At 48.0% G+C, this 115,343-nt stretch carries 88 protein-coding genes; 45 read left to right on the forward strand and 43 right to left on the reverse strand.

Features of this window, described 5'->3' with window-relative positions; translation table 11 throughout:
• Nucleotides 1-805: 805 nt before the first annotated feature.
• Genes C5O23_RS02370 through C5O23_RS02385 form a run of 4 tightly spaced genes read right to left on the reverse strand, consistent with a single transcriptional unit; the run spans nt 806 to nt 1,906 of the window.
• Nucleotides 806-1,063 (reverse strand): hypothetical protein, encoded by a 258-nt coding sequence (locus C5O23_RS02370; RefSeq protein WP_107031359.1) that lies wholly within the window; start codon nt 1,061-1,063, stop codon nt 806-808.
• 16 nt (nt 1,064-1,079) lie between these two features.
• Complete coding sequence (locus tag C5O23_RS02375) at nt 1,080-1,406, reverse strand: molybdenum ABC transporter ATP-binding protein (RefSeq protein ID WP_107031360.1); 327 nt, start codon at nt 1,404-1,406, stop codon at nt 1,080-1,082.
• A gap of 11 nt (nt 1,407-1,417) precedes the next feature.
• Nucleotides 1,418-1,594: a ribonuclease P gene (locus tag C5O23_RS02380; RefSeq protein ID WP_107031495.1), complete on the reverse strand. Its 177-nt coding sequence runs from the start codon at nt 1,592-1,594 to the stop codon at nt 1,418-1,420.
• An 18-nt stretch (nt 1,595-1,612) separates the two neighbouring features.
• A complete protein-coding gene (locus tag C5O23_RS02385; RefSeq protein ID WP_107031361.1) occupies nt 1,613-1,906 on the reverse strand; it encodes a hypothetical protein in 294 nt (97 codons plus the stop codon).
• Between the two features lie 969 nt (nt 1,907-2,875).
• Here C5O23_RS02385 and C5O23_RS02395 point away from each other — a divergent pair.
• Nucleotides 2,876-4,267, forward strand: a complete 1,392-nt coding sequence (locus C5O23_RS02395) for a C1 family peptidase (RefSeq protein ID WP_107031362.1) — start codon at nt 2,876-2,878, stop codon at nt 4,265-4,267.
• A 138-nt stretch (nt 4,268-4,405) separates the two neighbouring features.
• Here C5O23_RS02395 and C5O23_RS02400 read toward each other — a convergent pair whose 3' ends face one another.
• A complete protein-coding gene (locus tag C5O23_RS02400) occupies nt 4,406-5,356 on the reverse strand; it encodes a YitT family protein (protein ID WP_107031363.1) in 951 nt (316 codons plus the stop codon).
• 124 nt (nt 5,357-5,480) lie between these two features.
• Here C5O23_RS02400 and C5O23_RS02405 point away from each other — a divergent pair, with 124 nt between their 5' ends.
• Nucleotides 5,481-6,059, forward strand: a complete 579-nt coding sequence (locus C5O23_RS02405) for a superoxide dismutase (RefSeq protein WP_107031496.1) — start codon at nt 5,481-5,483, stop codon at nt 6,057-6,059.
• Between the two features lie 169 nt (nt 6,060-6,228).
• Here the strand turns inward: C5O23_RS02405 and C5O23_RS02410 are convergent, their stop codons facing one another.
• The gene (locus C5O23_RS02410) at nt 6,229-7,503 is read right to left on the reverse strand and encodes a histidine-type phosphatase (RefSeq protein ID WP_107031364.1); all 1,275 of its coding nucleotides are present in this window, start codon (nt 7,501-7,503) and stop codon (nt 6,229-6,231) included.
• A 91-nt stretch (nt 7,504-7,594) separates the two neighbouring features.
• Between C5O23_RS02410 and C5O23_RS02415 the strand changes: the two genes are divergently transcribed.
• Nucleotides 7,595-7,867, forward strand: a complete 273-nt coding sequence (locus tag C5O23_RS02415; RefSeq protein ID WP_107031365.1) for a tetratricopeptide repeat protein — start codon at nt 7,595-7,597, stop codon at nt 7,865-7,867.
• 42 nt (nt 7,868-7,909) lie between these two features.
• Here C5O23_RS02415 and C5O23_RS02420 read toward each other — a convergent pair whose 3' ends face one another.
• From C5O23_RS02420 to C5O23_RS02435, 4 genes are read right to left on the reverse strand one after another with little or no spacing between them, the layout of a single operon-like run.
• Entirely contained in the window at nt 7,910-9,703 is a 1,794-nt protein-coding gene (locus tag C5O23_RS02420; protein WP_107031366.1) for an ABC-F family ATP-binding cassette domain-containing protein, read from the reverse strand.
• The gene (locus C5O23_RS02425; protein ID WP_107031367.1) at nt 9,700-10,989 is read right to left on the reverse strand and encodes a CobW family GTP-binding protein; all 1,290 of its coding nucleotides are present in this window, start codon (nt 10,987-10,989) and stop codon (nt 9,700-9,702) included. The genes C5O23_RS02420 and C5O23_RS02425 overlap by 4 nt, the downstream gene beginning before the upstream one ends.
• Before the next feature lie 55 nt (nt 10,990-11,044).
• Nucleotides 11,045-11,398, reverse strand: coding sequence for a dihydroneopterin aldolase (gene folB, locus C5O23_RS02430; protein ID WP_107031368.1), 354 nt, complete (start codon nt 11,396-11,398; stop codon nt 11,045-11,047).
• A gap of 32 nt (nt 11,399-11,430) precedes the next feature.
• Nucleotides 11,431-12,624 (reverse strand): glycosyltransferase family 2 protein, encoded by a 1,194-nt coding sequence (locus C5O23_RS02435; RefSeq protein WP_107031369.1) that lies wholly within the window; start codon nt 12,622-12,624, stop codon nt 11,431-11,433.
• Between the two features lie 167 nt (nt 12,625-12,791).
• On the opposite strand from C5O23_RS02435, the gene ftsY reads away from it, so the two are divergent.
• The 14 genes from ftsY (at nt 12,792) to uvrA (ending at nt 30,926) form a co-directional block, all read left to right on the forward strand.
• Entirely contained in the window at nt 12,792-13,754 is a 963-nt protein-coding gene (gene ftsY / locus C5O23_RS02440) for a signal recognition particle-docking protein FtsY (protein ID WP_107031370.1), read from the forward strand.
• A gap of 74 nt (nt 13,755-13,828) precedes the next feature.
• A complete protein-coding gene (rimO, locus tag C5O23_RS02445; RefSeq protein ID WP_107031371.1) occupies nt 13,829-15,157 on the forward strand; it encodes a 30S ribosomal protein S12 methylthiotransferase RimO in 1,329 nt (442 codons plus the stop codon).
• Nucleotides 15,154-16,362, forward strand: coding sequence for a chorismate-binding protein (locus tag C5O23_RS02450; protein ID WP_107031372.1), 1,209 nt, complete (start codon nt 15,154-15,156; stop codon nt 16,360-16,362). The genes rimO and C5O23_RS02450 overlap by 4 nt, the downstream gene beginning before the upstream one ends.
• Before the next feature lie 37 nt (nt 16,363-16,399).
• Complete coding sequence (locus tag C5O23_RS02455; protein WP_107031373.1) at nt 16,400-17,776, forward strand: GDSL-type esterase/lipase family protein; 1,377 nt, start codon at nt 16,400-16,402, stop codon at nt 17,774-17,776.
• Nucleotides 17,773-19,155: a GDSL-type esterase/lipase family protein gene (locus tag C5O23_RS02460; RefSeq protein ID WP_107031374.1), complete on the forward strand. Its 1,383-nt coding sequence runs from the start codon at nt 17,773-17,775 to the stop codon at nt 19,153-19,155. Before C5O23_RS02455 ends, C5O23_RS02460 begins: the two co-directional genes overlap by 4 nt.
• A gap of 104 nt (nt 19,156-19,259) precedes the next feature.
• Nucleotides 19,260-20,831 carry an MBOAT family O-acyltransferase gene (locus tag C5O23_RS02465; protein WP_240597609.1) on the forward strand — a complete coding sequence of 524 codons (1,572 nt, stop codon included), beginning with the start codon at nt 19,260-19,262 and terminating at the stop codon, nt 20,829-20,831.
• A gap of 5 nt (nt 20,832-20,836) precedes the next feature.
• A complete protein-coding gene (locus C5O23_RS02470) occupies nt 20,837-21,688 on the forward strand; it encodes an SGNH/GDSL hydrolase family protein (protein ID WP_240597611.1) in 852 nt (283 codons plus the stop codon).
• A 192-nt stretch (nt 21,689-21,880) separates the two neighbouring features.
• A complete protein-coding gene (locus C5O23_RS02475) occupies nt 21,881-23,404 on the forward strand; it encodes a DUF4301 family protein (protein ID WP_107031375.1) in 1,524 nt (507 codons plus the stop codon).
• Between the two features lie 147 nt (nt 23,405-23,551).
• Complete coding sequence (locus C5O23_RS02480) at nt 23,552-24,628, forward strand: GNAT family N-acetyltransferase (protein WP_107031376.1); 1,077 nt, start codon at nt 23,552-23,554, stop codon at nt 24,626-24,628.
• Nucleotides 24,629-24,689: 61 nt separating this feature from the next.
• Nucleotides 24,690-25,307, forward strand: coding sequence for a ribosome biogenesis GTP-binding protein YihA/YsxC (gene yihA / locus C5O23_RS02485; RefSeq protein ID WP_107031377.1), 618 nt, complete (start codon nt 24,690-24,692; stop codon nt 25,305-25,307).
• Nucleotides 25,308-25,358: 51 nt separating this feature from the next.
• Nucleotides 25,359-25,523: a hypothetical protein gene (locus C5O23_RS14275; protein WP_160631154.1), complete on the forward strand. Its 165-nt coding sequence runs from the start codon at nt 25,359-25,361 to the stop codon at nt 25,521-25,523.
• Nucleotides 25,524-25,611: 88 nt separating this feature from the next.
• Entirely contained in the window at nt 25,612-26,922 is a 1,311-nt protein-coding gene (locus tag C5O23_RS02490; RefSeq protein ID WP_107031378.1) for a gliding motility-associated C-terminal domain-containing protein, read from the forward strand.
• A gap of 67 nt (nt 26,923-26,989) precedes the next feature.
• The gene (locus tag C5O23_RS02495) at nt 26,990-27,979 is read left to right on the forward strand and encodes a lytic transglycosylase domain-containing protein (protein ID WP_107031379.1); all 990 of its coding nucleotides are present in this window, start codon (nt 26,990-26,992) and stop codon (nt 27,977-27,979) included.
• Between the two features lie 52 nt (nt 27,980-28,031).
• Nucleotides 28,032-30,926: an excinuclease ABC subunit UvrA gene (gene uvrA / locus C5O23_RS02500; protein ID WP_107031380.1), complete on the forward strand. Its 2,895-nt coding sequence runs from the start codon at nt 28,032-28,034 to the stop codon at nt 30,924-30,926.
• On the opposite strand, the gene C5O23_RS02505 is transcribed toward uvrA, so the two are convergent.
• Both C5O23_RS02505 and C5O23_RS02510 read right to left on the reverse strand, forming a co-directional pair.
• Nucleotides 30,923-31,387 carry a hypothetical protein gene (locus C5O23_RS02505; protein WP_107031381.1) on the reverse strand — a complete coding sequence of 155 codons (465 nt, stop codon included), beginning with the start codon at nt 31,385-31,387 and terminating at the stop codon, nt 30,923-30,925. The genes uvrA and C5O23_RS02505 overlap by 4 nt on opposite strands.
• A 169-nt stretch (nt 31,388-31,556) precedes the next feature.
• Nucleotides 31,557-32,159: a Spy/CpxP family protein refolding chaperone gene (locus C5O23_RS02510; RefSeq protein ID WP_107031382.1), complete on the reverse strand. Its 603-nt coding sequence runs from the start codon at nt 32,157-32,159 to the stop codon at nt 31,557-31,559.
• A 293-nt stretch (nt 32,160-32,452) separates the two neighbouring features.
• Here C5O23_RS02510 and C5O23_RS02515 point away from each other — a divergent pair, with 293 nt between their 5' ends.
• The 3 genes from C5O23_RS02515 (at nt 32,453) to C5O23_RS02525 (ending at nt 41,548) form a co-directional block, all read left to right on the forward strand.
• Nucleotides 32,453-33,550 (forward strand): TlpA disulfide reductase family protein, encoded by a 1,098-nt coding sequence (locus tag C5O23_RS02515; RefSeq protein WP_107031383.1) that lies wholly within the window; start codon nt 32,453-32,455, stop codon nt 33,548-33,550.
• A gap of 50 nt (nt 33,551-33,600) precedes the next feature.
• Nucleotides 33,601-38,184, forward strand: a complete 4,584-nt coding sequence (locus C5O23_RS02520; protein ID WP_153062491.1) for a translocation/assembly module TamB domain-containing protein — start codon at nt 33,601-33,603, stop codon at nt 38,182-38,184.
• 94 nt (nt 38,185-38,278) lie between these two features.
• Nucleotides 38,279-41,548: a S41 family peptidase gene (locus C5O23_RS02525; RefSeq protein WP_107031385.1), complete on the forward strand. Its 3,270-nt coding sequence runs from the start codon at nt 38,279-38,281 to the stop codon at nt 41,546-41,548.
• A gap of 85 nt (nt 41,549-41,633) precedes the next feature.
• Here C5O23_RS02525 and C5O23_RS02530 read toward each other — a convergent pair whose 3' ends face one another.
• Together C5O23_RS02530 and C5O23_RS02535 are read right to left on the reverse strand one after the other, a co-directional pair.
• On the reverse strand, nt 41,634-43,595 hold the full coding sequence (locus C5O23_RS02530) for a KUP/HAK/KT family potassium transporter (RefSeq protein WP_107031386.1): 1,962 nt from the start codon (nt 43,593-43,595) through the stop codon (nt 41,634-41,636).
• A 31-nt stretch (nt 43,596-43,626) separates the two neighbouring features.
• Nucleotides 43,627-44,604, reverse strand: coding sequence for a calcium/sodium antiporter (locus C5O23_RS02535; protein ID WP_107031387.1), 978 nt, complete (start codon nt 44,602-44,604; stop codon nt 43,627-43,629).
• 257 nt (nt 44,605-44,861) lie between these two features.
• Between C5O23_RS02535 and C5O23_RS02540 the strand changes: the two genes are divergently transcribed.
• Nucleotides 44,862-46,376 carry a glutamine synthetase family protein gene (locus C5O23_RS02540; protein WP_107031388.1) on the forward strand — a complete coding sequence of 505 codons (1,515 nt, stop codon included), beginning with the start codon at nt 44,862-44,864 and terminating at the stop codon, nt 46,374-46,376.
• An 86-nt stretch (nt 46,377-46,462) separates the two neighbouring features.
• On the forward strand, nt 46,463-48,478 hold the full coding sequence (gene ligA / locus C5O23_RS02545) for an NAD-dependent DNA ligase LigA (protein WP_107031389.1): 2,016 nt from the start codon (nt 46,463-46,465) through the stop codon (nt 48,476-48,478).
• A 102-nt stretch (nt 48,479-48,580) separates the two neighbouring features.
• On the opposite strand, the gene C5O23_RS02550 is transcribed toward ligA, so the two are convergent.
• Nucleotides 48,581-49,333, reverse strand: a complete 753-nt coding sequence (locus C5O23_RS02550; protein WP_107031390.1) for a nitroreductase family protein — start codon at nt 49,331-49,333, stop codon at nt 48,581-48,583.
• 159 nt (nt 49,334-49,492) lie between these two features.
• Between C5O23_RS02550 and C5O23_RS02555 the strand changes: the two genes are divergently transcribed.
• Nucleotides 49,493-52,090, forward strand: coding sequence for an adenosylcobalamin-dependent ribonucleoside-diphosphate reductase (locus C5O23_RS02555; RefSeq protein WP_107031391.1), 2,598 nt, complete (start codon nt 49,493-49,495; stop codon nt 52,088-52,090).
• A gap of 2 nt (nt 52,091-52,092) precedes the next feature.
• Here the strand turns inward: C5O23_RS02555 and C5O23_RS02560 are convergent, their stop codons facing one another.
• The 9 genes from C5O23_RS02560 to C5O23_RS02600 form a co-directional block, all read right to left on the reverse strand.
• A complete protein-coding gene (locus tag C5O23_RS02560; RefSeq protein WP_161553529.1) occupies nt 52,093-53,739 on the reverse strand; it encodes a phosphoethanolamine transferase in 1,647 nt (548 codons plus the stop codon).
• Between the two features lie 85 nt (nt 53,740-53,824).
• Nucleotides 53,825-54,916, reverse strand: a complete 1,092-nt coding sequence (locus C5O23_RS02565; RefSeq protein ID WP_161553530.1) for a BamA/TamA family outer membrane protein — start codon at nt 54,914-54,916, stop codon at nt 53,825-53,827.
• 198 nt (nt 54,917-55,114) lie between these two features.
• Nucleotides 55,115-55,837, reverse strand: coding sequence for a ComF family protein (locus tag C5O23_RS02570; protein WP_107031394.1), 723 nt, complete (start codon nt 55,835-55,837; stop codon nt 55,115-55,117).
• Complete coding sequence (locus C5O23_RS02575; RefSeq protein WP_107031395.1) at nt 55,821-56,321, reverse strand: regulatory protein RecX; 501 nt, start codon at nt 56,319-56,321, stop codon at nt 55,821-55,823. Before C5O23_RS02575 ends, C5O23_RS02570 begins: the two co-directional genes overlap by 17 nt.
• Before the next feature lie 10 nt (nt 56,322-56,331).
• Nucleotides 56,332-57,180 carry a peptide chain release factor N(5)-glutamine methyltransferase gene (gene prmC / locus C5O23_RS02580; protein ID WP_107031396.1) on the reverse strand — a complete coding sequence of 283 codons (849 nt, stop codon included), beginning with the start codon at nt 57,178-57,180 and terminating at the stop codon, nt 56,332-56,334.
• On the reverse strand, nt 57,177-58,106 hold the full coding sequence (locus tag C5O23_RS02585; RefSeq protein ID WP_107031397.1) for a DUF4465 domain-containing protein: 930 nt from the start codon (nt 58,104-58,106) through the stop codon (nt 57,177-57,179). Before C5O23_RS02585 ends, prmC begins: the two co-directional genes overlap by 4 nt.
• Before the next feature lie 29 nt (nt 58,107-58,135).
• A complete protein-coding gene (locus tag C5O23_RS02590) occupies nt 58,136-59,425 on the reverse strand; it encodes a sensor histidine kinase (RefSeq protein ID WP_107031398.1) in 1,290 nt (429 codons plus the stop codon).
• Between the two features lie 78 nt (nt 59,426-59,503).
• Nucleotides 59,504-61,162, reverse strand: coding sequence for a fumarate hydratase (locus C5O23_RS02595; protein ID WP_107031399.1), 1,659 nt, complete (start codon nt 61,160-61,162; stop codon nt 59,504-59,506).
• Between the two features lie 97 nt (nt 61,163-61,259).
• Entirely contained in the window at nt 61,260-63,725 is a 2,466-nt protein-coding gene (locus C5O23_RS02600; RefSeq protein WP_107031400.1) for an endonuclease MutS2, read from the reverse strand.
• A 95-nt stretch (nt 63,726-63,820) separates the two neighbouring features.
• On the opposite strand from C5O23_RS02600, the gene C5O23_RS02605 reads away from it, so the two are divergent.
• The 4 genes from C5O23_RS02605 (at nt 63,821) to C5O23_RS02620 (ending at nt 67,729) form a co-directional block, all read left to right on the forward strand.
• A complete protein-coding gene (locus tag C5O23_RS02605; RefSeq protein ID WP_107031401.1) occupies nt 63,821-64,324 on the forward strand; it encodes a PepSY-like domain-containing protein in 504 nt (167 codons plus the stop codon).
• Nucleotides 64,325-64,447: 123 nt separating this feature from the next.
• Nucleotides 64,448-65,800 (forward strand): tRNA lysidine(34) synthetase TilS, encoded by a 1,353-nt coding sequence (gene tilS / locus C5O23_RS02610; protein ID WP_107031402.1) that lies wholly within the window; start codon nt 64,448-64,450, stop codon nt 65,798-65,800.
• A 7-nt stretch (nt 65,801-65,807) separates the two neighbouring features.
• Complete coding sequence (locus tag C5O23_RS02615; RefSeq protein WP_107031403.1) at nt 65,808-66,365, forward strand: AraC family transcriptional regulator; 558 nt, start codon at nt 65,808-65,810, stop codon at nt 66,363-66,365.
• A 101-nt stretch (nt 66,366-66,466) separates the two neighbouring features.
• Nucleotides 66,467-67,729, forward strand: coding sequence for an SO_0444 family Cu/Zn efflux transporter (locus C5O23_RS02620; RefSeq protein ID WP_107031404.1), 1,263 nt, complete (start codon nt 66,467-66,469; stop codon nt 67,727-67,729).
• Nucleotides 67,730-67,852: 123 nt separating this feature from the next.
• Here C5O23_RS02620 and C5O23_RS02625 read toward each other — a convergent pair whose 3' ends face one another.
• Nucleotides 67,853-69,244 carry a DNA recombination protein RmuC gene (locus C5O23_RS02625; protein ID WP_107031405.1) on the reverse strand — a complete coding sequence of 464 codons (1,392 nt, stop codon included), beginning with the start codon at nt 69,242-69,244 and terminating at the stop codon, nt 67,853-67,855.
• A gap of 383 nt (nt 69,245-69,627) precedes the next feature.
• Between C5O23_RS02625 and C5O23_RS02630 the strand changes: the two genes are divergently transcribed.
• Genes C5O23_RS02630 through lpdA form a run of 6 tightly spaced genes read left to right on the forward strand, consistent with a single transcriptional unit; the run spans nt 69,628 to nt 76,372 of the window.
• Nucleotides 69,628-70,608 carry a lipoate--protein ligase gene (locus tag C5O23_RS02630; protein ID WP_161553532.1) on the forward strand — a complete coding sequence of 327 codons (981 nt, stop codon included), beginning with the start codon at nt 69,628-69,630 and terminating at the stop codon, nt 70,606-70,608.
• Between the two features lie 26 nt (nt 70,609-70,634).
• Nucleotides 70,635-71,732, forward strand: a complete 1,098-nt coding sequence (gene gcvT / locus C5O23_RS02635; RefSeq protein ID WP_107031407.1) for a glycine cleavage system aminomethyltransferase GcvT — start codon at nt 70,635-70,637, stop codon at nt 71,730-71,732.
• Nucleotides 71,733-71,778: 46 nt separating this feature from the next.
• Nucleotides 71,779-72,153 carry a glycine cleavage system protein GcvH gene (gene gcvH, locus C5O23_RS02640; protein WP_107031408.1) on the forward strand — a complete coding sequence of 125 codons (375 nt, stop codon included), beginning with the start codon at nt 71,779-71,781 and terminating at the stop codon, nt 72,151-72,153.
• 4 nt (nt 72,154-72,157) lie between these two features.
• Nucleotides 72,158-73,537, forward strand: coding sequence for an aminomethyl-transferring glycine dehydrogenase subunit GcvPA (gcvPA, locus tag C5O23_RS02645; protein ID WP_107031409.1), 1,380 nt, complete (start codon nt 72,158-72,160; stop codon nt 73,535-73,537).
• A gap of 17 nt (nt 73,538-73,554) precedes the next feature.
• Complete coding sequence (gene gcvPB, locus C5O23_RS02650) at nt 73,555-75,036, forward strand: aminomethyl-transferring glycine dehydrogenase subunit GcvPB (RefSeq protein ID WP_107031410.1); 1,482 nt, start codon at nt 73,555-73,557, stop codon at nt 75,034-75,036.
• A gap of 7 nt (nt 75,037-75,043) precedes the next feature.
• Nucleotides 75,044-76,372, forward strand: coding sequence for a dihydrolipoyl dehydrogenase (lpdA, locus tag C5O23_RS02655; protein ID WP_107031411.1), 1,329 nt, complete (start codon nt 75,044-75,046; stop codon nt 76,370-76,372).
• Between the two features lie 24 nt (nt 76,373-76,396).
• Here the strand turns inward: lpdA and C5O23_RS02660 are convergent, their stop codons facing one another.
• Nucleotides 76,397-76,951: a DUF4924 family protein gene (locus tag C5O23_RS02660; protein WP_107031412.1), complete on the reverse strand. Its 555-nt coding sequence runs from the start codon at nt 76,949-76,951 to the stop codon at nt 76,397-76,399.
• Nucleotides 76,952-77,066: 115 nt separating this feature from the next.
• Between C5O23_RS02660 and menD the strand changes: the two genes are divergently transcribed.
• Nucleotides 77,067-78,755: a 2-succinyl-5-enolpyruvyl-6-hydroxy-3-cyclohexene-1-carboxylic-acid synthase gene (gene menD / locus C5O23_RS02665; RefSeq protein WP_107031413.1), complete on the forward strand. Its 1,689-nt coding sequence runs from the start codon at nt 77,067-77,069 to the stop codon at nt 78,753-78,755.
• Here menD and C5O23_RS02670 read toward each other — a convergent pair.
• Both C5O23_RS02670 and C5O23_RS02675 read right to left on the reverse strand, forming a co-directional pair.
• On the reverse strand, nt 78,730-79,464 hold the full coding sequence (locus C5O23_RS02670) for a nucleotidyltransferase family protein (RefSeq protein ID WP_107031414.1): 735 nt from the start codon (nt 79,462-79,464) through the stop codon (nt 78,730-78,732). The two genes, menD and C5O23_RS02670, sit on opposite strands and share 26 nt — an antisense overlap.
• Entirely contained in the window at nt 79,461-80,849 is a 1,389-nt protein-coding gene (locus C5O23_RS02675) for a RapZ C-terminal domain-containing protein (protein ID WP_107031415.1), read from the reverse strand. The genes C5O23_RS02670 and C5O23_RS02675 overlap by 4 nt, the downstream gene beginning before the upstream one ends.
• A gap of 214 nt (nt 80,850-81,063) precedes the next feature.
• Here C5O23_RS02675 and C5O23_RS02680 point away from each other — a divergent pair, with 214 nt between their 5' ends.
• The 7 genes from C5O23_RS02680 to C5O23_RS02710 all read left to right on the forward strand — a co-directional run bounded on the left by C5O23_RS02680 (nt 81,064) and on the right by C5O23_RS02710 (nt 89,508).
• On the forward strand, nt 81,064-81,828 hold the full coding sequence (locus C5O23_RS02680; RefSeq protein ID WP_107031416.1) for an RNA methyltransferase: 765 nt from the start codon (nt 81,064-81,066) through the stop codon (nt 81,826-81,828).
• Between the two features lie 61 nt (nt 81,829-81,889).
• The gene (gene radA, locus C5O23_RS02685; protein ID WP_107031417.1) at nt 81,890-83,263 is read left to right on the forward strand and encodes a DNA repair protein RadA; all 1,374 of its coding nucleotides are present in this window, start codon (nt 81,890-81,892) and stop codon (nt 83,261-83,263) included.
• Between the two features lie 59 nt (nt 83,264-83,322).
• A complete protein-coding gene (locus tag C5O23_RS02690) occupies nt 83,323-84,285 on the forward strand; it encodes a PCMD domain-containing protein (RefSeq protein WP_240597618.1) in 963 nt (320 codons plus the stop codon).
• Between the two features lie 8 nt (nt 84,286-84,293).
• Nucleotides 84,294-85,007: a tRNA1(Val) (adenine(37)-N6)-methyltransferase gene (locus C5O23_RS02695; RefSeq protein ID WP_107031419.1), complete on the forward strand. Its 714-nt coding sequence runs from the start codon at nt 84,294-84,296 to the stop codon at nt 85,005-85,007.
• A 19-nt stretch (nt 85,008-85,026) separates the two neighbouring features.
• Complete coding sequence (locus C5O23_RS02700; RefSeq protein ID WP_107031420.1) at nt 85,027-85,905, forward strand: CPBP family intramembrane glutamic endopeptidase; 879 nt, start codon at nt 85,027-85,029, stop codon at nt 85,903-85,905.
• A 177-nt stretch (nt 85,906-86,082) separates the two neighbouring features.
• Nucleotides 86,083-87,498 (forward strand): 23S rRNA (uracil(1939)-C(5))-methyltransferase RlmD, encoded by a 1,416-nt coding sequence (gene rlmD / locus C5O23_RS02705; RefSeq protein WP_107031421.1) that lies wholly within the window; start codon nt 86,083-86,085, stop codon nt 87,496-87,498.
• A 558-nt stretch (nt 87,499-88,056) separates the two neighbouring features.
• Nucleotides 88,057-89,508: a flippase gene (locus C5O23_RS02710; RefSeq protein ID WP_107031422.1), complete on the forward strand. Its 1,452-nt coding sequence runs from the start codon at nt 88,057-88,059 to the stop codon at nt 89,506-89,508.
• Between the two features lie 267 nt (nt 89,509-89,775).
• Here C5O23_RS02710 and C5O23_RS02715 read toward each other — a convergent pair whose 3' ends face one another.
• From C5O23_RS02715 to C5O23_RS02735, 5 genes are all read right to left on the reverse strand, one after another.
• The gene (locus C5O23_RS02715) at nt 89,776-91,842 is read right to left on the reverse strand and encodes a DNA topoisomerase 3 (RefSeq protein WP_107031423.1); all 2,067 of its coding nucleotides are present in this window, start codon (nt 91,840-91,842) and stop codon (nt 89,776-89,778) included.
• Nucleotides 91,839-92,249 carry a hypothetical protein gene (locus C5O23_RS02720; protein ID WP_124075598.1) on the reverse strand — a complete coding sequence of 137 codons (411 nt, stop codon included), beginning with the start codon at nt 92,247-92,249 and terminating at the stop codon, nt 91,839-91,841. The genes C5O23_RS02715 and C5O23_RS02720 overlap by 4 nt, the downstream gene beginning before the upstream one ends.
• Before the next feature lie 59 nt (nt 92,250-92,308).
• Nucleotides 92,309-92,809: a TlpA family protein disulfide reductase gene (locus C5O23_RS02725; protein WP_107031425.1), complete on the reverse strand. Its 501-nt coding sequence runs from the start codon at nt 92,807-92,809 to the stop codon at nt 92,309-92,311.
• A 239-nt stretch (nt 92,810-93,048) separates the two neighbouring features.
• Nucleotides 93,049-95,310 (reverse strand): translocation and assembly module lipoprotein TamL, encoded by a 2,262-nt coding sequence (tamL, locus tag C5O23_RS02730; RefSeq protein WP_107031426.1) that lies wholly within the window; start codon nt 95,308-95,310, stop codon nt 93,049-93,051.
• 55 nt (nt 95,311-95,365) lie between these two features.
• Nucleotides 95,366-99,940: a translocation/assembly module TamB domain-containing protein gene (locus C5O23_RS02735; protein ID WP_205743419.1), complete on the reverse strand. Its 4,575-nt coding sequence runs from the start codon at nt 99,938-99,940 to the stop codon at nt 95,366-95,368.
• Between the two features lie 351 nt (nt 99,941-100,291).
• On the opposite strand from C5O23_RS02735, the gene C5O23_RS02740 reads away from it, so the two are divergent.
• From C5O23_RS02740 to C5O23_RS02755, 4 genes are all read left to right on the forward strand, one after another.
• Nucleotides 100,292-101,152, forward strand: a complete 861-nt coding sequence (locus tag C5O23_RS02740; protein WP_107031428.1) for a phosphatidate cytidylyltransferase — start codon at nt 100,292-100,294, stop codon at nt 101,150-101,152.
• A 72-nt stretch (nt 101,153-101,224) separates the two neighbouring features.
• Nucleotides 101,225-102,661, forward strand: a complete 1,437-nt coding sequence (locus C5O23_RS02745) for an alpha-amylase family glycosyl hydrolase (RefSeq protein ID WP_240597621.1) — start codon at nt 101,225-101,227, stop codon at nt 102,659-102,661.
• Nucleotides 102,662-102,856: 195 nt separating this feature from the next.
• Entirely contained in the window at nt 102,857-103,069 is a 213-nt protein-coding gene (locus C5O23_RS02750; RefSeq protein WP_107031430.1) for a winged helix-turn-helix domain-containing protein, read from the forward strand.
• A gap of 144 nt (nt 103,070-103,213) precedes the next feature.
• The gene (locus C5O23_RS02755) at nt 103,214-103,957 is read left to right on the forward strand and encodes a glycosyltransferase family 2 protein (RefSeq protein WP_107031431.1); all 744 of its coding nucleotides are present in this window, start codon (nt 103,214-103,216) and stop codon (nt 103,955-103,957) included.
• 35 nt (nt 103,958-103,992) lie between these two features.
• Here the strand turns inward: C5O23_RS02755 and ruvC are convergent, their stop codons facing one another.
• The 10 genes from ruvC to folP form a co-directional block, all read right to left on the reverse strand.
• Nucleotides 103,993-104,550: a crossover junction endodeoxyribonuclease RuvC gene (gene ruvC / locus C5O23_RS02760; RefSeq protein WP_107031432.1), complete on the reverse strand. Its 558-nt coding sequence runs from the start codon at nt 104,548-104,550 to the stop codon at nt 103,993-103,995.
• Between the two features lie 5 nt (nt 104,551-104,555).
• Entirely contained in the window at nt 104,556-104,864 is a 309-nt protein-coding gene (locus tag C5O23_RS14640; protein ID WP_107031433.1) for a DUF4286 family protein, read from the reverse strand.
• 4 nt (nt 104,865-104,868) lie between these two features.
• The gene (locus tag C5O23_RS02770) at nt 104,869-106,311 is read right to left on the reverse strand and encodes a carbon starvation CstA family protein (protein ID WP_107031434.1); all 1,443 of its coding nucleotides are present in this window, start codon (nt 106,309-106,311) and stop codon (nt 104,869-104,871) included.
• A gap of 26 nt (nt 106,312-106,337) precedes the next feature.
• Nucleotides 106,338-107,303, reverse strand: coding sequence for a C40 family peptidase (locus tag C5O23_RS02775; protein WP_107031435.1), 966 nt, complete (start codon nt 107,301-107,303; stop codon nt 106,338-106,340).
• 125 nt (nt 107,304-107,428) lie between these two features.
• A complete protein-coding gene (locus tag C5O23_RS02780; RefSeq protein WP_107031436.1) occupies nt 107,429-108,199 on the reverse strand; it encodes a TatD family hydrolase in 771 nt (256 codons plus the stop codon).
• A 5-nt stretch (nt 108,200-108,204) separates the two neighbouring features.
• Nucleotides 108,205-109,167 carry a polyprenyl synthetase family protein gene (locus tag C5O23_RS02785; protein WP_107031437.1) on the reverse strand — a complete coding sequence of 321 codons (963 nt, stop codon included), beginning with the start codon at nt 109,165-109,167 and terminating at the stop codon, nt 108,205-108,207.
• Nucleotides 109,168-109,227: 60 nt separating this feature from the next.
• The gene (gene rnr / locus C5O23_RS02790; RefSeq protein WP_107031438.1) at nt 109,228-111,474 is read right to left on the reverse strand and encodes a ribonuclease R; all 2,247 of its coding nucleotides are present in this window, start codon (nt 111,472-111,474) and stop codon (nt 109,228-109,230) included.
• Nucleotides 111,475-111,538: 64 nt separating this feature from the next.
• The gene (gene gyrB, locus C5O23_RS02795; RefSeq protein WP_107031439.1) at nt 111,539-113,482 is read right to left on the reverse strand and encodes a DNA topoisomerase (ATP-hydrolyzing) subunit B; all 1,944 of its coding nucleotides are present in this window, start codon (nt 113,480-113,482) and stop codon (nt 111,539-111,541) included.
• Between the two features lie 138 nt (nt 113,483-113,620).
• Nucleotides 113,621-114,400, reverse strand: coding sequence for a diadenylate cyclase CdaA (gene cdaA, locus C5O23_RS02800; protein ID WP_107031440.1), 780 nt, complete (start codon nt 114,398-114,400; stop codon nt 113,621-113,623).
• A gap of 12 nt (nt 114,401-114,412) precedes the next feature.
• Nucleotides 114,413-115,252: a dihydropteroate synthase gene (gene folP / locus C5O23_RS02805; RefSeq protein WP_107031441.1), complete on the reverse strand. Its 840-nt coding sequence runs from the start codon at nt 115,250-115,252 to the stop codon at nt 114,413-114,415.
• Nucleotides 115,253-115,343: the final 91 nt, after the last annotated feature.

The raw sequence follows: 115,343 nt of genomic DNA on the forward strand, positions 1-115,343 counted from the left end.
TGCGGATTATTGCTCCACAGACTCCCTGATCTATGCAACTAACCGTGCGTTGGCTGCGCTTGGATCTGAACTCTATATCAATTTTGCCCATACGGCTTAGTATAAATTAATTTTTACGACTTACTTAATGAATTGTTTTTAGAAGTTATTAAATCAATTTTACGCTGCCTCAAAAAGTAGGTGCAGTTAAGGGGATGCACCAAGGCCGGACGCATCAATACTCTTTATTTTTGTCCGTAGGCAAAACCGGAAGGCTCGATAAAGGAAGATTGTACGGCTGAGCCATTGGTCAAGACTTCCAAAGTCGTTCCCGTCTGCATACTATCTTTGCATCGGAAAATGATGATGACTTCGGCGGAAAACTATTCTGAAAATGAACGGAAAACCGTAGTTGTAGGGGAAGTGAAAGTGCAATCCGTCCACCGGCACAATGGTGCGTGTTTCGGCTGTAAGTCCGCAGAAGCGGCAGGGATTTTCGTGTAATTCGGTCGGACTGAATAGAGGTGGCTACAAACAGAATACTGAACTGACAACAGGTTGCGATACCGCAGAAGGGAATATCAACGAAGTGGCGACAAAAGGCGGAACGGGGTATCGGGGTGCTGCCATGTTCCCGTCCGGTAGAAAGAAAAGGGACAAAAGGGAAAAAGGAAAGAACCCGGCTTATCGGAAAAGCGGACGGCAGCTTTTCACGAATGGCTGGTTTTTACAAAAGGATATGGCGCAGCCAAAAGAGAGAGATAAATGTAAAAAAGGGAATGCGGCATGGCAGGAATGGAAGATTATCCCGTTCCTGCCTGTATCATCAAAATTCTGCCATGATTACCCGATGCTCGAAAATCTTTTCTTGATTACTGGGACGTCTTTGGCAAACCCATAGGTGATGCTTGCCATAGCCGAAGACGAAATAATCATCAAGGCGTGTTTTTTCTCGTAGGCGTTCCATGCCGTTACGCAGTTCCGCTTCATCGGTTGAGAAAAGAATCGTGTTGATGATACGGAAGTAGAGTTCTGTTACCTCGTCACAATAAGGACAAAAGCTATGCTCAATCGTTGCTTTCATGTTTCTTTGATTTTAATCATACTTCTACTATGTCTTCTATTCGACCATACAGGACAGAGCGCAACGCTGTTTTGTCAATGGCGTAATACTCGGCGATATGTCCGTGCTGTTTTACGAAATATCGTTTGAGAACATCGGAGAAATCAAAGAAGTAGCCCATCAATGCGATACCTCTTTTGAAATGAATGCACTCTTTCACGTTTCGGGTAATCCAGTTCTTGTCTTCACGGCTCAACTTCTCTCCGTTATCAAGCTGTTCCCGTAACTGGTAAACCCTGCTGTCTTTCAGCTTCTCTAATTCGGGTACGTCCCATTGGACGAATTTCATTGCTATCTGCTGCATCGCTCTTGTATTTAATCGTAAATAATCACTTCATCACGATACTCGACCACCTCTTTGCCACTACTAAGACGTACCACTATTTTATTGCCGAAGTCGCCGACAACAGTTCCCTCTGTGTAGCCTTTATAGGGGGTAAGCAAGGTGCAGTGCGCACCTATAATTTCGCTATCTTCTTCGTATTCGTACATAATCATGTCATTTTACGGTTACAACTTGATATCCCATTTACCCTGTGAGAAGATTCTGAAGCTCACGTATTCGTCCGCAAATTCGTAGGACAGAATTTTGATATAAGTCTTGTCTTTGGCTTCCAACGAAGCTATCAGCCTGTCAATTTCTTCTTCCGGATAAACCCAACGAGAGGTAAACTCCGCATCCACGCTATCGCTGTATCTATTGACAAAACCGTCGAAAGTGTCATCCAAGAATGCCTCTATCTTGTCGAGGTCTGCTTTGTTTTCCGTCCTTGCGTAGAAAATGTTTGTTGCATAGTTTGCCATAATTCTAAGTTTTAAGTTTTTTATTTTCCCTCTTTTAGCATTTCAGCTACTTTCGGGTTTGATTGAAAATTATGTCGCCTCAAAAGGTGTTATGGCTCTTTATGCAGGGTTTCACGACCAAATACGACCTCTGCAAAGCGGAGCGTGGAGATTTTGTCGGGAACCGTCAGGCTGTGACCTTGAATACAAGAAAGACATGACAAGTACCTTTGCGACACAATTCTCATCAGGCAGCCTGAAAGTCGATATGCAAGGATGTGGGAGTACACCCGCAATGGGTAATCTGCAAATGGGACTATGGAATAAAAGGGGATTGCAGCGAAAAGAGAAAATATCAATGGGGAATTATCTCTCTTTTGGCTGCATACAAGATATTCGGCACTGAAAGAGCCGAAAAAACAGTTTAGTTTAGGTCATTAGTCATATATATGCTAAACCAAATAAAACTAAATATAGGCAGGCATATTTGCCTGTCTGTATATTTATGTCTTTATAAAAAAGCGTATCTTTGTGCAAGTGATTTTCTTTGGGAGAAAGCTAAAACTTACACTTTGAGGTTTTCGATTGTTGTCTGAGGACGAAGATTGTGCAAGAACACATCAAAAACGGTGTCGAGTGCGAACAAATGAAAAGAATGAAAAGTAGTGCAACCAAAAAAACGGGAAATCACGAAAAAAAATGTTTCTGTTTCTGTTTTGTTTCTTTATTTCGAGAGTTGTTTATGTAAAATATTTATTTATAGCATTTTACCATATATCAAAATAACATTTCCCAGATATATGATCAATATAGATCAATGTCTGTGTGCCAATGTCAGTTCAGGCGTGCCTCTTATGCGGAGCGCGCCTTAACTGCTTTTGTATTATCCTGAAATTTTAAACATGCCGGCGTGGAATTCTCGCAAAATTCTTTTAATTTTGTTGTGAATAAAATTAGCCATAAATTTAATAACCAAAACAGATAGTGACCATGAAGAAATCAGCGCTGTTCATCGGTCTGTCCGTTTCGTGGCTCGCAGCAGTCGCGCAAGGGCAGGGCGGAATTTCTCAGAGTGACATTGATGGCTTCCGGGCTGCCTATGCGGCAACCCCAGGCACAAAAGCCATTCACAATGCTCTTGCCAACAATGCCATCAATGCATTGGCCCTCAACCATGAGAATCTCAACAATCTTGACACCCACTTTTCTCACCGGGTTCCAAGCAAGGGTATCACCAACCAGCGTTCGTCGGGCCGATGCTGGCTGTTCACCGGACTGAATGTACTCCGTGCCCAGGCAATGACCGAACACAAACTGCCAAAACTGGAACTCTCGCAGAGCTACAACTTTTTCTGGGATCAGCTTGAAAAGTCAAATCTCTTCCTGCAGGGAGTGATCGATACAGCCTCGAAACCATTTGAAGACCGCACGGTCGACTGGCTTTTTGCCAATCCGCTGAGCGATGGAGGCCAGTACACAGGTATAGCCGACAATCTGATGAAATATGGTGTAGTGCCTATCGAAGTGATGGGCGAAACTGCAAGCAGCAAATCCACAAGCACCATGCGCAACCTGCTTCAGCTGCGTCTGCGCGAAGACGGGCTGGAGTTGCGCCGCCTTGCATCGGAAGGCAAAAACTCCGACCAGTTGCTATCGCGTAAAAAAGAAATGCTCACTCAGATTTACCGCATCCTTGCACTCAATCTTGGCGAGCCGCCGGTGGAATTCACCTGGACGCGCCGTGATTCAGACGGAATGGCAGTTGATACCAAGACCTATACTCCGCAGTCGTTCTACAAAACCTATTTCGGCAACGATCTCAAAAATGACTATGTGATGCTGATGAACGATCCGACCCGCGAGTACTACAAACTCTATGAAATAGAGTATGACCGCCACGGTTATGACGGCTACAATTGGACCTATGTCAATCTACCCATCGAAGACATAAAGCAAATGGCGATAGCTTCCATCAAAGACGGCAAGGCAATGTATTTTTCATGCGATGTAGGCAAATTCATCAATAAGGATCTTGGTCTGCTTGATGAAAATAACTATGACTACGGTTCGCTTTTCGACACAAAGTTCGGAATGAATAAAGCCGACCGCATCCGAACCCATTCATCAGCATCGTCTCATGCAATGACTCTTGTGGCTGTTGATCTCGACCAGAAGGATAATCCGAAGAAATGGATGGTTGAAAACAGCTGGGGTAGCGGAGCCAATGACGGCCACCTCATAATGACTGACAAGTGGTTTGATGAATACATGTTCCGTCTGGTTGTCGACAAAAAGTATCTGACCCCGAAAGCATCCAAGGTTCTGACTCAGCAGCCCACACTCCTCCCACCGTGGGATCCGATGTTTGCTCCTGAAGAATAATCCGGCCCGCTTATTAAAATATTGAAGGAAACGTTCCAACATATAGAATCCGCGACTCAGCTATGATGCAGAGCCGCGGATTTGCTTTTTTTATAGTCTGTAAATTATGGTCCGGAGCAATGCCCGGTCCGTTAGGCTTTACGGCAATGACGACTTCTTCAGCTTCAGCCGGTCGAAGCCGTTGCCATATACACTTCTGACGCTCGAATTTGTAACATAAGCATTCTCGTCAGTCTCTTTGACGATGCGCAGAATCTGGTAGACATCATTCTGCCGGCACCATATGAGCATCAGTTTTCTCGGTTCTCCGGTCCAGTAGCCCGTGCCGTCCCACATGCTCACTCCGCGACCGGTTTCATGCGTGATCCGATAAGCTATTGTCTCCCATTTTTCAGACAGAATGATAAACTGTATTGTCTGCTTTCCCTTGTCGATATACCTGTCAGCCAACCAGGAGTATATATATATGGCCAGCCACCCGTAGATGATGGTCTGTGTGCGTGACTGAATGCGGGCCTCCATATCACCGTCGAAAGGCAGGAAAAAGGATAGTGCTACGATCGAGACATCGATTATCATCATTACTCGCCCCATGCTGATGTCGCTCACATGTGACATTATGGCCGCTACAATGTCCGTGCCGCCTGTGGTGCCGTGGTGGCTGAAATATATACCTATGCCGAGCCCAAGCATCACCGCACCCATTATCACGCTCATAGGAGCGCTGCTTACAAGAGGCGGATGAGAGGTGAAATATCCTTCCACCGATCCGATGAGCACTGACAGAAGCGTAGCTCCGAAGATGGTGCGCAACACAAACCCCTTGCCCAGATAGCGGAATCCGCAGAGCAGTAGCAGAATGTTGGTGCCATACATTACCACTGCTACCGGGAGTCTCCCGCCGGTGGCATAGAAAATCAGTGAACTGAAACCGGCCATTCCGCCGATGACTATGTGGTGGGGGAGTATGAACACGGTGAATCCGACTGCATATATAAGTATGCCGCTTACAATAGCGATGCAGTCGCGGATATTCTGTGACAGGAACGGCTTTGCCTCCGTCCGGTCAGACTTTGCTGGTGTTGACATGGGCTGATGCTGATTTATGCTGCAAAGTTAAGGATTTCTTGAAGATATTTAACAAAATGCCCCGAACTAAGTATCTGTGCAGGCGTTTTTAGGATATAACGAACTTTTAAACGCTATAATCATCATGACTTATACACTTCCTGAATTGCCCTACGCCAATAACGCTTTGGCTCCTTCGATTTCGCGTGAGACAATCGAGTACCACTACGGTAAGCATGAAAGAACATATATCGACAATCTCAACAGACTGATCAAGGACACTCCATATGAAGATATGGAACTTGAAGAGATTATCACCACTGCTTCCGGACCGCTGTTCAACAATGCATCGCAGGCTTGGAATCACATCTTCTACTTTTTTACTTTTTCTCCCGACGGCGCGCATGAGCCTGACGGGCATCTCCGCAAGGCGATAGATGAACAGTTCGGTTCTTTCGATCAGTTCAAAAAGGAGTTTGAAGATGCAGGCGCCTCGATTTTCGGCTCCGGCTGGGTATGGCTCTCTAAAGATAAGGATGGAAAACTCTTTATCACTCAGACTTCCAATGCCGGTAACCCGCTTTGTGAAGGTCTAACTCCTCTTTTGGTCTTCGATGTCTGGGAGCATGCCTACTATCTTGATTATCGCAACCGCCGTCTTGACGCACTCAAAGAGTGGTGGAAGATTGTAGATTGGGACGTAGTCGCAAGCCGTTATCTATAACATGCGCAGAAGGCACATGCACGAACAAAAAAACAACTTTAGTTAAAGTATAAAGAATAAGCACTAAAATAAGCATAATGTGATGAATGGAGAGAGAGGCAGTCGTGAGACCCCCTCTCTTTTTTCATGCTCTTTTTTCATGCTCTTATTTCTGCGCAGATGCAGCCCGTCAAGGCTGCATCTGTATCGGCAGGCATCGCACCAGATAATCCTGTGCGGTGTTCCAGGGAATATATATAATCGAGCGTCCGGGAATAAGAGAGACCGGAGTCTCGTTAAGGTCTACTCGGAGATAATAGTTGCCTGATTCCGCGCGGAAGAGAATCATCTGGAGATTCGAAGCCATCGGCACTACGTAGAAATCACGCCAATGCATGCCTACTGTATCGAAATAGTTTGTCATGTAGTAGCATCCCGGCAGGTGCATCAGTGACAGCAGAGGCATGAGTGTCTCCGCATGTCCGAAGCGTAGCATGACACTGTAAGGATTTGCACCTGAGATAGCATCCTGGCAAGTCTTTATAAGATCAGCCAGGAGCGGAGCCGCCATTGTGGCGGGAACAGTTGACAGCGTAGAGGCTGAATGTGTCAGATAGTGATGCAGGTTTTCGATGCTCCACAGTGCATTGATCTCGCTTTCAGTCACAAACTGCGAGAGATCTGCCCCTATGCCCATAGCGCTGCAGCCGGCTATTACCTTATATACCGCTATCCCGAAATCACGGGCCTCGCCATCGGTCAGCTGATATTTGCTGCCCAGAAGTCGAGGGGCCACAGTGAGGGGTGCATGGCTGTCTACATATTCGTCATAGACTTTATGCCATTCCTCTCCGGCCATGAAGTCTTTGTATTCCGGATCGGTTTCCCAGAAGCGCACCAGCTGATTGTTCTGTCGGCCGGATGCAGTGTAGATTTCTATGCGGTTGTTCAGTCGGGTCAGCTGGTGGGTAAATTCATCCATTGACATTACACAGCGAGGAACATATGATGATATCGCATTGATCTTGCGGTCCTTGAAAAGCGTAGGGAATGCCGCAAAAGCGCGCGAGGCTATGGCCCGTTGTTCGGCCATGCCGAGCGAGTCGAGCGCACCCCATCGGCCTCCTGTTCTGGCTACCACCAGATCGCAGAGTCTGAGCAGTTCTTTTCCGGCCGGACTGATGGTGCGTAACGAATCCGCCCTGTGGAGTACCCGCGAGAGTGATGTTGTGTATTTTGACGAAGACAGGAACCGGGCTCCGTGGCGTCCCACATGGTTGATGTAGACCGGAGTGAGCGAATCGGGATAGGCAAGATCTTTCACAGTCCTTGCCGGATAGGGTATGGCCGAGCCTTGGCATTGCTCCATGCTGTAGTGTGTTTCTGTCGGATCTGCCGCTATGGCAGTCTGCGTCGGAGCAATATAACTGATAATTGCAGCCGCGATAAAAAGAAGCTTCTTCATTGCTTATGACGGGACTTTTTGTTAGTTTTGTCGTTGAATTTCAAAGTGTGGAATCATTGTCAATCACAATCCTTCCAAAATTAATCAATTGATGGATAAAGACCAAAAATACAAGACCCTGGTTTCATCCGGGCGTTATGTCGAGGCAATGGCTGTGCTTGACAGTCTGCTCGAAATGAATCCCGCGGATGACCGTGTGCTTTTCGAACGGGGCAAACTCAGGTGGCGCATGGGTGACAGATCCGGAGCGATGGGAGATTATGCCAAGGCTGTGGAATTGAATCCTGACAGCCCTGCGGTTATGGCGCTGGAACAGGCGCGTGACATTGCAGACTTCTTTAATCCGGATCTGTATAATCCGTAAAATTCGTCGGTCTGATCGGTAAGAGTGTCCGCATAGCCAGATTTACGCTTTTTCCGAAAGTTCAAGCCATCGCATCTCCTTTTCGTCAAGCAGATCCTTGAGCTCGGAATAACGCCGAGCCTTTTCCTCAATGTCGCTTAACTGTTCCCCGGAATTAAAGACGGTTTCGAGCTCATGGCGCTCGGCAGTAAGCCGGTCAATCTCAGCGGTCAGTTCCTCAAACTCTTTACGCTCCTTGAACGACATCTTGGCCGGACGTGAATTCTCGCGGCTGCGGCTTTTTGTCTGCGCTTCGCATTTCTGTGCGGCTTTCTGCTCTTCATTGGCCTTCTGTTCGCGCAGATATTCGCGGTAGTCACTGTAATTTCCGGGGAAGTCCTTGATGACACCGTTGCCTTCCATCACAAACAGGTGGTCTACGATGGAGTCAAGGAAAAATCTGTCATGAGAGATGACTATGACACAGCCTTTGAATTCCCTGAGATATTCCTCAAGGATGCCTAAAGTCATGATGTCAAGGTCGTTGGTCGGTTCGTCGAGAATCAGAAAGTTGGGTTGTCTGACCAGCACGGCGGCAAGGTTGAGCCGTCGCATTTCGCCTCCGCTGAGAGTTGAGATATATTTCTGTTGGTCAGCCGGAGTAAACAGAAACCGGTTCAGGAATTGCATGGGTGAAAGGCGTGTGGCGCCGTTGTCAAGTACGATATCATCGGTCAGATCAGTGATCGCGTCGATAACTTTCTTGTTGGGCGGGAGCTGGAGGCCTTCCTGCGAGTAATAACCGAAGCGTACGGTTTCGCCTACATTCCACTCTCCGCTGTCAGGCGCTACGAGCCCCTGCAGCATCTTGACGAATGTCGACTTGCCTACGCCGTTGCCGCCTACGATTCCGAGCTTCTCATATCGGGCGAAAGTATAGGTAAAGTCGTCCAGTATGACTTTTTCACCGAATCGCTTGCTGATCCCCTCGGCTTCAAAGATTTTTGAGCCGATGTATGACGATCTGACATCAGTCGGGTCGATCTGTCGCTCGGTGTAATTGGCGCGGGAACGTTCCTTGAGATCATAAAACGCGTTGATCCTGTAACGGGCCTTGCCCGCGCGGGCCTGAGGCTGGCGTCTCATCCATTCCTGCTCCTTGCGCAGAGTGTTGCGAACCTTGGCGAGCTCTCCTGTCAGAGCCTCGATGCGTTCGGCGCGGCGTTTGAGGTAAAGGTCGAAGTTTCCTTCATAGGTGAAGATCTGCTGCATGTCAATCTCGATGATCTTATTGCAGACACGGTCTAGAAAATAACGGTCATGAGTGACCATCAGCAGGGTGATGCGTTGTCTGGTCAGATAGTTTTCGAGCCATTCCACGGTTTCAAGGTCGAGGTGGTTGGTCGGCTCGTCGAGAATCAGCAGATCCGGAGAGGCAAGGAAGACCTGAGCCAGTGCAGCACGTTTGATCTGGCCGCCTGACATGTGCTCCGGCATTATTCCGCAGTCGCTGATGCCAAGCTGTGACAGCATCTGGCGCACACGGTCTTCGCGGTTCCAGTCTTCGTGATGCTCTTCAGGCATTGCCGCGAGCAGATTGTCAAGAATGCTTTTTCCGGGGGCGAAATCCGGAATCTGGGCAAGAAATCCCACTCTCAAGCCGTTGCGAAACGTTACAGATCCGCTGTCAGGGGCTTCCTCTCCTGAAAGAATGCGCAGCAGAGTGGATTTTCCGGTGCCGTTTTTGGCTATGAGGCCAATCTTGTCGCCTTCGTTAATGCCGAAAGTAACAGAATCGAAAAGCATACGGTCGCCGTAGCTTTTTGTCAGATCTTCAACTTGCAGATATGGTTTCATAGGTCGAGGCAGTCATCAAGGGCTTTGGTGATTGCGGCACGGTCGAGATGCTGTCCGATAAACACTATCTTGATCATGCGGTCGCCGTAGTCGGCATCCCAGTCGCGCATGATCGACGGATCCTGTGCCACCAGCTCTTTCAGTTCGTCCTCCGGAGCTGTGGCAAACCACATCCCGGCCTCTTTCAGCTGTTTCTGGCGTCCTGCGCTCTCGAACAGATATGACATATCAGGATTATTGCCGAAATAGCAGATGCCTTTTGAACGTATGATATTTTTCGGCCACTTGCTTGCGGCGAAATAATCGAATTTGTTCAGGTCGAAACCCGGACGTCGGAAATAGACGAAAGTCTCAATGCCGTATTCCTCAGCCTCTCCTTCGCCGTGGTGATGGTGGTGGTGACAGCCGCAGGAGCATTCAGGGCCGTGATCATGGTGGTCATGATCATGATGTTCATGGTGCTTGTGCTCATCTTCGCCGTGCTCGTGTTGGTGATGGCATTCGTCATGATGATGGTGACCGTGCTCACGTTCATGTTCTTCTTTTGCAATCTCTTCAGCCGGCTTTTCAATCTGGCTTACCCAAGCGGCCGATGTCGCCACTTTGTTGAAATCAAACATGTGGGTGTCGAGTATCGACGAAAGATCTATGTCGGCATAGTCACATTCGATTATGCGCACTCCTGGATTGAGAGCGAGCACTATTGTCCGCACTCGTTTGAGTTCGTCAGGAATGATTTCGGAAACTTTGTTGAGGATGACTATGTTGCAGAATTCAATCTGCTGGATGACAAGGTTTTCAATATCCTCATCATCATGATGGTGTGCGGTAAGATCTTCTCCGCATCCGAATTCGTCACGCATACGGAGAGCATCGACAACTGTCACTATGCAGTCGAGCTTCGGAGTGCCGTTGCGTGTAAGCGCGCCGTCTGCCATGTAGGGAATCGAACAGATGGTCTGGGCGATAGGGGCCGGCTCGCAGATCCCGCTTGCCTCAATGACTATGTAGTCAAACTTCTTCATCGCCATTATCTCCTCTATCTGCTTGACGAGATCCATTTTCAGGGTGCAGCAGATGCAGCCGTTCTGCAGGGGCACGAGCGAATCGTCTTTTGTGTCGACGATGCCTCCGCGCTGAATCAGATCGGCGTCAATATTGACTTCACCGATATCATTGACTATGACCGCGAAACGTATGCCGCGGCGGTTGGAGAGTATATGGTTTACGAGAGTGGTCTTGCCACTTCCGAGATAGCCTGTTAGAAGAAGTACGGGAGTTTCCATATAATTATAATATATATATGTGTGTGGGGGGGAATTCTGTTTTACATTGCCGGGATTACCAGCTGATACTTACTGCTACGCCTTTCATACGGGCATTGATGGGCGGATTCAGCTTGGTCAGCGATATGTAGCCGCCGCTGATCTGGGGCCAGCGGGCAGTCAAAGCTTGTCGGATACGCCCTATGACGTGTTCAAGCAGATTGGATGGATCAGACATCACATCCTTTATAATGCCTACGGCTTCGGCATAGTTCAGCGTATGCTCTACATTGTCGCTTTCCATCGCCTCTCCGATAGGATAGCGGAGATGGACCGTCAGTTCAAACGTGTTGCCGTTCAAGCGCTCGAAATCAAACACCCCATGTCGAGCAAACAGTTGCAGCCCGTTTATTTCTATGGTTCCTTCCATCAGTGTCTTGGCGTTTTTTTGTGATTGATGTTTTAGCTCCAGCTCAGGTTTGAGCCTCGTTTGATGAATCCTTTGATCCTGTACCACAGATTATATATGGGCTCGAAAGTCATGAACCAGGGTACTGTGATCAGCAGAGATCGTGAATGGAGAGCACGAGAAGTCGAACGCCATGCAAAAGCAAGTATGAGCGTCAGACTTAGATAGAGCACTGAGGCTGCGATCAGTGGAACCAGTGACGGAAGGCCGACAAGAGCGAGCCCTATGCAGCATCCGGTGAAAATCCACCAGGCCAGAGAGCAGCTGCCGAAGAACACCCGTGACCAGGTACGCAACTTTCCGGCTGTGTACCCGTAACGCAACTTTGAAACTTTATGGGCCGGCTGAGGCTGCATTTCGGGCACTTCAACTATGGCGCCTTGTGAGATTTCTACTACTGTGTTCGCGCCGTTGGCCACTTCATTGACAAACATGTCATCATCGCCATACTTCAGATGCAAAGTCCGTGAGAATCCTTTGTTGCGGAAAAATACCGAGCGGCGATAGGCCAGGTTGTGACATGTGGCGCGATATGGACGGCCTGCAAGACCCCATGAGAGATATTCTACAGCGGTGCGCACGGTGTCGAAAGCGTGGAGGCGCTTCCAAGGTTCTTTCACCGCTTCTTCGCTGTCAGGATCAATGGCGGCTACAGGTGCCGCATAGCCGATAACCACCTCCTTGCCTTGACCGAAATGACGAGCCATGAGCCGGAGCCATTTGTCGGAAAGTATGCGGGTGTTTCCGGTGGTCAGCACAACCACCTCATGGCGTGCAGCCTTGATGCCGAGCGTCAAGGCCAGTTTGCGGCGTGAGAGCGAGCGCGATTCCAGCGGAGTGAAAGTCATGTAGAGATTGGAATACCGTTCTTCGAGGCGGGCTATCACCTCTTTGGTCGATGGTAGCGCTCCATCGTTGACAACTATTACCTCAAACGGGGCAGGGTAGTCCTGGTCGAGAATGGCGGGGAGCAGTGTCTCCAGATTGCGGGCATCGTCTTCTGCGCAGACTATCACCGACACTCCCGGAAGCTGTGTGTCATCAGTCTCTTGGGCTGTGTTGTCAGCTGAAGCTGCACGGCCTACACTGCTGATATAGTGGCGGAAACCGAGCAGAAGATAAAAAAAGCATACGCAGACCCCGCAGAGCAGAGCTATTATAATAGGTGTGAATTGGATTTCAAACATAATGACCTGATCATTTTTTCAACCTGCAAATTTACAAAAAATGCCCGAAACAACGCCCTTGACATGAAAAATTTCCTCATTTCATTAATTGATACCTGCTTCAGATCATTATTTTGCAAAATCAAGAATAATTAAGTAATTTTGCAGTTCAAATTCGACTTGAATATATGGGATTTTTTAATTTTTTCTCCCGCGAAAAAAAAGAGACTCTTGACAAGGGCCTTGAAAAGACACAGCGCGGACTTCTTGACCGTCTCTCACACGCCATCGCCGGTAAATCTACGATAGATGACGATGTGCTCGACAACCTCGAAGAGGTCTTTGTGACCTCTGATGTCGGTGTCGACACAACACTGCGAATCATCGACCGCATTCAGAAGCGTGTGGCCAGAGATAAGTATGTCGGGTCGGCCGAGCTCAACCGTCTGCTGTGCGAGGAAATCGCCGACATGCTTGCGGAAAACAGTAACGAGTCTTCGCAGGACGACTTTACTGTTCCGGCATCTCACAAGCCCCATGTGATAATGGTGGTGGGTGTCAACGGTGTCGGCAAGACTACTACCATCGGCAAAATGGCCGCCCAGTTCAAAAAAGCCGGCAACAAGGTGATGCTCGGTGCCGCCGATACATTCCGTGCCGCCGCCATCGAACAGCTTGAAGAGTGGGGACGCCGGGCAGATGTGCCCGTCATCAAGCAAAAACTCGGAGCCGATCCGGCCTCAGTGGCGTTTGACACGCTTCAGAGCGCCATTGCCAATAATGCCGATGTGGTCATAATAGACACAGCCGGACGTCTGCACAATAAAAAAGGCCTCATGGACGAACTTACCAAGGTCAAAAATGTAATGCAGAAACTGGTTCCCGAAGCTCCCCACGAAATTTTGCTCGTGCTTGACGGCTCCACCGGACAGAACGCATTCGAACAGGCCCGCCAGTTTGTTGCGGCCACTCAGGTCAATGAGCTCGCGATCACTAAACTTGACGGTACAGCCAAAGGCGGAGTGGTCATCGGAATCAGCGATCAGTTCAAGATCCCGGTCAAATACATCGGCCTCGGCGAAGGCATTGAAGACCTCCAGGTTTTCCACAAACGCGAATTTGTCGAATCACTATTCGGGGAGAAAAAATAATCTCCCCTTTTATTTGGCTCAATTTCTGACCGGAATCTCTCAAGCGGCCGGTCTCATATCAAAGATTGTTTGAAATGACAAATAAAATAGCAGTCATCACCCTGGGCTGTTCGAAAAACCTTGTGGATTCGGAGCGTCTGATGGTGATGCTCTCCGATGTGGGCTACGAGGTTGTCGACGCCGCCACCGAAGCCTTCCTTGAAGCCGACGGATGGAAAGGCGTCGTGATAAACACCTGCGGATTCATCGGCGATGCCAAGGAAGAATCCATTAACGAGATCCTCGCCTGGTGCCAGGCCAAAACCGATGGCCGCATCGACGCGCTTTTTGTCATGGGATGTCTCTCCCAGCGCTATGCTTCGCAGCTTCCGGCAGAAATACCGGAGGTAGACCGCTGGTATGGCAAAACGGACTGGCCTGCGCTTGCCGTAGACCTCGCACGCCGCTCCCCGGCCACTGCTCCGTATGACCGTGTCATAACCACGCCCCGCCACCACGCCTACATAAAGATAGCTGAAGGTTGCAATCGTTTCTGCGCATTCTGCGCCATACCGTTGATAACAGGCCGCTACAAGTCGCGCCCGATTGATGAGATCATCGCGGAAGTCCGCATGCTTGTCAGTCGCGGAGTCAGAGAGTTCAACGTCATAGCCCAGGATCTTACCAACTATGGCAAAGACCTTTACGGCAAGGTAGAGATAGCGCGTCTTGTCGATGAAATGGCGGCAGTGGAAGGTGTGGAGTGGATACGTCTGCATTATGCCTATCCGAAAGACTTTCCGCTTGAATTGCTTGACGTGATGGCCCGTCGCGACAATATCTGCAAATATCTCGACATTGCGCTCCAGCATTGCGCCGATACTGTCTTGACCAACATGCGCCGCCACATCACCGGAGCTGAAACCCGCAGCCTTCTCGCCGAAATCCGCAGGAGAGTCCCTGGAATTCACATCCGCACCACTCTGATGGTAGGCTTTCCGGGTGAAGGCGATGATGAATTCGCCGAACTTCTCGATTTTGTGCGTGAACAGCGCTTTGAGCGCATGGGCGCTTTTGCCTATTGCGAGGAAGAAGACACCTTCGGCGCGCGTAATTTTGAAGATTCTATACCCCAGGAGGTCAAAGACGAGCGCCTGTCTCAACTGATGGAACTTCAGGAAAAGATTTCGCTGGAGATCCAGGAAGAGAAAGTTGGATCGGTGATGCGCGTCGTTATTGACCGTGAAGAACCTGAATTCTATGTGGGCCGCACGGAGTTTGACTCTCCTGAAGTCGATCCGGAAGTGCTTGTCTCCAAAACTTTCAGACTGGAGAAGGGCAGAACATATAATGTAAAAATAACTTCGGCTCTTCCTTTTGAACTCATGGCGGAGCCTCTTGCCGAAACATTGGACCCTGCATGAAATTCAGCGCCCAGATTTCCCAGGCCATTGACCATTGTCTGACCGATGAGATCCCATTTGTGGCTTTTGCCATGCCGGGAGAAGCTGAGGTCTGCTTCCGTGCATCCCTGCCTGACGGTCAGTTCCGCTCGCCGGCTTTCCGCGACAAGGAGAGCGACAGCTTCTTTATAAATTTCTTTGATAACGATGAACCTTATACAGCAGGTGTAAGTTTCGACATGACGGAAGAGGAAGTCAATAATTTCCATGACCCTACCTATCATGCCCGGATCTTCGGTGACTCTATCCGTCCGCGGGTATCGTCCACATTCCGAGCAAGCTACCATGAGGCTTTTTCTGCCGTGAAACCCCGTTTGAAGAAAGATGGCGGCAAGGTCGTGCTCTCACGTCTGCGGTCGCTGTTTACTAAAAAGACGCCTCGTCTGATTGCAGAAGAGTATTTTGCCCTGACTGATTCAACATTCCGGTATCTCTGCTTTACTCCTGAAACCGGCGTATGGCTTGGCTCAACTCCTGAGGTCCTGCTTGAAAGCGACAGAGCCACAGGTCTTATCCGCACAATGTCACTCGCCGGGACACGTCCAGTCGATGAATCAGGTGACTGGGATGAAAAAAACATCCGTGAGCAGGCCATCGTGACTGACTACATCTGCCATACACTCCGCAATGCGGGTCTTGAAGTAGAAATCAGACCTCTGACCGAACGCCGTTTTCTGAATATAAAGCATCTTTGTACGCCTATTGATGCCCGCGGAGATGTCAGCATACCGGAGCTGATGTCGGCGCTCAGTCCCACGCCTGCAGTTGCAGGCTATCCGCGCGAACGGGCAATAGGGGAGATCGGACGGGTCGAGACGCATCGCCGTCATTGCTATGGCGGTTACGTCGGAGTCCGTATCGGCGGCGATTACCATGCCTTCGTCAATCTGCGCTGCGCTTTCATGGCTCCTGTCACACTGAGTGGCACCAAAGGCTGGCTCGGAAATCTATATGCAGGAGGCGGCATCATAGCCGCTTCGCAGGAAGACGCTGAATGGCTTGAAACCGAATCAAAAACCAGAGTCCTTGCATCGGTCTTCCTTGGTGAAAACGGGCATGAAGGCGAGGAAGGCTCTCGGCTCACCAGGAGCTCGGTCTCATTTCTCTCGGATCTGCCCCCTTCCGGCCATGATGACGGCCAGCCGGTAAATTCAGCCGGAATCTAAGAAATACCCCCCATCAATCATCTTTCCAGGAAAAGCAATGAAAAAAGGATCACCAGTCATTATAATTCTCATCGCAGTAATAATAGTTGTCATAGTCTCGCTGCTTCCTCTGTCAAAATGGAGCGGCGGGCGCATCAAGGATTTCAGCCTTTTCAGCGATATTCTGAAAGAGGTCGGCATTATGGAGGGTGAACCTTCATATGCAACCGCTGAAAACATTGATCCCGAACTTCTGAAAGCAGCCGCAGAAGCAGAAAAAGAAGCGGAAAAGGCTCCGCTGCCGGGCGAGCCGATTGACACGATCATCTCTCCGGTCAAGCCGTCGAGAGTCGGTGATCTCGTCAGGGTTGAAGACTACACAACTCTCGGCACAGGCTTCACGAATTTGAAAAGTGCCATTTCCGAGGGCCGTCTTGCCCGCGTGGCCGTGGTTGGCGACAGCTATATCGAAGGAGATATCTTTACTCAGGATCTCCGCGAACTTTTCCAGGATGCTTATGGCGGCGAGGGCGTAGGCTATGTCAACATGCACTCCGATTTCCCCGGTTTCCGCCGTTCGGTAAAACAGGGCGGTTCCGGCTGGCAGTCATTCTCGGCCAACAAGAAGTCAGACAAGAAATATCTCGACCTTACCGAGCAATATTTCACCCCTAAAGGCACAGCTGTTTCCACCTATGCCGGAACATCGGCTTTCAAGCATACCGGATCGTGGTCGCGTTCACGTTTTCTTTTCATTTCGCCTGATGATATCACAATCAGTGTTAAAACTGACTCCGGTGAATGGGAAGAGCGCAATATATCGGCTTCGGAATCCGTTCAGTGTTTAGAGATCGCGCAGCCGGTCTCTGAATTCGGTCTCAAGGCTTCGTCCTCTTCCCTGATTGCTCTTGGCGTGTGGCTTGACGGCACTTCGGGTGTCAGTGTCGACTGCATGTCATCACGCGGTTTTTCTGGAATAACTCTGACCAAAATCAATCCGGATCTTTGCCACGAGATGGCCGAGGTCATAAATTATGATCTTATCATTCTTGAGTTCGGCATCAATGCCATGAGTGCCGGGCAGAAAGAATACAGTGTCTACTGCTCCCGCATGGTCGATGTGATAAACCATGTCAGATTCTGTTATCCTAATGCCGACATCCTTCTGATGGGTATCGGTGACCGTGGCGAGCGTCGCGGATCTCAAGTGCGCTCAATGGCGGTGGCTCCGGCCATGATTTCAGCCCAGCGTGACGCGGCGCGTCGTGCCCACTGCCTTTTCTGGGATACCCGTGAGGCTATGGGCGGCGAGGATGCAGTGGTGCAGTGGAGTTCCACCGGACTGATGAACAAGGATTATATCCATCTGACCCACAAGGGCGGGGCCCGCCTTGCAGGAGAACTGTTTAATGCAATTCAACACGATCTGAAATGAAATATATCTATAGCTCTCTCTTATCTTTGACTTTTGCAGCGCTCCCGGTGACTGTGGCGGCGCAGCAGCCGGCTGACGATCCGTCAGTCACAACTGAAATAACAGACTCTGACGAGGAGTTTGATTTGGCAGTGCGCCAGAACCCGGTTGAAATCCCTGACGAGGCTGATGACATTGACATCCCCATCCCCGGTTTTATCAAGCGTTCGGCCAATCACATTATATATAATGGCGCTGACTGGTCTAAACTCCGCGCGGCTTTTGAGGGCAGCCTCCAGGCTCCGGTCTCGATAGTCCACATTGGCGACAGCCATGTGCAGGCCGATATAAACACCGGCACCACACGCGAACTTCTGCAGTATGACTTCGGTAATGCCGGTCGCGGACTGATAGCACCTCTGCGTATATGCGGTACCAACCAGCCTAAAGACTATGTGTTTCAAAGCCGCAATTCGTGGAATGCTGTCAAACTGATGAGCCCGTCATGGGCTCAGACCGTAGGATTTACAGGCACTTCTATCCGTCCTTCAAGTTCGTCGAGCGAACTGACTATCGGAACTCTTGACACAGACGATTACAATCCTTTCACATCTGCCACCATTTTTCATAACGGCAAGCTGACCATCAAGGATGTTACGGATGAAAATGGCAATCCAGTGCATTTCAGAGCTGTTCCTTCCCGTGATTACACCCAGATAATTCTCGCGTCACTTGCCACTAAGATCAACGTGTCATTCGCATCGGCCGGTGACCTTACTCTCTATGGCGCCTCTCTCTCAGGCGATCGTCCGGGTGTGTTCTATCATGCTATAGGCAATAATGGAGCTACATATGACTCCTATAACCGGATCGGCAATGTGGGCGTTGGCATAAACCCTTTGCAGCCTAACCTTGTTATACTCTCGTTAGGCACAAACGAAGCCTTCGGCCGTAGAATTGACACCGCTTCCTTTACCCGCTCGATAGACCGGCTGGTCAAAAATATCCGGACTGCAAATCCTGATGCCCTTATTCTGCTGACAACTCCGATGGAATGTCACCGCAGTGTTTCCAAAACTCAGAAAGTCAGAGTGCGCAAGAAAGCCCGCAAGGGTCGTAAGGCCACTTACAGAACTGTGACAAAGTCAACACGCAGCTATGCTGTCAATGCCAACATAGCTCCTTTGCGCCAGGCTATTCTTGACTATGGAAAGAATAACGGAATCGCGGTATATGACTGGTATGAAGTGGCCGGAGGAAACGGAGCGAGCACATCATGGATAAACGCAAGTCTCTTTGCCAAAGACCGTGTGCATCATACCCACAAGGGCTATAACCTGCAGGGCCGGCTTATCTATGACGCTTTGATGGACGCTCTCCGCGAACAGCCTCGCAACTGATGCCGACAGCCATTTTGCCTCTTGACCTCAAAATCAGATAATAATAATTCTAACACATTATCTATTCTACTACGTTGGATTCCGTTGCTACACTGTTTGGCGATTTGCTCCAGAGATTGTCTTCGCTGCCTGAACGTCTTGAGATTGATCAGGTAGTTGATGTGTTACGCTATGACCCCATGCAGCCTCTGCTGTTTAATACAGGGCTTTTCCTTGTGCTCTTTGTCGCATTCCTCTGCATTTATAGGCTGGTGCGCGGTGTGCGTGTGCTTAAAATGGCGCTCGTCATACTGTTTTCGCTCTATTTCTATTATAAATCTTCCGGATTTTCGTGTTTGATTCTTCTCGGTGTGTGCGTGAGTGACTGGGTTCTTGGCCTGCTTATGGACAAGGCTGCATCAATGCAGCGCGGTTCGGATGCATTGCGCAGGCTGATAGTTTTTGTCAATGTCGCCGCCAATGTGGGGATGCTGGCTTATTTCAAATATTTCAATCTGATAGCCGACACATTGTCACATTTCACCACGATGGACATCCGCGTCGAGACCATATTGCTGCCTGCCGGAATTTCGTTTTTCACTTTCCGTTCGATAAGCTATATTGTCGATTTATACCGCGGGCAGCTGAAAGCCTGCCGCAACCTCCTTGACTATATTTTCTTCCTCACTTTCTTTCCGCCTCTGCTCGCAGGGCCTGTGGTCAGAGCTAAAGATATGCTCCCGCAGGTCTATTCCAACCCTGTGGCAACCCGCGATATGACATCGGAAGGCATATGGCTGATCATCACGGGCTTGATCAAGAAGGTGGTGATAGCTGATTTCATCAGCGGAAATTTTGTGGAGCGTGTTTTTGACAATCCGGCTCTTTATAGCGGGTTCGAGAATCTTATGGCCACCTTCGGCTTTACAGTCCAGCTCTATTGCGACTTTTCAGGCTACAGCGACATGGCTATCGGCATAGCCCTGCTTCTCGGATATCGATTCATGGAGAATTTCAATGCTCCTTTCAAGGCCCAGAACCCGACTGAATTCTGGCATCGCTGGCACATCTCGCTTTCAACCTGGCTGCGTGATTATGTCTATATTCCTCTCGGAGGCAATCGCTGTTCTCGCCCGCGCATGTATTTCAATCAGTTTGCCACAATGGTAATCGGCGGCCTCTGGCATGGCGCATCGTGGATGTATGTCATCTGGGGTGCTGTACACGGTGGACTGCTTGTGGTCCACAAGATGTATCGGCGTGTGATCTCGCTTGCGGCTTCTGACGCTGTGCTTACCGAGAGCGGCGAGATGGTGATGGTCGAGTCAGGTCCTTCGGCATTGTCGCGGTGGATGCGTCCGGTCAATATGATTCTAACCTTTGTCATGGTCTCTCTTACCTTCATGTTTTTCCGTGCTCCGTCGATGGACGATGTGGCTATGATGTGGCATCAGATCCTTTTTGACTTTCATCTGTCTGTCGCGCCTCAGTTCGTGGAAAGCTATTTGACCATAGTCCTGCTGATGATCGGAGGGTATATGATTCACATCACGCCCTCACGGATGACTCGCAGAGTCCGTTCGGTGTTTGAAGCCAGTCCGGCGTTTGTGCAGGCTGTCATTCTTGCATTGGTCATTCTTGTAGTTATCCAGGTGCGTCAGAGCGATATTGTTCCGTTTATATATCTTCAGTATTGATCCGTATGTCTATGTTGCGTTCAGCCTTGCTCTCTGCTTTCATGCTTTCAGCTTTTGTATCCGGAAATGTTTTCGCGCAGTCGCAGGCAATACCTGTAACTCCGGTCCGGGTTTCTCCGGCTATGTCCACCCCCGGCTCTCAGTGGCAGGGCTGTGAAGTCGGCTTTCTCGGAGACTCGATGAGCACACTCTGTGACACTACTGCCAACAAACGCTTTTATGACTATCTGCATAATCTGCTTGGTCTGACTCCTCATGTCTATGCACGGTCAGGATGGCAATGGAAAAATCTTCTCGGAGAAGTCGACAAGCTGAAGCGCGATCATCCTGATGTTGATGCCGTGATGGTGTGGGCCGGGACCAACGACTATAACCACAGCTGCCCGATCGGTGAATTTTTTACCGAATCTACGGCTCAGGTGAATGCCAACGGAAAGATCGAAACCCGCCGCTGCCGCAGTCATGTGATGTCAGATTCTACATTTTGTGGACGGATCAATCTCCTGCTGTCGAAACTGAAACAGACTTTTCCTGACAGGCAGATAATACTTCTGACTCCCATCCACCGCGGTTTCGCCCGCTTCAGCCAAAGCAATGTGCAGCCTTCCGAGCAATACTCAAATGCGCTTGGACTGTATATTGACGATTATGTGCGTACTCTCCGCGAGGCCGGATCGGTGTGGAGTGTGCCGGTGATCGATCTCTATTCCATCAGCGGGCTCTATCCGGCTGACAGTGCTCATGACTGTTATATACAGAATCCGGAAACCGACCGCCTCCATCCCAACACCATCGGCCATTTCCGCCTTGCCCGCACACTCCAGTATCAACTGTTATCCCTCCCTGCAAAATTTTAATCAGGCAGATCCCGCGAGTCGGATTTGGAAGAGATCTTAAGGACAAGACTGTCAATTATAGTCGACACAGGTGGTTTCTGACTCTTTGATGGCAGTTCGGATGAAAAATTGCCAGGAATTTTAGTCAGGTTCTGAAAAAATAGTGTAACTTTGGGTTGTAAAAATTCTAACCCCCTAACACCACGTAAAACTATGTTCAGACCTGAAGACATTGAACTATTGAAAAACAAAGGAATAACTGAAGCCGAAGTCGAGGCGCAGCTCAAGCGTTTCGTTACAGGCTTTCCCTATTTGCAGATAAGCGATGCCGCCCGTGTAGGTGCCGGCATTTTCCGTCTTGACGAAGGTGAAATAGATGCCGCTCTTGACCGCTGGCATGAATATCTCGCACACGGCGGAGAAGTCTGCAAGTTTGTGCCCGCATCAGGCGCAGCTTCCCGAATGTTCAAAGCGCTGTTTGAATACGTCGACGGTGTAACCGATGAACTCAAGGAAGGATCTCCGGTAGCCGCACTGCTTGCGAATGTCAACAACCTGCCTTTCCTTCCGGAACTTCGCGCGGCTGTAGAGCGTCTCTACGGCAAGACCCTTGACGAGATGCTGGCAGAAGGACGTAACCGCGATATCATCGCCGCTATTGTAAATCCCGAAGGTATGAACTATGGCGGACTCCCCAAAGGACTTCTTAAGTTCCACACCTATGCCGACGGATCTCGCACTCCGATAGAAGAACACCTTACCGAGGGCGCGCAGACAGCCGCTAATTCCAAAGGCATTGTCAATCTTCATTTTACCGTCTCGTCCAACCACCGCAAGCTGTTTGAAGAAAAACTTGCCGAAGTCATTCCTGCTACAGAGAAGCGTATGGGCGTGAAGTTCAATGTCAGCATGAGCGAACAGAAGCCATCGACCGATACGATTGCCGTCAACCCGGACAACACTCCGTTTGTTGAAGACGGTCATCTTCTTTTCCGTCCCGGCGGCCACGGCGCTCTGATCCAGAACCTCAACGACATCGAATCGGCGGTTGTTTTCATCAAGAACATTGACAACGTGGTTCCTGACTCAAAGAGGGCCGATACAATCCGTTACAAAGAAGTGCTCGGCGGCCTTCTTCTCGAAGTTCATGACCAGATAGAAGAGGATCTTCTCGCGATTGACCAGAAACTCTACACATCTGATGATATCAAACGCATGCTTGACTATCTCAACAACGTGCTCAACGTCCGCGATGCCAAACTCGAAGGAATGGATGATGATGCTGTGGTGGAATATATCAAGGCAAAACTCAACCGCCCGCTGCGTGTCTGCGGCATGGTGCGCAACGAAGGCGAACCCGGCGGCGGTCCGTTCATTGCCCGCAACCCCGACGGCTCGACCTCTCCGCAGATTCTCGAAAGTAATCAGGTGGACCCGAATAACGAAGCCTATATGAAGATGATGGCATCGGCTACACATTTCAATCCCGTTGACCTTGTCTGCTACATCAAAGACATCCACGGAAAGAAGTTCGATCTTCCCTCTTATGTCGATCCGGCAACCGGTTTCATCTCTTCAAAGTCAAGCCACGGCAAAGAACTTCGTGCAATGGAGCTGCCCGGCCTTTGGAATGGTGCCATGAGCGACTGGAACACGGTGTTTGTCGAAGTGCCCATCTCAACATTCAATCCGGTCAAGACAGTCAACGATCTTCTCCGTCCGGCTCATCAGAACTGATGTGAAACAAATATTCCCGTCCGGCTCCGCGGCTGTCAACTGATAACTGCAGAGCCGGATGAGAATTTTGCAAAATCCTTATCCCTCTCTCGCTTGTTATAAATTCATACAAATTCACATTCAGCCTCACTCTACAAAAAAAATATTATGAGCAAGAGAGATGAAATAAAGAAGATCTGGCTTGAGTGCTTCGAGGACCCCAGACCATATGTCGACATGTATTTCGATCAGGTCTATCGCGATGACGAGGCGCTTTTGCTGTGCGATCAGTCTGACGCTCCGGTGAGCAGCCTGATGCTCCAGCGTTACCTCATGTCATTCCACGGGTCGGAACCGTCTGTAAGTTATATAGCCGGAGCGGCCACACGGCGCGCACGGCGCGGACAGGGGTTCATGTCACGGTTGATGCAGATGGCTCTTGAAGAATCAGCTTCGCGCGGTGATATGCTGTGCACATTGATTCCGGCCAGTGAGGCTCTTTATTTCTTCTATCGCAGATACGGATTTTCGACTGTGTTTTTCACCAAGGAACAAAGGTTCACAGCGTTCCACTCATTTCCGGTGAGTGGCGAATATCATCTTTTCCCTGAAGAAACGAGCGATGAGGTATGGTGTGCTTTCGACCGTTTCCAGCATCAGCGCAAATGCTATGTGCTTCATTCGAGGCGCGACTTCTACAATATCCTGTCCGATCTGAAGTCTGACGGCGGAAATTTTGTAGTCATGGCCCGCGATGATGAAGACCGTGGCAGCCAGATAGTCTCAATGGCATGGGGCGTGGTTTCAGACGGGTTGTTGCTGGTAAAGGATGTGGTGGGTGAGGACAGCGACAGCCGTGCGGCCGCACTGCGCCAGTTGCGTTGCCTCTACACCGACACTCCGGTGCTTCTCCTCGGACACCCCGACGATTCGATGGGAGGCCGCCTGATGCCTCGCGGAATGGGGCGTCTGGTCAATGTGGAGAAAGCGTTGTCAGCCATCGCTGCTGCAGATCCTGGATTTTCATGCAGCATACGGGTGAGCGACAAGCTGCTGCCGGACTATAACTCGCATACTTTCATTATAAAGAAGGGCTTGTGTGTGACAGATGATTCCTATTGCGGTAAACTTGATTTCGATGTTACAGTCGAAGTTCTCACAGACATCATCTTCAGTTCATCGGCTATAGGCTCGATCATACGCTTCCCCTCGGTACGCCCTATGATAAGCCTGATGCTTGACTGACGGTATTTTAGAAATATTAGAAGTTGTTTAAAAACAACCTCTTAAAACAAAAACAACAGATATGATCATCAATTCAGCCCGTTTTGTAGTCTCTAATCCCACGGTTGGCAAATGTCCCGCCGACACGCGTCACGAATATGCCTTCATAGGCCGAAGTAATGTCGGCAAATCGTCTTTGATCAATATGCTTGCGGGCAACAGAAGTCTTGCCAAGACATCATCGACTCCGGGAAAGACAATGCTGATCAACCACTTTCTGGTCAATGACAGCTGGTATATAGTCGATCTTCCCGGCTATGGCTTCGCACAGCGTGGCAAATCGCAGCGTGAGCAGCTGGAGAAAATGATACGTGGCTATATCCTTAACCGTGCCCAGATGACAAATCTGTTTGTCCTGATCGACTCCCGCCACAAGCCGATGAAGATCGATCTCGAATTTTTCAACTGGCTCGGTGAAAACGGAGTGCCTTTTGCCATCGTGTTTACAAAACTCGATAAACTCGGCACGCAGGCCGGCAAAAGGAATGTGGAGGAATACTGCCGCATTCTGCTGGAAACATGGGAAGAACTGCCGCCGGTGTTCCTGACATCAAGTGAAACCGGTCGCGGGCGAGATGAAATACTCGATTATATCGAGCAACTTAACAGTCTTCCGGTCGGATCTGATACCGGAGAGTGAACCCCGAAGCCTTCCCGGATGTTAAATATACAAAATTAAAATCTTTTGATTATGGATAAGAAAAACGCACAGAAACCGGGAGTGAAGCCTGCCGAAGAATACCGTGGAGTGGACGTCAATGTGTCAGACAATGATAAGGTCACTCCGGAAATGGTCAAGAAAGATGTCAAGGAGCTAAACAATAATCCGCGTAACGACGATATGGACGATATGTAGCCCTGCGGCCTCTGGAAGAGATATTGCAAATAAAAGCGATTTTTCGTAACTTTGTAAGTTAGTAGAAAAATCGCTTTTTGATTGTTGTATGAGACAGATTTTAGCAGTATCTTTTTGCCTTTTAGCAGCAGCCGGGATGTTCGGACAGCCGCTCTGGACCGGCAACATATCCGAAGTTGTCAGAGTGGAGGCTTCTTCGGCATCCGGTCTTGAAGGTGTCTATGTGCTTGACGGCCTTTCGGGCGTCTCGGTGTCCTGCCGGACAACAGAGGAAGAAGCTCCGTCCATACGCTGGTATCGCTATTCCTCTCTTGGTGGTGGTTATGCCGAAGAACTTTCCGACGTCAGAGTAGACGGCGCATCATCTGTACTCACAAAAATCGAAAGCGATATGGGGTATATTGTCGAACATCCTGATGGTCGCAGGGAATGCTTCTGGGTCATAGATTATAACCGCCATCCGTTTTCATTGACTTCGATCGTGCCATCAGCCGAACGTGATTGCCAGCGGATAGCCCTTGATGTGATCGGGATGGGAGAGGAGATGGCCTACTATGGCATCAACGGCCGGCGTTTCACTCTTGATAGGGGAATCCGCCTCAGTTACCATACTCTTACGCCCGATGAAGAAGCTCTGATGTTTCACCAGACAGAGACTGCGGTTGATTTTGCGTCACTTCCGGCAGTAATGCGTGCACCGGCTCCGCTTTGTGCTACGAAATTCACTGTTGAAGGCGACCGTTTCCTGCGCGCATGGGGTCATGCCGAAGAATTTACAAGCGGTTCAGTGGAACCATATGCAGTCAGCGGCCTGACAAAGATCACTCAGAATGTCCGTAGCGCAGATAATGAAGTGGCCCAGAATCCGTCAGGAACGTCGTTCGGCGGATCGGCTCCGTGTGAACTGGAGTTTGAGGCCGCTGTGACTGACGGTGCACTGTTTCATGAATGGCAATTCTCCCGCTACCCTGAATTCGATGATGTCAGTCTGCGTATACAGGACCTGAATTTCGCATATACGTTTAATGACGAAGGTGTCACCTATCTCCGTTTTGTCTGTGCCAATTCAGACGGGTCATGCGAATATACCGGCGAAGTCTACACCGTCTCCATCGGCGCGTCAATGCTTAAATGCCCCAATGCGTTTTCGCCAAACGGCGATGGCGTGAATGACGAATGGAAAGTGAGCTATTCAAGCCTTGTCTCTTTCGAGTGTCACATATTTGACCGTTATGGACATGAAATTACATCATTTACCGATCCTTCTCACGGATGGGACGGGAAATACAAAGGCAAGACCGTTCCGTCCGGTGCATATTTTTATGTCATCAAGGCCAAAGGCTCGGATGGCAGGAATTATGAACTTTCGGGTGACATAAACATTGTTAACTACAAGTAGGCATACAATCAGAATGTGCCTGCAACTGATATAAAACACAATCTGAACAACTTTTTTACCACTTTCTATGAATAACAATAAAAAGCTGTTTCTATATTCGTCAGTAGGTCTCACATTTCTGGCGCTTGTCGCATCATCCGAGCGGATTGCCGCAGTTACTTCTGCTCCTGAAGCTCCGGTAGAGACTCAGACTGCTGAATTCTCGACCGTAGTAAATCCGTCCATTCCGTCATCTGTGACATTTGCCGGAAAGAAAGTGGATCTTGATCCTACCCATATGTGGGAGCGACTTGACCGGGAACTGACAGCCATGACCTATACCCACGGGAATACGTTGCTTGTCATAAAACGAGCAAACCGTTACTTTCCGATATTGGCCCCGATACTGAAGAAAAACGGCATTCCGTCTGACATGATCTATCTCGCGGTCATCGAAAGCACCCTCAATCCGCGGGCCCTTTCTCCGGCAAAAGCCGGAGGTCTGTGGCAGTTGATGCCTGCAACAGGCAAAGAATACGGCCTTGAGGTCAACGAAGATGTTGATGAACGCTATGATCCCGTAAAAGCCACTGAGGCTGCTTCGCGCTATCTGAAAAACGCTTATGCCAAATATGGCAACTGGGAGTCTGTGGCGGCAAGCTACAATGGAGGCATGGCCCGTATTTCAAAGGAGCTCGGATCGCAGCAGGTCGATTCTGCATATGATCTCTATCTTGCCGATGAAACCATGCGCTATATATTCCGTATGCTCGCCATGAAACTTATAATGGAAAACCCATCGGCTTATGGCTTCAATCTGACTGCCGACCAGCTCTATCAGCCTATTGAATACAAAGTGGTGGAGGTTAATACTCCTGTCGATGACTGGGCTGCATGGGCTAAAAAGCAAGGTATAGACTATCTCACTCTGCGCGAACACAATCCGTGGATACGCTCAAAAACACTTCCGAACAAAAGCGGAAAGACATATAAAGTCAGCATACCAATCCGCGATTCCCTTTCACGCTCGCGCCAGAAAGTCAAAGTCTACAATCCGGCGTGGGTGGTGGCAGACTGACACAGGACTCCACGCTTTACTGACTGACCTGCCGTATTTGTAAATAACAGAAATGAGCACAGCAAACAATAACGAAACAACAGAAAATAAGCCGGACCGCGCTTCAGCATCCTCTTTGAGTGTGCTTGGAGCGCGTGTCCACAATCTGAAAAACATAGATGTAGATATTCCCCATAACTCTCTTGCGGTCATCACCGGACTGAGTGGCAGCGGGAAGTCGTCATTGGCTTTCGATACTATTTTCGCCGAAGGCCAGCGCCGTTACATAGAGACTTTCTCTGCCTATGCCAGAAATATGCTCGGTAATCTCGAACGTCCTGACGTTGACAAAATCACAGGCCTTAGTCCGGTGATAGCCATCGAGCAGAAGACTGTCAACAGGAATCCGCGAAGCACCATAGGCACTACAACAGAAGTCTATGACTTTCTCCGTCTGCTCTATTCAAGAGTGGGGACGGCGGTAAGCTATGTCACAGGCGAACCGATGATAAAATATACCAGGGATCAGATTGTCAATCTGATCCTGCAACGATATGACGGGCACAAGATCTATATACTCGCACCTTTGGTAAAGAATCGCAAGGGGCATTACAAGGAACTTTTCGAGCAATTGCGCAAGAAGGGTTTTCTGACTGTGCGCGTAGACGGAGAGCTCCGCGATCTGACGCTCAACATGATGCTTGACCGCTACAAGAATCATGATATAGAGCTTGTGATCGATCGGCTGAAAGTCTCGGCCAAAGATCTTACCCGGCTTGAATCAACCGTTGCCGATGCCCTGCGCCAAGGTGAGCGCCAGGTGATGATCTATGATGTAGAAGATGACTCTGCTGCCTATTTCTCCCAGACTCTCATGGACCCGGCCAGCGGAATCTCATACCGTGAGCCTGCGCCCCACAACTTTTCATTCAACTCTCCGCTCGGAGCCTGCCCCTGCTGCAAGGGGCTTGGTTATGTCAATATAGTAGACCGCAACAAAATCATCCCCAATCCCTCACTTTCGATCCATGAAGGAGCCATATTGCCGCTCGGCAAGTACAAGAATTCCGTAATATTCTGGCAGATCGACGCAATATGCAAAAAATACGGATGTACGATAAAGACTCCGGTCAAGGATCTCCCTGAAGAAGCTGTCGGCGAGATTCTTAACGGCACCAACGAGCGCCTTGTGATTGAAAATGACACAATGGCCACATACAATTATTTCAACACCTATGAAGGTCTTGTGAAGTATATCGAGATGCAGCAGGGCGACGATGCCTCCGCGGCTGCTCGCAAGTGGAGCGAGGGTTTCTTCTCGCGGGCAGAATGTCCGGAGTGCAAGGGAGACCGCCTGAACCGGGAGGCGCTTCACTTCTTCATAGACGGGAAGAACATAGCCCAGCTTTGCCGCCTTGACATTTCGGATCTCTATGAATGGTCAAAGGATGTCGAGTCAAGGCTGTCGCCGACCCAGGCAATCATAGCGCGTGAGATCATGAAAGAGATCCGCTCAAGGCTGAAATTCCTCGTGGACGTAGGTCTGGACTATCTGCAGCTCAACCGCGCTTCTGCCACACTTTCAGGAGGCGAAAGCCAGCGCATCAGGCTTGCCACACAGCTTGGCTCGCAACTTGTCAATGTGCTTTACATCCTTGACGAACCGTCAATCGGACTGCATCAGCGTGACAACCGCCGGCTGATCGACTCGCTCAAGCAGCTTCGCGATGCGTCAAATTCCATCCTTGTGGTGGAGCATGACAAGGATATCATGCTTGATGCCGACTATATAGTGGACATCGGTCCGAAGGCCGGCCGAAAAGGTGGAGAAGTAGTCTTTGCCGGAACTCCGGCTGAAATGCTTTCAACGGATACTCTTACGGCAAACTATCTTAATGGCAAACTGTCGATTCCTCTCAGAGACAAGCCCAGGAAGGGCAACGGGCAGAAACTCGTTTTGCGCGGAGCCAAGGGTAACAATCTCAAGAATGTCACTCTTACACTCCCGCTCGGCCGTTTCATATGCGTGTCAGGCGTTTCGGGAAGCGGGAAGTCCTCGCTGATCAATTCAACGCTGCAGCCTATACTGAGTCAGAAATTCTTTCGTTCGCAGACAGCGCCACTGCCTTATGACAAAATTGAAGGACTTGAAAATATCGACAAGGTAGTCACTGTCGATCAGTCTCCTTTGGGGAAATCGCCGCGCTCTAATCCCGCTACATATACGGGGGTGTTCACGGCCATACGCGATCTATATGCATCGCTGTCAGAAGCCAAGATCAGAGGCTATCGTCCGGGGCGTTTCTCTTTCAATGTGGCCGGCGGACGTTGTGAGACTTGTTCAGGAAACGGCTACAAAACTATAGAGATGAACTTCCTGCCGGATGTGCTTGTGCCTTGCGAGACCTGCGGCGGAAAGCGCTACAACCGCGAGACGCTTGAAGTGCGTTTCAAGGGGAAGTCGATCGCTGATGTTCTTGACATGACGATAAACCAGGCAGTAGAGTTTTTTGCCGGAATTCCTGCGATTCTGAACAAGATTCAGGTCTTGCGCGATATCGGGCTCGGTTATATCAAGCTCGGCCAACCGTCATCCACACTGTCGGGCGGTGAAAATCAGCGAGTGAAACTTGCCACAGAACTTTCACGCCGTGACACCGGAAAGACTCTTTTCATACTTGACGAGCCTACCACAGGCCTGCACTTTGACGATATAAGAGTGTTGCTATCGGTGTTAAACAGGCTTGTAGACAAAGGGAATACCGTGCTTGTCATCGAGCATAATCTCGATGTGGTATGTGCGGCCGACCATGTTATTGACATGGGCCCCGGAGGTGGTAAAAACGGCGGTCATATCATTACCACCGGCACTCCCGCGCAGGTTGCAAAGTTTGATTCTCCGACGGCGCCTTTTATCCGCGAGGTGCTTGAAGGAGTGCAAAAGGATCGGTCAGACAGCAAACGCTAACGACTATAGAGCGGCTTGATCCGCTGGCGGACAGCCCGTTTGCGCTCCTGCTGGATCTGTCTGCGCATACGGCGGTTCAGAATGGGGCGCTCTTCCTCTTCAGGCTCGGTTGACTCTGATTCAGAAGATGCTGTATTGCCGTTATTGTCCATCGGTCTGCTGGTTTCGTCTTTGCCGGAGGAAGCGGCGGTCGGCTGTCCGGATTTGCGTTTTGATGAAATTTCTCTGGCACGTTGAGATCGCCTGATGGCTTTGTCGATTTCGGGGCGAAGCAGATTGAACATCAGCAGAACGGAAGGATCTGCATATTCAGCCGGTTCAGCTCCGCAGGTGATATAGGAGTCTACAGTCGCGATGGCTTCTTCGATTAATGACGGGCGGTTCAGGCTGAATGAAAATCTGATGCGGTCGCAGATTTCAGAATAAAATTTTCTGGAAACGGGGAGTGATGACTTTTTCATAAGTACGGAGTGTTTTTTTGTGCAAATTTAGCTTATGAAAAAGCCGATTTAGTGCGATAATGCGGGAAGGTAAAAATAATCACCGGCATCCTTGCCGGAGCCTTTGTAGAAAGGCCCTGTCGGGGATGCCGGTGATCAGACTTCTTGTGAGAAGTGAGAGAATGAGTTTTTAGCGCTGGGCGTGGTAGGAGAATACCTTGATTTTGCCGTTGTCAATGTAATAGGCGGAATTGGAATCATTGGCATTCTGCTGCTGGGCTGCGTTGGTGTTCGGCCTGTTGACGCGCATATTGTGTCTGCGGTCACCTTTTTTACCGTTTTTATGCTTGGCCTGTGCCATTTTGCCGTGACGGGGGCCACCCTTCAATGCCTGATCAACATAGTTGTTTTCAAGGAACTGCACATATTGCTCAGGTGTCAGGATGTTCTTTACCTTGGCAAGATAATCGCGGCGGTTCTGGATCATTTTCTGCCGGTTTTCAGCCCGTTTGGCCTGCTTTTCAGCCTTGGCCTGAGCTTTGTCTTTTTTCTCTGCTTTATCTTTGCAGCAGTCTTTCTTTGGAGCAATGGACTGGAGTTCGGTTTTCTGCTGTTCCGTCAGGTTCAGACCTTCGAATGGATTTGGGCGGACAGCTTTGTTTGCTTTGCCTGCTTTGGTACATTCGGTCTTGGGGTTGTCGCATGTCTGAGTGTTTGCGGGTGACTGTGCAGTGGCGGTAATGCCTAAGGTTGATGCCAGGATGATTGCTACGCTTAAAAGAGTCTTTTTCATTGTTGTCTTATTTATTATTATTGTTTTTAAACGACCTCTAAAAGCCGTTGCCGGCCAATCGTTTTTGGTGCGATTTATTCTTATGACAACTGTGGCCGGATATGGTTTAATGCGTAATTGCTTGATTTAACAAAGTTTGTAACAATGGTTAAATTCTATGTGGATATGGCCTCAGATCTGGAATTGTCGAAGAGAAACAGTGTATTGGTCGAGAGTTATTTGACATTTAAGCGGAAAAATGCTAATTTTGCACTTGTATAGCCTCGATTGGCAGTAAACTTATTTTAATTAGCATGAAAACAATAGGCAAATTACTATTTATAAGCTCATTGGCTCTTACAGCGTCATGCGGGAGCGGCAATAAGTGGCATCTTGAAGGACGCATTGACGGGCTTGGTGAAAATGATCTTGTTGTTCTTGAAGGCAATAACCAGGGCTACTGGTATCCGATGGACACTATTGAGATCAAAGGAAACGGATCGTTCAGCTACAGCCGTGACGCGCAAGGCTACCCCGATATTTATCGTCTGCGGATAGGGGAGAAGTCTCTCTATTTCCCGATTGACAGCATCGAGACTCTCAAAATCACGGCTCAGGCTCCTGATATCGACACAAACCATAGCCTTTCAGGAACTCCTCAGGCAGCGAATCTCGAACATGTCGACAGCCTGCTCAGAGCGGAAACAGCATCCGGCAATGTGCAGTCCGTCACCTCTAATGCAGATCTCAAACGCGAACTCGGCAAAATGATTCTCGCCGATCCTGCCGGTATAGTACCTTATTATATTATAAGCAAGCGGGTGGGCGGCCAGCCTCTGTTCAATCCTGCCGTGAAGGAAGACCTGCGCATTATCGGCGCTGTGGCCAACGCGTTCAACGAGCAGCGCCCATCTGATCCGCGCACAACCTATCTGCGCAATCTCTTCATCAGCAACCGCCCGAAATCAGGGAAAGTCAATGAAGAGAATGTGGCGTATGCAAATGAAGTCCGCGCATTTGATATCAATCTTTTTGACAATGAAGGGAAGAAGCATTCTCTGCTTGATCTCACATCGAAAGGCAATGTGGTTATTCTGAATTTCACCGCCTACACTGCCGAAGATTCGCCTGCGTTCAACGTGATGCTCAACAATGTCTATCAGAAATATCATCAGCAGGGACTTGAAATATTCCAGGTGGCATTTGACAGCGATGAATATGCCTGGAAGCAGACAGCAAAGAACCTGCCCTGGATTACGGTGCTCAACGGCGCTGCTGATGGCGACAAGGCTCTCCGTGACTACAATGTCGGCTCTCTTCCCGCCGTTTTTATTTTCGACCGCAACGGAGATGTGGTCGAGCGTGTGACAGACATGAGCACTCTTGATTCTTCAGTGGCCCGCCGCCTCTGAACGAATAATGACTGACACTTAGAAACGTATAGCGACATATAGCGACTGGGTTGAAAACATTTTATCGGATTCTGCGCTTTATTCTTGTGATAATATTAGTATTGCCGGTGGCAGTACCGCTGATTCTGTATGTTGCCCTCAGTCTCCCGTCAGTCCAGGGCAGCATAGCCCGGACAGCAGAAAAAGAACTCACCGGACTTCTGGGAACAGAAGTTTCGGTGGGTTCGGTGTCTATAGCACCTTTCAACCGGGTGGTACTTTCTGACGTAGGTGTGAAGGATCCGAGAGGGGAGACGGCTTTGCAGATCGGCCATCTTGGCGCCGGGATCAAGCTTTTTGAAGGGCTGTGGAACCGCCGTATTGTAATCACATATGTAGAGATCATAGACCTTGATCTGAATCTTTACCGCCAGTCGCGTCAGACACCGCTCAACATCCAGCCGATCATAGACCGGTTTAAGAAGGATGAAGACAACGGCCCGTCGAAGTTTGATCTGGCCGTAAATCTGCTTGTCATCCGCCGTTCCGGCCTGACGTATGATGTGCGTGATGCGGCACCTGCAGACTCCGGACGTTTTGACCCGGCACACATAAGAGTAGACGGTCTTAGAGCCGACCTTTGTGCGCCGAGGATTTCAGACAGCCGGATTGAAGTGGAAATCAAGCGCATGGCAGCTGCTGAAAAGAGCGGACTTGCGCTGAAAGAATTGAGAGCCGATGTTTTGGCCGACATGGAAAGTCTGACAATTGAAAATCTGGCTGTCGAACTGAACAACTCCCGCCTTGCGCTCAATGATCTGACGCTTCAGTCTCCTCTTGGCGGAGGATTTGATCTAAAGAATGCGCTGCGTTCGCCTGTGGAGACTCTGTCTGAAACCTATCTGACATTGTCAGATCTCAGCCCGTTTGTCAGAGGACTTGAAGATATTGACGTCAGGGTAGATGTGGAGATTGAAACTTCAGGTAGAGCAGACAGCATCAGCCTCGAACATTTCGATCTGTATATTCCCGAAAGTCAGGCACATCTGAGCGCTCATGGACTGATAAAGGGCCTTCTCCATGCCAAAGATTCCTTGTCAGTGGATCTCCGCAGGCTCAATGTCAGGACCTCGGTGCCAAAGGCTCTGGATTATCTGTCAAAGCCGGCCAGCCCGCTCAATCATCTTTACAGAAAACTCTCGGCCCTGGCTCCATTAGGCGATATAAATCTGCTTGGCGATCTATCGCTTACCCCAGAGTCAATAGACTTTAACGGAGCTCTGGACACAGATTGCGGAAACATCGACATTGACTGCGGAATATTCAAAAACCGAACAGGCGGGCCGCTTGAACTGGACGGCGTGATATCATCAATGGCCTTTATGCCATCCGAACTTCACAAGTCATTGGCTCCGTTGAGCAATATTGCATTTGATGCAAAAGCCGATCTTGTCATTTCGGGCAGTCGCAATATAAAAGGCATAGCAGAGCTGTCGGTCCCGGAATTGACATGGAACGGTACTGATTTTGCGGATATTAATGCCAATGCCGATTTTCGAGGCAACAGCGTTGATGCGACTGTAAGATCATCTTCTCCGGCGCTTGATTTTTCGGTGTCAGGTGGCGCTGAACTGAGCGGAACAATGCCTTTGACTGAACTCTATGCTCAGGTCAATAACATCTCGCTCGATCCATTTGTGAAAGGTGGCAGACTGAAAGGTGATCTTTCGTTTGAATTCGACGGATCTGTGCGTGGACGTAATCCGGATGTGATCAACGGATGGATAAAAGTGTCGGATTTCAGATTTTCCGGACGAAATGACAAGTCACTTTCGATTCCACGGCTTGAACTCGATGCCCACACCGGCGATTCGGCAAGAAGCATTATGCTGCGCAGTCCGCAGGTCGATGCGGATCTGTCGGGCCATTTCAGCCTCAGGAATATAGCCAATGATGTCAAGGCGGTTATAGCAAAAGTCTACCCGGCTCTTTTGCCTGCTGACAGTTGTAGGGAAATATCTGAATTTCAGTATGATCTTGATCTTAGAATTAAGGAAGATTCCACAATAAGCAAGTTTCTGGGGCTTCCGGCAGACATAATATATCCCATCTCAGTACGTTCGTTCGGACGTGGTGGAGAGACGGCCTCGGTAGGGCTTGATATTGATGCCCCATATTTGCGAAACAAGGACAAACTTATAGAGGGAACGAGGCTGTCGGTGATGCTTGACGCTATCAGCAAGCATTCTGACGTGACTGCCCACACATCTTTTCCGACCAAAAACGGAATGCTTGATCTCCGGATCGGGTCTGAGGGCTCTGTCGATTCACTCGGCACTTCGATTCTTTGGAAAATAGACCGAGAGGAAGACTATCATGGCAATTTTGATTTCGCCACATTGTTCAGCCGCAGTGAAGATAGCAAAGATCTGCTGACTGATATTTCAGTTGCGACATCGCAAATGGTATTCAACGATTCATCCTGGACAGTGAATCCGGCATTGGTTCATGTCATGCCCGGCAGAATCTCCGTCGAGGGGCTCGGCGGCCATAGAGCCGGACAGTCTCTGAATATTCATGGCGTGGCATCGGCTGACTCGATAGACCGTCTGATCGTAGACCTTGATGCCATAGACATCGACTATATATTCGACTCTCTCAATATGAGCGATGCCGTTCAGTTCGGAGGTAGGGCCACAGGTAGTTTCTATGGCATGAAGCTTCTGTCGGGTGATCCGGTGCTTTATACTCCCCGCCTTAAGGTGGAGGGCCTGAAGTATAACGGCTGTGTGATGGGTGACGGTGACATCCGCAGCTATTGGGACAATGGAAACAAGGCCGTCCGCATTATGGCGGAAATAGTTGGCGGCGGAGGCTCAAAATCGGAAGTCGACGGAGTTATCAAACCGATGAGTTCAGAATTGGATTTCACGTTTAAGGCTGATCGTGCGCCGGTAGGATTCATGGAGCCTTTCATGGCTGCTTTCACATCGAAAGTCACAGGAGAGGTCAGTGGCGAGGCCCGGCTTTACGGGACCTTCAAGGATCTGGATCTGTATGGCGATATCTATGCAAAAGATCTCAGCCTGAAACTTGATTTTACGAATACAACTTACACCACTACTGACAGTGTGCACCTGCGGCCGGGCATGATCAGTTTTGACAACGTGCGTCTGACTGACTGCAACGGCAAGACTGCAAAGCTTAACGGCTATGTGGCCCACAAGTATTTCCATGATCCGACTTTCCGTTTCGATATCACTGATGCCCGTGATTTTCTTGTCTATGACATCAATGAGAATCAGACGGAAGATCCCTGGTTCGGCCTTATCTACGGCAATGGCAAGGCTTCGGTCAGCGGAGTGCCTGGACGCGTGGATATAAATGTTGCTATGTCTACGGCCGAGCAGTCGACATTCTCATTTGTGATGAGCGATGCGGAGCAGGCCATCGACTATCAGTTTATCACTCTGCGTGACAAAAACAAGGCCTACAAGGATTCCATCGCCGCGTTGGACCCCACACCGCTTATAGTCCGTCAGCTACGCGAGCGCATACGCCGACAGGAAGAGCAGACATCGTCAGACTATGCCATGACCTTTGACGTAGGCATCAATCCGTCAGTGGCAGTTAATCTTATTATGGACCCGGTGGGCGGTGACAAAATCACGGCTTATGGCAGCGGACAGTTGCGTATGTCCTATAATAGTTCTGACGGTGACCTGCGCATGTATGGTGACTATAAGATCAACCACGGCACCTACAATTTCACTTTGCAGGACCTCATCATAAAGGAATTCAAAATACGTGAAGGCAGCAAGATCACCTTCCTCGGAGATCCTTACAGTGCTCTGCTTGACATCACGGCCTCTTACTCTGTAAATGCCAATCTCAGCGATCTTGACGAATCTTTCCTTGAAGACCGCGAACTGAACCGTACGAGTGTGCCTGTCGATGCACTGATGATGGTGCGAGGTGACATCCGTCAGCCGGAAATCACTTTCGACCTGGACTTCCCGACGCTGACTCGTGATACCTACAGGAAGGTTCGCTCTATCGTGTCGACTGAAGACATGATGAACCGCCAGATCATCTACCTGCTTGCTCTCAACAAATTCTATACGCCTGACTATATGACGGCCACCCACGGTAACGAACTGGTGTCTGTGGCATCTTCTACTATCTCCTCGCGTCTCAGTTCAATGCTCGGTCAGCTAAGTGACAACTGGAGCATCGCGCCGGCCATCCGCAGCGACCGCGGAGATTTTTCAGACGTGGAAGTCGAAGTGGCTCTGTCAAGCCATCTGCTCAATAACCGTCTGCTTCTCAACGGCAACTTCGGGTATCGCGACAATTCGATGAACAACAACAGTTTCATCGGAGATTTCGACATACGTTATCTGCTTAACCGTGCGGGCACCATACAGCTTAAGGCCTATAACCGATATAACGATCAGAACTATTATCTCAAGAGTGCTCTTACCACTCAGGGAGTGGGTATAGTGTTCAAACGCGATTTCGATAACATCTTCTCCTTCCTGAAACCCAAAAAGAAAGCAAAGAAAAAAGACCGGGAGGATGATCAGTCGGATTCTCCGGCTCCTGCCGATGCGGCGAAAAAGGAGGAATCAGATTCTGAAAAAAGCGGGGAATAGGTGTAACTAAATCTCCGCTTTTATCGTCTAATTAGCATAGCACGGCATAAGATTGCAATGAAAGTCATATAAAAGAATCACAATAATCACATTTATGAGAAAAAGTATCATTTCACTGGCTCTGTTTGCCGCAGGTTCGCTTGGCATGGCGGCAGCGCCGTTGTGGCTCCGGAATGTTGCCATATCTCCGGATGGCACAACGATTGCCTTTACATATAAAGGCAACATTTTTACCGTCCCGGCAAAAGGCGGCGATGCCCGGCAGCTGACCTCAGGAGGCAGTTATAATTCATTGCCGGTCTGGAGCCCTGACGGCAAAAAGATCGCATTTAACAGCGACCGTGAGGGCTCGTTGGATATCTTTGTGGTCGACAGCAAAGGCGGTGTGCCCAAGCGTCTGACTACCCATTCAGGCAATGAGACTCCGCTTGCGTTCAAAGACAACAGTCATGTGGTGTTCAGCACAAGTGACATGCCCTTGGCAAGTGCGGCCCAGGCATCGTTCACACAGCAAGTCTACACCGTAGACCTTGACGGCGGTCGTCCTGAAATGATGGTGTCACTGACCATGCCCGCGCTTAGCATCAGCCGCGACGGACGTGTGCTCTATCAGGACCGCAAAGGGGTAGAGAATATCTGGAGAAAGCATGAACGTTCATCCGGGACGGCTGATATATGGCTCATGGATAAGGACGGCAAGCATATCAAGCTGACTGATTTCAACGGGCATGACATGAACCCCGTCTGGTCAAATGACGGCCAGTTCTATTTCATCAGCGAGGAAGACGGAACCCTCAACGTCTACAAGCGTTCAGTCGACGGAACTCAGAAAAAGCAGCTCACAAAATTCAAGACACATCCTGTGCGTTCTCTTTCGGCATCTTCCGACGGGCGGCTCGCCTTCAGCTGGAACGGAGAGATATATACTATGGATGAGGCAGGTAAACCATCTAAGGTGGAAGTCAATATCATCAGTGATGACTATGCCTCGCCGGCTGAGAAATCGGTGCGCCGTTCGGGAGCTTCATCTTTTGCCGTGTCTCCTGACGGTGAGCTTATAGCATTCGTGCTCCGTGGCGATGTATATGTGACTTCGACTGAATACAATACCACCCGCCGCATCACTGACACTCCTGCCCAGGAACGAGCTGTGGATTTCGCTCCTGACGGCCGCAGTCTTGTCTACGACAGCGAGCGCAACGGTCTGTGGCAGCTGTTTACCACTGAGATCAAGGACCCTGATGAAAAATCGCTGCTCTATGCTACCGATCTTGTTGAGAAGCCACTCTATAAGAGCGACAAGCCCGCATTTTTCCCGGCCTACAGCCCCGATGGCAAGAAAGTGGCATTCCTTGAAGACCGTACGACTCTCCGCGTGATGGATCTCAAGAACAAAAAGGTGACCACTGCGCTTGAAGGAAAGTATAATTACAGTTATGCCGACGGCGATACCGGATTTGAATGGAGTCCCGACAGCCGCTGGCTGCTGACCAACTATATCGGTATCGGTGGCTGGAACAATGCCGACATCGCGCTTGTGAAAGCTGATGGCAGCGAGGTTGTCAATCTCACCGAAAGCGGCTACAGTAACGATGCTCCGCAGTGGGTGCTCGGAGGCAAGGCCGTCGCATACACTACCAGCAAATATGGCTACAAGAGTCATGGCAGCTGGGGCAATGAAAGCGATATAGTCCTCATGTTCCTCGATGGAGAGGCTTATGACCGCTTCCGCATGACCGAAGAGGAGCTTAAGCTCGCTGACAAGGAAAAAGCAGATAAGGAGAAAAAAGAAAAGAGCGCCAAAAAAGATGGCTCAAAGAAGGATTCAAAGAAAAAATCCAAGAAAGATGACGGCAAGAAAGACAGTGCCAAAAAGGATTCTGTAAAGAAAGATGATCCCGAACCGCTTGTCCTTGACACCGAGAACCGCCGTTACCGCATGGAGCGTCTGACCGGCTCTTCAGCACGTCTTGGCTCTTACTACGTATCGCCGAAGGCCGACAAACTCTACTATGTGGCCACCAGCCCTGACGGCCGTTCTCTTTACGAGCGTAATCTGAAGGAAGGCGGCACTCGCGTACTTGTCAAAGGTCTGAGCGGATGGGGTATGATTCCTGATAAGAAGGGTGCCAATGTGTTCGTTATGGACCGTTCCGGCATCAAGAAGGTTAATCTTGCAAGCGGCAAGGCTACCCCGGTTTCCTATGAAGCGGAATACACCCGCCGTCCGTCAGAAGAACGCGAGTACATCTATGACCATATGTGGCGTCAGGTTCTTGACAAGTTCCATGACAAGAAAATGCACGGCACTGACTGGAATCTTTACAAAAAAGAATATGCCAGGTTCCTGCCTCACATCAACAACGGCTATGATTTTGCAATTCTTCTCAGTGAGATCCTCGGTGAGCTGAATGCTTCACATACCGGCGGCAGCTATTCAGGCGGCAGCGGACGGTCGGTGCTTCCTACAGCCTCACTCGGAGCATTCTATGATGAATCATTCAAGGGTGACGGTCTGAAGATACTTGAAATCGTCAAACGCGGTCCGCTATCCGACAAGAGCCTTGGTCTGGAGCCGGGCGATGTGATCCTTTCGATCAACGATTCGATTATCCGTGCAGGCAAAGACTATTTCCCGATGCTTGAAGGAAAGGCCGGGAAAAAAGTCAAACTTGAAATCAAGAAAGCCAAAGGAGGCAGAAAGACAGTCTATGTCAAGCCCATCGGCGGCAGTGCAGTCAAAGATCTGCTCTACACCCGCTGGGTTGAACGCAACGAACGCATTGTCGACAGCGTGTCCGAAGGTCGCATCGCTTATGTCCATGTAAGAGCTATGAACGGGCCAAGTTTCAATGAAGTCTATGACCGTCTGCTCGGCAAATACCGCAATTGCGATGCCGTAGTGGTCGATACCCGTCACAACGGAGGTGGCTGGCTCCATAACGATATTGCCATCCTTCTCAACGGCAAGAAATACGTAACCCACAGCCCGCGCGGCCAGTTCATCGGCACCGATCCTTTCTCGCAGTGGTGCAAGCCCTCGGCTATGCTTGTCGACGAAAGCAACTACAGCGATGCTCACGGCACCCCATACGTTTATCAGACTCTAAAAATCGGCGATGTCATCGGCGCTCCTATACCGGGAACAATGACAGCCGTATGGTGGGAAACCCAGATTGACCCGACAATCGTGTTCGGCATTCCGGAAGTCACCTCGCTTGACGGCAACGGAGAAATGCTCGAAAACAAGCAGCTCAACCCGGATATCGAGATCTACAACAATCCTGCCGACGTTCTACACGGCCATGACGAACAGCTCATCGGCGCAACCAAGCACCTGATGAAGAAAACCGCCAAAAAGTAATATACTTTCGTCCCCACATTAAAAAGAGGCTGTCTGACAATGAAAGTTAGGCAGTCTCTTTTTATTGTTTTGGAATTTGTTTAAATCATGACTTTATTGGGGTGATGCGGCGGGTGGGGCGGTTGTCTATGATCAGGGGGACGTTCTCGATGGTGACGTTGCTGGTGTCGAGGCCGAAGGCTTCGGCTGCGTCCATTTCCATGTGGCGCAGGAGCGAATGGAGGTTCATCAGGCGTTTGTCTGAAGCATCACACTGGCTCGACTGTGAAAAGAGGCGGTGGATGATGATGAAGCTGAAATCTCCGGTGATGCCGTGGCGGCGTAGGGAGGTGTAGCTGCTTGTGAGATCGATTTCACCTGAAGCCACGAGGTCTTCGATGGCCTGGCGCAGGTATACGCTCACTTGCGGGCGGATGCGGAATCCGATGCGGAATTTGAAACTGATGAGGGTGCCGGGAATGAGCACGGTAGGCTCATATTCGAGAGTGTCAGGAGCATCGGTGAACTCTACGCGGACAATCCAGTAGTGGTCGGCGCGTTTCGGGCGTTTGTTTATGATGGAGTAAATCAATTTGCTTTCCACCTCGTCGGCGCTGCGTGATCGGCTGAGATAGACGAGATTCGAGGAGTATTTCGGTATTTCGCTGTCAGCCTTGATGTCGGAAATAATGTCCGTGTAGTCGGCAAAGCGGTAATATTCTATGAATTTGCCGCGGATCAGAGTGGCTTTGTACCATACGATCATCACCGAGCAGACTATGCCGGCTATGAGCACAGTGAACCAGCCGCCATGCATGAATTTAAACATGTTGGCCACAAAAAAGGCTCCTTCGATCAGCAGGAATGTCAGGGTGAAGAGCGCCACGATCCATCGTCTGACTCCTTTTAGATGGAGATAGAAGGCGAGGAGTATGGTGGTCATCAGCATGGTTATGGTGATGGCCAGTCCGTAGGCGGCTTCCATGTGCGAAGATGTGCGGAAGAGCAGGATGGTAAGCACACAGCCAATGAAGAGTGCGAAGTTGATCAGGGGGATGTATAACTGTCCTTTGATCGTGGATGGGTATTTGATGCGCTGCCTTGGCCAGAAATCAAGACTCATGGCCTCGCTGAATATGGTAAACGAACCGCTCAGGAGTGCCTGGCTTGCGATAATGGCCGCTCCTGTGCTGATCAGGATTCCGGCCGGGAGAAACCAGCGGGGCATGATGGCATAGAAAGGATTGAGGCTGGCCGTGTAGCTTTCGGCCTGTGCGATCAGCCATGCGCCCTGGCCGAGGTAGTTAAGTATGAGCATTGTCTTGATGAAGGCCCAGCTGTAGGTGATGTTCTTGCGTCCGCAGTGGCCGAGATCCGAGTAGAGGGCCTCGGCTCCTGTGGCACACAGAAAAACAGCTCCGAGTATCAGAAACCACCCCGGATAGTCGATCAGAAGTTTCACTGCATACCAGGGATTGAACGCTTTGAGAATGGGCCAATGGGCAGGCATCTGGCATATGCCGAGAATGCCGAGCATAAGAAACCAGCCAAGCATGAAGGGCCCGAAAAAGTTGCCGATGGTCTTGGTGCCGAGTCTTTGGACAAGAAAAATTCCTGAGATGATGACAAGGACTATAGGAAGGATCGGGGCCTGTGGCTGAATGTCGCGCAGACCTTCTACGGCAGATGTCACGGTCATGGCCGGTGTGATCACTCCGTCGGCTATAAGAGCGCTTGCCCCTATGGCTGCAAGAACATAGAGCCAGCGGTGTCGCAGATTTTTGAGCAGGGAGTAGAGAGCAAGGATTCCGCCCTCGCCTTTATTGTCGGCGCGGAGTGCTATGATGACGTATTTGAGTGTGGTCTGCAGGGTGAGAGTCCAGATTACGCATGACACAGCTCCTATGATATAGTCGGCTCCGGCATGGGGGTTGGCTCCCATGATGGCCTTCATGACGTAGAGCGGCGAGGTGCCGATGTCGCCGAATACGATGCCGATTGTTACGAGCAGTGCGGAAAAGGAAACTTTGTGAATATCAGGACTGGCAGTTGCGGATGATGTAGACATAGGCGATGTTGCGGATTGGACTGATTGTTTTTTATGAAGTACGTGAGATCAGCACGGCGACATAGGCTATATAGCCCAGCGTGAGCACTGCTCCCTCGGCGCGGGTGATTGTGCGCTGTCTGAAGAACCATCCGAAAATCCAGAAGAGCAGGCTTGCTCCTGTGAGCACAAGCAGATCGAGGTTTCCGATGTCGCCGAAGCGCAGAGGTCTTACGGTAGCCGTAACGCCGAGAACCATGAAAATGTTGAAAATATTGCTTCCAATGACATTGCCGAGCGCTATCCCGGTTTTACCTTTGAGTGCGGCAGTGATAGATGTGGCAAGTTCAGGGAGCGAAGTGCCTGCGGCTACTATGGTCAGACCGATTATAGCATCGCTGACGCCGATCGCCGAAGCTATGCCCGATGCACCTGCCACAAAGCGGTCACCGCCATAGATCAGAGCCGCAAGACCGCCTATGATCCATGTGACGGCTTTCCACAGCGGCATTTCCTTTACCGGGGTCACGGAATTCGATGTCTGTTCCGGTTGCGGAGCGGCTTTGGCCTGCGAGAAAGTGTAGCGCATGAAGATCGCGAAAAAGAGCAGCAGAAGGATACCGTCGACACGCGATATGGCCGGTGCGGAATCTCCGTCGAGCAGCGGACCGTTGCCGATGGCAAGCAGCGCAAGGGCCGAAAGAATTACGAGCGGAATTTCATTGGTCATGATGCTGCGCTCGATCCGTATGGGAGAGAACAGGGCGGTGACACCTATAATTACAAGAACGTTGAAAATATTACTGCCGACCACGTTGCCGACGGCCATCTCAGCGCTACCGTTGAGCGCTGAGATGAAACTGATTGTAAGTTCCGGAGCGGAGGTGCCGAAGGCCACGATGGTAAGACCGATCACAAGATCGCTGACTCCCCACCTGCGGGCTATGGCCGAAGCTCCGTCGGTAAGGGCGTTGGCCCCTACAAGAATGAGCACAAGGCCTAACAGAAGAAAAATGATGTTGAGAAACATAGTCTGTCGGAAAATAAATAGTGAAACGTGAAACCGGCACGTTGATTCCATATGCCTTTAGCCTTGAAACAAACCGCCGGGGGTGATTGTTGATTTAGTGGTGCAAAGATACTCAATTATGGGCATTCAGGTGCATGAAAAGCTATGAAGAGACCGTTAAAATATTTTTGAAATATCTCAAATAAGGTTTATCTTTGCGGAAACGAAATCAGAAATAGTTATCCTTACAACATACCTGTACCACACAAATTATTATCATGGAAAATAACAAGAACATGTCAATGAGTCGCAACCATGTGGAGCGGACATTGGGAAAGCCGGCATCCGAGTTCACACGGGCCGATATTATAGAGTATATCAGGCGTGAAGGAATCGAGATGGTCAATTTCATGTATGCCGCCGCTGACGGACGGTTGAAGACTCTCAACTTTGTGATCAATTCCCAGGAATATCTGGAGACCATATTGTCGACGGGCGAACGTGTCGACGGGTCGAGCCTGTTTCCGTTTATCGAAGCCGGCCGCAGTGATCTTTATGTCATACCCCGCTATTCATCGGCCTTCCGCGATCCGTTTGCCGAACTGCCTACTCTGACGCTCCTGTGCAGCTATTTTGACAAAGATGGGCAGCCCCTTGACAGCGATCCGCGCCGTATTCTCGAACGTGCCTGCAAGGAATTCACCGAGGTTTCAGGTCTGGAGTTCGAATGTATGGGCGAACTTGAGTTCTATGTTATCGGAGCCGATACCGGTATGTTTCCGGCCACAGATCAGAAGGGCTATCACGAATCCGGACCTTTTGCGAAGTTCAATGACTTCCGCACCAAAGCCATGTCGCTGATTGCATCGACCGGCGGCCAGATCAAATACGGCCATTCGGAAGTAGGCAATTTCAAACATAATTCCCTTATTTACGAACAGAATGAGATTGAGTTCCTGCCAAACCCCGCACTGAGTGCCGCCGACCATCTTCTGCTTGCCAAGTGGGTGATCAGAGAACTCGCCGCTAAGGAAGGCCTCAACGTCACATTCGCGCCCAAAATCACTGTCGGTAAAGCCGGGTCAGGCTTCCATATCCATATGCGTCTGATGAAAGACTGCCATAACATGACCCAGAGCGCCGACCGCACTCTCAGCAATGAAGCGCGCCGTGCCATTGCCGGTCTCATGACTCTCGCTCCTTCAATCACAGCTTTCGGCAATGCCAACCCGACGAGCTATCTGCGCCTTGTGCCTCATCAGGAAGCGCCGACCAACATATGCTGGGGTGACAGAAACCGCTCAGTGCTTGTCAGAGTTCCTCTTGGCTGGACTTCGGGCAAAGACATGTGTGTCCAGGTCAATCCGGCTGACAGATGTGAGATCGAGACTTATGGCAAACAGACGTTTGAGATGCGTTCGCCGGACTGCTCGGCAAATGTCTATCAGCTGATGGCTGCGCTCTGCGTGGCTGCCCGCCTCGGTTTTGAAATGGACGAAAAAGACGCTCTTGATATCGCATCACGCACTTATGTCGATGTGAATATCCATGCTAAAGAAAATGCCGAGAAGCTTGCAGGTCTTGAAACTCTTCCCACCTGCTGCGTTGAGTCTGCCGAGTGTCTTGAAAAACAGCGTTCGATCTACGAGAGCCGCAATGTGTTCGCACCCGCGATGCTCGATGATCTGATCAGCCAGCTCAAGGCATTTGATGACAAGATGCTCGCAGCCAGAGTGAATGCCGATCCGATAGAGCTGCAGAAGCTTGTCAACCGCTATTTCTATTGCGGATAAGCATTCTGCATGGCGCTATCGGCAAACAAGTAAAGAACCGTAATATAATCATTCTTATAACATCACCCTCAGACCACATTGTAGTTATGTCTGCCCAGCAACGTATCACCGAACTCCGAAAAGAACTCGACCGCCTGAATCATGCCTACTACGTAGAGAATTCGCCATTGGCGAGTGACTATGATTATGACATGATGATGAAAGAACTTGAAAAACTTGAATCCGAACACCCTGAATTTGACGATCCGCTCTCACCGTCACATCGCGTGGGATCCGATATAACCAAAGGGTTTACCCAAGTGGCTCATGTCAGGCCGATGCTTTCGCTGGGCAACACCTACAGCGTGGAAGAGGTGGATGACTGGATTCGCCGCTGCAATGACTTGCTCGGAAATCTCGAAGGACTTAAATCGGTGCCCATTGTCGGTGAGATGAAGTTTGACGGGACCAGTATCTCGCTCATCTATGAAAACGGACGTCTGGTTAGAGCTGTGACCAGAGGCGACGGAGAGAAGGGCGATGATGTGACTGAAAACGTCAAGACCATACGCAGCATCCCCCTGGTGCTTCAGGGGTCAGGCTATCCGCAGTCATTTGAGATCCGTGGCGAGATTGTGCTTCCCTGGAAAGCTTTTGACCGTCTGAACGAGGAGCGGGCTTTCAATGAAGAACCTCTGTTTGCCAATCCGCGCAATGCAGCGGCCGGAACCCTTAAGATGCAGAATTCGGCCGAAGTGTCGCGCAGAGGACTTGACGCATATTTCTATTATCTGATTTCCGATGAGCTCCCGGCTGACAATCATTATGACAATATGATAGCTGCCCGGTCATGGGGATTCAAGGTCAGCAATCTGATGACTCTGATGGATTCGATCGAGGAGGTCGATAGTTTCATCACTCGCCTTGACCAGGAGCGCAAGGAGTTGCCGGTCGCTACTGACGGGCTTGTTTTCAAGGTCAACAGTCTTCGCCAGCAGCTGAATCTTGGCTATACATCCAAATCGCCCCGCTGGGCGATTGCCTACAAATTTTCGGCAGAGCGCGCCCTGACCTGCCTGCGCTTCGTGTCATTTGAAGTAGGTCGCATGGGGGTGATAACCCCGGTGGCCAATCTTGAGCCGGTGCTGCTTTCCGGCACGATTGTGAAACGGGCTTCGCTTCATAATGAAGACATTGTCAAGACTCTTGGAATCCATGAGCATGACATGCTCTATGTGGAGAAGGGAGGGGAGATCATTCCCAAGATAACCGGAGTTGACGAGGCGGCGCGTGAAGAGGGTGCGATGCCGATAAAGTTTGTGACCCATTGTCCGGACTGCGGCACTTCGCTTGTGCGCATTCCCGGCGAGGCGGCATGGCTCTGTCCCAACAAGTATGGCTGCCGTCCGCAGATCATCGGACGTCTTGAGCATTACGTAGGCCGCCACGCAATGGATATTGACGGAGTGGGAGAGGAGAACGCCGCTCTGCTCTATGATGCCGGACTTGTCAGAAACATTGCTGATTTCTATATTCTGCAGGCCTCTGATCTGGAGCAACTCGACCGCATCGGTCCGCGTTCGGCTCAGAGGATTCTTGAGGGTGCCGAGAAATCGAAGAGTGTGTCGTTTGACAGGGTTGTCTATGCGCTTTCAATTCCGTTTGTCGGAGAGACTGTGGCCAAAAAGCTTGCCAAGGGGACTCGTGACATTGACACTCTGATGGGCATGAGCCGTGATGAGCTGGTGGCTATTGATGATATCGGTCCGCGTATAGCCGATGCTGTCATTGAATATTTCAGTGTTGAATCAAACCGTGAGATCATAAACCGCCTCAGAGAGTATGGGCTTCAGATGTCATTGCCTGAAGAGGAGGAGTCGGAGAAGTCCGATCTGCTGGCGGGCAAGACAATAGTGATCAGCGGAGTCTTTGCCCGACATTCCCGCGAGGAATACAAGGAGATGATCGAGCGCAACGGAGGTAAAAATTCCGGCTCGATCTCGAAGAAGACTTCATTTGTACTTGCCGGTGACAATATGGGGCCGGCTAAACTCGAAAAGGCCAAATCTCTTGGAGTCCCGGTCATCAATGAAGACCGGTTCCTTGAAATGCTCACGGAATAAAAAGTATTCCTTGTTTTGAAAAACAGATAAGATCAGCCGTCTGTGACTCGGAATGTAAGAGTCACAGACGGCTACCTGTTTTCGGAAATCGGTATTGGGAAATTACAGAGAAATTCCTTTGTCTTTGAGGAATTCTTTGTAGACGCGTGAAAACTGCTCGTTGGCGGCTTTGGGATAGCGGACTTCGGCAAAAACCTGTGCGAGATTCTGTTTGCCGTTTTCAGTTACAAACTTCATGGATGCCGGATTGGCTTCTTCGGCGGCATAGAATTCGCGGATTTCTGCGTCAGTCGGATTGTGATAGCTTTCCGAGTGGACCACGGCATCAAGCGGCAATCGGTCCTGAAGTTCCGGAGTTTCGGCGGGATAACCGACGGTGACGGTTATGACAGGGATCACGTCAGACGGAAGCGCGAGCGCATCGGAAATCTGAGAGGCGTTATAGGTAGTAGTGCCGAGATAGCAGGTGCCGAGGCCTTCCATTTCAGCTACAGTGCAGAACTGCTGTGCGAAGATAGAAGTGTCGATTACGCCCCAGGTGAACCCCTGGAGGTTGTTCATGCCGCCCTGTGTGCCATTGAGTTCACACCAACGGTTGAAACGGTTCAGATCGAGGCAGAATGTAAGCACTGCGGCGGCGCCTTTGATAGCCGGCTGGCAGAAATGGGCCGGAGCAAGGGCTGCGATCTTTTCCGGATCGCGGTTTATGATTACGGAATAGATCTGCATGTTGCCTGTGTTGGCCGCACGCGATGCCTTTGCAAGCAGCTCGCGCAGAAAAACTTCGCTGACGGGGCGGGACAGATCGTATTTGCGTATAGTCCGTCGGGTAGAAAAGTAGTTATTTTTATCCATTGATGCTGTTATCAGAGTTTGTCAATAATCAAAATTGAAATCGGGCTGCAAGTTACAACTTTCCGGTAAGATGTAAATAACTTTAAGTGCGAAATTTTGCTTTATCGGAAATAAATGTCCAACTTTGCAGTCTCTAAAACTGCTTCTTAAATATCACTAATGAAAATAGATAAATACACTTTCGAACAGGCTTTCAACGAGTCTGTCAAGTATTTTGACGGAGACGAGCTCGCTGCAAAAGTCTGGGTCAGCAAGTATGCGCTTAAAGATTCATTCGGCAACATCTATGAACTGACTCCTGCCAACATGCACCGCCGTCTTGCCAACGAGTTTGCAAGGATTGAGAACAAATATCCCAATCCGCTCAGCGCACAGGAAATCTATGAACTGCTTGACGGATTTAAATATGTGGTTCCTCAGGGGAGTCCTATGGCCGGAATCGGCAATAACTTTCAGACCGGATCGCTGTCAAACTGCTTCGTGGTAGGTCTTGACGGACATCCCGATTCATATGGCAGCATCATGAAGGTGGATGAAGAGCAGGTGCAGCTGATGAAGCGCCGAGGCGGAGTGGGCCACGATCTCAGCGATCTTCGTCCGAAGGGAATGCCGGTCAAAAATTCCGCGCTGACCTCAACCGGACTTGTGCCGTTCATGGAGCGCTACTCCAATTCAACCCGCGAGGTGGCGCAGGACGGACGTCGCGGTGCGCTGATGCTCACCGTGGCCATCAAGCATCCTGATTCGGAACGCTTTATTGATGCCAAACTTGAACAAGGCAAGATTACAGGAGCGAATGTTTCTGTCAAGATTGACGATGAGTTCATGACCTGTGTGGAGCGTGAGGAAAAATACACATGCCGGTTCCCGATCTATGGATCTGATCCGCAGGTGAAGACTGAGATCAACGCTAAGGCTCTTTGGAACAAGATTGTCTACAACGCCTGGAAATCGGCTGAACCCGGAGTGCTGTTCTGGGACACAATTCTGCGCGAATCTGTGCCTGACTGCTATGCCGATCTCGGATTCCAGACTGTTTCGACAAATCCGTGTGGCGAGATCCCTCTCTGCCCCTATGACAGTTGCCGTCTGATCGCCATAAACCTCTATTCATATGTAAAGAATCCTTTCACATCCGAGGCCTATTTTGACTTCGATCTTTTCAAAGAGCATGTCGGAAAAGCCCAGAGGCTTATGGATGACATCATTGATCTTGAAATGGAAAAAATCGATGCCATTATCGAAAAGATCAAAGCCGATCCTGAAAACGAAGAGGTAAAGGCTACCGAGCTGAATCTTTGGGACAAGATTAAGAAAAAAACGCTTAAGGGACGCCGTACAGGCCTCGGCACTACAGCTGAAGGTGATATGATCGCGGCTCTCGGCCTTCGCTACGGCACATCCGAAGCCACCGCGAAGTCGGTAGAAGTACACCGCGCTCTCGCGCTTGCAGCTTTTGCCTCTTCGGTCCAGATGGCCAAGGAGCGCGGAGCTTTCGAGGTCTATGACGCTGCCCGCGAACGCAACAACCCTTACATCAGCCGTATGCGTGAGGCTTGCCCGGAACTGGTGGCTGATATGGAGGCCAACGGTCGTCGCAATATAGCCTGCCTGACCATAGCACCCACAGGAACCACATCGCTCATGACCCGCACCTCATCAGGAATCGAGCCCGTGTTCATGCCGGTCTATAAGCGTCGGCGCAAGGTCAACGCCAATGATGCGGATGTGCATGTTGATTTCGTCGACGAGTCTGGTGATGCTTTTGAGGAATTCGTGGTCTATCATCCCAAATTTATCGAGTGGATGCGCATCAACGGCATAGAAGTGCGCAATGATTACACTCAGGCAGAACTTGATTCACTTGTGGAGCGTTCTCCGTATAACAAAGCGACAGCCAATGATATCGACTGGCTTGAAAAGGTCAAAATGCAGGGAGCTGTGCAGAAGTGGGTGGATCATTCTATCTCCGTTACCATAAATCTTCCGGCCGATACGGATGTTGAACTTGTCAACCGCCTCTATATGGAAGCCTGGAAAGCCGGCTGTAAAGGTTGTACGATCTACCGTGATGGCTGTCGGTCCGGAGTGTTGATCTCGGCCGATGAAAACAAAAAGAAAGACCGCGAGAAGGGTGTGGATACTCCGGCTGATCAGGAAGCGAAAGACGGAAAGCAGTCCGGCACACCGGAAATACCCGCGGTCCATCCTGTGGGCAAGCGTCCGATAGAGCTTGAAGCCGATGTGGTCAGATTCCAGAACAATAAAGAGAAGTGGATTGCGTTTGTCGGCCTGAAAAACGGACAGCCATATGAAATTTTCACCGGTCTTGCCGATGACGAAGACGGTATTTTCTGTCCGAAGTCAGTGTCGAAAGGAAAAATCATCAAGGCTACTGACGACAAGGGAAACAAGCGATATGACTTCCAGTTTATCAACAAGCGAGGCTATAAGACAACTATCGAAGGCCTTTCTGACAAGTTCAATCCCGAATACTGGAACTATGCCAAACTCATTTCCGGAGTGCTCCGTTACGGAATGCCGATTGACCAGGTGATAAAACTTGTCAACGGTCTTGAACTCGACTCGCAGTCGATCAACACCTGGAAAATGGGTGTTGAACGCGCGCTGAAAAAGTATCTGCCGTCAGGCACTCCGGCCGGAGGCCAGAAGTGTCCTAACTGCGGACAGGAAACACTTGTCTACCAGGAAGGATGCCTGATCTGTACATCATGCGGCTCCTCGCGCTGCGGATAAGATCAGAGAATTGATTTCAGCGTGACCGGGGTATTGTGGTCTGTAAGATAGAGCTGCTCGCGTGGCTCGTAATGGTCTGAAAAAATCGAGGCGGCAGTGTCAGTCATGGCATTGCCGCTGACTTTTATGCCTGCCATTTCAAAGGCTGAGGGGCAGAATGAGCGTGAGGTGGAAATCAGACATGAGATGTTTCGGCCTACGGCTGCTGCAATATCAGGATATGATTCTCGATATCCGGCGGACAGCCATGCGATCATCGGGACATGGACCTGATAGAGGGTGGGGCGCGGAGAGGCGTGTAGGAAACGGCCGGAGCCATTGTCAAATATGTCTTCTCCGTGGTCAGATGTGTAGAGCAGGCCTGCAAATGCTCCGTCAATGGAGTCGAGCCGGCTGATGCAGTCGGTCAGCAAGCGGTCTGTGGCCACGATGGTGTTGTCATATGCATTTATGAGTTTGTCGCGGTTGCTCTTGGTGGCTTCGGTATAGTCACACGGGGTAAACAGTTCGTCGTTTTTGGCATAACGGTCGAGATAGTTGAAGTGTGAGCCGTAGGTATGGAGGACTATGAGCTGCTTTAGAGCTTCCTGGGCGAGGATGTTGTCAAGCCAGGGAAGGAGATCGGAATCAGGCCGGCTGTTGCGGCTGAGCGAAGTGGCGTTTTCATCAAGTTCCTTTATGAAAACACAGGTGTCACTCTCTTCTGCAAAGAAGTCGATGAACGAGCGGTTGTAGCGCTGGTTCGACAGAAAGGCGGTGGAGAATCCGGCTTCCTTGAATGCCGTGATGAGGCTTTTCACCTGATAGATATCGGTGTTGAAATCTGTAGCATTGACCGGACTGAGCAGCATCGGTACGCTCTTGTGGGTGGTGTTGCTCTCGCTGTAGGCTTCAGGTGCGGCATAAATGTCATTGCGATCGGCCAGCCGGGGATTGGTCGGACGGTTGTAGCCAAGAAGTTGCCAGTTATCCGCACGTGCGGTCTCTCCGACAACGAGGAGATAGATTTCACGCTTGTCAGACGGATGCACCGAATGTGCGTCATATTTGAAATTGGCTGATGTTTCGGAATAGCGGCCGGTCTTGGCAGTGCGGTCAAAAGCAAGATACACGTTGTAGCAGACATTGGCCGGATAGAGATGATCAGTGACTGCATATGCGCCTCCGGAATAGCTGAGTGCAAGGCTGATGAGCCCGGCTGCCGTCACTCCGGCAGATAACAGACAGTTCTTTTTCAGAAATTTTTCAGACAGACGGACTTTTTTGCGGATGAATATCACACCATTGGTCAGTGACGGGACGTAGAGGACCACGACGGCAATGATTACCGGGAGCATATTGCCGAGCAACTCGGCAACTTCAGAAGTATTTGTGGTCACAAGGTTCAGGAACATGTCGACCGCGATGACGCTCCGTCCGTAGAGATCAAGCAGGACAATCTGGAAAGCTGCAAAAAATATCAGCGGAAACATCAGCCAGATGCTCCGTCCGAACTTCGGCGAAAGGCTTGACAAAAGCCAGATAATGCCTGCGGGGAGCAGTATGTTTGTCAATGCTCCGGCAAGAGAGAGCTGTTCGGTGAATGAAAGTATGAAATTGGGGAGGAGGAGAGTCAACAGAAAATAATAAAAAGCAAAATACTTATACATGTGCATTATGGCTGATTGCTGATTCCTTGATTAGTCTGAGAGTTTGTTTAAAAACAAACTCTGAATATCCTGGTGAAGAGTCTGCTCAGAAAGCCTCGTTCAGGCCGAACATGAAGCCGCTGGAATGTTTGCCGAAACCGATGTCGACCCGGACGTTGGCGTTCTTTTTGAATTCCCACCGGTATCCGATGCCGTATTCCGGCAAAAGACGGTCAAACCGGATGTCGGAAAGTTTGTGATATATGCTTCCGACTCCACCCCAGACGGCAATCCCGGAGCGTCGGTAGATGTGCTGGCGAAGTTCCACGGCCATGTCTGAGGCGCATTTGTCGCGATAGCGGCCTTCATAATATCCGCGCATGGCTCCGCCGCCAAGAAATGGCAGTTTTCCCCAAGGAGTATTGCCGTATGTCCATTCGCTATGGAAGTGAGAGGCAAGAATCGCACCGGCCCAAAGCGGAGAATAGATGTTGAAGTTTATTTCCGTGCTGGCAAAGTCATGATTCCGATTTCCTATGAAGCGTGGAGCAAAAAGCTGTATGAGTTCGAAGAGCACTCCGGAATGCGGATAAGTAAGGTTGTCGCGCAAATCATATTGCAGGCGCCCGCCGACCTCAGCAGAAAAATAGCGATGGTCTTCGCCTTGCCAGGGTGTAGGATCGGCTATACTGCCGGCGCTGGTATAGCTTAATTCAACCGCCGGCCCAAGATACAAGCCTGGAGCCAGCCGCCATTCATAGTCGCCAGTGAGCGTCAGATCAAAAAGATTGTATTTGGTCTTGTTGGCATTATCGTTGTTCCATGTATAGCCGATTCCCCAAAAATATGTGGAAAACGACTGAAAGTCGAGCGAATAGTTGACACGCCTGGAGTTGAACGGGTAGACGTGAACACCGTCGATCCCGACAGAGTAGTATCCTTTGGTGGCAATGTCTCCTTTAAGTGATATATTTGAAGCGGGGAGCAGTGTGTCTGTCGGGCATGTCGAGTAGTCTCCTGCAATAACGATGCCTAAGCCGAGACCTTTTTCCGATGAATAGTGCGGACCACCGAGAGGAGTGAAGTTTGGACGGGTGGTAAGTTTGCGCTTGTTGGATTGATCGAAGTAGTGGATAAGCCGGCCTATAATGCCTTTATGCTGCTGCGGGACGGAGTCTGCCGGTTCAGACGCCGCCATAGACAATGGCTTTATAAGCAATAAAATTAGCAATATGTAAACGAAGCGTGTGTGTTGTTGCTGCATGAGTACAAAGTTATGCAAAAATAATCATATATTATGAACGGTTTTGTAGCTGAAACGGTTTTGGAAATTGTCTAAAGTTCATATTGCTGTGTTTGTGGAAACCGGCGTGATTTCAATGGGGTGATTGTCTTGTTATTCCAGTTGTGTGGCGGCTAAAGAGTAGACGCTGATACGAGTGGCGGGAGATGCTTTTTTTATGGCTTGGGCACATGCAAGAATAGTCGAGCCTGTAGTGATCACATCATCAACCAGAAGTATGTGACGGTCTGCGATAAGTTCCGGATCCGGCAGTGAATAAGCCCCAATGGTGTTCTGCAGTCTGGCATGGATATCTTTTCGGGTCTGCGAACGGTGCCATGAGGCTTTCAGAGGTGTTTCGACCGGCAGACCGCATACATGACCGAGGCCTTTTGCAATTTCTTCAGCCTGATTGTAGCCTCGTTTTATCTTTTTCAAAAAGTGCAGGGGCACAGGCACAAGGGCGTCGATATCATCAAAGAATCCGGAGTCAGACAATTCTTTGGCGTGGAGCGATGCAAAATGGCGTCCTACTTTCGGGCGGTTGCGATATTTGGTGTCATGGATTATTGCCGTATATGGGTTGCCTCGGCGGTAGTAGAACATCGAGGCCGTTTTTTCGATGCGGCAGGATGGGGAGAACAGCCTGTCGGCAAGGGAGTTGGATGCTGATTTATGGAAATTGGTCACAGGCATGTCAAGCAGACATTGCAGGCAGATGAAGTCTTCGCCGTCAACGAGCGGACGATGGCAGACGGTGCAGACGTCGGGGAAGATTATGTTGACGAGCCCACGAAGCCAGCGGCCGGCAACCCCAAAACTATTGCCAGGAGTCATCTGAATCAGGTTTGTAGTTTCTCATCAGGTCTGCTATCAGCGGATATTCAAATCCACGCTGCATCGCATATCTGGTCACTTTTATTTTGCTCTCTCGGCTCAACGGCCACTCTTTCATTGACCGGATTTTGGAGGCGATGACTCTGAGGGCTATAGCGGAGTATTCTTCATCTTCGAAATCGTCACATGCGCTTTCTATTATATCCGGAGGCAGGCGTTTTGCCCAGAGTCCCTGCCTGATTTTCCTGCGGCCCCAGCCACTGAAATGAAGCTTATCATGGGCATAGGCTTTAGAGAATCTGCGGTCATCAACGAATTTGAGTTCGATGAGCCGTGAGATCACTTTGGCCGCAACTCCGGCACTCACACCCAATGATGACATTTTTTTCAGAAGGTCAGGAGTGCATTGCTCACACTTGGCGCATAAAGCGGCCATGCGGGAAAGCGCATTTTCATATGTCAGAGGGGGCTGGCGTCTGAGCATGGTGTGATTCCTATTTACGGGCTATCATGAAACGAGTTTTGGCATGCAGGTCGGGGAGCAGGCTGACATCGCGCCATCCTGATTGCTGCATCCAGTCTTTCAGGCTGTCGGCGGTCAAAGGATTGAGCTCGAAATAAAGTCGTCCGCCATCAGTCAGCGCATCAGCGGCATAATCGGCTATGGCCTTGTAGAATTTCAGCGGGTCGCTGTCAGGCACGAAAAGCGCAATGGCCGGTTCATGGTCAAGAACATTTGCATCCATCGCGCTTTTTTCTTTATCCATGACATAGGGCGGATTGGAAACGATAATGTCATATTTTGCCGTGAGTGCCGCGCCGAGATCAAGGGCATCGGCTGTCTGAAAATCGACTTTGACTTTTTGCAAAGCGGCATTTTCCTTGGCAACTGCGATAGCCCGGTCGGAAATGTCGATGGCAGTGACTTCAGGAAAGTTCATGAACTTGGCCAAGGCTACGGCTATGCATCCTGAACCGGTGCATACGTCAAGCACTTTCAGATCAGGCTGGGGATTGTCTTTTGTTATTATGTCAACAAGTTCTTCTGTCTCAGGCCGGGGTATGAGAACCGCAGGGCTGACCTTCAGGGTCATGCCATGCCAGTATGTGTCGCCAAATATATACTGTATAGGCTCGTAGGCAAGCAGGCGGTCAATGACTTCGTTGACTCTCGTGACGGTGAAGTCCGAAACCTCCTTGTCGGCCCGCATCAGAAGTTCTACCTGATTCCATCCCTTGATGTGCTCCATTATGATCCGAAGCAGCCATGAGGCCTCGCTCCCGCCATAGACAGGAGTCAGACGGGAGCGTGAGGCATCAAAGAGTTGTTTCAGCGAGGTCATTTGTTTACAGAAGTGTAGATCTCGATGTTGTCAAGAGCGAGATAACCGGGGGTGTTCAGACCGTATTCACCAGCATCGGAACCTTCGAAGTTGAACACAACGCGGTTTACGTTTCCAAGGGCTTTCAGATTCCAGTCTTCCCAGTCATTATCAAGATTTTTTGTTTTCGAACCTGCGCGGTAGTCACAGAGATAGAGCTCCACGGGACTTCCGGCTGTCATATGTCCTGTTGCGTCATATCCGTAAGCAAGCACTTTGAACCAGCCGTTGTTTGCTTTTAATGGCTGAGCGAATCCATTTCCATTCTGAATTACGCCATACACATAAGATGTATTGCAGATTTCAATTTCTCCAATTGTAAATTCGGCGTTGTTGTCAAAATGGAATCCGCCTAAAGAAACTTCTTTTCCTGAGCCATAGACAGATGAAATGCTTGAAGCATCGCAAGAGCCGTTGATCACTGCAAATGTGTTGGAGTTGTCATCACCGGCTCCGCGGTTTGCGCCGTCGACAGATTCCACATTATATACGCTACACTGATTATTGAAGGAATACCACCAGTCGCCGGTCTTGTCAGCAGGATTCGAACGGAGATTGAACTGAGAGAGGAACATGCCTCCATTGTATAACGTCGCTATGCCGGGATAAAAGTCACCTTGGGTATTGAGTCCGAAAGTGATAGCATTGGCACCCTTGTTGAATGCGATCGATCCGGAGGTGAATCGATCATCGCCAGTGTAGTCTGAATAGAGGTTTGCGCCATAGGAGTCAGGCCCGGCTAAAATAACATCCGTGTTTTCAAATGTGATTTCGCCGACTTTGGCCATTCCTTTGGGGCCATCGTTGTCATCATCGCTACAAGATGACAGCAGAGGGAGTGAGATCGCACAGAGTGCGAATGCGCAGATTTTGAAATTGTTGTACATGATTTGAATAGTTGATGTTGTTAAATGATCTATCGTGTGAACTGAGAAGCCGGAACTTTAGCAGCAAGAGGAAATTCAATGGCAAAAGTCGTGCCCATGCCCGGCTCTGATCGTTTGACATAGATATTGCCTTTGTGATATTCTTCCACAATGCGTTTTGTCAGTGTCAGGCCAAGCCCCCAGCCGCGTTTCTTAGTAGTGAAGCCCGGATTAAAAATTGTTTTGTGATTCTTTTTTGGAATGCCTTTGCCGGTATCTGCAATTTCTATAACGGCAATGTTTTTGTCGTGATGAAGTGCAATGGAAATGCTGCCGCTTCCCTCCATTGCGTCAACGGCGTTTTTGATCAGGTTTTCCATTACCCATTCTGCCAGAGGTGATGACATGGAGACCGGAAGTTCTGTGGAGCATGGTGTCACGCTGAGTTTTATGCGGCTTGATATGCGAGAGGACATATATTCGGCTGAATGGCTGACGATGGTGTTGAGATCTTCGATCTCCATAGATGGCCGCGAGCCGATTTTAGAAAATCGTGATGCAATTGTCGACAATCGTTTTACGTCCTTGTCCATTTCCGCTACAATCTCCTGGCTGACACCGGAATCCGGCAGGAGTTCGAGCCATGCCATCAGCGATGATATGGGGGTGCCAAGCTGATGGGCGGTTTCTTTAGAAAGACCGACCCAGACCTTGTTCTGCTCCGCCCGTTTGGTAGACGAAACGGCATAATAGACAATCAGAACGAACGCAAGCAAAACCAGTATCTGAACATAGGGATAGAAACTCAGGCTTTTCAGCACTTTTGAATCTTCGTAGTAGAGATGCTGACTTCCTGCGGCACCCATGTCGATATCAATGACGTTTGGAGTCTTACGCAGATCATCAAGCTTTGCCAGCAGAAAACGGCGGTTGGCATCGCTTAGCCCGAAAATGGCAGCAGAGTCTTCGGGTTCAGGCAAGGTGAAGTTGCGCTGCATGATAATATGACCGTCATCATCGGTGAGCAAGACCGGAATGGTTCTGTTGCGTTCGATGATCGAGAGCAGAAAATCGAAATTTGACGGTAATACGTCAGAGTCTCCGTTTCCGGCATTTACAATCTCGCGTGTGGCATCAGCCCATATCTGCATCCGCTCCCGTTCCTGCTCTGACAGGTCTTTGACCAGTGAATCGGAATAGAACAGAAATATGCCGACCACTGCCACCGACAGAATCAGAAAGCCGATGAAGCCTTTGCGCCTTATGTCATAGATGTTTCCGCTCAAAGCCTGATTTAACGTAGGGTGAAGATTGATTCTGACAACAATCAGAAGTTGCATGAATGATCTCCGGAAGGAATATCATCCATGCAACTTCGTTGATATCAGTTATCGTAATGCAGTCTCACTGATTTTGGATCAGTGTTTGTCATCAACAACCGAACAGCCGGAGCAACGGGCTGAAATTTCAGTAAAGAAGTCGTTGCCCTTATCATCTACGAGGATGAAGGCGGGGAAGTCTTCCACTTCAATTTTCCAAATGGCCTCCATGCCGAGTTCGGGATATTCGAGGAGCTCTACCTTCTTGATGCTGTTCTGAGCGAGAATAGCAGCCGGGCCTCCGATTGATCCGAGATAGAACCCGCCGTGCTTGTGGCATGCGTCAGTAACCTGCTTGCTGCGGTTGCCTTTGGCGATCATTACCATAGAGCCACCTGCAGCCTGGAACTGATCTACATATGAGTCCATGCGGCCTGCTGTTGTCGGGCCGAATGAGCCTGAAGGCATACCTTCGGGTGTTTTGGCCGGGCCGGCATAGTAGATGGGGTGATTTTTGAGATACTGAGGCATGGGTTCGCCATTATCAAGACGTTCTTTGATCTTTGCATGGGCTATGTCACGGCCTACGATGATGGTGCCGTTGAGCGAAAGGCGTGTGGCCACAGGATACTTTGTAAGTTCAGCCAGAATTTCAGGCATCGGACGGTTTAGATCGATCCTGACAACATTGCCTTCGCCTTGTTTACGATATTCTTCGGGGATCAGTTCGCCGGGATTGCTGTCGAGTTTTTCAACCCAAAGGCCTTCGCGGTTGATTTTCGCTTTTATGTTGCGGTCAGCCGAACATGAAACTCCGAGGCCGACGGGGCATGAGGCTCCATGACGGGGCAGACGGATCACCCGGATGTCATGAGCGAAGTATTTGCCTCCGAACTGTGCGCCGAGGCCAAGACGTTCAGCTTCTTTCTTGAGCACTGCTTCAAGTTCTTTGTCGCGGAAAGCGTGGCCGAGTTCATTGCCATGATCAGGCAGATTGTCGTAATATTTTACGGATGCTTTCTTGACGGTCTCAAGGTTCTTTTCAGCTGATGTGCCGCCGATTACGAATGCGATGTGGTAAGGAGGGCAGGCCGCGGTTCCGAGGCTCTTCATTTTCTCAACCAGGAAGGGTACGAGGGTTTTGGGATTGAGAATGGCCTTGGTTTCCTGATAGAGGTAGGTCTTGTTGGCCGAGCCGCCGCCTTTTGCTACAAAAAGGAATTTGTATTCATCGCCTTCAGAAGCATGGATGTCGATCTGGGCCGGGAGGTTGCAACCGGTGTTGACTTCGTCATACATGGTGAGCGGCGCGTTCTGTGAATAGCGGAGATTATCGGTGGTGTAAGTGATGTAGACACCCTTGCTGATTTTCTCTTCGTCATCACAGCCTGTGTAGACATTCTGACCCTTTTCGCCGTGAACAATCGCGGTGCCGGTATCCTGGCAGAAGGGGAGTGCGCCCTTGGCTGCAACTTCGGCGTTGCGGAGCATGGTCAGGGCGACAAACTTGTCATTTTCCGATGCTTCAGGATCAGAAAGGATCTTCGCTACCATTTCGTTGTGTTCTCGACGCAGCATGAACGCATTGTCATGTGTGCATGCACGAGCAAGCACTGTTAGCGCTTCGGGATCAACCACGAGGAATTCGTGTCCGCCCCAGTTTTCAACTTTGACGTAGTCGGAAGTCAGTTTGTAATATTCAGTTGTATCAGGTCCCAGCGGGAACATGGGCTGATATTTGAACGGTTTGGTTGCCATATAATTATACTTTGAGTTTTTTCAGATAATCCGAAAGGACTTACTTGAGTTGACAAATGTACGAACAAAATTTTAAACCGCAAGCGAAAATAAGATGCTATTTTAGGTTAACCACCGTGATTCCGGCACCACCGAAACGGACATCTTCGTCATGATAGGAACTGATTCCGGAAGTGGTTGAAAGCAGTTCGCGAATAGCCTGCCGTAAAGCTCCGGTGCCTGTGCCGTGAAGTATGCGCACGCGGGCTACGCTGAAGCGTATGGCATCATCTATAAAATAGGTGACAGCCTGGATGGCCTCATCGGCTCTCATGCCTCTGACATCAATCTCCTGCTTGAACTGAAGCTGACGTTCATAGCCGGAATCAATGGTCTGCATCGAAATGCTTGATTTGGTTTCGGTTTTTGGCTTGGCATCTGTAACCGTCAGACGGTCTGTCTTGACCGTGGTCTTGAGGTTGCCGAAAATCACAAGCGCGTTTTTCCCGGATACTTCCAGCACGGTCCCTACGGTACTGCCTCCGTCGAGGCGCACGTTGGCTCCGACTGTAACTTCGCGTTTGGCCGGAGATGTCTCACGGTCTGCCTGGACGTTGTGCTTCCCCTTTTTCTTTTTGGGAACTTTCGCCAGGAGTAAATTGGAGTCCTTGTAGCGGTTGCCTTCGCGTTCGAGCTCTATACGCTCTTCCTTGAGCTTGCGGCGGGCTTCCAGAGTTTTTTCGCGCTCGGCGTTGGCTTCCTTGATGTCAGCTATGGTACGTTCGATAACGGCATTTGAAGAGTCGAGAATCTTTTTGGCCTCAGTCCTCGCTTCTTCAATAATCTCGCGGCGTTTGCTTCTGAGCTGGTCGGCGTTTTCAGCGTATTGCGCCAGCATCTGTTCGAGTTTTTTCTCCTTCTGACGTATGGCTGTACGCTTGTTTTCCCAATAGCGCTTGTCACGGGTGATGTCAAGAAGATAGTTGTCAAGATTCACGTATTCTTTCCCGACAATATCTTCGGCTGACTGTATGATCTCTGCCGGCAGACCGATTTTCCGGGCGATCTCGACTGCAAACGAACTGCCGGGATTGCCGATGGACAATTTGAACATCGGCTGCATGAGATGCCTGTCATAAAGCATAGAGCCGTTGATAAGGCCTGTGGTGTCTTCGGCAAATTGTTTCAGGATCTGATAGTGTGTGGTCACAATGCCCCACATTTCTTTCCCGTTCATTTGCTCAAGAATGGCACGGGCAAGCGCGCCGCCAATCTGAGGTTCTGTCCCGGAGCCCATTTCGTCAATCAGAAAGAGGGTGCCTTTGCGGCCTCGCTGAAGCATGAACTTCATGCTGCGCAGGTGGCTGCTGTAGGTCGAAAGGTCATCTTCAAATGACTGGTCATCGCCGATGTCAACAAAGATGTCCTGGAAAATGCCGATGTGGGAGTTGTCATGTACCGGCGGTAGCAGTCCGCATTGAACCATATACTGGATTGTGCCGACTGTTTTAAGACAGACGGACTTACCGCCGGCATTCGGACCGGAAATGACCAGAATGCGAGTCTCGCGGTTCAGAGCAATGTCGATGGGCACGATTTCGCGGCCCTGATGTTCCAGCGAAAGTTTAAGAACGGGATGGCAGGCATGATACCACTCCATCTCTTCACGGTCGTGCAGATTCGGTAATGAAGCACCGACAGCCTCTGCGTAATGGGCTTTGGCATTGATGAAATCCAAGTTGTATATGACTCCGGCCCCTGCGAGCATTTCAGGAATGTGAGGTCTGAGCTCATCGGATATAGCAGTCAGGATTCGAATTATTTCGCGATGCTCTTCGAGCTGCAGTTCACGGGTCAGATTGTTGGCCTCCACAACTTCAGCAGGCTCGATAAAGATAGTCTTTCCGGATGCTGATTCGTCATGGACTATTCCCGGTATCTTCCGCTTGTTCATCGGAGGAACCGGGAGCACAAGGCGTCCGTCGCGCACGGCTGGAGAAGCATCGGCTTCCAGCCATCCCTGGGCGATTGCGGAGCTCAGAACTCGACGTAAAATCGAATTGACACGTCCCGACATGCTGCGCAGATGCGAGCGGATTTCAGCCAGCACCACAGAGGCATTGTCTTTGACAAGACCAGATGCCGGATCAATGGCTTTGTCGATTGTTAATCCGAGAGTCGACGGAATATAGTTAAGCGGGTCGCTAAGGCGTGATAACTGTGGATATGGGGTATGTCCGTCCTCGTTGTGACGGCGAAAATATGATGCAATCCGTGAAAAGCATTCAAGCATGCGTCTCACTTTCAGCAGATCCTTCACTTCAAGGAATGTGCCGGGTATTTTGATCACTGCCAGATCACGGTCGATGTCATCGACGCCTTCAAGAGGTAATGTTTCATCGCTATGATTGGCCCGTTGCATTTCATCAACAGCCAGAAGTGCCGCCTTCACGGTCTCGAAATCAGTCTGGAATGACATTTCCGAACAGAACTGACGCGCTCCTTCGCAATGACATTTTTTTGACAGCTGTGACCTTATGGCAGCAAAGCCTATCTTTTCTTCTATTTTGTCAGGATAAATCATGATGCAAAATTACATAGAATTTTTCAACATTCGATAATGTAATGTTGTTTTGTATAAAAGGTATTGTTATATATACAACTAAAATTTAAATAATTATGAAATTCAAACGCTTAATGTCAATGACTGCGACTCTCGTCTTTTTATTGGGAGGTGCAACAGCAGTAGCCCAGGCGCCGGTCAACGGGGGCGGCAATCCCGGTATCGTAATGGCCGGATCGCAGAATTACAGTCAGTTGCCTGAAAAAGCCCGCGCGTTTATTGCAAAGCATTTCAAAGATATCGGCATACGCAAATGTGAAAAATATTTCGCAAAAGGGAAATATGAAGTTGAACTATCCAATGGTGTTGACCTGGAATTTAACACAGACGGGAATCTGATTGAGATTGATGCTCCCGGTGACATGATGCTCCCGGTAGCCGTTGTCAAAGATATGCTTCCTTCGAAAGCATATGAACGTCTTGCAAAAGACGGATTCAATGCAATGGTTGAATCTGTAGAATTCAACCGAGGGAAGGTGTATGAAGTTGAACTCAATATACCGGGACCAGATACTTATGTGTTTGATCTAAACGGTGTGTTTCTTGCTATCGAAGACTGACGTGGCAATATATAAAGAATAGTATAACGCGGTCTAAATTTGCTTTTAAAAGCATTTACGTGGAGGTTTGTTGCACAATTTTATTAATTTTGCAGCAAACTTCCACGTTTTATATATTGATCCATGAAATTTGTCCGTATTGTAGAGCAGTTTATCAACCGTCACCATCTGATTGACAGAGCCGACACTGTTATTGTCGGCCTCAGCGGTGGTGCCGATTCCGTGGCTCTTTTGACAGTACTCTGCAATCTTAATTATAACGTGGTTGCCACTCATTGCAATTTTCATTTGCGCGGCGAAGAAAGTATGCGTGATGAGGCTTTCTGCCGAAAATTATGCTCTGACAGAAATGTGAGGCTACTGGTGCGGAATTTCGATGTTGATTCCCGACGCAGGGAGGCTGGAGAATCTCTGGAGATGGCATGCCGCGCATTGCGATATGACTGGTGGAGGAGCCTGTTAAAAGAAAATGTAGGCTCAGTGATTGCCGTCGGTCATCACCGGGAGGACAATATCGAGACTTTTTTCCTGAACTTATTCCGAGGCAGTTCTCTCACAGGCCTAAAGGGCATGCTTCCTCGCAATGAACTGGTGGTGCGCCCACTGCTGGAATGCAAGAAGAGCGAGATTTTGGCATATCTTCGCGACCACCACTTGAAATATGTAACCGATTCAACCAATGCCGACAATTATTATAAGCGCAATCGGATACGCAACCGCCTGATGCCGCTGATTTCTGATGAATTCCCAGGTGCTATAGATTCGGTAGCGCAGACAATCGGACATCTTGCCGACAATTATGGCCTATACCGGGATTTTTGCCGTAAATTGCATGATAGGTATGTTGATGCTGACGGAGTGATTGATTTGTCTGCGATTTTGGAGAATGAATCTTATCCGCGGATGGTTCTGTTTGAAATCCTGTCTGATTATGGGTTCAATATGAGTCAGGTTGAAAATATCATTTCCGGATTTGACGGGACAAATGGAGAAACTACATTTGCAGGCAAGACATATCATGGCCGGAGCAGCTCATATTTTCTTGATCGTGGCAAGCTGGTGCCGTTGGACGATCTGAATGACGGACAGAATGAAGTGACAGTAGATCTCAATTGCCATCCTTTTGAAACGCGGAGAATGACTGTGGCTGAATTCACAGTATTGAAGAACGCGCGGATGCTCAGGCCGGAAGCAATGTATGCCGACAGTGGAATAATGCTCGAAGCTCCGGAATTCATTATGCGCGGATGGCGGACCGGAGACCGCATGCGTCCGTTCGGCCTTAAAGGCAGCAAACTACTGAGCGATCTGTTCAGCAATGCAAAACTGTCGCTTAATGAAAAAAAAGGAGTAAAAGTGATTTTGCGGAACTCTGATATTATCTGGATTCCAGGAGTGAGATGTTCTGCTTTGTTTCCAGTAACCGATAAGACAGAAGAAGTAATAGAAATAACATATAAGCCTTTGCGCAAATAGCTGTTATATGAAAGAATTGTTAATAAAAAATATGGTCTGCCATCACTGCGTCAGGGCTGTCGAGCAGATTCTGCGGGATGTAGGGGCCGAAAATTTTAATGTCGAGCTTGGAAAAGCCACATTGGAGCAGCCTCTGTCAGACGCTGCAATGGATCAGCTGGTGTTGCGTCTGCGCCGTGACGGGTTCGAGCTTATTGCTGATCGTGAATCGGAAATCGTTGAAAAAACCAAACATGCGATTCTCCATCATGTCAGGGAAGAAAAAGAAAAGCAACACAACCTTTCAGAGTGCATTGAGCGGCAACTTGGTATGAGCTATGACACGGTGAGCCGGATTTTTTCGGCCAAAGAGGGCAGGACACTGGAGAAATATCATATAGCGCAGCGCATCGAACGGGTCAAAGAATTGCTTCAGCACGACGAATATACCCTGAGTGAGATCGCATATATGATGGACTATTCAAGTGTGGCCCATCTGTCCCGACAATTTAAGAGTGTCACCGGGCTGACTCCGTCTGAGTATCTTCGCGGGTCCAGGGAGCGCCTTGGGTTGCATGAGATCTGACTGACAGGGAGGAATTTGGTAAATTATTTCGACAATTGTGTAACGCAGACGGCATGAATCGGCAGTATCTTTGTGTTGGAATAACATAAAGATCATAAGCTATGAATTTCAGCCATTTTTTCACATCTCTGATTGCAATAGTCAATGAGATGTCACCTTATATTATATTAGGTTTTATTATCGCAGGCTTCCTTCACGTTTTCATCAGGCCTGACACAATGGGGCGGCATCTTGCCGGCCGTGGAATAAAGCCTGTTATGAAAGCCGCGCTGCTCGGCATACCGTTGCCATTGTGCTCCTGCGGTGTTCTTCCTACAGCAGTCTCTTTACGCAGACAGGGTGCGTCAAAGGGCGCGACAACATCATTCCTTATAGCGACACCTCAGACCGGAGTCGACAGCATTGCAGCGACTTATTCGCTTCTGGGGTTGCCGTTTGCCATCCTTCGTCCAGTCGGAGCTTTGGCCGGTGCTCTTTTAGGTGGCGTTGCCGTAGGCAGGTTAGACAGTGACAGTCAATCCGGATCTGAAACCGCATGTCACTCAACTGCGGGCGGCCATGAGCATTCTGATGCAGGCTTTGTAAAAAAGATTATTGAGGCTGTCCGCTACGGACTTGTCGACATGGTAGGCAGTGTAGGCAAATGGCTGGTAATAGGTCTGATTGTCGCAGCTTTAATCACCGTGCTTGTGCCGGATGAACTGTTCTTGGGGCTCAGTCAGTATCCTTTGCTTGCCATGCTGGTCATGGTTGTGGTGTCAGTGCCAATGTATATATGTGCCACCGGCTCAATTCCTATCGCTTTGTCTCTTATAGCCAAAGGTCTGACACCCGGAGTCGGTTTTGTGCTTCTGATGGCCGGGCCGGCAGCCAATTTCGCATCCATGATGATTCTGTCAAAGACAATCGGGCGTAAAAGCACATATATATATGTCGGCTCGGTGGTTTTAACAGCCATTCTTTTCGGACTTGCGATTGATTATCTGCTTCCACGCGAGTGGTTCATGCCTTCTGTGTCGCATCTGTCACCTCATTGCCACCATACTTTCGGAATATTTGAAAGCATGTGCAGCCTATTGCTGTTGTGTCTGCTCGTTTATTCAGGAATCAGACAGCACAATTGCAAAATAGACCATCAGCATAATCTTAACACAAATGCAAGTAATATGAAACAGGTTTATATCATTGAAGGAATGTCTTGCAGTCACTGTCAGGCATCTGTAAAGAAAGCTATCTTAAATCTTAAGGGCGTTCAGTCTGTAACCGTGGATCTCGGTTCGGGAGAGGCAGTGGTTGAAGGCGATGTTGACGCCAACACTGTCCGCGAGGCGATCTATGAGGCCGGATTTTCGGTTAAAGAGTAAACTGCCGGACTGAAAAAGCAATTCGCGGGTGCCTGATATTTGACCGGGCATCCGCGAATTTGTCTGTAAAATAGTTTCTTGTCATCGGCTTCGGATTGCAGCCGGGAATTTGTCCGTCGGATATCAATCTTCTTCGGAAAGTCTGTTGCGGTCAATGGATGCGGCAATCTGCTTGTTGGCCTTTACGCCTAACTTTTGAAGATTCTGCGCCCTGGTGACAAGGTTTCCTGTTCCGCAGCTTAATTTTGTCATGGCATCGTCAAAAGCCTTTCTGGTTGATCCGAGGGCTTTTTCTATTTTCTCCATGTCTTTGGTGAAATCCGCGAATTTGTCGTACATCTTGCCTGCCTCCTCAGCGATGGTGATGGCATTGCGCGTATGGCGGTCGCGACTCCATAACTGCGCTATGAGTTTCAGGCCGGAAACAAGATGTGTCGGTGATACGATCAGCACATTTTTGTCATAAGCTTCCTGCCAGAGTGTAGGTTCAAGACGCATGGCGGCGATATAGGCCGGTTCCGTGGGAATGAACATCATGACGAAGTCGAGTTTTGCATCACCCACATAATCCTGATAACGTTTTCTGGCGAGTTCGTCAATATGTTTCCGTACGGAACGTACATGCTTCACTGAGGCAATCTGCCGGCTTTCATCATCAGTGGCATTGGCATAGTCTACAAATGCGGTGAGCGATACTTTGGAATCAATCACTACAAAGCGTTTGTCTGGATAACGGACAACAACGTCCGGACGCAGTAGCGTACCGTCTTCATTCCGCAGAGTGTTCCCGGTCTCATCAGTACTTGCCTGGATGAAATATTCGACATTTTTCTGCAATCCTGATTTTTCGAGTATGGATTCGAGCACCATTTCACCCCAGTCACCTTGCACTTTGCTGTCACCGCGAAGGGCTTCTGACAGTTCCTGAGCCTGTCGGGAGATAGACTGGTTGAGACTTACCAGATCTTTTATGCGTTCTGAAAGTGAAAAGCGCTCACGGGCTTCATTGTTGTATGTCTCTGTGACTGTCTTGCGGAATTCTTCAATGTTGGAGTGGAGAGGCTGGAGAATTTCACGCAGTTTCTCCTCATTCTGCGTTTTCAGATCTGTGGTATTCTGTCTGAGAATGTCGTTGGCGAGATTTTTAAATCTGTTTTCAAAAATCTGTTCCTGCTCGGCCCTGTTTTTTTCGGTTTCAGCTTTTTCTGCCAGCAGCATTTCTATACGAGCGCTCAACGCCGAATTCTCTTCCTTGACAACGGTTGTTTTGGCGACGGCTTCGTCAAGCCTGCACATGAGCCCCTCATTTGCTGCTTTAAGATCTGTCAGTGTGGTGTTAAGAGACTCAATCCGGGATGAAGACTCGATTTTAATTTTCTCACACTCCAGTCTTAAGGCCATGTTTCCCTGCTCGCACATTCTGGATTCCTGCTCTAAACGGCGAAAAACAAGTGCAAAATAGACTGCGGCTCCACCAGCGATGAAGACCAGCAATACAAGAATTATGATTGTCATGATTTCAGTTCAACACTAAATTCCCAAGAGCGCGGTTCGATGTTGATGCAAACGAATAAGCCCGCGCAAACTGACGGATTTTTGCAAGAGTTTCGTTTTTTGGACAAGGGGGAGATTTCTGCTGAGAAGATGAGATTAGAGTAACGGTTGGAGGAGTAGAATTTTTATCCATAGGCATGTACCTTTTGTGATCGTGCAATATTGAAGTGAGTTATTAGTCCAACGCTTTTGCGGGACTATTTATTGTTGACCGGACCTAATAATTCATGATTGTCAGATACGGATTGAATATTTTTTTGCATGAGGCTTGGAGTATTCACAAATTTCACTACCTTTGCTGTGACCACATTTCTGAGGTCGCTAATATACATGAATCACTATTTATGGATCTTGTCGTAATCAATGACTCCGAGCCTCGACGCCTTGCCTTTTATTTGGCTGAAGAGGAATATCTTGCAAGAAAATATCCTGACAGAGATTTCTTTTTTGCATGGCAGGTGAAGCCCACCGTTATCATAGGGCGCAACCAGCAGATGGCAAAAGAAGTCAATGTTGACTTCTGCCGGAATGCCGGAGTGGAAATTGTCCGCCGCAAAAGCGGTGGGGGTGCTGTAGTCGCCGATATGAATAACATAATGTTTTCGTATATCACATCGTCAGACGATGTTTGTGGCACCTTCGGGAAATACACTTCTATGGTTGTGGCCTCTCTCAGGATGCTGGGTCTTGACGCGTCAGACAACAGCCGCAATGACATACTTATCGGAGACCAGAAAGTGTCCGGAAATTCATATTATCATATTCCCGGCAGAAGCATAGTGCATGGCACAATGCTGTATGACTATGATCCGGTTCTAATGGGAAATGCTCTTACTCCGTCTCACAAGAAAATGTCGTCTCACGGGGTGAAATCAACACGTAGCCGTGTGACTACCATAAAAGAGAAGTTGCCCGAACTTTCAATCTCAAATTTTCTTGATCATGTATTGCACACAGTCCCAATGGGAGGAAATGTGCTGACTCTTACCGCAGATGATCTGAAAGAGATTGAAAAAATAGAGCAGGAATATTATGCCGAATCATGGCTGAGAGGCAAAAATCCCAAAGGATCGCTTCAGATAAGTGAACGTATTGACGGAGTGGGAGAAATATGCATTGACCTTTCTGTTTCTCACGGCCTGATTTCTGATTTCGAAATGACCGGAGATTATCTTGAGAACACCGATGCATCAACGGTATTGAAAAATCTGCTTGTCGGGTGCCCGTTCGATCGGGAGGCGGTTTTAAAATTGCTTGACACAATCGAAATCCGGGATATTATTCCCGCATTGACATCCAGACAGATTGTTAACCTTATATTCTGAAAAACCTAATCAAAACATTGTTTAAAATGGAAGATCTTAAAAAGACATGTCTACATGACCGGCATGTTGCTCTCGGAGCACAAATGAGTCCTTTCGGCGGATTCGACATGCCGATCCAGTATAAAGGAATTATCGAAGAGCACAACGCCGTGCGAGAAGCGTGTGGAGTGTTTGATGTCTCCCATATGGGCGAAGTGTTTGTCACAGGTCCGCAAGCCGAAAAATTTGTCAATTATATTTTCACAAATGATGTGGCCGGGCTGCCTGACGGCGGCATATTATATGGCATGATGATGAATCATGACGGTGGTGTTGTCGATGATCTGCTCGTGTATAAGCGTGGAGAGAATAATTTCCTGCTGGTGATCAATGCTTCAAACATTGACAAGGATGTTGATTGGATCAAATTGCAGTCCGCCTCATTTGATGTTACAGTTGACAATGTCAGCGAAAATTATGGCGAACTTGCAGTACAGGGGCCGGATGCGGAATCTGTAATGGAAGAAGTGCTCGGCATTCACTGTAAGGAACTTGTGTTCTATACCTTTCTTGAATCGGAATATGACGGCAAACATATGATTGTGAGCCGCACTGGTTATACCGGTGAAGACGGATTTGAGATCTATGCCGATCATGACACGATTGTCAGACTGTGGGATATTCTCATGGAGTCCGGTAAGGCGGCGCCTTGCGGGCTTGGCTGTCGTGATACCCTGCGCTTTGAAGTCGGTTTGCCTCTTTACGGTGATGAACTGGCTGATGACATAACTCCGGTCGAAGCCTGTCTTTCTATGTTTGTAAAGCTCGACAAGCCCGAATTCATAGGTCGTGATGTGGTAGCCCGTCAGAAAGCTGAAGGTGCTCCGCGTAAGCTGGTCGGACTGGAGATTCTTGACCGTGCTATTGCCCGCCACGGGTGCGAGGTGCTCAATGACAAAGACGATGTCATAGGCTATGTTACCACCGGTTACCGCGGCATTTCCGTGGATAAGAGCATTGCGGCAGCCCTAATAGCCACCCCGTATGCTGTTAAAGACAGTGAACTTAAAGTGCGTGTGCGCCGCAAGACATTCCCAGCTCGCGTGACAGCAAAGAAGTTCTATAAAAAATCATACAAGAAATAATTAATAATCATTTTTAATAATCACATATTCTAAAACAACCACAATCATGAGCAAGACATATTATTCTCCCACACATGAATATATTACAGTTGACGGCAATATTGGCTATATCGGCATCAGCGACTACGCGCAGCATGCGCTTGGCAATGTAGTTTATGTCGATATGCCCGACGAGGGTGACGAGATTGAAGCCGGAGAAGATTTCGGAGCTGTTGAAAGTGTCAAGGCTGCCAGTGACCTTATTGCTCCTGTCAGCGGCGAAGTACTTGAAGCAAATGAAAAACTTTCCGACAATCCACGTCTGATCAACGAAGATGCGATGGCCAACTGGATTATCAAAGTTGAACTTACCGATTTGTCACAGTTGGATAGTCTGATGGACGAAGAGGCATACAAAGCTCACTGCGAAGCTGAAAAATAAAACTATGGGACACCGATATTTTCCACATACATCAGCTGACATCGCCGAAATGCTCAAGCGTTGCGGCATGGAGGGTCTGGAAGATCTATACAGCGATGTGCCTGATTCGCTTAAGCTGAAGCGTGGTTATGATCTGAAACCTCAGATGAGCGAAAAAGAGGTGCGTGACTTTTTTGAAGGACTGGCCATTAAAAACCAGCCTTTGACCTGCTTCGCAGGAGCCGGATTCTACGACCACTATTCTCCCGCTGTGATTCAGTCGATCCTCTCTCGGTCGGAATTCCTGACTGCCTATACTCCATATCAGCCGGAAATCTCACAGGGCACGTTGCAATACATTTTCGAATATCAGTCAATGATGACCCAACTGACCGGCATGGAGGTATCGAACGCATCAATGTATGACGGCACTACTGCAGTCGCCGAGGCTATGCTTATGGCGGTGGCTCATGCCCGCAAACGGAACCGGGTACTTGTTTCGGCTACAGTCAACCCGATATATCGCGAGGTGATCAATACTTATGCGCATTATCATGGCGTGACTGTCGATACAATTCCGGAAAAAGATGGCGTGACTGATATTGCCGTCATGGAGGAGATGCTGAATGCTGGAGATGTAGCCGGAGTGATCGTAGCCACACCAAACTACTATGGTATTCTGGAAGACTATACCGGATTTGCCGATAAGGTCCATGCAGCCAAGGCTCTTCTGATAATGACTGCTCCGGCTTCTGTCTTGGGCGTGATCCGTACACCCGGAGAATGGGGTGCTGACATTGCGGCCGGCGAGGCCCAGTCATTAGGCATGCCGTTGAATTTCGGAGGCCCGTATTTAGGATACATGTGTTGTTCTAAAGCTCTCATCCGCAAACTGCCGGGTCGAATAGTAGGAGCGACGACTGATGCCGACGGAAGGCGGGTATTTGTGCTTACACTCCAGGCTCGCGAGCAGCATATCAGACGCGATAAGGCAACTTCCAACATCTGCTCCAATCAGGGATTGATGGCTCTTTATGCCGCAGTCTACCTGTCACTGATGGGCGCTAAAGGGCTGCGTGAGGTAAATGAAATTTCAGCCGCAGGCGCTCACTATCTTGCAAAGAAGCTTGTTGAAACCGGAGCGTTTGAACTGAAGTATCCAGACAAACCGTTCCTCAATGAATTTACGGTTAAATTCAAAGGGGAGGTCAAATTGATTGATTTTATGGAGGTTTGCACTTCATGTGGCTGTCTGCCTGGCGTGATGCTTGCTGATGATGAACTTCTGGTATGCGTAACTGAGACACGTACCCGTGAAGAGATCGACCGCTATATCTGGCGCGCCGAGACGTTCTCAAAAGCGACTCTGCCTTCATTTGCTGAAAATAGGAATATAAATGACTGAAATGACGTTCCACTGCTATGAATAAAAAATATTACGGCAAGCTTATTTTTGAGCTCTCTCGTCCGGGACGTCAGGGCTATTATCTGTCAAAAAACGGATGTGACGATGCTTTAGCCTCTCTGCCGGCGAATCTTCTTAGAGAAAACGCGCCTGAACTTCCTGAAGTAGACGAACCGAGTGTTGTCAGACATTACAACAACATGTCGACCAACAACTTTGGTGTCGACACCGGTTTTTATCCGCTTGGATCATGCACTATGAAGTATAATCCAAAGATCAATGAGGAGATGGCATCACTGCCCGCATTCAGTGCTCTTCATCCTTTCCAGCCGTCGGCTACCGTTCAGGGTGCGCTTGAAGCTTATTATGAACTCCAGAAGATGTTGAGTGAAATTGGCGGCATGGCTGAATTTACATTGAATCCCTATGCCGGCGCTCACGGTGAACTCACCGGCCTGATGGTTATCCGTGCCTATCATGAAAGCCGCGGAGATCTGAAAAGGACTAAAGTGATTGTGCCTGATTCGGCTCATGGCACCAATCCGGCATCAGCGGCTGTAGCCGGCCTGAAAGTTGTAGAAGTCAAAAGCCTTGCAGACGGCACGGTTGATGTCGATGCTCTGCACGCTCTTCTTGACGATACTGTGGCCGCTGTTATGATGACCAATCCGAATACAGTTGGCATTTTCGAACATAATATTCCGGAGATTGCAAAGATTGTGCATGAATGTGGCGCTCTGTTGTATTATGACGGAGCCAACCTCAACCCATTGCTTGGAGTGGCCCGCCCAGGAGATATGGGCTTTGATGTTATGCACATAAATCTCCACAAAACATTCTCAACTCCCCACGGAGGCGGTGGCCCAGGCGCAGGGCCTGTCGGCGTAAGAGCCGGCCTGGAACAGTTCCTCCCGAATCCGCGAGTGGTCAGACGTCAGCCGGGAGGAGGAGATGCGTTGTTCGAACTTGATTTCGGGACAGAGAAGGGGCCGAATGCTCTTGGCCGCATTTCGGCGTGGCTCGGCAATTTTGCTGTAGAGCTCAGGGCTTTGGCATATATACTTTCACTGGGAGCCGATGGGCTGAAAATGGCAGGCCCGCTTGCGACACTCAATGCAAACTACGTCAAGGAATGCCTGCGAGATCTGTATCTGCTGCCGATCGACCGTGTCTGCAAACACGAATTCGTGTTTGACGGGTTGGCCGACAAATCGACAGGAGTGACTACTCTTAATGTCGCCAAGCGCTTACTCGATTATGGCTTCCATGCTCCGACAATCTATTTCCCGCTGCTCTACCATGAATCACTTATGATCGAGCCGACAGAGACCGAAAGCAAAGAGACGCTGGATGAATTTGTCGGTGTGATGCGGGAGATAGCCCGTGAAGCAGCAGAAGATCCTGAAACGGTTAAAGCAGCACCGCTGGAAACTCCGATTCGCAAACCGGATGACACGGCTGCGGCTCTGAATCCTGTAGTGACTTACGCTGAACTCTGACTGCGCTATGGAAAATTTTGATTTGATCGTAATAGGGGCAGGCCCCGGCGGCTATGAAGCAGCCGCCGAGGCAGCCGCCCTCGGCCGTAGGGTAGCAGTAATTGAGCGTGACGAACTTGGCGGCACTTGTCTTAACCGCGGTTGTATCCCGACGAAGGCCCTGTGTCGTTCGGCCGAAGTTGCCATGACGGTAGGCAATTCATCGGAATTCGGCATATCAGCCGGAGAGCCGGTGATTGATCTGCCACGCATCATGGCCCGCAAAGATGAAATTCTTGCCGGCCTCAGAGAAAGCGTGGGAATGGTGCTCAAGGATGTGACGGTGATCCGTGGCGAAGCGAAATTCATATCTGCCTCTACTGTGGAGGTGAATGGAGAAAGCTATACCGCCCATGAAATCATTGTCGCTACCGGTTCACGCCCGGCAGTGCTTGATATTCCCGGCAAAGAACTCGCCTTGTCAAGTGACGAAATTTTGTCAATTCAGACACTTCCGTCGAGCCTTATTATAATAGGTGGCGGGGTCATAGGGATGGAATTAGCTTCGATATTTTCAGCATTCGGTGTCAAAGTGACGGTGCTGGAATATTGCAAGGAAATATTGCCTCCGTTTGATGCCGAGATCGCCAAACGCCTAAGGACTTCTCTCAAACGGAGAGGAATTGAAATCGTTACATCCGCGCAGGTAACAGCCATCAAACCGGGAGTAACTGTGGAATACGAAACCAAGGGTAAATCAAAGGCCGTAGAAGCCGAACAGGTATTGATGGCAGTGGGCCGTCGACCTGTTATACCCGAAGGTCTTGAGGAGACAGGTGTGAAATTCGAACGTGGCGCAATAGCTGTCGATGACAACATGAAAGTGACGTTTGATGGAACGGCGCCTGAAAATGTGACACTCTATGCCATCGGAGATGTAAACGGCCGCTGTATGCTCGCCCATGCTGCATATATGCACGGACTTGTGGCTTTAGGTAAGGCAAAACTGACCGACGTAATACCTGCGGCGGTATTTACCCAGCCTGAATGCGCGATGGTCGGACTCACGGAAGAACAGTGTGTCGCCGCCGGTCGTCAGATTAAGATCGGCAAAGCAATGTTCCGGTCAAACGGCAAGGCATTGGCTATGGGTGAGCCGGACGGACTGGTTAAAATAATTGCAGACTCAGAAACTGATGAACTTCTTGGCTGTCATATCTGTGGAGCGCACGCCGCCGATCTGGTGCAGGAAGTCGCTACAGCAATGACTGCCGGACTAAAAGCCTCGGCGATCTCTACAGCCGTGCATGCACATCCGACTCTGACTGAAGTGGTCAAAGCCGCAGTACCAAAATAAAAATCTATGGTTAATCAATAATTGTCACTCTTGATCCGGGGGGAAGAGTTTATCCTCCCGGTCAAGATGATAATCTTTTGACAGGAGGGCAAGGAAACGGCTTATCTGAGTTATGGCCTGGCGGGTCTCGGCAGTCACTTCTTTGCTTTGGAGCCTGAGCATAAGCATTCCGTAAAGAGCATTGAAACAAGTCTCAATTTCTCCGGTCGGTTTTTCGCCGGATTTGGCTCTCAGTTCAACGATGTATGGAAGTGTTTTGTAGAATTCAGCCGTATATTCCGGGAAACGAGGATCTTTCAGAAGGGCGAGATGAAGGTCGGTCAGCTGTATGATCACATTCTTGTTGAGCTGAAGATGTCCGCTTTTCTCAACATTCTCACGGCGCATCATGTCAATCAGCGACTCATACCATTCAGTCATTTCTTTCTTTTGGGCCGGGTCAAGCTGAAACTTGTCAATGACATTTTTTTCGATCTTCTCAATGTCAAGGCCATTGGCACGGATAATATCTTCGATCTGCCACATATACAACAGATATTCCGCTATGTTTTCTTTATGTTTCTGAGATGCGATATACATACTGATGATTATTTGTGTCTGCAAAATTAACACATTACGGCCTAATTTGTCATGCCCCGGAAATAATATTTTGTAAATTTGCACCTCGAACAATTACAAATCCGACAGGCAGACAATGATTACTACCGACAAACTCTCATGTAATATCTTAGCGGATCTTTTTGTGGCTCATGGCATTAAGGATGTGGTGCTTTCTCCCGGAAGCCGTAATTCGCCTTTAATTGTCGCCATTGTCCGCAGAAACGAGTTGAGACATCACGTAGTCATTGACGAGCGCTCGGCTGCGTTCATAGCCTTGGGAATGGCAATCGAGAGCGGATGTCCGGTAGCCTTGGTGTGTACAAGCGGGACAGCCTTGCTGAATTATGCACCAGCGGTGGCCGAAGCCTTCTACAGAGGAGTGCCGCTAATCGTTATTTCAGCAGACAGGCCGGAAGAATGGATTGACCAGGATGATTCGCAGACTTTGTGGCAGCAAAACGCTCTTGCGCCCTATGTCAAACGCAGTTGCGACCTTGGCGCCCATCTTGAATTTGAGAACGGCGAATGGGTGTGTAACCGTCTGATCAATGATGCGCTGATCGAGGCGGTCAGCGGTCGCAAAGGACCGGTGCATATTAATGTCAGACTTGATGCGCCACTGAACAGGACGGCCGAATTCAAGGCTGGAGATAGCCGTGTGATCCGTCAGCTTACTCCGCCATTCGAACTGGCGACTCCGGAGGCACGCAGGCTGGGGGAGAAGCTTGCCTCTCCGAAAAGAGTGTTGATCATTATCGGTTTCCATCAACCGGACGAACGCCTCAACCGGGCTTTGATGAAACTTTCCGCGTTGCCGAATGTTGTTGTGATGACTGAGTCGATAGCCAATCTCCATTCACCATCGTTCATCTCCAGGATAGACATGACGCTGAGAATTTTGTCGGCTAACGATTGGAAAAAACTTCAGCCGGACGTGGTGATAACGGCTGGAGGTGCACTCGTGTCACGACATGTCAAAGAGTGGATCCGCTCAATGGACAAAGGAGTGGAACACTGGCACGTTGGTCTGTCACACGTCACCGTTGACTGTTTCAAGCATCTTTCATTGCGCATAGAGATGGAAGCTGCCGTTTTTTTGCGCCAATTAGCATCTGCATTGCAGATTTACAAAACTCCGTGCGACTATTCTACCGAATGGCATGAAATCTACAGACAGGCAACAGCTTCTCACAATGAATATGTAAGAAATGCCCCCTGGTGTGATCTATCGGCGTTCTCGCATATAGTATCCCACATCCCTCGTCATTGGAATCTTCATCTTTCAAACGGCACGGCGGTCCGCTATGCACAACTGATGGATTGTTCGCATCTGCATCGGAGTGAATGCAACCGTGGGGTGAGCGGGATAGACGGATGTACATCCACGGCGCTCGGAGCCTCAGTGATCTACCGTGGGGTGACTCTGCTGATCAGCGGTGATATGAGTTTCCAATACGATATCGCCGCTCTGTCATCGTTTTTGATCTCTCCGAAATTCAAGATGATTGTATTGTGCAATAGCGGCGGCGGTATATTCCGGTTCATTTCCTCAACCTCAGATTTGCCGGAGATGGAAGAATTTCTGGCTGTCGGAACGCGCTTGCCGCTGAAAGACCTTGCTGCTGGATATGGCTTTGCTTTTTTTGATGCCTCTTCGTCAACAGAACTGGAGAAGGCGCTCGCTGCATTTGTAGCGGAAAATAGGAAGCCGGCCCTTCTGGCAGTCAATACCCCGCCGGAACTTTCCGCCAATGTTCTCAAACAATATTTTGAGCGGCCTTAAGCGCATCCGGTTTTCCAATATCAATCCAATTATAGGACTCATCGGGCATAAAGCCGCAAATCCTGAGATCTTTGCATGATGATGTGTAGAATGGTGTGATCGAGAATTTTGGGTCATTACTGAATTTTGCCAGAAACGGGAATACCGAAGGATTGACAATATGGACTCCACCGAAGGCGAGATTCCGGCATCCGGCAATTTCTTCCGAATTCCACGGACTTCGGATTTCACCGGACCTGATGTCTGTCCATCCTTTCATCTGCATGGAATTATCGAAAAGCAGATAACGGGATGTCTGTCTGTCAGCCACAAGCAAAGTCACATCTGCCTGAGAAGACTGATGATGGGCTATCATTTCCTTAAGATTGAAATCAGTCAGTATATCGGCGTTATGAAGCAGTATCTGGCTATCTGTTCCAAGCAGACCCTTGGCTTTAAGCAAGCCTCCGCCGGTATCAAGAAGAGCATCGCGTTCGTCGCTGACGGATATGTCAAGTCCGAAATTGTCATTGCTCTTAAGGTAATCAATTATCTTGTCGGCATAATGATGAACGTTGACAACGATCTGTCTGATGTCTGAGTCCTTGAGTTTAAGGATAACTCTTTTAAGCATAGGCTCGCCTCCGACCTCAACAAGCGCTTTCGGCATTGTCTGCGTGATCGTGCCAAGACGTGTACCAAGCCCGGCTGCAAAAATGAAGGCTTTCATAATGTGCAATCTATATTTTGCTCACGGTGTGTGAGGCGGACGTTGACATGCGGGAATTTTGTCTTTATATGTTCAGCCATATGCTGGGCTCCATAGACACTACGGTGCTGGCCGCCGGTACAGCCGAAATTTACCGCCAAAGAGGTGAACCCGCGACGGTCGTAACATTCCACTGACGGATCCACCAAGCCATAACAGTTTTCCATGAATGTCTGTATTTCACCCTTTGATTCAAGAAAGTCAATCACCGGTTTCTCAAGACCCGTTCTGCTCTTATACTCCTCATATCTGCCCGGATTTTCCATGCCGCGGCAATCAAACACGAATCCACCTCCGTTGCCGGAATAATCTTTCGGGATGCCTTTTTTATAGGAAAAGCTGCTTACATGGACTGTCAGTAAGCTCGGACGAACCTCCTCCGTAATCGAATCGATTGACTCTTGTTCAAGCATGGCGGCCAATATCTCAGTCAGGTAAGGATAGGTGTCATTCCCTGTTGCAAGTAGATTCTGAAGATTGGCCAGTGCAAGCGGGATGCTTTTCAGAAAATGAGGCTTGCGTTCGAATTTTCCACGGAAGCCGTAAGCACCAAGCACCTGCAGGTTGCGCAGCAGTTCATATTCGTGAAGACGCTCCCGGAAAAGTCCGCTGTCAATTCCGCTCACATAGCGTGATGCGGATTGGAGGTATGTCTCAATCAGCTCTTCCTTGACTTCGGGAGTGAATGCCGCACGGGCCTGAGAGATGAAAGAGACAAGATCATACTCTACAGGTCCTTTCCGGCCGCCCTGGAAGTCGATGAAGTACGGAGCTCCGTCTTTGATCATGACGTTGCGACTTTGGAAGTCGCGATACATGAATGTCGGCTTCCCTGAATGGGCCAGACGTGTTGCCATCAGTCTGAACTCTGATTCAAGGCGTCTTTCATCGTAAGGCACACCGGTTGTGTTCAGGAAACAATATTTGAAGTAGTTCAGATCCCACAGGATGGCTTGACTGTCAAATGCCGCTACCGGATAACAATTGTTGAAATCCATCCCGTCGGCCCCTTTGTATTGGAAATCCGGCAATATGGCAATTGTTTGCTTTAATAAGGGTATATCTTCGCGCATTTCAAATAGGGAACTGTCACCAAGATCCTCCTGGATATAACACAGTCTGTCATCTGACACTGCAATGACCTTTGGTACCGGCAGCCCTTTTGAGGAGAAGTGGGCGGACAGATATATGAACGCATTGTTTTCAATGGCAGATGTTCCAATGACTCCAACAACAGTACGTGGGCCGGAGATGCGGAAATACTGGCGGTTGCTGCCGGCTTTGGTAAGAGGACGGATTTTGTAATGGTCTACACCGAATGTCTGTGCATATAATGTTGAGAGCATATTTTAACTCTTGTTTTTTAACAACTTCTAAACAATCTCTGAGATTTTGACTCCTGGATAGGAGACCGTTCCCAAATTCGATATTAAGCAACTGCGATGAGTGGCTTATCAGCTGCAAAATTAGTCAAAATATCCAATTTGCTCTTTCATTCGGCTGCCCTTTTGCGTATATTTATAAAAATACCTAACTTTGAAAATATTTTGATAATTCAATATGTCAGTTCTCACAAATAATCTCAGCCGTCAGATCAAATCACTTGATGAGCGGAAACACCGTCGGCGCGAGCAGGCCTTCAAAGCAGAAGGTTCCAAATGCGTACTCGACACACTTCCGTTTTTTAACGTGCGTCATCTGTTTGCTACCAAAGACTGGCTGGCTGCAAACAGGCGTGACTGCAGAGAGCTTTCTGGTTCGGTTATAGTAGAATGTGCCGGATCAGAAATTGCAAAAATGTCAAGCCTTGTCACTCCGACAGAGGTCATTGCGGTTTATGATATTCCAGAGTTGCATCTGGGGAATGGTATCGCGCAGAAAAATCTTGTCCTTGCTCTTGACGGCATTCAGGATCCCGGAAATCTCGGTACTATCATACGTGTTTCCGACTGGTTCGGCATACGCGACATATTATGCGGGACAGGGACTGTTGACTGTTACAGTCCGAAAGTGATACAGGCTACAATGGGGTCGATATCAAGAGTCAGACTTCATTATGGCGATCTCACTGAAATGATCGTGGCAAGTGGCGCTATGCGTGTATATGGCACATTTCTGGATGGTGACAGCATCAGCGATGCCAAGCTGACAGATACAGGAGTCATTGTCATAGGGAATGAAGGCAACGGAATTTCGGCTGAGGTGGAAAAATCTGTTACAGACCGCCTGTTGATACCATCATATCCGGAAGGCGAGCCGACAGGAGAATCTCTGAATGCGGCTATAGCCACAGCCATCACTCTGGCTAAGTTTAGAGGAATTTGAAAATCTGACACTGAAACATCAGGGGCTTGTCTCTGGCCTCTTAAGCAATAGTTTATAATTGATGAAAGGTAATAAGACAGCGTGGTTCTGCACAAGTTGTGGCGCCGAATCGTCAAAATGGCAGGGAAAATGTCCGGCTTGCGGCGAATGGAACACTATGGTAGAGGAGCGGATAGTGTCAGATGACAAAAAATCTCGTTCGCTCACTCCTGTCAAGCTGAAACAGACGAGGACAAGGCCTCAGCTAATTCATGAGATAGAAACCAGCGATGAGGCCCGCATCAAAATGCCGAGTGGAGAGCTTAACCGTGTTCTCGGCGGCGGTCTGGTGCCCGGAAGCCTTGTGCTTATAGGTGGAGAGCCTGGAATCGGGAAATCCACGCTTGTGCTTCAGAACATACTTTCGATACGGTCCAGAAAAATACTGTATATCTCCGGTGAAGAAAGCGCGAAACAGTTGAAAATGCGGGCAGACCGTATCGGGCGTCCGAATGACAATGTATATATAGTCTGTGAGACTTCTCTTGAGAATATAAAGGATCACATTGAAGATGTTGATCCAGGACTTGTTGTGGTCGATTCGATACAGACAATAGCCTCGGACGCTATAGAGTCAGTAGCCGGAAGTGTCTCTCAGGTAAGGGAATGTGCCGCCCAACTGCTGAAATACGCAAAAGAAACTTCCGTTCCGGTATTGCTGATAGGGCATATAACCAAGGAAGGCAGCATTGCAGGCCCGAAAGTGCTTGAGCACATTGTCGATGCTGTGCTGCAGTTCGAAGGAGACCGCCAGAATATATACCGGATTCTGAGGTCCATTAAAAACCGTTTCGGATCTACAGCCGAGTTAGGCGTCTATGAGATGTGTCAGCGAGGACTCAGAGAAGTATCCAACCCCTCGGAAATGTTCCTTTCGCAGAATGACGAGGAACTCTCCGGAATATCTATCGGGGTGACGATGGAAGGTGTCAGAGCATTTCTTATCGAGGTGCAGGCATTGGTCAGTACTGCGGCCTACGGCACTCCGCAGCGTTCGGTGACCGGTTTCGACTCAAAACGCATGAATATGCTCTTGGCTGTGCTTGAAAAACGGGTCGGGTTCAAGCTTGCGGCAAAGGATGTATTTCTTAATATAGCCGGAGGCCTGAAAGTCAACGATCCGTCGCTGGATCTCGCTGTCATCTGTGCGATTCTTTCTTCCAATGTAGATATAACCATCCCGAACCGTATCTGTATGGCTGGAGAAGTCGGGCTGTCTGGAGAAGTTCGCCCTGTCAGCCGCATCGAACAGCGGATACGCGAAGCTGAAAAGCTTGGAATGGAAACTATTATCATCCCACGCAACAATCTCAAGGGCATAGACACTTCCGGCCTTGGAATTAAAATTGTTGAAGTGGCAAAGGTCGAGGAGGCATTCAGAACTCTCTTTGCGTAAACAAATTAAACGAGTGCATGTTATGCTATTAAAGCGTTACAACTATGATTAATATGAAAATGACAAATTTAAGATGCATACTTTTGAGCTTATCCGCTGTTGTCGGCGCTTCTTTTGTCTCAGCCCAGACGGTGGAGCATATCAAATATGGTGATTTCTCCAACTGGGTCACACGCCACATACACGAATCGGCTGTGATAGGCGGACATGACAAGACTATATATGAGATAGGCCCGACACAGACAATCGAGGGCAACAAACCCTATTCAAATCTTGGCGGCTCGCCGTGGGCCACGAGCAATGTCTATGCTAAAGTGTCAGGCGTTGTCAAAACTTCTAATGCGGTTTATCCTGCGGATCGTTCGGCTAAAAACAAATGCGCGAAACTCTGCACTCAGATCGAGAAAGTGAAAGTGCTCGGTCTGATCAACATGGATGTTATGGTTGCCGGCTCGATGTTTCTTGGTAAAATGTTTGAACCGGTTACATCAACAAAAAATCCATATTCGAAAATGGAAATGGGCATACCGTTTTCCAAACAGCCTAAATCACTGGTCTTTGACTATAAGGTAGACATGCCGAATGTCAACTATCGTGTAAAGTCTACAGGATTCAGCTCAAAAAAGCAACTTCCGGGACATGACAATGCCGTGGTATTTGTGTTTCTTCAGCGCCGATGGGAAGATTCTGACGGCAATATCCATGCAAAACGGGTGGCAACAGGAGGAGAACATTTCTCAAAGACTGCTTCCTGGACAAACGGGCATCGTCTTCAGCTGACCTATGGAGATTTAAGTTCAAAAGGTCCCGTGCCTGATTATCTGCAACTGCGTAGCGGCGATGACCGCTATTATGCCCGTAACTCAAAGGGGAAAATGGTCCCGGTCACTGAAGAAGGTTGGGATTCCGCCGATTCCACCCCGACACACATCATAGTCATGTTCTCTGCCGGTAGCGGAGAACCTTATGTCGGCACTGAGGGGCTGACGTTATATGTGGATAATGTCGGATTTGGATATTAAGCTTCATCATGTTTCAGTTTAAAGAATTTTCGATTGATGATTCTGAATGTGCGATGAAAGTCGGCACCGACGGAGTGCTTCTTGGAAGCTGGGCTGATGTTGAAGGTGCTATGAACATCGTTGATGCCGGATGTGGCTCCGGACTGATCTCCCTGATGATGGCCCAGCGCACTCCACAGGCGAGAATCTATGGAGTTGATATTGACGGAGACGCTATTAAGTGCTGCCAGTCCAACGTGGATTCTTCACAGTGGAAAAATAGGATCGAAGTTTTTCAAAACGACATAACATCTTTTTTCCCTGACAAAGCCTCGTCACCGTTACTGATTGTGTCGAACCCCCCGTTTTTCAATGAACCATTGAGATCTCCTGATACTATCAGAGCGCTTGCAAGGCATGGAGAAGAATTCGGGATAGAATCGCTGCTAAGCCTTGGAGCACAGCATCTTGTGATGCCTGGAGACTCGATGGCTTTCATTTCGCCTTATGGCAGAAAAGATGAGATTGAATGGCTTCTTTCATGTAATCGCCTTGCATCCCGACGGATGACGTCAGTGTTTTCGAGAAGAGGCAAAAAGGCATTGCGAATCTTATGGCAGGTCATGCCGGAAAGATATATGAACACACGGTGTGTTACTGAAAATCTATATATCCGCAATGAGGACAATGAATATTCAACTGCTTATAAGCTTCTGACATATCCTTTTTATCTTGATAAATAAACTAAGATTGTTTTACATTATGTTGCCACAACTTCGGTTCAAACCGGCTGAACGCTTCCTGCTATTTTTCATCGTGCTTGCGGCCTGTGCCTTGGCTGGATCTCTGATAGTTGGGTTTGTGGTTCATAACGGGCCTACTACAAAAGCTTTAAGACTGGCCACTGTCATCCAGGACTGTGTCATATTCATCCTTCCGTCTTTGATAACTGCAGTATTGATTTCCTCGTTGCCGGCAAATTTCCTGAAAATTGAGTCAGCACCTTCCATGAAGCTATTGATATTAGCTGTGACAGCTATGATGGTTTCAATTCCTCTGATGAACTGGATCGTTATGATGAATGACAGTCTTGTGTTTCCTGAAAGCCTTTCCGGATTAGAAAATTGGATGCGGCTTCACGAAAATGAAGCCCGTGCCTCAGTGAAAATACTTCTGGGTGATGGCTCTGTAAGTTCATTGATCATTGACTTGCTTATAGTCGGAATATTGGCAGGATTAAGCGAAGAAATTTTATTTAGAGGAACTTTGCAACAGTTATTTTTGTCATCAAGACTTAACATACATCTGTCGATCTGGATTACAGCGATCATATTCAGTGCCATCCATATGCAGTTTTTCGGTTTCGTTCCGCGACTATTGCTTGGAGCCTATTTCGGCTATCTGTTGTGGTGGAGCCGGTCTTTGTGGTTGCCGGTTATAATACATGCCTTTAACAACTCAATAGTGGTCTATTCCACATGGAAGTCCGGTGAAATCTCAGAGGGTGGGGGAGACAGCTCGATTGATCAATGGGGGCTTGATTCGCCGATGCTCATATTGGCTTCGGCAATATTGACCGTCTTCATTATATTCCGTTTGCATAGAGAGCAGAAGTCTGCGGTCATCCAGAGAGTTAAATAGTGCTAAATTAACCTCATCGAATTGATTGATGTCGAAATAAATATTAATTTTGACAATAAATAATTGTAGAAATTATCTTAACCTAACTTACTGAAATACTCCACTCGTCGGTAAATGGCTCTTATTCCCAATTGCCGACGAAAATTTTTGTAAGTTAAGTAATTCAAACAAACACAGATGGCAAGAAAGAAGAAAGATCTGCCGCTTTTAAGCGGTGTTGAAATACTGGATGTGGCGGCGGAAGGCAATTCCATCGCGCGGGTTGACGAAATGGTTGTGTTCATACCGTTCGGTGCTCCCGGAGATATCGCTGATGTGAAGATTGACCGTAAAAAGCGTAGTTATGCGGAGGGACATATCGAACGTCTGACACAGCCCTCTCCAATACGAGTCGAGGCAAAATGCGAACACTTCACTCTATGCGGAGGGTGCCGATGGCAGCATCTGCCATATGAATTCCAGCTCAAATGCAAGCAAAAGCAGGTTGAGGACGCTCTTCAGCGCATAGCCAAGATTCCATATCCGGAACTGACTCCTATTTTGGGATCAGAAGAAATCTGGGAATACCGGAATAAAATGGAGTACACATTCTCAAACAAAAAGTGGCTCACATTCGATCAATTGCGTTCAGGAGAGGAGTTCCCGGAGCGCCGGGCAGCAGGATTCCATATATCAGGCGCCTTCGACAAGGTATTGGATATAAACAAATGTCATCTGCAGGATGATCTCGGTAACCGGTTGAGACTTTTTGTCAAGAAATTTGGCATGGACAATGACTATTCCTTCTATGACCTAAGGGAGCAGCATGGCCTGTTACGTACGTTGATGATACGTATTGCATCTACCGGAGAAGTAATGGCTGTAATGGTATTCGGCGAAAACGATGAAGAAAAAATCGGGACATTGCTATCAGCTGTAGCCGCTGAGTTCCCGGAAATCACATCGCTGCTCTATGTCGTCAACACAAAAGTCAATGACACGATCTCAGATCAGGCCATTCACCTTTATCGCGGTAAGGAATATATTGAAGAGGAGATGGAGGGTCTTAGATTCAGAGTAGGCCCCAAGTCATTCTATCAGACAAATTCACGGCAGGCCTACAGGCTTTACAGCGTGGCCCGTGATTTCGCCAAACTGACCGGAAACGAGCTGGTCTATGACCTTTATACCGGAACCGGTACAATTGCCTGCTTTGTTGCCCGCAATGCCAGGCATGTAGTCGGTATCGAATATGTCCCTGAGGCCATTGACGATGCTAAAATAAATGCCGGCATCAACGGGTTGGACAATACAGAATTCTATGCCGGCGATATGAAAAATGTATTGACATCAGACTTCATAGCTGAACACGGACATCCTGATGTGATGATTGTCGATCCTCCAAGAGCCGGCATGCACGATGATGTGGTCAAAGTAATTTTGGAAGCCGAGCCAAAGCGGATAGTCTATGTCAGCTGCAATCCGGCTACCCAAGCCCGTGATCTGGCATTGCTCCATGAGAAGTATGATATTGAGGCAGTACAGCCGGTAGACATGTTCCCGCACACCCAGCATGTGGAGAATGTAGCCGCACTTACATTAAGGAATCAATGACGTATACAGCAAAAGAGCGCCCGCTGCATCACGCAGTGGAGCGCTCGAAATTATAATCATCAATTCTAATTATCGGTATTCGTTTTCTCAAACTCATCTTCTGAAAATCTGATCGGGCTCACGTTATGCCCGATTCTGGATTGTATATCAGGAGGTGATAACTGCCAATTGATTTGGAATAAGGGAAATAGCGGTAATTTTAAATTCAGAAAAGGATAAGAAATGGTTGTGTCTTCAAATGATTCAGCAGAAATGCATGTTTGGTTGTTGTTTCATGTATATGTATTTGAGAAGTCTTAATTCTGTTAACGTTCAGGAGTTATTTTTTCGTTTTCGATGCAAATTTAATATGATAATAGCTCATATACAAGCAACTTAACAAAAGAGCATAGCATTTAACCAACACCGGGCTTAGAATGCGTGAAAATGATGTTTATTTGCTAAAAATAGTGTTAACAGGATTTGAATTTTGGATTTCTTGCATAATTGAAGCGATTTGTCTACCTTTGTCGTGGTTGATATATGGTTGTATTATTTTAAAATTTTCTGTCGGAACCAATGTCTTCAATCAAGACAAATATAATCCTTAATGGCCTTAATACTATTACCGGAATTGTTTTTCCTGTCATTACTTTTCCATATGCGGCAAGAGTGCTGCTGCCGGAAGGGATAGGGACTGTTAACTTTTTGAACTCAATAATATTATATATAATTCTATTTTCAACCCTCGGAATTCCGGCATATGCCGTCAGGGAAGTGGCAAAACACCGCGACAATAAGTCCTTACGAGATAAATTTGTGGTTGAAATTCTGTCGTTGAGCCTTATGCTGTGCATGTGCGCTTATGTGGCTGTATTCTTAATGGCGAGATTCATACCTCAGATTCATAGCAACCAGACGCTATTTTATATACTCAGTCTGTCGATATTTTTCACCTCCATCGGATCGGAATGGTTCTATCAGGGCATTGAAGATTTTAAATTTATAACCATACGTGCAATCGCTATCAGAACCTTGGCGGCATTGTCGCTGTTTGCCTTTGTCAGATCATCATCCGATCTGATAGCTTACGGTTTTGTTATGGTCGGTACAACTGTCGGCAACTATATCGCAAACTTTATTCATCTTAGAAAATATATATCAGTCAAAGACATCGAGTTTAAAGATTTGCAGATTATCAGCCATCTTCGCCCGGCGCTAAAAATCTTTGCTTTATATCTGATCACAAGCCTATACTTACTGCTGAACTCAGTCATGCTCGGATTCATTAGCGGAGACGAAGCTGTAGGCTTTTTTACTGCCGGAAATAAAATATCCAATATCTGTCTCACTCTGATCACATCATTGGGTACAGTGCTATTGCCGCGTTGCTCCCACCTTATAAAATCCGGTGATATGGAAAGTTTTTCATCGGTCATAAACAAGTCTCTCAATCTGACAATGACTCTCGCATTGCCGATTACTGTCGGGCTTATGCTGCTTGCCGGCCCAATAACTATGATATTCTGCGGGCCCGAATTTTCAGAGTCTATACCCGTGCTGTATATCTCAGCACCGATAATCGTATTTATCAGCCTTACCAACCTGATGGGAATTCAGATACTTTATCCGATGGATAAAGTCAAACTTCTGATTATTGGGGCCAGTGGAGGGGCGATTATGAATATTTGTCTCAATATCATACTCATGCCGCCGTTGGGGGCTAAAGGTGCGGCAATCGCCACATTTGCCGCTGAATTGTCTATACTGGTTATTCAGATAGTGTTAGGGCGGTTATATTATCCGTTCAAAATCTCAGAGCTGATTAAATGGAAAGTGATAACAGCCACCACGGTTATGGGCATTGCAATATATCTCAGCCAGACATTCCCGATGTCAGATCTCGGACGATTGATTATAGGATTTAGTGTTGGAATTACCGTGTATGGTGTGACATTATGGATACTTAAAGATCAGATGCTTTTTGAAATAATAGATTTAATCAAAAGCAAAAAAATCTCAGGTCATTGATATGAGCGAGAGTTTTTATAGTTAGACCTTTAATTCCACACATATCAAGAAAAAGTCTGGAGTCTTGAAATGAATCAGAAATAAATATATGCCCATAATCACTATTATGTAAAATTGTTTTACGCGTTTTTTTGATCTTGAGCAGGATGCTTAAATTGAGCCGTTTTTACTCCTCTCCTTTTTCATTCTGCCTTTGCAACGATTAATAAGAACAACAGCCGCTACGTTGTTTTCAAATTGACCGGTAGCGACTGTTGTTTTGCCATTTTACTTTTTCTTATTTGTAACCAATAGTTTCTTTAGTTTTGCGGGAGTCAGGGTCTCAGGATATTCTGAAAAGTTCAACCGCAAGGTACAACCTTCACGATAACGGCTACATCCGAAAGCGGTGTTACCTTTTATCAGATTACCTTGGCCACAAAGCGGACATTCGATCTGTTCAAATTTGCGGACGCTGGGAGTACGAGGTTTGCGTGGCTTGTCTCCTCCCTTGCTTTTTGCCGGTTCTGAGTCGCCTCCTTTGTTCTTGCCTTTGCTTTCAACCTCAATCTGAATTTTAGATCGTGTGTTGTCACTTAGAACACTAATAACAATCTGATTTATAAGCGTTTTAAGTTCATTGATAAACTCAGTGGCAGAATATTCGCCACGTTCAATGCGTCGCAATTTATTTTCCCACAGGCCGGTAAGCTTGGCGCTTTTGAGTAGTTCCTCATTGATAGTCTCAATTAGCTCAATCCCGGCTTGCGAGGCCATTATTGACTTGCGGTTCCTATAGATGTATCTTCGCTTAAATAGTGTTTCAATTATTGCCGCACGGGTAGATGGACGTCCAATACCATTTTCTTTCATGGCTTCACGTAATGTTTCATCATCTACCGTTTTACCGGCAGACTCCATTGCCCGCAAAAGGGTTCCTTCGGTATAATATTTTGGAGGTTGGGTTGTTTTCTGCTGCAATGCCGGTTCATGAGGGCCGCTCTCCCCTACTTTGAATTCAGGTAAAATTCTATCATCAGAAGTGTCATCTTTAGATTCTTCTGCAGGAGTGTCATCATACAGTTTCCGCCATCCGGCATCTTCGATCACTTTTCCGGTAGCCTTGAAGCCATGCTTTCCCACAGTAGCGCTTACAGTTGTACTGAGAAAACGACAATCGGGATAGAATGCAGCGATAAAGCGCAATGCGATCAGATGATATAGCTGTCGCTCATTGCCGATCAGCACTGCCGGTGACTGACCTGTGGGGATTATGGCATGGTGATCCGTAACTTTTGAGTTGTCAAAGACTTTTTTACTCTTAGGCAGCTTTGATGTGAGCAATGATTCAGTCAATGCTGCATAAGGAGTCATGTTCCGTAGAATACCCGGAACTTTCGGGTATATGTCTTCAGAAAGGTATGTGGTGTCTACTCGCGGATAAGTAGTTACTTTCTTTTCATATAGAGACTGTATCAGTCGCAGAGTCTCGTCTGCCGTCCATCCCCATTTTTTATTACACTCAACCTGCAACGATGTCAGGTCAAAAAGTCTTGGAGGGGCTTCCCTACCCTTTTTCTCCTGTATGTCATTGATTACCAGCGGTGACTGACGTATTTCATCCAATGTTGCTGTTGCTTCGTCCGGAGAGTGAAAACGTCCGGCTGTGGCATTGAACGTAGCTCCGCGATACAAAGTTTTGAGTTCCCAGTAATCTTCCGGTTTGAAATTCTGAATTTCGAAATGGCGCTGGACAATCAGGGCCAGTGTAGGTGTCTGTACTCGTCCGATTGACAATACATTGCCCGGTGATGAATATTTCAAAGAATACAGACGTGTGCCGTTCATACCAAGCAGCCAGTCTCCGATTGCGCGTGAAAGGCCGGCATGATATAGATTATTGAATTCCGATTCTGGTTTCAGATGTGCAAAACCTTCGCGTATGGCATCATCGGTAAGTGATGAAATCCAAAGCCGCTTGACCGGACATTTGATCGATGCTTTCTGCATCACCCACCGCTGGATGAGCTCTCCTTCCTGCCCGGCATCACCGCAGTTGATCACTTCGTCAGCTTCGGCAATCAGATTTTCTATTACACGAAACTGGCGTTCTATACCGGAATCATTGATAACCTTGATCCCAAACCGAGCCGGGATCATGGGCAACATACCAAGAGACCATCTTTTCCATCTCTCTTCATAATCCCCCGGCTCTTTAAGGGTACACAGATGGCCGAAAGTCCAGGTCACTTTATAGTTTCCTCCTTCGTAATAACCCTCCTTGCGGGTATTGGCGCCGAGTATTGCGGCGATATCTTTTGCTACACTTGGTTTCTCAGTTATGCAGAGTATCATTTACGGTGCAACGATTTCTTCTTGACGGTGGTGGTTGACGGACCATGTACTGTCATGAAAAGAATCTGAATTTCAGAAGTGTTCTTGAGTGCCGGGAAGTCAATTTCCACAGGTATCTGCCCATTGTCCTCCCATTGGAAATAGCGCTGGAAATCCACGCCATCGATATCTGTTGAAGTCACAGCGGAACCGAGACATGTCAGACTTACTCCGTCAATACGGTTTGAAGTGTGGGGACGTCCTATCAGCTTGCCATATACACGTGTGAGATCCGAGCGGTAGTCAATGCTGTCCGCTTGGAACGACAATGTGCTATCAGACGCAGACTCATAGTCTTTGACTATTTTTGCCTCTGAACAAAAACTGATGGCAGCCATTATTGCCGCAGAAATAAAAAATCTTTTCATGATGAATGGTAGTGCAAATTTAGTGAGAATTATTTGTTCTGACAACCTTTGAGGTTTGATTAACTGCCCGTCAGATAAGTCTGAAGACAACTGATCGATGGGTTCACAGCTATGATTTTACCCTGAGGATTAATGAGATATGATGCAAATCCGTGATTCAGCCGATAGTCAGCTTCGAGGTTTTTCATTTTTGCATCAGTGATGTGAAACTGCGTACTGGCTTCCAGATTATCTTTCTTAACGACTTCTTTGAAAAACTTCGGATCTGAATCGGTATTGACCGAAAGGATCGTAAAAGGTTCGGTATATGTCTTGTTTCTGAAATAACGGTCATATTCGCCGGCTGCTATACGAGAGACTGCATTCTCGCTATCCCAGAAATTGACCAGCACATATTTTCCGCGCAACTGGCTCAGTGAGACTTCCACGGAATCATTGACAAGCATTTCTATTTCCGGGGCGGTATAGCCTTTTTCCGCCTTCATCACGCGTTCGGAATAGGCGGATATCAGCAAAACTATCGCTGCGAAGAAAGCTATGTAGCTAAAAATCTTTTTCATAAAAAAGAGTTTGAAAAGTCCTTATCTATAAAGACAATTCAAACTCTTAAAAGTTCTACCACTTAGAGGTTGTTTAAAAACAATAGTTAAAATCTGAACGAAAGTTTTGGGCGCCTATGACTCTTCGTCTCAGTCACATAGCTCGCTATGCTCCTCCCTCATTTGCATCAATTTATCTAAAAGATACACCACTCAGATTTTAACTATTGGTTTTAAACAACCTCTTAATATATATCCTTTCAGAACGGATAGCCTATGGCCAGATGGAAGGCCAGAGACTTTTTAAACGACTCCATATTGTAATAACCCCTCTTGCCGGTGTCATACGGGGCATGGATTCCAATTCCAAGATCACCTCGGATAACCAGCATCGAGATGTCAAAGCGCAGACCTACACCAGTTCCCAATGCAAGATCTTTAAAAAAAGTTTTGGCCCGCAATTGTCCGCCGGGGCGGGAAGGTTCATTTTTGAGAGTCCATACATTGCCTGCATCAAGGAATACCGCACCATGAAGCGGTCCAAGTATGGGAAAACGGTATTCAGTATTGGCGATGAAAGTAAACGTACCGGTCTGGTCAAAATAGCCGTTGATCTGATCTGCAGGCGCACGGTATGAGCCGGGACCAATCGAACGGACGGTGAATGCCCGTACCGAATTGGCTCCACCACAGTAGAATTGCTCGCTATAAGGCACCTGAGATGAATTGCCGTAGGCGTATGCGGCTCCAGAGCCAAGACGGCTGACAAGCCAGTGGTTTCCGCCAAGACGCCTTCCATATACTACCTGCGCATATCCTTTTACAAATTGGGAGAATGGCGTTCTGAAAAGTGTTTTCTCGCCCTTTTTGCCACATAGCTCATAGATTGACCAGAATACATTGCCGGCCTCCTGTAGCGTAAACTGCACGTTGATGGTATTCTTGCGCATAGTGCGGTCATACACAAAGCTATAGGACATCTGTGGTATGTATTGACTCTGGAAACTCAAAGCAATCGCCGGATTGGCATTCATTATCGAATCAAAAACCGGGGTTGTATGCTGCAACTTATTATATGTGAGTTTAAACAGCGTGAAAGTATTGGAGATATACTTGGACGACTGCCAGTCATAAGATAAACCGGCATTGAACTGGCTGAGTTTGAAATAGTGCGGTCTGTTAAGCAGATCTGCGCCTAATGATATTTTAGTCCAGCTCAACTCTCTGCGTGATCGAGGAATGAATCTTGGCGCAAGCAAACGCGGGAACGCCAGCGTGGCATTCAGGCCTACCTCATAGGAATTGAACACTGAATTGTGTCTGCCCGATCCTGTCTGCCACTCGTATGCGCCGGTCAAAGAAACCGTCAGCAATTCACCGCCGCCGAAGAGATTGCGGTTTGTAAGACCCAATGTGACACCCGGTCCAAGATAAGAATTCGATTTTGAAGACACATTTGCTTCTACAGAGGCTTCGAGAGGCTTATCGTAGGTGCATTCAATCACGACATTGAGCAGATTGTCATTTTTTCGAAGTGTATCCGGGATGACATTTATGTTGATATTGTTGAATATGCCGAGCCGGGCCAGTCGGGTTTGTGTAGCATTCATCTGCCTTACGGAGAATGTGCGCCCTTCACGGAATGCGATGCATGATGGAATCAGCCCGTCTCGAAGCCTTGACGGGAGATAGCGGATCAGAGTTCCCTTGGCAGTTTCTGTAGTATCAGGTATCCCTCCTCCCCTATTCCTATATATATAGGTGGTGATATCTCCTGTCCGGTAACGGTTCAGTGCCATCGGCGGAAGATTGTCGGCAATGTCAAGTTTGAGCGCTATGTTGCCTTTGTTTATCGTACTGTCCGCAAGATACTGTATATAGTCCGGGCGAAAGAAATAATAGCCTCTGTTGCGGACAGCATTGGCTATGTCTACACGCAACGCTGCAAGAGAATCCGTTGAATAGCGAGAACCGAGCTGGAAATATTTCGACTTTCGAGCCACAGAATCAATAATATGATTCAACAATACAGTATCAGGCAATAATACTATGGAATCGATCATATATGGCCTGCCGGCCTCAATCTTGTAAAGTATCGAGGCCTTTTTCTTATTCCGTTTCTGAACAAGCTCATAAGAAGATGTCCCGGAGAAATAGCCATTATTGTCCAGGATCTGGTCAAGCATATGCACTCTGACTTCAGGGCGCACATCTGCCACCAGGACAGGTTCTGAAGCAAGTTTTTCATAAATCCAGTGCTTAAGCCCTTGGGGAGGATTCGGCCAATTATTGTAGACCCAAAGGCCAAGAGGAAACGGATACCGGACTGACGCTGATCCTAACAGCGAGTTGTTTGGCTTCACAGAGACAGCCTCTGTAAGAGATGAACGCACGTCAGACGGAAATTTCTGCTTGTCAGGAGTTTTGATTTCCACACCCTTAAGCCCGGTATACAGAATATCATCCTTGCCAAGCCTCTTTGTTGTCGAGCAGCCTGACAGAAGCACGGATGCGATTGCCATTAAGATCAGTATTTTTTTCAAAGCCTGCTGTTTTTAGAGTTATTATACAAATACATCAATCCCGTCTGATACCGAAGAGTTCCCAAAGTGTGTTGAGTTTCTTTTTCAGTACAAATCCGACTCCGGTCTGTGTTATCTCACCTTCCAGAATACTTTCATATCCGGTATGCCGGAATATTTTAATATACATAGAGCCTGATTGATTAAGAAGATATTCAAACGAAATGTCGTTGATGAGATTTTGTGAAAAATTTTCATCTGCATCAGCATCCGTAGAGTAGTTTCCACCCACCACGATCTTGAATCTATCGTTAAAGAAAGATTTGCTGACACGATAGCTATACGATGTAGTGGTCGAAGTAGATCCGGAGTAAGTCTTGTCATACTGGTCAATGCCGAATGAGATATCAACCCCGCGAATGTTGTTGGCGGCCCACGAGTTCAGCTTGGATGTCAGGAATGAATATAGCTGATTGCCTGACAGATTGGCATTGCCCTTGGTCCCGGCTCCGGTGTAAACATTGTATAGCAGCATATTCATCGCCTGATTTGCTCTCTGCTCGGCAGACATCGAGGCAAGTTCGTTCTGAACTGTGATATCGTCATTTGTTGCCAAGTCGAAAGCCACGTCCATATTGTCAAGCGAATTGGTCACCGAAAGGATCACATCGAAATTTACTAGACGGGAATTCTGCCCGTCCTGAGTGACATTGGCTTTCATCACATCAACGGCATGAATATTTAGGATCGGGTTCATCATATCGCCATTGAATGATATGTATGATCCCTCCTGGAATTCAAATTGCTTTTCGCTCATAAACGGAGGTGTATAGCGCACAAAACCATTGTTGATGTTTATGCGTCCTATCATTCTGTCCCCATTGAGTTCAGACATTGTGAACACAACGTCTCCTTCCGGCTGTATGTGCACTTTGTTGCTTCCGTTGGCTGACAAGTCTACGTTTATGGTAGATCCATGCTCCAGATGCAATGCGGCTTCAAGGTCCAATGCCATTGTTTTGGCTACTACCGAATCAGCCATCACCATATTGGTAGTGTCATTAAACTGGATAAAATGCACCATATCCTCGCTACTCTGAGCAGAAAGTGTTTCTGTGGTTTCAGATAGTATATATGTAACATTGGTCTGAGGAAGCACACGGAGATCTGCATTGACCCGCAGAAAATTCATATTGCCTTTGACTGATGCATTGACATCAAGATATGCTTTGCCATAGACATCGGCTCCACGAGCTTTCTGGCTGTTGACAATCTGAATATTTGATGCTTTCATTGATAGGTTCAGACCAAGATTGGCTATATTTCTGGCATCAACAGATCCGTTGATCTTCAATGGATTCTTGTTGCATCCCATTATATCGAAATCATCAAAAGATATGATACCGCTGTCTACCGGAATTTTTTCGTCTGAGAAACCGAATGAAGTTCCAAGCATCTTTACCTTGACAGCAGTAGTATCGAAATTAATGAATCCATTGAATACAGGCTTGCTAAAGTCTCCGGTTATCTCCATTTCGCCGTTAAGCATTCCGCTGATTGTTGCCATTCCCTGCGGAATAAATGGATTGACCACTTTCAGCGGGAAGCGGATCATGCGGAAATCCAGAAGAAACGGTGTGCCGGATGTGGAGTCATTTAACACACCCTGTGCAGTGATTGTCTTGACAGAGTCAACCATCAGACTGACATCGGCCATAAGTTTGCCATTCTTTGAATTGGCTACATCAACATCAAGATCAAATGTCCCGACTCTCTCTCTCCCGTAGAAAAGATCTTTGAGACCAATGAACCCTTTGCCGGTCAGCACATTATTGTCATAACGGAAGCGCATGTCTGCATTAAGATCTCCTTTGACCGGAGGCGCGAACGGATTGATCGAGAGCCAGTCCTGAAGGTGGATCTGCGAAATCTGAAGCACCAGGTCTTCCTGCGGGGCACCGGCACCATGACTATGGCTTGCCGAATCGACTCCGGCCGGAATCTCAGTGAACAGTTTTACAAAACTTTTTTCACCCATAAGTTCAAGATCTGCGTCAAGGTGCTTGTTGGCAAGATTGAAACTGATATAGTTGTCCTTATTGATAGTCCAGGGCTTATATGCGATAGTCGGTTTCAACGGCACGAACTTGACACTGACCACGCTGTCCTCCAAAATGGCGGATAAGCCAATGTTGAACCCTTTCTCGCCCTTGATATTTTTCTGATTCATGTAGGCCGTAAACCTGTTGACACCGGCAAAGCCATTCAGAGTCACATGTGCAAAATCATCGAAAGTGCCCGGTTTGTTATTTATGGCGGCTCTATAAATCAGATAATCACCATGCTGAATCGCATTTAATGAGATTGAGTCAAGACTGGTGCTACCGGTCATGAATCCATCAATAAGTGTGCTGAATGATATCACACTGTCATTGTGGATTCCTGCAGACAGATGGTCGAACTGTGTTTTTGCACTTTCCCGAATATAAGAAGACACAATATTGTCGCGTCCCATAGTCAAAGCCATATCCATACGAGGGAAAGCGGAGTGCAGCCTGTTGACGTTGATGCGCATACTGTCGACTTGCTGATTGATTTCATTCAGCCCGGCATTCAGTCCGTCTACAAATGAAAACAGTGATACCGGCGAATGAAGGCGTAGATCCATATCTCCGTTTACTATCCCTGCGTTCAGCAGCGAATCGGAAGAGTTGAGATCAACCGATATCGGCTTGGACAATACTATATCAAGGGCAGGGAGATTCCATGTCAGATGGGATACGTCAACCGTTGCATCAATAGCCTGTGTGGCCAGATTGAAATATCCTTTTGAGTTGAGATCAACAGAGCCTCTGTTGAGTGAATCAGATAAACCCAAAGCCATCAGGTCAAGATTCCTGACATCTGAATTCAGATCCCATAGAATTGTATCACGATCAAGCCGTGCGTCAAAACTGACGGTCGCATCAGCATTGTAGTTGGAACTTTCAAGTGTGCCGGTGGCCTTTCCGTCATGAAGCGATGCGTTTAATGCGATGTTCTTGTAAACAGCCTTGTTGTATTCTATCGCATCAATTTTCGCATTAGCGTCAACGAATGAACTCCTGTTCATCGGATTATAACCTTTGCCGTCCACGACAAACGTACCTGAAACTTTCCCTATCCCCAGTTCCGGCATGAATGCATCTACAGGGAATTCGCTGATATTAAGAGTCGCATCATATCCTTCTGAACGACCATTCCATTTGCCACTGCCGGCAAGATGCCCGCTACCAGTAGCCAGATCAACATAGCCGGTGACACGCCCCGGATGATAATTGACAGTTCCGTTGATTCCGAGAGCAGGCACTTTCTTTATCGGCAAAAAAGCGAACTGGCGGTCTGTGATTGTAGCAAGATTCCCTTTTATTGACAGTTCGCCGCCAATTTTTTCCGGGCTGAACGGATTGTCGATCTCTCCTTCAAGCGCCACATGGGCTAAGGGACTCATGCGCAGATCGAGATTATAAACATTCAATCGGCCAAAAGAGCCATCAATATCAGCCGAAAGCGATATCGGGGTCAATGGTTTAAGCATACCGGCCATATCAGGGAATGCCCCGGAGATTTCATGGGGATCTATACGAGCAGAAGCTTTAAGCATCAACGGTAGATTCCGGTCAGTCATCAGATCGCCCATTCCCATTTCCGCATCGAATCTGAGAGAAGATCTGAGTGTCTCGATAGAAAATCCGGACGCAGAGATCAGATCCTGATTCATAGAAAAATTACCGTCGGCATGAATTTGCAAGCCACAGAATTCACTGGCGTTAAACTTTTTGAGCGGAACACGTATGGCGGCACCTTTATTGTAGAATGAATCAATTTCAATGGTAATGTCTGACACATCTATATATGATGGAGTGAATCCGGAAGCCGGTTTGGCTCCGCGCTGGGCATAAAGACCTCTTTTGGCTGTCAGTCTGATAGTGTCAGCTGAAATTGTCCACAATTCAGAAGTGGTTTCATCCTCTTCCTCTTCTTCGGATCCGGATATTGACGCTGTTGACTCAAGCAATGGATAAATATAAGTGGCAGATACGCTGTCAATTTTAAGGCTGCGGCCCAAAATAGTCTTCCGGGCCATATCTACAGAAGCATCCGAGAGTGACATCATATCTACATTGCACCCAAGAGAATCAATTGTCGGAAGCATCTCCATCGAGTAGCTCAGGTCACGAAGAGTTATAACGCCAGCTTTTATTTTCATCGGCTTGGATGATGCTGTGTCCTGAGGAGCGGATGTCGAATCCTGAAGAATCCGTAGTTTTACTCTTACACCCTCGATATCCGCACGTGAAAGGTTGATATCGCCTTGGTTCAAATTAATATCCGTGCCGTCAATGTCAACCTTTCGGATATTAGCCCGTAGCCACATGAGAGAATCGCTGTTGCCCAATTGATAGAAACTGTTGTCAAGCGAGGCTCCGGCTACTTCGATTTCTCCTTTTAAAAGGGGCATAAGCTTGACATTGACCGACATCCGACCTGAAGTCAGCATCGTATCTCCATTGGCCTGAACTACCGTTGTGTTCTCGACTTTAAGACGCAAGGGAAAGCCAAGACGCAACTTGCCGATCTCGACTTTCATTCCGGTCGATTTTGCCACTTGTTCGGTTGCGATTCCAACTGCAAAATCCTGAAGGAAGGGCACATAAAGCAAAACCGGCATAAGCATAAGCAATAGAACAATGCTTAATACCGTCCAAAGGAATGCTTTAAGGATTTTTTTACCAATCTTATGACTCAAGGCGCACTAAAATTAGAATGTTAAACGATATGCTATATAAACCACAAAAGTACTACAATTGTTTTAAAATTTCTTTAGAAAGTTAAAATGGCATTCGGTCATCGTTGAAAGTTACAGCCAAAAAGCAGTTCGGGCTCAAAAAATTGTATCACATTAATATTTTTTCGTTATTTTTGCAGAAATTATCTACAAATGAAAAATCTTATATTACGCGCTATAACCGGAGCTGTCTATGTAGCTCTCATTTGCTACTCAGTACTTGCAGGCGGATGGAATTATATAATCTTTTTCGCATTGATCACATTGCTGGCACTTCATGAGTTCTATAACCTTTGCAATTCATCTAATGGAGGAGAGAATATCACCACTCTCGTCATTGATATAGTCGGAGGCATCATTCTTTGCATCGGGCTCGGATGTGTCAACATGTCATTGCTGTCACCCTTTACAACTGCTGTGCTTGGCGGAACGTTTTTCACCGTCTATCTCCTCTATTTGATTGTTCGCCTTGTAATGCAACTCTACAGTCAGGAAAACTCTCCGCTGACAAAACTGGCTTATTCTTATATGGGACAGATGTATATAGCATTGCCCGTGGGTATCATGTCTATGTTCTATACATTCCCAGACGGTAAATTTCTGCTGCTTGCCATGTTTATCATGATATGGCTGAATGACACTGGTGCATTCTGCGTTGGATCACTTTTTGGAAAGCATAGGCTGTTTCCACGAATATCGCCCAAAAAATCTTGGGAAGGATTTGCAGGAGGTGTGATATTCGCTATTGCCTCGGCTTTTATGTTCAAATACGCCTTTCCTCAATATTTCGAATCGGTTTCATTGGCCGGCCTTTGTGGACTTGGTGCTGTCGTGGGTGCTTTTGCCACTTGGGGAGATCTTGTTGAATCTCTTATAAAACGTACTTTGGGTGTCAAGGATTCAGGCACTATTCTTCCCGGACATGGAGGTATACTTGACCGCATAGATTCTCTGCTTCTGGTGGTTCCTGCCAGTGTGCTTTATCTGACAGCTCTTATTTTATACTGCTGTTGATCACAGGGCTTGTCAAGCCCATTGCCTATGATTATATCATACATTAATTATTCATACTTACACTTATCCGAAATGAAAAAATTATTATGCCTTACTGCTTTAGGCATGGCCTTCATCTCCTCTTGCAATTCAGGCAAGGACTCCAAGGCTGTGGCTGATACAAATGACGATGTCATTCTCCATGCATGGTCTTGGTCATTTGACACCATCGGCGCTAATATGAAAGATATTGCAGCTGCCGGATATACTTATGTGCAGACTTCACCGGCTAACACTTGTTTTGTTGGTGAAGACGGTGGTTTGGCTCTGTTCTCGGCCGACGGTGATTCAGTCAGGGGCAAATGGTATTATTACTATCAGCCTACAGATTGGAAAATCGGCAATTACCTTCTTGGCAACCGTGATCAGTTCAAGGCCATGATGGACAGCGCAAAAAAATACAATATAAAGGTTATTGTTGACGTACTGCCGAATCATACAGCTGTCGACCATACGGCAGTCCTGCCTGATCTTGACAACGCTGTTGGCGGTCATGACAAGTTATTCCATGCAAACGGATTTAACGATATCCGTGATTATAATGACCGTTATGAGTGCACAACCGGAAAGATGGGCGGCCTGCCTGATGTGAACACCGAAAATCCGGATTTTCAGCATTACTACCTGACATATGTCAATGATCTTCTGAGCCTTGGTGTGAAGGGATTCCGTTATGACACCGCAAAACATATCGGCTTGCCGTCTGATCCTCTCGATTCGTTAGCCTCCCGAAATAATTTCTGGGATGTGGCAACCGGTAGAGAAAGCGTCAAAGGTCTTAAGCTGGCTGTTCCTGCCGACTCATTATTTATATATGGAGAGGTTCTTCAAGACAAGAATGTCAAAGAAAAGGAATATGCCGAGTACATGAATCTTACCGCCAGTGCTTATGGCCATGCGCTGCGCACCGTCTTGGATAAAGCTGATTTTGCCGCTGATTCACTGCTTTCTTGGCATCATCCGGCAGAAGGGAAAAAACTTGTCACATGGGTGGAATCACATGATACTTATGCCAATGAACATGAATCGGCCGGACTGACTGACCAACAGATCCGAATGGGATGGGTATTCCTTGCGTCCCGTCAGAATGGCACACCGTTGTTTTTCAGTCGTCCGGCTGGCAGCACACGCGAAAATTTCTGGGGTAATAACCGAGTTGGCGCCCGTGGAAATGATGAATTTAAACACCCAGAAGTGGTAGCTGCCAATAAATTCCGGAAGGACATGAGTGGAACTCCTGAAAAAGTCATTTCGACTGATAACGGAGCTGTAATTGAAGTCAGCCGCGGTTCTTCTGGCGTGGCTCTCATCAATATTTCAGGCCAAGAGCAAAATCTCAACGGGCTGGAGACAACCGTGCCTGACGGTGAATATCATGACCGGGTATATAATTCCATTTTTACTGTTAAGTCAGGCAAGATTAGCGGAACTCTGTCACCCTACACCTCATATATATTATATAACAATTAATTCCCTCTTTCACCTAATGGATCATAAGGCGTTGACACAAACCATGTTGACGCCTTATGAACTTTTTTATCACGCAAATTGTTACCAAGTAGTAAACATATTTTAAAAAATAATTGTAAATTTGTGCCATATACTCGCCTGTCAGGGCAAAATGGCCAGAACAACCCTATATTACTTATTTTAAATTATTTTGAAATGAATACTGACACTATCGGCTTAAACGCAGGATGCGTATGGGCTGCCCTTAACGAAGCGGATGCACTTGGGACCAAGCAGCTCAAGAAAATAGCAAAAATCAAAACAGAGAAGGAACTTTATGCCGCTCTTGGCTGGCTTGCACGCGAAGGCAAAGTAAATTTCCAGGAAGGCGAAGACGGCAAGGAACTGATCGTTTCTCTTGTCCAGTAATAATTCGCTTTTTGCTATTGCCTTTTTAGTCTGTTCTTTCCCGTACTATTTCACTATAACGGGTATGCCATCTTCAACAAGCTGACATACCCGTAAATTTGACCATCCTAAAATTATTTTTACTTACAACTACCCGTCCTTCTGATGAATCCTCTGTTTTCTATTATCACCGTCACTTATAATGCAGCTGCGACATTACCTCCTACATTGAAAAGCGTCGGAGAACAGACTTGTCAGCTATACGAGTACCTGCTGATTGATGGCGCTTCGACAGATGAGAGCGTGAAACTCGCAGAAAAATCGGGAATCAGCAATATGACCATAAGTTCGGAGCCAGACCGAGGTCTATATGATGCAATGAACAAAGGGCTTGGACTGGCTCAAGGTGATTATGTGATATTTCTTAATGCCGGAGACTCCTTTCACTCCAAAGATACTCTTCAGGAAATAGCTGATGCGGTTATGGACAATGATTATCCCGGAATAGTCTATGGCCAGACTCAGATCGTTGATGCTGCTCGCAAGCGGATCGGTGACCGTCATCTTATAGCTCCATCTGTACTTACGCTCGACAGTTTCAGAGATGGCATGGTTGTATGCCATCAGGCTTTCGTTGTGCTTCGGAAACTGGTTGACAACTATGATACGCGCTATAAATATTCTTCGGATTTTGAATGGTGTATCCGCTGTCTGCAGCGATCTCATCGAAATCAATATATTGACGACATACTGATTGACTATCTGTCAGAAGGTGTTACCACATCGCATCATAAAGCCTCATTGGTGGAACGTTTCAGAATAATGAGCCATTATTATGGCCTTATTCCTACTGTCTGCCGTCACATAAAATTCCTTATCCGAAGTCTGAAACGTAAAATATCAAAATAATCAGCGGTCTTTTGAATAAAAATTGATCGAGCCCATTATTTGAGCCTATCCGGATTTTTTGCAATAAAGTCTTTCCAGGATTTGGGCGCATTTGTTTTTGCCGGGCGACTCGATTCATAGAAATGGCATAAAGCTGCGCCCAATGCGTCTGTCGCATCAAGCTCTATGTCAAGTTGCTCGTCTGATATCCTCAGTATCCGTCTCAGCATTTCACGGACCTGCTCCTTGCTTGCCGCTCCATTGCCGGTTATGGCCATTTTGATTTTTCGCGGTTCATATTCCGTAATAGGTATGTCACGTGAGAGCGCGGCAGCGATAGCCACTCCCTGAGCTCGGCCAAGCTTGAGCATGGATTGAACATTTTTACCGAAAAACGGAGCTTCGATAGCCATTTCATCCGGCAGAAACTGTTCGACAAGTCCTAATACTCGCTGATGGATGTGAAGCAGGCGCAGATAATGGCTGTCATACTTGTTGAGTTTCACCACTCCCAATGCAATCAACTCAGGATTCTTGCCTTTGATGCCGAGAATTCCGTAACCCATTATATTGGTTCCCGGATCAATACCTATTATGATCTTGTCATGCTGCATTCTTGTCAAAGAGGCTGTTCGTCCATATATGTTGAAAAGAATAGAGCCTTTTCTCCGAATTTTGTATGTAGAGACTGTCGCAGAGCAGCCCCATGCCCGTCATGCCATGTAACTGCATCTTCAATAGATTCAGTCTTGAAACTAACCGCAAAACTCGAACAATCTTCCTGAACTTCGATCAGGATGCGTGAGAAACCGGGTTCTGATAATATCCCGGAGGCTAAGGCTGACGGCACATATTCATCTCTCACCCATTTGCAAAAATTGTTTTCAATGCTACGTTCTACGTGAAATGTGGTATTAATTATAATCATATTTTCAATTGGATTCAGATTTATTTGAGATAACAATTGCGGGATCCACCCTGCGGTTTGCCAGATATCCAAGCGCGACTGTCGATAAAGCGGCAAGGGCGAATGCTAAAATTTTATTCTCAATGCCAAAAAATTGCGGTGACACAAACACGAAACATGTTACAATAAAAGTCATGGCTAACGCAGGTATCAATGCCACCCAGTAATTACGTTTTTTACGGGCAAGCCAGATGTAGATCGCCCATAAGACCACAGCTGCCAATGTCTGATTGGCCCATGCAAAATATCGCCATACAATGTCGAAGTTTATAAGGGTAATGCCATAGCCGACCACAAACAGAGGAATACACACTGCAAAGCGTTTCAATATGGGCCGCTGGTCAATTTTGAATATATCGGCTACAATCAGCCTTGCACCTCTGAAAGCAGTGTCGCCTGATGTGATCGGAGCAGCCACAACTCCAAGCAGCGCCAACACAGCTCCGACTTTGCCTAAAGTGGTATGAGATATGACATCTACCGCCCATGCCGCATTTCCGCCATGTTCGGCAAGCTGTTCTCCAAGCCCCGTCGGGCCATGAAAGAAGGCCATTGCGATAGCAGCCCAGATCAGGGCTATCACGCTTTCAGAAATCATAGAGCCATAAAAAACCGAGCGGCATTTTTTCTCATTGGTTATACATCTTGCCATCAGCGGAGACTGAGTGGCATGAAATCCGGATATGGCACCGCATGCAATGGTTATGAAAAGAGTAGGAATTATAGGCAGTTTATCAGGGTTTAACTGAAAATTGTGAAGTGTGGTTAGTTCCGGAATTGCATATGAGCCAGATAGCAGCACAACCAACAGACCGGCAGCCATAGCAATAAGCGCGATGCCGAATATCGGATATACTTTGCCTATCACCTTGTCAACCGGCAGCATTGTGGCCAGCACATAATAGGTAAGGATTATCCAGACCCAGATGTTTTTGGCGACAGACGGCACCATTGATGCCAGTAATTCCGCCGGACTCAGAATAAAAACGGCTCCGACCAACACCATCAGTGCTATCGAGAATACTCGTACTACAGAGCGGGTGGTGATACCCATGTATATGCCTATGATCTCAGGCAGACTGCGCCCGTCATGGCGCATGATCATCACGCCTGAAAGAAAATCATGCATAGCACCAAAGAATATGCCACCGAGCGTGATCCATAGAAATGCAACCGGACCGAAACATGCGCCAAGAATGGCGCCGAAAATAGGTCCGGTGCCGGCAATGTTCAGCAATTGAATCAAAAATACGCGCCATCTGGGCAATTTTATGTAGTCAACTCCGTCTTCACAACGATCCACCGGAGTTGGGCGCTCAGAGTCTATATCTGCGAGTCTCTCAAGATATCGGCCATAGGTAAAATAGGCTGCTATCAGTAACGCAAGACAAGCCAAAAATGTTATCATGGTTTATGTGTGCTTAATTTCAAAATTCAAAGAGCCGAAGGAGAGCGGTCGAAATACCAAGGGTGATTAATAACTCTGACAATACCATCCGTGTCCTCCATTCCTGCAATACGAGATGCCCCACGATAGCAGCGCTTGCCGAAATCAGGATCGTCAGCATTCATCTGGTTGGTTTTCACCAGACCCGATGAATGGATATATTTTCCGTCAGAATCATAGATAGCAACATGTGAGATACGGCCCTCAGGAGTGTTTGAAAAGAACAGGAGATCACCTCTTCGAAGACTGTCTATGTCAGTCGGCTCAATTCGCCGTCCTATTCCTATTTGCTGACGGGCATCTCTGAGGATTAGGATTCCGCGGTCAAAATATGCTACTCTTACCAAGCCGGAACAGTCGACACTCTTTGTTGAGCAAGCGCCCCACAAATATGGAGCCCCCATAAGCCAGTATGCTGTTTCAAGTATGCTGTCCACATCCAGTGACCGGCTCGCCCATTGTTCTGCCGGAATAACATAGCTGGAAGCAACGTAGCCTTTGCGCCCATCAGGCAACACTACCTCACAAAATGGGCCATCGCTCATTTTCCCTTCTACAATGGAGCTTAACACAAGCTCTGAAATTACAGTACGCGCAGAAGGTTCTGACGGTGAAGAATAAACTTTAGCCTCAGTTCGAGATGTAACTACAAGACGTTCTGATGAGCGCCATTCATTAATCTGAGGTTCTGACTTGCGGCTCAAACCGGAGATATTGATATAACCTTCATAGCCGTCAGGTGCTTCAATTTTAATCCACTCTTCATCCTCCTCCAATATTAGCAAAGGAGTACCCATTATTACCTGTGACGTCATTTCCGACGCATGGCTTTTACAATCGCGAATACATGCAACGGGAATGCGAACCTGAGCCCAGTTTCGATCCTGTGCTTTTAAAGGGAAGACAGACAAGGCAACGAATAATATTGCAAATAGAGTTCTAAACAAATACATAGCAAATAAAAACTTATTACAAAGTAAGCTATTTTTGTAATAATATTAAAAATGCCGACAGCTAAAAAGTGTTATTATGCTATCCGCAAGTATGCAAATTCAAAAGGAACTTGCTTCTTGGCTGCTCAGATCGAAAATAGGCTGAGGGCATTGGAGGTTGTAGCTTCCTCAACGTCTTTGCAAGGAATATTCAGACAAGCGGCAACCCGCTCGGCGATATTGACAATATAGGCACTCTCGTTGCGTTTTCCCCTGAATGGGACAGGCGCAAGATATGGAGAATCTGTTTCAAGCAATATTCTGTCCAGCCCGATTTCCGGGAGAGTATCACCAAGTTTCGAGTTTTTAAAAGTAACAATGCCGTTGATTCCAAAATAAAAATCTCCGGTCTCTCGAATACGTCTTACGTCTTCTGCTGTTCCTCCGAAACTGTGAAATACCCCACGCACTTTACCGGCTTTTTCAGTCAGCACAGTCAAAATCTCATCCAGTCCGTCCCGGCAATGGATTATTACCGGAAGGTCACGACTTATAGCCCAATCAACCTGGCGGCTAAAGGCTATCAGCTGCTGCTCGCGATAAGAGCGATCCCAATAAAGGTCTATTCCGATCTCCCCTATCGCCACATATTTTTCAATCGAGGCTGACAGTTCTGATTCAATTTTTGCAAGATCTGCTTCCCAAGCCGCCCCTATTTCAGTCGGATGAAGCCCCATAGCCATAAAAATTTTGTCTGGGAAACGATCTCGCAGATCGTTCATCGGACCGATAGTGGTCAGATCTACATTCGGGAAGATCAGCTTCTCTACACCGGCAGCAAAAGCATTTTCTACAATAGTTTCACGCGACGGCAAAAAATCGTCAAGATACAGATGAGTATGAGTGTCTACAAACATACAACCTACTTATTGCGTGTCGCTGATTTCAGAGCGAGATCAATGAAAAATGCCCGTGCGTCAGGTGGGATCGGGAGCTGGTCCAGACATGATATCGCCGTATCAATATAAGCCCGTATCAATTCATGTATTCGTTCCGGCAAGCCAAGACGGTCATATACAGCTCTTACCTTGTTTATTTTTTCTTCTGCCGGCACATCGCTGCCTATCAAATTTCTGACTTCTCCCGTCTGATCTTCTTTCAAGGCCATTATCAGCAGCCAGGTCTTCTTATCATTGAGGATGTCTCCGCCAATTGCTTTGCCGAAAGTCTTGGGATCTCCATATGTGTCAAGATAGTCATCCTGAAGCTGGAAGGCAAGACCGAGATTCACGCCATAGTTAAAAAATTGCAGCTGGGTTTCAAACGGAGTCTGGGCCATCAATGCGCCCATGCCGCATGCGCAGCCGAGCAATACAGAGGTCTTCAGGCGGATCATTTCCATGTATTCCTCTATCGAGACATCAAGGCGCTTTTCAAAATCCATGTCAAGTTGCTGCCCTTCATAGATATTCATGGCAGTTCCGTTGAACAGATCCAAGGCGGAGGCAAGGTTTTCACCCGCCTTTATAGCCAACAGCATTGTCGATGTGGTCAGCATTGCATCACCTGAAAGAATTGCAGTCTCTTCGTCCCACTTTCTGTGAACAGTCGGACGACCGCGCCTGACATCCGCATTATCCATGACATCATCATGCAGAAGAGTGAAATTGTGGAACATTTCGATAGCAACTGCTTGATGAATAGCCGTCATGGGATCTTTTCCCATAGCCTCACAGGCTGCCAACGCCAATACCGGGCGTAATCGTTTGCCGCCACACTCCAGAGTGTAACGTATCGGATCATATAGTCCGGCCGGGTTGGCCGGAAGCTTCAAGTTTTCAATCGCTTTGTTGACAATCGAAATATATTCGTCAAATTCTTTCATAAAACAAGTTCTCTAAATCTTGATCCAAGGTGGTGTAGTGGCAAGTTTTTTGATGCCGCATTATTTGCGGCGGCGTTTTTTCTTGCCATGCTGTGTCAGAGCTTCGGCCACTGAGACTTTGGAGCCCATATCATCTTCTTTGTCGCTTTTGCGCAAGGCATTGCCATTGTCATCGAGCAACACGAAGTCAAGTTGCTTTTTCTCCAGGTCGGCGCGTGCCACCCGAATATCCACATTGTCACCAAGACGATAACGATGGTTATGCCTACGGCCTACCAGACAATGGTTTTTCTCGTCAAAATCATAGTAATCGTCTGCCAGATCACGCATCGGCACAAGACCTTCGCAAAGATTGTCGTTGAGTTCTACATAAAGGCCCCATTCGGTCACGCCGGAGATAATGCCGGAAAATTTATCTCCGATATGTTCCTGCATGTATTCAACCTGCTTGTATTTGATAGACGAGCGTTCGGCTGTAGCAGCAAGCTGCTCCATTTCACTGGAGTGTTTGCATTGATCTTCAAGTTTCTGAAGATTTACGCTACGGCCACCTGCGAGATAACGGTCAAGCAGGCGATGAACCATCATGTCAGGATAACGGCGTATAGGAGATGTAAAATGTGTATAATATTCAAATCCAAGTCCGTAATGACCGATATTGTCAGTGGTGTAAATAGCCTTAGCCATTGAGCGTATGGCAAGAGTCGACAGATAATTTTCCTCTCCTCTACCCTTCACCTCCGCAAGCATACGGTTAATCGAACGGTTGATCTCCTTGGGGGTTCCCGATGCTTTGATTTTGTAGCCGAATGTTCTGGCAATTGCGGCAAGATCAGCCAGACGGGACGGATCAGGGACATCATGCACTCGATAGACAAATGCCTTGGCTTTTTTCTTGCCCTGCGGTTTGCCGACAAATGTAGCGACCGTGCGGTTGGCAAGCAGCATGAATTCTTCAATTAGTTTGTTGGCGTCTTTAGAAACTTTGAAGAATACACCCAGAGGTTTGCCGGCTTCATCAATATGGAATTTCACTTCCGCTCTGTCAAATTCAACAGAACCGTTCTCATAACGCTGCCGGCGAAGTATCTTGGCCAGTTCATCAAGTTTCTTAATGGCTTCGACACAATCACCAAGACCGGTTTCAATCACATTCTGAGCTTCTTCATAAGAGAATCGACGATCTGATCTGATCACGGTACGGGCAATTTTCGATGTAAGCACCTTGCCGTCGTCATCCATATGGAAGATCACCGAGAATGCCAGTTTGTCTTCATTCGGACGCAACGAGCATATGCCGTTGCACAAGTGTTCAGGCAACATCGGCACGACACGGTCAACCAGATAAACTGAAGTGGCACGTTTTTGCGCCTCGCGGTCTATAATCGTATCGGGATGTACATAATGGGTCACGTCTGCGATATGAACACCGATCTCATAATGTCCGTTCGAGAGACGTCTGAATGAAAGCGCGTCATCAAAATCCTTTGCATCAGCCGGGTCAATGGTGAATGTGAGAACGTCACGCATATCGATACGCTGCGCTACGACTTCCTCTGTTATTCCGGCTCCGATTTTATCCGCAGCCTTTTCTACAGTTGACGGATATTTGTAAGGCAATCCAAATTCAGCGAGAATGGCATGGATCTCGGTGTTGTTCTCCCCTGCCTTGCCGAGGATATCGACAACCTCTCCGCTTGGATTTTTGAAATCGTCTTTCCATTCCGTGATCCGCACCACAGCTTTATCTCCGGTCTTGCCGCTTTTAAGCTTTGCCTTCGGGATAAAAATATCTGTAGCCAGATATTTGGAATCTGTCAAAAGATAACCGAAGTGCTTGTCGACTTTCAGAGTCCCGATGAACGTCTGCTCCTTTTTCTCAATTATTTCTATGACCTCTGCTTCAGGCTCGGCACCTCTTCGATGAGCTGCGATATTGACTTTCACTCTATCGCCATTCAGAGCATGCATCGAATTGCGTTCAGCCACGAAAATAGTCTCGCCATCAGAATCAGTAATTACAGAATTTTTCCCATTACTACGACGGACAAACACACCAATAGCTTCATTGCCACGCTGTGGAGATTTGTATTTACCCGGCGAAACCTCTATGATTTCGCCGTTGAATGCCATTTCAACCAGCTGCAAAGCTATGTTGCGCTGCTGAACTGCGGTTTTAGCCCCTATAGCATGGGCAACTTGCTTATAATTATATGTGTTGTTCTTCTGCTGCATAACAAAGTCCATCACCTTCTTCGCGAGGGCAATGTTGCTTTTCGAGCTTGCAGCTTTTGCTGATTGAGCCATAGTAGTTGAAAATTAAGAGGTATATAGAAATTAGAATTGATACAATAGGAGACTCAGGACTGCATCAGGCGTCAATATTTGCGTAATTGGCGTTTGACTCGATGAAATCACGACGCGGACCTACGTCTTCGCCCATGAGCATTGAGAAAATACGGTCTGCTTCAACAGCATCACTTATTGTCACTTGTTTCAAGAGGCGCTGTTCAGGATCCATTGTGGTGTCACGGAGTTCTTCCGCACTCATCTCTCCTAATCCTTTATAACGCTGAACTTTGGTTTTTTCTCCATTGACAGCGATAAATTGTTGAACCTGGGCTTCTGTCCAGCAGTATTCTTCTGCTTTTCCACGGGTACATTTATACAGCGGCGGTGTTGCCAGATAGAGATATCCCTGTTCGATAATCGGGCGCATGCGGCGGAAGAAGAATGTCATCAGCAGCGTCGCTATATGACTACCGTCGACATCGGCATCAGTCATGATGATTATCTTGTGATAGGCAAGGCGTGAGATATTGATGGCCATAGGATCATCTTCAGTTCCGATAGTTACTCGCATTGCGCGGTAGAGGCTTGTTATTTCCTGATTGTCAAGAATCTTATGATCCATAGCTTTCTCAACGTTCAGAATCTTGCCTCGCAAAGGAAGAATAGCCTGAAATGTACGGTTTCGGCCCTGCTTGGCGGTACCGCCGGCCGAATCACCTTCGACAAGGAACAGTTCACAGTCTTCGGCATGACGTGAAGAACAGTCAGAGAGCTTACCAGGCAGACCTCCTCCCGAAAGGGGTGATTTGCGCTGAATTTTCTGACGGGCATTCAAAGCTGCATGACGGGCCTGAGCTGCAAGTACAATTTTGTCAACAATAACCTTTGCCTGACGCGGATGCTCTTCAAGATAATATCGGAGAGCTTCGCTGACAGCAGCCGAAACAGCACCCTGAACCTCACTGTTGCCAAGCTTGGTCTTGGTTTGTCCCTCGAACTGAGGTTCCATCACTTTCACGGAAATCACAGCCGTCAGACCTTCACGGAAGTCATCGCCGGAAACTTCAATCTTAACTTTTTCAAGAAGTTTGTTGTCTTCGGCGTATTTTTTTAGAGTAGTCGTAAGGCCACGGCGGAAGCCGGTCTGGTGTGTACCGCCTTCAATCGTGTGGATATTGTTCACAAACGAATACACATTCTCATTGAATGTGGTATTGTATGTAAGAGCTACTTCCACGGGAATACCCTGGCGCTCGGTGTTGAGATGTATCACATCATTGATCAGAGATTCTTTGTTAGAATCAAGATACTGTACGAATTCGCGAAGTCCATCGCGGGAATAGAAGACCTCCCGGCGCGGATTTCCGGCCTCATCAACTTTACGCATGTCAGTAAGCGTAAGGGTTATGCCTGCATTCAGGAATGCAAGATCCCTCAGGCGGTTGGCCAATGTATCATAATCATATTCCGACACGGTAAAAATACTTGTATCCGGACGGAACGTAACAGATGTACCGGTTGAGTCGGTGTCTCCGATGACAGTAAGTTCACAAGTGGGTTTGCCATAAGCGTATTCCTGCATATAAACCTTTCCGTTACGACGCACTTCCGCTCTGAGATAAGACGAAAGCGCGTTCACACAAGAGACGCCTACACCGTGCAGACCGCCTGATACTTTGTAGGAGCCTTTATCGAATTTACCGCCAGCATGAAGAACTGTCAGAACTACCTCAAGGGCACTTTTGTGCTCCTTTTCATGCATATCGACAGGGATGCCTCGCCCGTTGTCAACAACGGTAATTGAATTGTCGGCATTTATAGTCACCTCTATATGACTTGCATAGCCGGCGAGGGCTTCGTCAATAGAGTTGTCGACCACCTCATAAACCAGATGATGCAATCCCTTGAAACTGATGTCGCCAATATACATGGCAGGGCGCTTTCTAACGGCTTCCAAGCCCTCAAGCACCTGAATATTGCTCGCGCTATAAACTTCTGATTCGCGTTCTTTGTCTTCTGACATGATTATATGTTCTATAGTTATTTTTCGTTATTATTTTACCACACAAAATTACTAAAAAGATCGGAATTTAACAAATGCAAGTCCTCAAATATGGCTTAATTACTCTGTGTCGGCTCTTTATGCGCGATTAATAGGGGGCTATTTGTCGCTGGCCATTATCTGAGAAAGGCGATTTTCGAGCTCTGTGGAGCTCAGGCGGGTTGTAAGCGCCCCCCTGTGAGCTACTGAAATATTGCCGGTCTCTTCCGATACGACTATCGCAAAAGCATCTGTTGCCTGCGAAATACCAAGAGCCGAGCGATGGCGCAGCCCCAAAGCCCTCGGTACGTTTCGGTCATGACTGACCGGAAGAATACATCCGGCACTTCTGATACGATCGTGATCAATTATCATCGCTCCGTCATGCAATGGAGAATTCTTAAAGAAGATATTCTCAATCAGACGCGAATTGATATCAGCATCAATAATGTCGCCACTTTTTTCATATGACTCTAATGGTATTTCCTGCCGGATTACTATCAGTGCGCCGGTTTTGGTTTTGGACATATTCATGCATGCATAAACAATCGGGAGCACATACTTGCGGGTATCTGCAGATGAGTTATGTTTTTCATGCCGGAATAAATTTTTAAGAAACCTCCAGCGCTTATGATCGCCAAGTTCAACAAGGAAACGCTTTATCTGATCCTGAAACAGAATTACAAGTACCAAAAGGCCTATCCCCATAAACTGATCGAGAATAGAACCAAGAAGCTTAAGTTCTATAATCTGTGATGTCAGCACCCATACTATTATAAATGCCAGTACACCGAAAAATATATTCAATGTGCCGCTCTCTTTCATTATCCTATAAAGATAAAAAAGCAGAAGCGCCACTATGGCTATATCAAACGCATCCTTGATGCCAAACTGAATCATACAAATGTATTTTTAAGAATTGAGCAAACTAAAGAGAGTTACAGTCTGAGCGGCTTCGCGTACATCGTGGACACGAATGAAAGACGCTCCTTTAGTCAAAGCTATAGCATCAAGGGCAACTGTTGGTGCAAGAGCGTCAGATGGTTCTATATTTAAACTCTTTGTTATCATCGATTTTCTGGATATACCGACAAGTACAGGACAGTCAAGTACGGAAAAGGCGGACAGATCATTCATCAGTTTGAAGTTTTGTTCAAGGTTTTTGCTAAAGCCAAACCCCGGATCAACAATCACATCAGCCACTCCGGCAAGCCTTAACTGGCGCAACTTGACCGAAAGATCCGAAACCACATCGGCCACTACATCAGCATATGCTGTAAACTGCTGCATGGTTGCCGGCGTTCCGCGCATGTGCATGAGTATATACGGAGTTTTTAACCGGGCTACCATGTCGAACATATTGGAATCCAGCGCTCCTCCGGATATATCATTAATGATATCAGCGCCCATCTCTTCTATGGCAGCCTTAGCCACATCTGCGCGAAAAGTATCAACCGAAACCGGGATTTCAGGCGCTATGCCTCGCAGTACTGCCATCCCCTTGCGCAAGCGGTTCATTTCTTCTTGAGGAGAGATGTCACCAGCACCCGGCCGCGATGAATAAGCCCCAATATCAATAAAATCGACACCATCCTCAATCATTGACTCTATGCGCAGACCTATTTCAGTTTCATCCATTGTGCGTGAGCCACTATAAAAGGAATCGGGCGTGACGTTTACTATCCCCATCACTTGCGGACGGTTATAAACATGGAGACAGCCTTTTAAATTAAGCGAAAACGGAGCAAACATCGCGATTATACTACATAAATTAATATCACGCGAAATTAGTTAAATTTTTGCTTATCCACAAATCAATTCCACAAACTTCTCAGCTACATCC

It is taken from the genome of Duncaniella muris, assembly GCF_003024805.1.
Taxonomy (GTDB): Bacteria; Bacteroidota; Bacteroidia; order Bacteroidales; family Muribaculaceae; genus Duncaniella; species Duncaniella muris.

Coding starts and splice junctions, on each gene's coding strand:
- C5O23_RS02755 (WP_107031431.1), top strand. CDS start 103,214: ATGAATCCTCTGTTTTCTATTATCACCGTCACTTATAATGCAGCTGCG.
- C5O23_RS02605 (WP_107031401.1), top strand. CDS start 63,821: ATGAAATTCAAACGCTTAATGTCAATGACTGCGACTCTCGTCTTTTTA.
- C5O23_RS02720 (WP_124075598.1), bottom strand. CDS start 92,249: ATGAAAAGATTTTTTATTTCTGCGGCAATAATGGCTGCCATCAGTTTT.
- gcvT (WP_107031407.1), top strand. CDS start 70,635: ATGGAAGATCTTAAAAAGACATGTCTACATGACCGGCATGTTGCTCTC.
- C5O23_RS02550 (WP_107031390.1), bottom strand. CDS start 49,333: ATGGATAAAAATAACTACTTTTCTACCCGACGGACTATACGCAAATAC.
- C5O23_RS02675 (WP_107031415.1), bottom strand. CDS start 80,849: ATGCTCTCAACATTATATGCACAGACATTCGGTGTAGACCATTACAAA.
- rimO (WP_107031371.1), top strand. CDS start 13,829: ATGACAAATAAAATAGCAGTCATCACCCTGGGCTGTTCGAAAAACCTT.
- C5O23_RS02565 (WP_161553530.1), bottom strand. CDS start 54,916: ATGGCGGCGTCTGAACCGGCAGACTCCGTCCCGCAGCAGCATAAAGGC.
- C5O23_RS02560 (WP_161553529.1), bottom strand. CDS start 53,739: ATGTATAAGTATTTTGCTTTTTATTATTTTCTGTTGACTCTCCTCCTC.
- C5O23_RS02630 (WP_161553532.1), top strand. CDS start 69,628: ATGGATCTTGTCGTAATCAATGACTCCGAGCCTCGACGCCTTGCCTTT.
- gyrB (WP_107031439.1), bottom strand. CDS start 113,482: ATGTCAGAAGACAAAGAACGCGAATCAGAAGTTTATAGCGCGAGCAAT.
- C5O23_RS02535 (WP_107031387.1), bottom strand. CDS start 44,604: ATGTTTCTCAACATCATTTTTCTTCTGTTAGGCCTTGTGCTCATTCTT.
- C5O23_RS02670 (WP_107031414.1), bottom strand. CDS start 79,464: ATGAAAGCCTTCATTTTTGCAGCCGGGCTTGGTACACGTCTTGGCACG.
- C5O23_RS02505 (WP_107031381.1), bottom strand. CDS start 31,387: ATGAAAAAGTCATCACTCCCCGTTTCCAGAAAATTTTATTCTGAAATC.
- ligA (WP_107031389.1), top strand. CDS start 46,463: ATGTCTGCCCAGCAACGTATCACCGAACTCCGAAAAGAACTCGACCGC.
- gcvH (WP_107031408.1), top strand. CDS start 71,779: ATGAGCAAGACATATTATTCTCCCACACATGAATATATTACAGTTGAC.
- C5O23_RS02785 (WP_107031437.1), bottom strand. CDS start 109,167: ATGAAAGAATTTGACGAATATATTTCGATTGTCAACAAAGCGATTGAA.
- C5O23_RS02585 (WP_107031397.1), bottom strand. CDS start 58,106: ATGTACAACAATTTCAAAATCTGCGCATTCGCACTCTGTGCGATCTCA.
- C5O23_RS02745 (WP_240597621.1), top strand. CDS start 101,225: ATGAAAAAATTATTATGCCTTACTGCTTTAGGCATGGCCTTCATCTCC.
- C5O23_RS02510 (WP_107031382.1), bottom strand. CDS start 32,159: ATGAAAAAGACTCTTTTAAGCGTAGCAATCATCCTGGCATCAACCTTA.
- C5O23_RS02750 (WP_107031430.1), top strand. CDS start 102,857: ATGAATACTGACACTATCGGCTTAAACGCAGGATGCGTATGGGCTGCC.
- C5O23_RS02380 (WP_107031495.1), bottom strand. CDS start 1,594: ATGTACGAATACGAAGAAGATAGCGAAATTATAGGTGCGCACTGCACC.
- tamL (WP_107031426.1), bottom strand. CDS start 95,310: ATGGCAATCGCATCCGTGCTTCTGTCAGGCTGCTCGACAACAAAGAGG.
- C5O23_RS02475 (WP_107031375.1), top strand. CDS start 21,881: ATGTTCAGACCTGAAGACATTGAACTATTGAAAAACAAAGGAATAACT.
- C5O23_RS02455 (WP_107031373.1), top strand. CDS start 16,400: ATGAAAAAAGGATCACCAGTCATTATAATTCTCATCGCAGTAATAATA.
- C5O23_RS02525 (WP_107031385.1), top strand. CDS start 38,279: ATGAGAAAAAGTATCATTTCACTGGCTCTGTTTGCCGCAGGTTCGCTT.
- C5O23_RS02775 (WP_107031435.1), bottom strand. CDS start 107,303: ATGTATTTGTTTAGAACTCTATTTGCAATATTATTCGTTGCCTTGTCT.
- C5O23_RS02595 (WP_107031399.1), bottom strand. CDS start 61,162: ATGGCAACCAAACCGTTCAAATATCAGCCCATGTTCCCGCTGGGACCT.
- C5O23_RS02780 (WP_107031436.1), bottom strand. CDS start 108,199: ATGTTTGTAGACACTCATACTCATCTGTATCTTGACGATTTTTTGCCG.
- C5O23_RS02575 (WP_107031395.1), bottom strand. CDS start 56,321: ATGCTCAGACGCCAGCCCCCTCTGACATATGAAAATGCGCTTTCCCGC.
- tilS (WP_107031402.1), top strand. CDS start 64,448: ATGAAATTTGTCCGTATTGTAGAGCAGTTTATCAACCGTCACCATCTG.
- C5O23_RS02715 (WP_107031423.1), bottom strand. CDS start 91,842: ATGATACTCTGCATAACTGAGAAACCAAGTGTAGCAAAAGATATCGCC.
- gcvPB (WP_107031410.1), top strand. CDS start 73,555: ATGAATAAAAAATATTACGGCAAGCTTATTTTTGAGCTCTCTCGTCCG.
- folP (WP_107031441.1), bottom strand. CDS start 115,252: ATGTTTGCTCCGTTTTCGCTTAATTTAAAAGGCTGTCTCCATGTTTAT.
- radA (WP_107031417.1), top strand. CDS start 81,890: ATGAAAGGTAATAAGACAGCGTGGTTCTGCACAAGTTGTGGCGCCGAA.
- C5O23_RS02400 (WP_107031363.1), bottom strand. CDS start 5,356: ATGTCAACACCAGCAAAGTCTGACCGGACGGAGGCAAAGCCGTTCCTG.
- C5O23_RS02735 (WP_205743419.1), bottom strand. CDS start 99,940: ATGAAAGTCGAGATCGGCAAGTTGCGTCTTGGCTTTCCCTTGCGTCTT.
- C5O23_RS02410 (WP_107031364.1), bottom strand. CDS start 7,503: ATGAAGAAGCTTCTTTTTATCGCGGCTGCAATTATCAGTTATATTGCT.
- lpdA (WP_107031411.1), top strand. CDS start 75,044: ATGGAAAATTTTGATTTGATCGTAATAGGGGCAGGCCCCGGCGGCTAT.
- C5O23_RS02700 (WP_107031420.1), top strand. CDS start 85,027: ATGTTGCCACAACTTCGGTTCAAACCGGCTGAACGCTTCCTGCTATTT.
- C5O23_RS02515 (WP_107031383.1), top strand. CDS start 32,453: ATGAAAACAATAGGCAAATTACTATTTATAAGCTCATTGGCTCTTACA.
- C5O23_RS02680 (WP_107031416.1), top strand. CDS start 81,064: ATGTCAGTTCTCACAAATAATCTCAGCCGTCAGATCAAATCACTTGAT.
- C5O23_RS02625 (WP_107031405.1), bottom strand. CDS start 69,244: ATGACAATCATAATTCTTGTATTGCTGGTCTTCATCGCTGGTGGAGCC.
- C5O23_RS02615 (WP_107031403.1), top strand. CDS start 65,808: ATGAAAGAATTGTTAATAAAAAATATGGTCTGCCATCACTGCGTCAGG.
- C5O23_RS02620 (WP_107031404.1), top strand. CDS start 66,467: ATGAATTTCAGCCATTTTTTCACATCTCTGATTGCAATAGTCAATGAG.
- C5O23_RS02480 (WP_107031376.1), top strand. CDS start 23,552: ATGAGCAAGAGAGATGAAATAAAGAAGATCTGGCTTGAGTGCTTCGAG.
- folB (WP_107031368.1), bottom strand. CDS start 11,398: ATGGAAGGAACCATAGAAATAAACGGGCTGCAACTGTTTGCTCGACAT.
- yihA (WP_107031377.1), top strand. CDS start 24,690: ATGATCATCAATTCAGCCCGTTTTGTAGTCTCTAATCCCACGGTTGGC.
- C5O23_RS02460 (WP_107031374.1), top strand. CDS start 17,773: ATGAAATATATCTATAGCTCTCTCTTATCTTTGACTTTTGCAGCGCTC.
- C5O23_RS02385 (WP_107031361.1), bottom strand. CDS start 1,906: ATGGCAAACTATGCAACAAACATTTTCTACGCAAGGACGGAAAACAAA.
- C5O23_RS02425 (WP_107031367.1), bottom strand. CDS start 10,989: ATGGAAACTCCCGTACTTCTTCTAACAGGCTATCTCGGAAGTGGCAAG.
- C5O23_RS02695 (WP_107031419.1), top strand. CDS start 84,294: ATGTTTCAGTTTAAAGAATTTTCGATTGATGATTCTGAATGTGCGATG.
- menD (WP_107031413.1), top strand. CDS start 77,067: ATGATTACTACCGACAAACTCTCATGTAATATCTTAGCGGATCTTTTT.
- C5O23_RS02725 (WP_107031425.1), bottom strand. CDS start 92,809: ATGAAAAAGATTTTTAGCTACATAGCTTTCTTCGCAGCGATAGTTTTG.
- C5O23_RS02490 (WP_107031378.1), top strand. CDS start 25,612: ATGAGACAGATTTTAGCAGTATCTTTTTGCCTTTTAGCAGCAGCCGGG.
- C5O23_RS02770 (WP_107031434.1), bottom strand. CDS start 106,311: ATGATAACATTTTTGGCTTGTCTTGCGTTACTGATAGCAGCCTATTTT.
- C5O23_RS02395 (WP_107031362.1), top strand. CDS start 2,876: ATGAAGAAATCAGCGCTGTTCATCGGTCTGTCCGTTTCGTGGCTCGCA.
- C5O23_RS02710 (WP_107031422.1), top strand. CDS start 88,057: ATGTCTTCAATCAAGACAAATATAATCCTTAATGGCCTTAATACTATT.
- C5O23_RS02370 (WP_107031359.1), bottom strand. CDS start 1,063: ATGAAAGCAACGATTGAGCATAGCTTTTGTCCTTATTGTGACGAGGTA.
- rlmD (WP_107031421.1), top strand. CDS start 86,083: ATGGCAAGAAAGAAGAAAGATCTGCCGCTTTTAAGCGGTGTTGAAATA.
- C5O23_RS02405 (WP_107031496.1), top strand. CDS start 5,481: ATGACTTATACACTTCCTGAATTGCCCTACGCCAATAACGCTTTGGCT.
- C5O23_RS02555 (WP_107031391.1), top strand. CDS start 49,493: ATGAAAATAGATAAATACACTTTCGAACAGGCTTTCAACGAGTCTGTC.
- ruvC (WP_107031432.1), bottom strand. CDS start 104,550: ATGCAGCATGACAAGATCATAATAGGTATTGATCCGGGAACCAATATA.
- C5O23_RS02690 (WP_240597618.1), top strand. CDS start 83,323: ATGACAAATTTAAGATGCATACTTTTGAGCTTATCCGCTGTTGTCGGC.
- C5O23_RS02420 (WP_107031366.1), bottom strand. CDS start 9,703: ATGAAACCATATCTGCAAGTTGAAGATCTGACAAAAAGCTACGGCGAC.
- C5O23_RS02590 (WP_107031398.1), bottom strand. CDS start 59,425: ATGCAACTTCTGATTGTTGTCAGAATCAATCTTCACCCTACGTTAAAT.
- prmC (WP_107031396.1), bottom strand. CDS start 57,180: ATGACCTCGCTGAAACAACTCTTTGATGCCTCACGCTCCCGTCTGACT.
- C5O23_RS02415 (WP_107031365.1), top strand. CDS start 7,595: ATGGATAAAGACCAAAAATACAAGACCCTGGTTTCATCCGGGCGTTAT.
- gcvPA (WP_107031409.1), top strand. CDS start 72,158: ATGGGACACCGATATTTTCCACATACATCAGCTGACATCGCCGAAATG.
- rnr (WP_107031438.1), bottom strand. CDS start 111,474: ATGGCTCAATCAGCAAAAGCTGCAAGCTCGAAAAGCAACATTGCCCTC.
- C5O23_RS02660 (WP_107031412.1), bottom strand. CDS start 76,951: ATGTATATCGCATCTCAGAAACATAAAGAAAACATAGCGGAATATCTG.
- C5O23_RS02450 (WP_107031372.1), top strand. CDS start 15,154: ATGAAATTCAGCGCCCAGATTTCCCAGGCCATTGACCATTGTCTGACC.
- C5O23_RS02495 (WP_107031379.1), top strand. CDS start 26,990: ATGAATAACAATAAAAAGCTGTTTCTATATTCGTCAGTAGGTCTCACA.
- C5O23_RS02530 (WP_107031386.1), bottom strand. CDS start 43,595: ATGTCTACATCATCCGCAACTGCCAGTCCTGATATTCACAAAGTTTCC.
- C5O23_RS02470 (WP_240597611.1), top strand. CDS start 20,837: ATGTCTATGTTGCGTTCAGCCTTGCTCTCTGCTTTCATGCTTTCAGCT.
- C5O23_RS02600 (WP_107031400.1), bottom strand. CDS start 63,725: ATGATTTATCCTGACAAAATAGAAGAAAAGATAGGCTTTGCTGCCATA.
- C5O23_RS02740 (WP_107031428.1), top strand. CDS start 100,292: ATGAAAAATCTTATATTACGCGCTATAACCGGAGCTGTCTATGTAGCT.
- C5O23_RS02375 (WP_107031360.1), bottom strand. CDS start 1,406: ATGCAGCAGATAGCAATGAAATTCGTCCAATGGGACGTACCCGAATTA.
- C5O23_RS02540 (WP_107031388.1), top strand. CDS start 44,862: ATGGAAAATAACAAGAACATGTCAATGAGTCGCAACCATGTGGAGCGG.
- uvrA (WP_107031380.1), top strand. CDS start 28,032: ATGAGCACAGCAAACAATAACGAAACAACAGAAAATAAGCCGGACCGC.
- C5O23_RS02570 (WP_107031394.1), bottom strand. CDS start 55,837: ATGACTCCTGGCAATAGTTTTGGGGTTGCCGGCCGCTGGCTTCGTGGG.
- C5O23_RS14640 (WP_107031433.1), bottom strand. CDS start 104,864: ATGATTATAATTAATACCACATTTCACGTAGAACGTAGCATTGAAAAC.
- cdaA (WP_107031440.1), bottom strand. CDS start 114,400: ATGATTCAGTTTGGCATCAAGGATGCGTTTGATATAGCCATAGTGGCG.
- ftsY (WP_107031370.1), top strand. CDS start 12,792: ATGGGATTTTTTAATTTTTTCTCCCGCGAAAAAAAAGAGACTCTTGAC.
- C5O23_RS14275 (WP_160631154.1), top strand. CDS start 25,359: ATGGATAAGAAAAACGCACAGAAACCGGGAGTGAAGCCTGCCGAAGAA.
- C5O23_RS02435 (WP_107031369.1), bottom strand. CDS start 12,624: ATGTTTGAAATCCAATTCACACCTATTATAATAGCTCTGCTCTGCGGG.